Genomic DNA, 115,343 nt, shown 5'->3' on the forward strand with positions numbered 1-115,343 from the left:
TAATTGAAGATACGTCGTCCCATCGAGTTTTTTCTTTCCAATCGTACATTCGAACAAATCGCCTAAACCAACTACAGCATCAGGAACAAGTGCTTCAATTTGCTGAAGCACTTGTTTTAATTCATCTTCAGAAGAGTGAATATCACTTACAAGTGCATATCTCATAACTGGTCTCCATTATCGGCTTCCCCAGTTTCAACTGGCAAGTCCCCGCCAGAAATCCAATCGCTATAACTGCCTGCATAAAGGCGTACGTTGGAATACCCTTTTTCACTTAACATGGCATAGAGCGGTGCAGCTGTAACACCACTGCCACAGTAAACAGTAATTGCTTTGTCTTTGTCAGTTAAATTCTCCAATCGTATTGCCGCTTCGCCAGATGTGTTAAACTGCCCTGATTCTGTAAGCTGCGCCCAGTCGAAATTTTTCGCCCCAGGAATATGACCTGCAATCGCGTCAAGCGGCTCATGCTCACCTCTAAATCGCGCTGCGGCTCGGGCATCCACTAACAATTCCCCATTATTTTCTTCTACTAGTTTCTGTACATCTTCTTTTGATGCCAAGATAGAGTCATTCCACATAGGCTGGACGTTAGAACGCTTTGGTGCTGCTATCTCTTTTTGAATTTTAATCCCGAGGCTTTTTATTTCCTCATATCCTTCAAGCGCTATTGAAACATGTTGAAAACCACCGTATTTCAATATCCACCACGCCCGAGCAGAAAAAGGATCTCCCCCAGTATCGTACACAATGATTTCATCCTCTAGCTGTAAGCCGCTTTCACGAAATAATTCTGTCAACGTTTCTCGATCCGGCAGTGGATGTCGGCCTCCGCTTTTTTTCATATCAGATAGATCATTTTCCAGATCCCAGTGTACGGCGTCTTGAATATGCTCTTGTTTATACGCTTGTTCCCCAGCTAGTGGATCTTGCAATGAAAATCGTGCGTCTATCCATTTTATCGAACTTGTCCTAGTTAAAGTTTCTGTTACAGATTGAAATACTCTCACTTAAACCAGCTCCTTTTGATGAAGTTGCTCATATACTAAACGCCACTCTGAAAGTTGTTCGTGACTCTCTAAAAGATTTCTCTCAGCATTGATTTGACTTAATGTTTCACGCAATAAATGCTCTGTTAATTCATTCGCCGTGTTGTCAATCCATTGATTTGTCCAAGCACCTAGCCGCTCTTGTTCAATTTCCAAATAATCAGAAGCGTCTTTCTTCAGCAATTCCGTCAATTGTTCCTGCAAAGCATTCCTGTCTCCCTTTTCAAAGAATGACTTCGCATTTTTAAAGTGCCTATTCACTTGACGGTATCGGTCTGATTGTTGGAACGGAGCAGAGAACGTCAACATGTCTGCATCACTTGAGTCGAAAGGAGACGGAGACAATGCATTATCCATTTCGGCCAGCCAGCGCTGTTCGAGTTTCTGTCTTGCAGCCACCTGTTTTTTCATAAACGTCAGCATTCTTAAATTTGTCACCTTTAACTCTTGAGCGAAGTCAAAACCAGTCATATCAAGGGTCTCTTCCAACGCTAGGCGCAACGCTTCGGATGCCTGGTGACGAACAAATAAAGACGGAGTATAAGCTTCTTTAAAGAAATCAGGGAATCTTAAGAATACACGCTGGTGTATATAAAAAATTAGTTCCCGAAGTTCTTCTTGAGCTGCTTTCCTAAGGACAAGGGCAAAACTTGTACTATAGTGTTCAGTTGCACGCTGCTCGTAATTATCCAGATCTTCTAATCGTTCTGCTTTTCGCTCACGGTTTTTCTCAGTTCTTTCAATAAGGTCCGCTAAACGTTGAATTGTTTTGGTCGCTTCTTCATCAAGAGCTTGAACTGCCAACGCATTTAAGTCATTTTCTAGAAACGAGTAGAACCGATTCTCAAAGTCTTCCATTCGTTGTTCTGTAAGACCCTGTCGTTTCGCTTCAAGAGCCTGCAAACTTGAAATCCCTTGAACTCGAGGATTTCTGATTCCAAACTTAACAAGTTCCTCTGATACAAAGCCTTTTACTTCTTCAGCCTCTTCCTCATTGGCAGCTAAGTCTATCGCATTCACCACGAAGAACATTTTGTCCATTTCAAAGGCATCTTTAACGCGGCCCAGCTGTATCAAAAACTCTCGATCAGCACGTGAAAATGCGTGGTTGTAATAAGTGATGAACAAAATTGCATCCGCATTTCTTATATATTCAAATGCAACGTCTGTATGTCGAGCGTTAATGGAATCTGCCCCTGGAGTATCGACTAATGTAATCCCCTGGCGCGTGAGTTCACAATCATAATAAAAATCGATTGACTCGACGAAACAGCTTCGCTCTTCTTCAGCAACGAATCTTACAAATTCTTCACGTTCAGCTGTTAATACTGTTCCAAGTAAATCTTTATACGTTGGATAACCCGCATGAAAAGCACGAATAAATGATTTGTGAATATGAAGTGACTCTTCTACAAGTTTCATCTGCAGCGCCTCTTCAGAACGGTTGTACGCATCTTCTAAAGTATCGATTGTAAGACCCAACATGGCAAATGCTTCTTTTGTGTCTTGGGCTAAATGCTCATGTGTTTTGAAATGGATATCTGCTGTCCGATCCTGATGAATGTCGGATACTGGTCGAATCCGATTGATAGCCGCAGTGGTGGGATTTGGGGAGACAGGCAAAACCGCTTCTCCTAGCAGCGCATTGGAAAATGAGGATTTCCCAGCACTAAACGCACCAAACAATGCCACAGTAAATTCCTGCTGCTCCAGCCTGTCCGATTTAGAACGCAAGTAAGCTGAAAGATCATTAAACCCAGGAATATGTTCGACTTCATCAGCAATACGATGAGCGCGTTTAATGACCAGTTCTTGATTTCCTTCAAATACATCGTCAATAGGATCAGCTGCATCTTTTTCTTCTGCTATGTTATTTCTCTGGATTTCTTCTTCAATTTGATGTTCTACGTTTAAAATTTCTGGTTCAATCTGTACCCGCCACTCTTTTTTCAGCTCATCTATGGCTTTGATTTCTTCGGGTGACAACTCCTGAATTTGCTCCTGTTCTGATTCAAATAAAAGCAAATGTTCACTTCTGGAATTCAACAAATTGATGACACATAGTTTTGACTCCGCTTCTTCTAAATCTTTACGCAATTTCTCCTCTTTTAGCTTGCCTTCATTTTTTGCAATTTCTGCAAGTTTGTTCTTCCAGTCATCTGTTTTTCGTTTATAAACAGTTAAGACTGCCTCCCGCATTTGACTTGCGGCGTTTAAGATCAGTTCACCTGTTAGGATATCGGGTGTAGAAAGAGCAAATGCAACTTCGTCGAATCGGAATGCTAAATCCATTTCATCAATCTCCAAAGAGCGCTCATCTGATAAGAGACCTGCCTGTTTTAACACTTTTTTCATAAGTGATCTTAAATGGATTTCGATTTGTGTATGTGCAAGTTTTTCTAACGGTTCACTGAGTGCTTGAAAACGACGCTGACGTTCTTCTTCTGTTTTTTTAGAACTGAAAAATAGGCCCACCTTAAAATGGCTAGTTTGAGATTCCAAGTATTCTTTTAGCAAATCCCGTATTTCATATGGTGTAAGTGAGGCACTTTGTAATAACTCTTTTCGTTCTTGTTCAAAATGTAGATGGAACGCATCTCCTTGAAGTAAAGAGAGACGTTTTTCCAGTTCACCAGTTTCTTCTTTCAACTCATGATAATCGAGCCATTCTGATTCTGAAATCTCTGGATGAGATTCTTTAGTATCACGGATTTCTTCTTTAAGAAAGTCAATGTGCTCAGCTGTTAATTGGTTTAACGCATTTTTTGTATTCTGTTCAAAATGCTCATTACGATGTTGAATTGAATTATTCACGATGTCCTGAACCGCATTAAAATCATTATGTTCTATATCACGATCTTTGAGCGAAGTGAAGAATATACCCTTAGGTTCAACGCCCCACAAGGAAAATGAATGTCTCACAGATTCCTTAAAATCGTCGAATGACAGTTCATTAGCACGATGCTTGTCAATTTGGTTTACCAATAAGTACACATTTGGATTATAACGCATCAGTTCTTTAGTGAATCGGAAGTTCAACTCCGATTGAACGTGATTGTAGTCCATCGTGTAAAAAACAATATCAGCTAAATGCAACGCAGATTCTGTAGATAATCGGTGTGCATCATCAGTTGAGTCAACTCCCGGGGTATCCATAACTGAAATCCCCTTAGGCAAATTAGACTGAGTGTGACCAATTTCGAGAGATGCGATGGAGGTTCCTTCTTTACTCATTTTCTTTACAGCCTGAGAAAAACCTTCTCCAATTACCTTTACAGACGTACCATCTTGTCTATGTACAATTGCAAAATCCTCATCATCTTTATGTACTTTCACGATATTAGCGCTCGTTGGAATAGGACTTGACGGCAGCAATTCATCACCCGTCAATGCATTAATCATTGATGACTTCCCTGCTGAAAAGTGTCCAGCAAATGCTATTGTATATTCATCCTTCACTATTTTTTGTGCAAGCAGAGTTGCTTTTTGGAATCTCTCCTGATCCCCATCTTCTTTGCAAAGTAAGCCTAATAATGCCGTTTCATTCAAAAAATCTGTATGCTGAGTCATTAATAATTCGATCCCTTCTACTATAGCTTGTTCCATCATACCATTTTTTCTCGTTCACACTCTATTCAATCCTATTAGTTTTAAAATTTAAGAATACTCTATACAAGCTAAGTCGTAAGTGGTATTATTGTACTACTATAATCGTTTAAGAAGGTGTCTAAATGACTGATTCAAGTACCATCCAGCATATATTAAACAGTACTATTCAATCATTAACTACTATTATTCCAGTAGACTTCAAAGTGCTGTCTCCTTCCTTGACTACACAGCCATATGAACAGAAGGAACTAAGTGTGCTGATTTCACTAATTGGTGATCTGCGGGGCAGGCTGATTATTGATACAAACGAAGAAACCATCTCTCATATTGGAGAAGCGATGTTTGGCATGAAAATTGAAGGTGCAATGATTGAATCCTTTACTGGCGAACTGGGTAATATGGTCGCGGGTAATCTCTGTACTGTGTTAGAAAAAAATTCATTAACACTCGATATATCACCCCCCACAGTTCTAATGGGAGTGACAAAATTTTATGGGTTCCAGAAAGCGTTCAATTTACCATTGCACTTTGAAAACACTTTGCCTTCCAATGTATTATTAACAATTGACGAAGTATAATATGAGCGAGGTTTCTAACGTGCTATACGCAATAGAAACACTATACAAACAAAAAAAGCAGAGGCTCAGCCTTCTGCTTTTTTGTTTGTATTCAGTTTATGGTTTCGACATTACTTTAGGAGCAACTGGAAAAATATTTTCAAAAGTCGGCAATAGATTAGATTCCAGTGGATTCAACAAGATATGAATAGACCCTGAATCTGTAGCGGTTCGGATTAATCTTCCCACACCTTGACGAAGTCGAAGTAACATATAGGGAAGATCCACTTCCTCGAAAGGTGAGTCTGAATGACCGCGTTTAGCGTTGAATAGTGGATCTGAAGGCGGTAACGGCAAATCATAAAGGACCACCCGAGTAAGCGCATCATGCGGGATATCGAGTCCTTCCCATAAGTGATAGGAACAAAACGCAGACCATTGTTTGGATTGAAATTCTTTTACAATTGATGAAAGCTCTCGATCGCCTTCAAAAGCGACTGTTGGAAGTTGACCGGCATGTAGTTCCGATCGAAATTGTTCCATTGACTGTTTAGATTTAAATAAGACAAGTGTTTGCTCGTTATCCTGAAGTAATTCGATGAGCCGGTTTGTTTTATTGTTTTCAGAAAGCTTTTCAATTGTAAGATTCATTACTTCGTCATAATCGTAAGGAGATGCGATAGAAAACGAGACAAAATGTTCAATTCCTAAGCTATTTGCCAAATACGTAAAATCATTTTGAACCGACAACGTAGCGGATGAAAAAACGATTGGGAGTTTTTCCGAAAACAGTCGTTCTTGCAGCACATCGGTAACGAGACGAGGCATTATGACAAGTGTAAGTTCTCCTTCACGGTCTTCTGCCCAATCCACTGCCTCTGAATTGTCGGCAAACAATTCCAGTGAGAAGATATATTGCTCTAAATATTCTTCTACCATTCTGAGATCATATTCCGGTATAACGTAGAGCTCACTATCAAAGACAAACTCTTCTAAAAGTGCATTAGACAAACGTACTGCCTCTCTCGCAGTTTTCACGAGCTCCTCACTCTTCTTGATAGCAAGACGCTCTTCACCATCTTCTAGTGCGCATTCAGATAAGTAATCAAAGAATAATTCGTGGCAATCCATCAATTGCTCCATAAGCTGAAGAGTTTCTTCACGCACTCCATCAGTCATAACACGCTCAAGCAAACCAAGCAGTGTACTGTCTTGCACTTCATATGTTAAAGCTCTCTGAGCTGCATACTCCAGTAAATGTCCTTCATCAAATACAGCCATTGATACTTCAGGAAGTAAAGGAAGCTGTCCTTGACGTTTTCTTGAGTCTTTTGTCCATAAGTGTTCCATGAAAAAGTCATGTGAACAAATAATTAAATCTGAAGCTTGTCGATATTCACTGCGATGAATCGTCTGCCCGCATCGGTTCCGGACGTCACAGCCACCACATTGTTGAATTGGATGATAATTAATAGTTTCCCATTCGTTATCACTTAAATCCGGGTATGCGGAACGCTCCCCGTATGCGTATATCTCTGATAATGAACCTGCTCCATTAACAAATTCCGGCAGGCTGTCTTCTACATCACCTGCGTACTCCTCACCTTGACGATTCATTTCTTCAAGACGTTTTAAGCACAAATACTGATCCCGTGATTTTGCCAATCGAACATCAATCGACAGATTCAGGGCTTCTCCGAGTTTGTGGATATCCCCTTCTTGCTTTACAAGCTGGTCAATTAATGTTTCGTCTGCGCATGAGATAAGGGCAGGCTTACCTGTATACCTAGCATAGGCAATCGCAGGCAATAGGTAGGCAATTGTTTTACCAGTACCAACACCCGCCTCAGCGAATAGCACTTCCTTTTCTCGTAAAGCTTGTTCAATTTGGAAAGACATATAGATTTGTTCATCCCTGCAGTCGAATCCTTTTTCCGTAAGCTCATCATATAAGGTATCTCCGATCCACTCATTGAGCGATTCGTAAAATGTTTTGTCACGTGTAAGTGCAAATGGTAACTTTCCGGTCATAGTAAACCCCTTTCTATTACATAAGAAAAGAGAGGAGAACCCTCTCTTTTTAATCTATTTAGCTACGCTTGCCCCAGAATTGGTAAAGATCAGTCCGGATGAAACCATTAAATAGCTTACGCTTCTTCGTTGCTCTTTTACCATACATGGTCTCAAAGTTTTCGAGTGAGGACAGCATGTAAACTGACCAGGAAGGATAGGGTTTCATAATGTTTCCAAGTGTAGCAGTAATATCTTCTGCTTCTTCTAGTTCACCTAGCCGTTCTCCGTATGGTGGGTTTCCAACTAGAACACCGTTTTCCCCTTCAAGAGATAGGTCTGCAACATTGCATACATTCCAATTGATAATGTCTAAAAATCCTGCTTCAGCAGCATTTTTTTCAGCTATTCTAATCATTGCTGGGTCCCAATCGGATCCAGTTATCATAAGTTTGCGATCATAATCTGCAACATCTTCAACTTCTTCACGGACTTTGTCCCAAACGGATTCAGCCATCCATGGCCATTGTTCACTTAAAAACTCTCGATTATAACCAGGTGCTAAATTTTGTCCAAGCATAGCAGCTTCAATCGGGATTGTACCAGAGCCGCAGAATGGATCCACAAAAGGTCGATCCGGATTCCATTTTGTCAATTTAACAATGGCTGCAGCTAGTGTTTCTTTAAGCGGTGCCTCCCCTTGCCCAACACGATATCCCCGCTTGTGTAAACCTGCACCACTAGAATCGATGGTGAGTGTTACTTTATCTTTCAGAATGGAAACTTCTAATTTGAAAAGCGGTCCGGTTTCATCTAAAAAACCAACACGATGATAGACTGTCTTTAATCGTTCCGCAATTGCTTTTTTGACGATTGCTTGGCAATCAGGAACACTATATAAGATGGATTTTACTGACTTGCCCGCCACTGGAAAAGCTGCATCTTCAGGCAGGAATTCTTCCCATGGAAGTGCTTTGGTTTGTTCAAAAAGTTCATCAAAAGTTGTGGCTTTGAATTCACCAACAATAATGCGAACACGATCTGCAACGCGTAACCACATATTCGCTTTGGCAATTGCGTATGCATCGCCGTGAAAGTACACCTTTCCATTCTCGGTTTGCGTTTCGTATCCTAACGCTTTTACTTCATCCGCAACGATTCCTTCAAGCCCCATCGCTGCAGTTGCCGCTATCTTATATTGTTTCATCTAGACAACATTCCTTTCTATCCTCTATACAGTGCTTTATGTACATTTATAGTTATCATTTTTTCTGTTTTCAAACGCAGAAATGCTCTCCAAAAACTTCAGGAGAGCATGAAAGTATTCGTGTAGGTACCATTAGGGAATTCGTAAGCCATGTTTTGTTCCCTTGTACTCAAACGGCTTACACCTCGTACTCAGGGCGGTAATCATCTATCTACAGACAATTGTCTGTCCCTTCCTCCGTTCAATTCCTTCGGAAGAGCGCCCCTACCATAATTTGGGTTTCTCACTCGCGGGGTTTACCTCGTTCCACCTGTATCGTTTCCGATACAGCTCCGTCACTGTGGCACTTTTCAGGAAACGTCTTCCATATCCTCAAGGGACTTAGGAATTATTTCCGCCGTCAGCTGTATAAACAGCGCCCCGGCTTATTTTTTGGCCGGGCACGAACACTACGGACATCTCAGTACCGTGTGAGCATGGACTTTCCTCTCCAGTGTCTAGCACTGCAGCAATTACCTGAATTTCCTACTTGGCTTGATAAGTATACAGTAAAACCCCGCTTTCTGCAAGGATAAGCGGGGTTTCAATTATTCGTTTCCAGAAAGTTTACTTCCGAAAACAGCTTTCTCTAAATTAGAGATTCTTTTTAATAAATCAAAGTTCGTTGTACCTGGTGCACTGGAAGCCGGACGCTTTTGAACTGTTGATAATTCATTTTTAAGTTCAGTAGTTTCACGTTCCAGCTCGGCAATCCTTTTTTTAAATGATTCATAGTCATGAATGACATCATCTAAAAATAAGTCTACCTCTTCTTGATTATATCCACGCATACCTGTTTTAAACTCTTTTTCAAGAATCGTTTTTGAATCCAATTTTATTTCCATTCAACAACGTCCTTCCGTCAATGGTAAGTGTACTTAGTATAGCATATTATGTCCAAGTCTGTCTTCTTCCGTCAAAACTCATAAACTATTTTGTCGAGTTCTGCGCTTGCCCGGGAAATAACTTTCTTTTCAATCTCATTTCCCGTTTTACTAGTGCCGTATCCATCCGACTTGTAAACTGCGGGGTTAACGAAGCGTCTTTTTTCAACAGCCCCCTGGCAACACCTGATAATTGCAATGCTTTCGTACAATCTTTAACTTTATGTTCGTAGATTTTCGCCATCTCTTCCAACGCAATGATTCTTTCTCGTCCCTGAGATTTCGTCATGCAGACACCAAAAGCATCTAGTGCCTCTCGGTATTTCCTCTCCTTCTTTAGGAGAAAACCAAAATGGAAATGAGTCGTAGGATGCTGAGTGCCATACTCTTCAATCACTTGTTCTAAAACGGCAATTGCCCGAGCTTCTGATTTCAAGTCTGCATACCATTTCCCTATATTCGTTTGACTGATTGCAGTGCCGGATAACTCCTCTTGTAAAAGCAAATCCGTTGAATGAATGTAAAGCGTCACAAGTGATAAAATATCGTATTCATTGTGAAGCAATATTTTCATTAGAAGTTCAGCTCGTCCGTTTTTGACAGCGTCCTGATAAATAATCGGCGCCATATGTCCAGGTATATCATCTTCCCTAACAAATCCAAGCTGCTCTTCTTCAACAGCCGGCAGTTTGAAAGAAGCCATTTCATGTTTCCAAATACGTCGCGATCCGTGAAGCAAATCGATAAGGTCATGCTTTGGCAATGGAGGCAGCAAGTTTCGATTCATAGTCCATCGAGTATCGAGCTGCGGCATGTCGAAACTTTTCCCATTATACATGACAAGTGTCGCGGGCTTCTCCCATAGTCCTGTCGAATAAAGGAACGCAGCTTCATGTGCTGGACCCGGCAGTACATATTGTGTCATTTTAAAGCCATTCCCCTGCTGTTCAATTAGACCAATTAAAAAAATCAGCGTTCCTGTTCCTTTCAGTCCAGTTGTTTCCGTATCAAAGAACAATAATTTCTTATCAGGATCTGGTGCCAGCGGATGACGTTCTCCGGAACTTTTCCATCTTTGAAGTGTAGCTGTTAACTCAGCTAATTGAAAACGTCCGTGAGTATAGGACTCATCATAGTTCACAACTTTTTTGTAAACAGTTCCGTACTGATTCGTTTCTTTTTCAAGACCTGCCGACATCCATTGTGCTTCATAACTAGGTGAAGACGCTTGAACAATCTTCGAGGTTTCTTTTGCCGCCGGTGAATCTGCTTTGGACTTTTTAAGTAAGCCTTTCATTTTCATCAGATTTTGTTCATAAGACACGTAATCCACCACCTGCCAAACTCTTTAATAATTGTTCGGCTCCTTGCTTAATATTCACATCAGATTCCGGTGGACCCGTACAAATTGGACAACCGGATTCACATTCACATTTCTTTACATGATCAGCTGCTTGTTGGAGCAGCGGCTCCCACTGATCATACATCTTTTCACTTAAACCTATGCCGCCAGGATAGCTATCATATATGAAAAACGTCGGTTTCTGAGTATGAACAGCTTTAACTTGAGGGACAACGTGGATATCCGTTCTGTCGCATTGGACAAACAAAGGGATGAACGATTGCATCGCATGCGCTGCACCGGTCATCGCATCTGTAAGAGCAGCTTCGGTCCAACTTTCCGGGATGTCGAAAGCCAGCCAAGTAGAGGATGTATGCAGCTCTTCAGGAGGCAAGTGAATCGGACCTGATCCGATATTATCATGACTATCAAACCGTATCTTTTTAAAAATGGTGGGAATTGCGAGAACTGCTAAATCACCAAAAGCGATGGACTGCCCTTCGGCGTTGTACATTTTGTCCTCGCTTATTACTTTCAATTCAACTGCTAAATTAGCGTCAGTAAAGTAATCCACGTCAACTTCCGTCACATAAGCTTTCTTTTCTTCCCAATCGAGCATCTCCACTTGGAATTGCGTCCCTTGGTGTAAATAGATTGCTTCTTCATGTAGAAGTGTCATTGCGCTGAATCGATCCATTTCACCGATGACTTTCGTTTCCTTAGGTTTCGTTTTATCAATAATTACTACATTTTCCTGAGATGCAGAACGCAAGCTGACTTCACTCGCTGGAAACCGTTCTGTCATCCAATGCCAATGATCTTCTGCTAAAATCAGGACTCCTTCTGCCGCCAGAAATTCCAGGAGCTGCTGAACGTCAAATTCCGCATAGTGATCATGTGTCGAAAACGGAAGTTCAAATGCAGCACATCTTAAATGATCCATGAGAATGACAATATTATCAGGATGAATGTGTGCTTCTTCTGGAGCTCCCCCTAACAAGTAATTTGGATGTTCAATAATGTACTGGTCTAGTGCCATCGATTGTGCTACGTAAATAATTAATGCATCATCTTGTCTTCTTCCAGCCCTGCCAGCTTGCTGCAGTGCACTCGCAATATTTCCCGGGTAACCAGTCATCACACAAGCTTGGAGCTGCCCAATATCAATACCGAGTTCCAATGCATTCGTACTGACGACAGTTTTAATAGTCCCATCACGGAGACCTTTTTCAATTTTTCTTCGTTCTGAAGGCAGGTAACCTCCACGATACCCCATAATCGTCTTATCCATAAGTTTCTTCTTTGTAAGTTCCTTCATATACGTCACGAGCATTTCAACACGTACCCGGCTCTTAGCGAAGATAATGGTTTGAATTCCTTCACGATAGAGGCGAGAAGCAATGTCCCGTACTTCCAAAACTGCACTTCTTCGAATACCGAATGTTTCATGTACAACAGGCGGATTATAAAACAAAAAATGTTTTTTACCAGATGGTGCTCCGTTATTCGCAATCAGTTCCATAGATGAATTTGTTAAACTCTCTGCCAATTGCTTAGGATTTGCAATTGTTGCTGAAGTACATATGAACACAGGATTGCTCCCATAGTAAGTACAAATCCTTTTTAGTCGTCGAAGAACGTGAGCAACATGTGTACCGAACACCCCTTTATACGTATGCAACTCATCGATCACGATATACTTAAGATTTTCAAAAAGAGAAACCCATTTTGTGTGATGAGGTAAAATTCCTGAATGGAGCATATCCGGATTAGTTAACACTACATGTCCAGATTTACGAACCTTTGTTCTTAGTCCGGGAGCGGTATCCCCATCATACGTATAGCTCAATATTTTTTCTCCACTCGCTTCAATTAGTTCGTGTAAATCTGCTAACTGGTCTTGGGCAAGTGCTTTTGTAGGAAAAAGATATAATGCACGAGATGAGTCATCTTCCAATATGCTCTGTAGTACTGGCAAATGGTAGCAGAGCGATTTGCCGGATGCTGTCGGTGTCACGGCTGTAAATGACTTTTTTTGCTGAGCCAAGTCAAATGCAATCCGCTGGTGACTGTACAGTTGGTGTATTCCTTTAGTTGCCAATGCAGTTTTTAAAGAAGAATGTAAGTTAAGGGGAAACGATGCATAAATCGCGGCTTTTCCTTCAGTAACTTTATAATGTTTCACATTAGGAGCAAATTCAGGATCCTGTTTGAGCTGATCGATTACTTCTTGCACATTTAATTTATCTGACATCCATGTCCTCCTCACTTTCTTTGTTTAATGCAATTCGAACAGTGTTCAATGTGTAACTCGCTGATTGGATGGACTGTACAAATCTTTTTTTACCTGTCTTCTGATAAAATGACTGCACAGTAAATTGTTTCATTAAATCATTTAATGTTGAAATTTGAATCGGGCGAACATATTTTGGTCGATTCGTTCGAATCCATTGATGAACGAGCACATCCCATTCATCTATTGCAGCATGCCAATAATCGGCGTATGGTTTCACTTCTTTATAAAAATCCGGTTCGCGGTCTTCCTCGCGCATCGCACTATGACGTTCTAAGCATTCATCACACACTTTAAGTAGTTGTTCCGTTAATTGCTGTAATCTCATGATTACTATCACCTCTTCGTCACTTCTTTTATAAGTTTATCAAATTAGTTCCAGTAGTTCCAACTTTGTCGAACGTGTATTCTTTTATAATCTCAATCGAAGTCATTTTTGCAACTTAAAATACGTTTTGACGTCACAATATTGTGGTATGATACACTGATGATGTGAGGTGAGTATGTTGGCAATACGCTATCCAAATGGAAAGAAGTATGTCCCGACTTCTGCTAACTCGACTGCCAAACCATCTTCCATGTCTTTTAGTAACAGGGGAAAAACGCTGGAGGATGAATTGAATGACAGTAACGAGTATTATAATAGTAGAGGGATTGCAGTCATTCATAAGAAACCCGTACCTATACAAATTGTAAATGTCAGATATCCTGCAAGAAGTGCAGCGGTAATTACTGAAGCATACTTCAAGACGGCATCCACCACGGATTACAATGGGATTTGGCAAGGGAAGTATGTAGATTTTGAAGCAAAGGAGACTAAAAACAAAACTTCATTTCCTTTACAAAATATACATGACCACCAAGTGGAGCATATGTCCCAAATACATGCACAAGGTGGAATTGCATTTTTAATAATTCGCTTTTCTATGTTAGATCGCTATTTTGTCTTACCTTTTGAGAAGTTTATCGTAAAATGGACACGTATGATAAATGGCGGCAGAAAATCGATAACTCTTCTGGAAATCGAAGAATTATCAGTAGAACTTCAACCAGGCTATCACCCTCGTCTGGATTATTTACGGGCTTTGCCCGATATTATTGAACAATTAACCGTTGAACGAACTGAAAGGCAGGAACCCTAATGGATAATAATACTCCAAATTCACGCACAGCACGTAGACAACAAGCCGAAGCGGAGCAAAAATCATCAAGAAAACAAAAGAAATCCCCTAAAAAGAAAAAAGGCATTATAAAAACATTGTTTAAAACTGTTGTTATAATCGGATTACTTTTCTTATTAGCGGGCGGCGGTCTGTTTGCTTATTATGTGAGTACCGCCCCTAAATTGGATGAGAGTCTGTTAAAAGATCCTTTATCTTCTGAAATATTAGATGACAATGACAAGGTCGTTTACTCACCTGGTACTGAAAAAAGAAAATATGTAGCATATGCAGATATTCCTAAGACAATGGAAGATGCAATCTTAGCAACAGAAGATTCTCGTTTCTATAAGCACCATGGAATTGACCTATGGCGCTTAGGAGGCGCAGTACTCGCAAATATTAAGAGCGGCTTCGGTTCTCAAGGCGCATCTACGTTGACGCAGCAAGTAATAAAAAACTCTTTCTTCACAAATGAAAAAACTTTAAAACGTAAAGCGCAAGAAGCTTGGCTTGCTTTTAAATTGGAACAAGACTATACAAAAGAAGAAATCTTTGAAATGTATTTTAATAAAGTACTCATGTCTGGTAACAAATATGGATTTGGCACAGGAGCAGATTATTTCTTTGGTAAAGAACTTAAGGACCTAGAGTTACCGGAGACAGCAATGCTAGCAGGAATGCCTCAGTCCCCTAACGCTTATAATCCTTTTAAGCATCCTGAACGCGCACAGAAAAGACGAGATATTGTTCTGCGTCTAATGAATCAACACGAAAAGATTTCTAAAGATGAAATGGAATCTGCTAAGTCAGTTCCTGTAACTGCTGCTCTTTTACCAGAGGAAAAACGCGAAAAACCAGCTGATCTCAAGGCACAAGCCTATATCGATATGGTTATGAATGAACTGCAAGAAGCCGGTTATGATGACATTTTAAAAGACGGAGTTACTATAAAAACAGCACTCAATTCCGATGCACAACTCGCGGTAGAAAAAGCTCTTGCTGATCCTAGTAACTTTGAATCCGACACGATACAAGCAGGAATGACCGTTGTCGATACAAAGACAGGTGAGATTGTAGCAGTTGGCGGCGGCCGGGATTATAAATTGTTTAATTACAATTTCGCGACCGATCAAAAACGACAACCAGGATCTTCAATTAAACCGATACTAGATTACGGTCCTGCAATTGAATACTTGAATTGGTCGACCGGCCAAACAATAGTAGATGAAAAAACAAAAGGAATCAAAGCAAATAATGTAGATGGTCGCTATAAAGGGGCTATTACAATGCGGGAAGCTTTGTATAATTCCAGAAATGTGCCTGCTATAAAAGCATTCGAAGAAGTTGGCAGTAAAGATGCAGCGAATTTTGCACAAGGTCTTGGTTTGCCTGTAAAAAAACTTGTACAATCAGATGCTATTGGCGGTGCTGAAAACGAATTTTCTACTACGCAGATGGCAGGAGCGTTTGCCGCTTTTGGTAACGAAGGAATCTATACTAAGCCGCACACGATAAAGAAAATTATTCTGCGTGACGGAAAAACAGAAATCAACTTATCTCCTGATCCAGTATCTGCAATGAAAGATTCAACAGCATATATGATAACGGATATATTACGTGATGTGTTGACAGAATCAAATGGAACTGGTGCTTTAGCCAATATACGCGGACTTGACTTAGCTGGTAAAACAGGAACAACAAACTATTCGTCAGACTTTAAGAAAAATAATAATATCAATTCTGAGAGTGTTCCGGACGCGTGGTTTACTGGGTATACAACCGATTACACAATTTCTGTCTGGGGGGGGCATCAAAAACCAAATGATCCAATTGTCGGATTCCGCGGCGGACGGGATATGCCTAAGGTTTTATTCCGACAAGTGATGAGTGAACTTTCCTCTGGACAAAAACCAAAACAATTCAAACAACCTAAATCAGTTGAAGAAGCAACCATAGTAGCAGGATCACAGCCTTTAAAATTAGCAAACAGCAGTACACCGAGTTACTTGAAACGGGACGAATTATTTGTCCGAGGTACTCTTCCTGAGAAGACTTACGTTGCACCGGAACCTGAAGAAGAAGTGAATGAACTCGAAGCTCCAACTGATCTATCAGCAGAGTATGATGCAGATAATAAGGAAATTGAATTAAAATGGGATCATAACGAGCCTGATGATTTCGATGGCGATGTTACTTTTGCAGTATCGGTTTCTATTGACGGCGGTGGATCACAGCCACTGACTGAGACAGGTGACAACTCTTATACAATGGGTAACGTCGAACCTGGTCATACGTATACATTTAGCGTTGTAGCTAAAGCGGATACTCTTGTCAGTTCTCCAGCATCTACAACACTTATGATTCAGGCCACTGAAGAAGAACCTGTTGAAGAGGAACCTGCTGAGGATGAAGATTCTGATCAGAATGATCAAGACAACGGCCAAGATGATGGGAATACTGACGAAAACAATAACGATAACGGGAACAATAGCGGGAATAATAACAATGTAAACAATAATGGAAGCAACAATGGAAGCAATAACGGAAACAATAATGACACCAATAACAACGGGAACAACTCAAATAACAATAATGGATCCGATGGTAATAATTCCGGAGACAACGGTAACAATGACAACGAGGGGGATTCTGGTGATGTAAGCAGTAATTCGGGAAACAGCTCAAATTCTAATACTGCCAGTTCTCAGAAACCTTCCGCGACTAAACCGAATAATCCAGATGTGTCGGAAGAGTAATCATTAAAATAGTCCACTTCGCAAAATTGCGAAGTGGACTATTTTTATTCTAAACAAGAAATCTTGCTACTTTTTTTCTCATTTCCTTGTATAATGCACTTAATTGAACCAATGCAAAAGGACTAATAATTTTATCTTTGATAAATTGAAGACGTTCTTCTCCGTTTAACGGTTCCATTTTTGTTTGTCGAGTGGATCCGCTTACTTCAGAGCATACTTCGAGCAATTCTTCATAATTTGCAATTGCTATCCACATCCACTCAGCAGAACTATCTTCTTTTCTATCATATCTGTCTTGTATTTCCGGCATCAGGGATTCCCATTTGTCGAAATAAGGGACTATTAATTCTTTAGATAAGCTATCTTTTTTATTATGCATTTCGATTCATCCTCTTCTTTCCTTCCCGACATTTAGAAAGAAGCGGACATTCAGGACAATTAGGCTTCTGTGCTTTGCAATGATAGCGACCAAAAAAAATAAGCTGATGATGTGTTTGAGTCCAACGTTCTTTTGGTGTCCAGCGCATAATTTTTTCTTCGACAGCAAGCACGGAATCTTTCCAGCGATTCATTGCCAATCGTTTCGATACCCGTTCAACATGTGTATCGACAGCAAGTGCTGGAACTCCAAATGCATTGGAAACGACGACGTTTGCTGTTTTTCTGCCTACCCCAGGTAATGTCGTCAACGTATCTCGATCTTCAGGAACTTCACCGCCGAATTGAGTGAGGAGCATTAGTGAGAGCGCTTGGATATTTTTAGCCTTGTTACGATACAGTCCAATTGAACGGATATCCTGCTGCAGTTCTTCGATAGGAACCTCTAAATAATCTCCTGGCGTCTTATACTTCTTAAATAATTCAGCGGTTACACGATTGACGAGGATATCTGTACACTGAGCGGATAAGAGGGTTGCAACGACCAACTCGAAAGCATTATCATGAACCAATTCACAATGCGCGTCAGGAAACATTTTATCTATTTCGTCCAAGCAAAATTCCCAATCTTTTTTTGTTAACATGCCTTCACCCATCCCGCTCTTCAAGCCAGTTATATAACGGAACTCTTTTAACTGTCCCTTGCGTACTCCCTTGACGAATTGACTGTGCTGGAGAACGGAACGCTTTCGTTTGTTTTTCAACATCAGCTAAGGTCGTCACATTCTTCTTTTTCCACTCAAACAAAATGCGGTCAATGTACCGCATACTTAACTTTTGAGCAATCACCGCTTCTTTCAAAGCTGCCTTGATGATGTCTAGTCCATGGTGATCTTGGTCAATCCACATGGCAATGGTTTCACATTCCATAGGTGATAGCAATCGACCGAATTCCTGCTCAAAAATTTGATATATTTTTCCTTCATCTTGTTTTTCGTTATTTTCTACTGTTTCAGTCCGTTTTTTAACTTCGTTTTCCAAAACAGCTTCCCACAAAGGAAGTAACGAAAACTGTTCAAATAACACGCCATTTGTATCGCTTGCTTGTGCAATTTTTAAATATCCTCTTTGCATAAGACGCTGGAGAATTTGAGAAACTTCATTCTCCGATAAATTCATGCGCGATGAAAAATCGGATGGCGTCGGAAACTCTATATTTTGCGCGCGATACGCTTCCATCTGTAAAATGAGCATGGCATCAGTGTCTTGTATGCCTAGTTTTTTATAAGAGTTAAAAAAAAGCTGGGGAATGGAAACATTCCCCTGCTCAATCCACATCCGGAGCCGTTCATCTTGTTGCATATGCCGAACTCCTTCCTTGTTTTCGTATTATGGATACAATCGGTTCAGAAGACGTGGGAATGGGATTGTTTCTCTCACGTGTTCTACTCCAGAAATCCAAGCGACAGTTCGTTCTAGTCCAAGACCGAATCCTGAGTGAGGAACTGCTCCATATTTACTTAGTTCTAAATACCACTCGTATGCTGAAGCATCTAATTGATGCTCTTCAATACGCTTCTTCATAAGTTCAAAGTCATGAATCCGCTCAGATCCACCTATAATTTCACCATACCCTTCAGGTGCGATTAAGTCTGCGCAAAGCACAACATCGTCACGATCAGGATGTGGCTGCATATAAAACGGTTTAATGCCAATCGGATAATTCACGATGAACACAGGCATGTCATAGCTTTCAGCGATTGCTGTTTCGTGAGGTGATCCAAAATCGTCTCCCCATTGAATATCGTTGAAACCATTCTTGTGCAGAAACTCAATCGCATCATCGTACGAAATCCGTGGGAATGGAGCTTGTATTTTTTCTAATTTTGAAGTGTCGCGTCCAAGACGCTCAAGTTCGAGCTGGCAATTTTGCAACACAGATTGAACAACGTGTGACACAAATTGCTCTTGAACTTCCAAGCTTTCAGCATGCTCGATGAATGCCATTTCAGGTTCAATCATCCAGAACTCGATTAAGTGGCGTCTCGTTTTAGACTTCTCCGCACGGAATGTCGGTCCAAATGAGAAAACCTTCCCTAGAGCCATAGCAGCAGCTTCCATATACAATTGCCCAGATTGTGATAAATACGCGTCTTCATCAAAGTACTTTGTATGGAACAATTCAGAAGTTCCTTCAGGAGAAGAGCCTGTTAAGATAGGCGGATCAATCTTAACAAAACCATTCATATGGAAGAATTCATAAGTCGCACGAATAATTTCATCACGAATTTTCATCACTGCATGTTGTTTACGTGAACGCAGCCATAGGTGACGGTGGTCCATTAAAAATTCTGTGCCGTGTTCCTTTGGAGTGATTGGATAATCTTCTGCAGCTTGGATTACTTCAATATCTTTCACTTGCAGTTCGTATCCGAAACTTGAACGCTCATCAACAGTTACTTCGCCAGTAATGTACAATGACGTTTCTTGTGTTAATCCTTTTGCGGCTGCAAAAAGTTCTTCGCCAGCATCAGCTTTCACCACAACTCCTTGAACAAAACCAGAGCCATCCCGGAGTTGCAAAAATGCAATTTTACCACTTGACCGCTTGTTAGCAAGCCATGCACCAATCCGTACTGTTTCGCCTTCGTGATCAGGCATTTCGTGAATCATAATCGTTTTCATAAGAGCCTCCAAATTTTCTTTAGGTACTTGTGCTACCTATTCGATTTTCAATCAGTCATTCCATTTTTCTTTAACAAATGTATCGATTCGACGTACCGCTTCTTCTAGCAAGTCAATAGAAGTCGCATAAGACAAACGAATTGTCTCCGCTGAACCAAACCCTGTTCCAGGAATTACTGCTACGTTCGCTTCTTCAAGTAAAGCTTTAGCAAAAGCATCCACATCGTCATACCCCGTATGTGTTATTGCTTCCGAAACATCAGGGAGTAAATAAAATGCACCTTGGGGCTTCACAACGTGAAATCCAGGAATGGCTTGTACTTGTGGATAAATACGTTCCAAACGGGAGCCGAAGTCTTTACGCATCATTTCTACTGCATCCTGAGAACCATTATACGCTTCAATTGCAGCGTATTGTGAAGTAGTTACCGGGTTAGATGTCGAATGACTAGCCAGATTGGTCATCGCTTTAACTACTTCTTCATCTCCAGCGATAAATCCAATACGCCATCCTGTCATTGAATGAGATTTTGAGACCCCATTAATGATGAATGTGCGTTGCTTCGCATCATCTGATAAAGTTGCGATTGAAACGTGCTTGGCAGTTCCATACACCAACTTCTCATAAATCTCATCAGAAATAATCCAGATATCCTGCACTTTACAAACTTCTGCGATTTTCTCCAGCTCATCCTCGGTATATACCATGCCTGTAGGATTACCAGGAGAATTAAGAATAAGTGCTTTCGTTTTCGGCGTAATAGCTTGTTCTATCTGAGCAGCTGTAACTTTAAACTCAGCTTCTTTAGTCGCTTGGACTACAACCGGTTCACCGCCAGCAAGTTTAATTTGTTCTGGATAACTTACCCAATAGGGTGCTGGGACAATGACTTCGTCCATTGGATTTAGGATTGTTTGGAATAGCGTATACAATACATGCTTTGCGCCAATTCCAATCATTACTTCTGACCGTGAGTAGGCAATACCTTGGTCATTTTTCAATTTTTCAATGACAGCATCCTTTAGTGCAGGCAAACCGCCAGAAGGCGTATATTTAGTTTTTCCTTCTTTCATCGAACGCCATGCGGCTTCAAGTATATGATCCGGTGTATTGTAATCAGGTTCACCAGCACCAAGACCAATTACATCTATTCCTGATTCCTTCATTTCCTTCGCTTTAGCTGTGATTGCTAATGTTGTCGAAGGAGAAAGTGTCGTTACTCTGGATGCTAATTGCTTTGCCAAGTCGATCGCTCCCTTTACCAGTAATTTCAAGCATACCTTATAAGTTTAAAATTCTCTTTTGCCACTGTCCATTCGAGAACGTAACATACACGTAATTCAATTTGTTCGACTGATTTTTAAAGGCCACTTCCCATACAGCAGTATTGTCTTCAATACCCAGTTTAACATGAATGAGTTTGTTGACGTCCAGTTCCTGTTTGACAGAAGAGAGCGCTTCTTTTGCTGTTACGCCTTTTTTAAGTGCAACAACTTTTAACTTTTCATCGGATTTCTCTTGATCGTTTACAAAAACACCTTTTTCGACACCTTTATCATCTTTTCCAAATACGACCGTAAGTGACGTCGTTCCATTATACACTTCTGCTCGATCGACCTTATTTAATAGGCCAGCATTCAGAACTCGATTTTCAGCATCTTCTTTTTGTTGCGATGCCGGTTCATATGCTTTATAAAATACAAATGCAGTAAGAATCAGCGTAAGCGAAAAAAGAAATACGATGAAAAATTTTATCCAATTAACCACAATTTCACATCCCACTCTATCTGGGTCTTAAAAGACTGTGATCAGCCCATGTACTAGCTGAAGTCAGAGTCAAACATTCTTATTTATTATAACAATTATTAAGTTCGTGCACCATACGTGCAAGTGACACTTTTTTAACGGGTACGTCTGGAAGCGCTTCTAAAAACTTTTTTCCATACGATTTTGTTTCAATTCTCCGATCTAAAATTATGAAGAATCCAGTATCACTTGAAGAGCGTATAAGCCTGCCAAATCCTTGACGCAATCTTAGAATCGCTTCAGGAAGCGCATAACTCGTGAATGCATTTTTCCCCATTCGATTCAATTGGGCTGTTTTCGCTTTAAACACGGGTTCAGTTGGGGAAGAAAATGGCAATCTAACAACAATGATAGCAGTTAAGGAATTCCCTGGTACATCGACACCTTCCCAAAAACTGTTTGTGCCAAACAGTACCGCTTTTTCATATTGCCGGAATGACTTTAACAGTCTGTATCGGCTGCCGGAACTAATTCCTTGTGCGATCAGTGCATAGTCCTCTAATAAGCCACTGTCAGAAATAAGTTCATGAGTTTTATTCAACATGTCTTGAGAAGTGAACAAAACGAAAAGTCTGCCCTCAGTTACCATAACAGTTTGAATTATTGCTTCTGCTACTTCCTCTACGTATTCTGCTTGTGCCACTTGTTGGATGTCAGGCATGTCTTCAATGATAAAAATTTGTGCTCCCGTATAAAAGTGCTTAGGTGCGAGTAATTTTATCACAGGTACAGTAGAATCGACACCTAGTTGGCGAGCAACAAATCGTTCATCACTTTTTACAGAAAGTGTGCCTGATGTCCAAACAATCCCTCTTTCTTTTAAAATGAATGATTCCAATGCCTTTCTAATTACCTCTGCACTATTAATGGGACTTTTAATGACAGTGAGGCTGCCCGGAACACTTCTCTGATCTTGCTCAATCCATACGGTTCCTTCAGATCCATTCTCAAGAAATAGTTCGATCCACTCGCTCATTTTTACACGAAGTTCGTTTATCCAGTAGTGCCACTCCGCGAGAATTGCTTGTTCTTTTGACGAAAGACTCTCTATTTCATGGTCGAGCGGACTTACATATGCAATCGCTTTTTCAATGAAGTTATTCATAGTTTGAAAAACTTCTTGGAACTTGGTTTGATCTGCCGGAATTTCATTTAATGCAACGTGCAGTCGACTGCCCTTTAAGTGGCCTCTTTGAATCGAATTTGAACCAGACAATTCCTGTATCGCATGATCAAAAGCAATGGAAAAGCTTTCAAACGCCTCTGAAAGGCCGGTACGGGTTCTTGAACGATTCCACATTTTTCGAACTAGAATTTTTTCTATTCGCCGACTGATTTGATCGTCTGATTCGGAACCAATCTGCCCCATCACATATTTCCAATTTGTATAAGAAAAAATAATTTCATTTGTTTTATAGGCGGCATGGATGAGCTGATGGCCTTCATCGACGATTAACCCACTTGTCTCGTCTACAATTTGTTTTTTACTTGGGCCATCACTTAACAATAATGCATGATTCGTAATGACTAGGTCTGCGTATTTACAATTCTCGAGTGTAATTTGATGATAATCTATATCTTTCTCATCTTCTGCAAGTCTGGAATTACGTTTTCTAATACGATCAATGTATAACATTCCGCCGCCGGAAAGATTTAGTTCGTTTACATCCCCTGTTAGTGTCTCTGTCAGCCATACAAGAAGTTGCATCTCAGTAAATGTATTGTCATATGTGGATTCCCCGCTCAACAGCATTTCTGCAAATTTTGACAGGGATATATAATTTGAACGTCCTTTTATAATGACTACATGAATGGGTACTGATAAAGCAGTTGAAACAGTATGAATTTCTTCAGCTATAATTTTATCTGCCAGGTGATTTGTATACGTACTAACTACAACTGCTTTGTTAGTTTGAATGGCATGAACCGCAGCTGGAAGCAAATAAGAAATTGTTTTACCAATACCCGTTGGAACTTCCACCATAATTTCGGTTCCAGTCCTCAAAGACTCCCAAGCAGCGTCCATGAATTGAAGTTGGGCATTACGGGATTCGTATGTTGAATATGCCTGATTGAGCAGCTGATCCTTTGCCTCTTGAGTTGTCGGAAAGGCAATTTTTCTTGGATGCAATTGTTGCAGCCTTTCAGCTTGCCGAAAAGGGATTCCGCGGAACAGAGACAGGTTAGTCTTGTCACTGACTCGGCGAGACTCAACAAGTGCCAAATAAAACAAAAGAGATATATCCGACTTCAATGTGAATGAACGCTTATGTAAAAGGGTAAGTGTTGGTTCAGGCAACCCTTTTACCTTATCGATACATCGCAAAAGCAAGCTGGATGTAGCACGGGCGTCATCGTCTGCTCTATGCGCAGAAGAAAGTGTTATTCCAAGCTCTTCCGTTAGCTCTTTCAGCCGGTAACTCACTGCAGATGGATAAAGAATCTTTGAAAGTTCAACAGTATCTATCTGTTTTCCTTTCCAACGTTTTACCCCACACCTTTCAAATTCTTTTTGAAGAAATGTTAAGTCGAAATTAGTATTATGGGCAGCAAAAATCCATCCGTCTAGTAAATCATAAACTTCTTGTGCGATTTCTTCGAAAACCGGTGCGTTCTCAACTTCCTCATTCGTGATGTCCGTCAATTCTTGAATGAACACAGGGATCCTTTGGTTAGGATTAACAAAGCGAACATACTCATTCGTGAGAGTGCCGTTTTCAATAAACATAATGGCAATTTGAATAATCCGGTCTCCTTTTTCAGGGGAATGACCGGTTGTCTCCAAATCGACTACTGCAAATTTTAGCTTTTCCATGGAATCATCAACTTCCTGTTTCGGTTTCCTACAGCAAATTGTACCATATATTCCTTCCAACACTCTAAGAGAAGGATATTCCAGTATTAATCCTAAAAAAGCTACCATGAAAATCAGTGAAACTGATTCCCATGACAGCTTAACAAGTAGGGGCGCCCAAGGTACTGGATAAATCTTATTAACCGTCAGATGATAAACTTATCAAACAATCACACCGTGTTTTTCTTGAATAATCTGTTCAATTTTATTGTTCTCATCCATAAGAAGAACTGTAGGTACAAACTGTTTAGCTTCTTCATTGGACATGAGGGCATACGCTAGAATAATGACAATATCCCCAGGTTGAACCCTTCTTGCTGCTGCCCCATTGACACAAATCATACCACTCCCCCGTTCGCCTGGAATAGTATATGTCTCGAATCGTTCACCATTATTATTGTTAACGATCTGCACTTTCTCGTTAGGCAGAATATCTGCAGCATCGAGTAAGTCTTCATCGATTGTGATACTTCCAACATAATTCAAATTAGCTTCAGTGACTTTGGCACGATGCAGTTTACTTGTCAGCATAGTTCTGTACAAAGGGTCATCCTTCTTTCTTGAATAGTATATTGTCAATTAGACGCGCTTTTGAAAATTGAAGGGCGCAGGCAATAATGAGATCTGCAGAAGAATCGGTTGGAGATTCTAGTTTCGGATAAGTTAATAAAGAAACATAGTCAATTGTTCCTGATGTTTTTTTTTCTAGCGTCTCTTTGACAAAACGTTCAATTTCCTTACTAGAGACTCCTTCTTGGCATAATACAACCGCCTGTTGCAGCACTGCATAAATCAAAGGCGCTTCCGTTCTTTCCTGAACAGTGAGATTCACATTACGTGAGCTTTTAGCTAACCCATCCTGTTCACGAACCGTGGGCACTCGAACAACTCTTGTTGAAAAGTTGAAATCTATAAAGAACGATTCAATAATAGCTAGTTGTTGAGCATCTTTCATTCCAAAAAATACAGCGTCTGGCTGGACAATATTTACTAGCTTTAAAACCACTTGGAGGACACCATCAAAATGGCCTGGACGCGATACACCACACAACCGATTTGCGAGTGGTCCAGGCAGTATGCGGATACCAGAGTCCTCAGGATACATGTCTATGACCTCGGGACAAAAAACAATATCCGCTCCCGCTTGAGCCGCCAAACGAACATCCGCATTTAAATTTCTGGGATATGCATCAAAATCCTCTGATGGACCGAACTGAGTTGGATTCACGAAAATACTTACCGCAACGTAATCATAGGATTTTTTCGCCTCTTCAATTAATTTCAAATGGCCATCATGCAAAAAGCCCATTGTTGGAACAAATCCAATCGTTTGATTGGCTGCTTTTATATTACTTTGCCATTCTTTCATGACTAAAATGGATGTTGTGCATTGCATCGAATGAGTTTCAGTCATTGACTTTTACCTCCATATAGATTTCCCACTTCTTCTTCCTTCATATTAAACTGATGTTTTTCATTTGGGAAATTTCGCTCGCGAACTGCATTTGTATAGGCACAAATACCATCCAGTACTACGGAACCCGCATCACTAAATGCATGTGCAAACTTCGGTAATTTGTGGTCGCCGTATTTTACCAGGTCATGAAATACAAGTACTTGGCCATCTGCTTCTACGCCAGCCCCTATTCCTATAATTGGAATTTGAACAGCTTCTGATAATTTCTGTGTCAGCTGATGCGGGACACATTCAACGACCACCATACACGCTCCTGCCGCTTCACAGGCTTGCGCTTCGTCTATGATCTTCAGTGCAGCCTGCGACGTTTTCCCTTGCACTTTATACCCTCCGATAACAGCAGCTGATTGAGGCAATAACCCTAAATGTGCAACAACTGGTATCCCTGTTTTCGTTAGTAAACGGATAACATCAAGCACTTCGTCGGCGCCTTCGACTTTCAGTGCATCCGCTCCTGTTTCTTGAAAGATTCGAATTGCTTCCGTGAGAATCCGATCTTCCGACCCTCTGAAAGAGCCAAATGGCAAATCTACAACTAGAAACGTATCTTTTGCTCCCCGTCTAACCGCTTTACCATGATGGATCATGTCATCAGAAGTGACATACACAGTCGAAGCGTACCCTAAAACGACCATCCCTAAGGAATCTCCAACAAGTAGAAGGTCAACATCCGCTTTTTCCGCAAAAACCGCAGTAGGATAATCATAAGCTGTCATCATAACGATTTTTTCACCTTCTGCTTTCATGCGTTTAAATTCAGTGATTGTTTTCATTGTTCTTCTCCTCTCTTAATTAGGAGAAAACCAAAACATAAAAACCCTTCTGGCTAAAAGAAGACAGAAGGGTTGTGTAAGGTATAGTCATAGGTTTCCTCCGTCCCTGTCAATACGATCAAGGCAGAATTATTTAATTGGATTACGCTATTAAGTCTTTCAGGTGCGATTCTTTTGATATCGCCCTTCTGAATCACTATATCATTTCGCTAAGGATTTTGACAACTTGTTTCGTCTGAATTAAAGAATGTGAATATCTGCAGAGTAGATGCCCCGGACGGTACCATCGTCTAAAACAACTTCGAGTCTCCCATCTTCAGAAATACCACGTGCAGTTGCTTCATAGGAATCCTGTAATGTCGAAATCTTAACTCGTTTACCGATCGAGTCTGCATAACTTTCCCAAAGTAACTTAATCGGAGCAAAACCTTTTTCAACGTATAGTGATACGTATGTTTCTAAATGATTTAAAACTTTGGCTGTCAACTCCGCACGCTTTACAGATTGACCTTGTTCAATATAAAGTGAAGTCGCAATGTCTCGGATTTCCTCAGGAAAGTCCTCCAACTCTTGATTGACATTCATTCCAATCCCAAGAATAATTGCTTTTACACGATCCGGATCTGCTTGCAATTCTGTTAAAATCCCCGTCAGTTTACGACCCTTCACTAAAATATCATTTGGCCATTTGATAGTAGGTGTAAGATTTGTAAGATCTTCGATTGCACGCACAATAGCGACAGCTGCAACAAGTGTCATTTGCGGTGCTTGCTGAGGTGTAAGCTTTGGACGAGTAATCACACTCATCCAAATTCCTTTGCCAGCTGCAGAAGACCACGGCCTTGATAGTCTTCCCTTTCCAGCGGTCTGTTCATTCGCAATAATGACCATGCCATCAGGCGCTCCGTTTTGTGCTTCCACGTGAGCTACTAACTGTGTAGAAGGACACGCTTCGATATATTCAATCTTTTGTCCGTAATTCTGAGATTGCAAATACTGTTGAACAGCAGCAGGCATGAGTGAATCAGGAGAATCGATTAAATAGTATCCTTTTTTACGAACAGTTCCAATTTCATAACCTTCTTGCTCAAGTTCTTTAACATATTTCCAAATTGCGGTACGGGACAAACCATATTCATCTGCCAATTGCTGTCCTGAAACAGGTTGTTCAATTCCGGCAGACATTCGTTTCAATAATTCACTTTTTATGTTTGTATTCATTTGAAAACCATTCCTTTATCGCATTCTGTTCATTTAAAATACGTTTGTGCAATACTGCTTGTTCGATTGCTGTTATTGCTTCTCCAATCCATCGACCAGGTTTTTTATCAGTCCATTTCATTAGATGCTCGCCCCGTATTGCTAATTCATGTTTTGAAAGAATAGGTAATGCTTCAATCGATAAACTTATCGCGCTTTCATCCAATGGTTCCAAGTCAGTCAGCACACCGATTAACTTCTCTACGATCTTTAAGACGGCAAAGTCTGCTTTATAATAATCATCGATTGTATAAGAACGGCTTTTTCTGATTTCATAATACAGTTTCACATCTTGCAGAAAACCGCGTTCCTTATTTGATAACTTGTACGCTTTGGCAACAGTGGACGCGTCATAATTGCCCGCTATCATTAAAGAACACCAGCCTTCGAGCTCATTTTGAAATGGTGCGCATTTTATAAAACTTTCGATATCAGAAGGAAATAAAGGGACAAACGATGAAAGGTTCGTTTCAGTCATTAATTTCAATGCACGACTGGAGGCAATTCCTTTGAATAATTTGTCAAACTCTTTTTTTATACGTTCAGTAGAAAGTGTTTCTACAGTATTCCCTAATTTAGTAATTGCATCTTTTGTCATGCATTCCAGATTAAAATCCAACACAGAAACAAATCGAATCGCCCGGATCATGCGAAGTGCATCTTCACTGAATCGTTCCGACGCATACCCGACAGCACGTATTGTTTTTTCAGCAAGATCTTTCTTACCTTCAAAAGGATCGATAACGTGTCCTTCAAGTGTGAGCGCAAGTGAATTTATCGTGAAATCCCGACGCATCAAATCTTCTTTTAGCGAGGTAACGAACTGTACTTCGTCTGGCCTCCTATGATCTGAATACGTTCCTTCTGTACGATAAGTGGTCACCTCTATTGGTTCTCCGCCTTCAATGACCAATACAGTTCCATGCTCAGTACCCAAATCTATTGTGTTTTTAAAAACTGTCTTCACTTGGTCAGGCGTTGCAGCAGTTGCTATATCGATATCTTTTGGTTCTTTGCCAAGCAGAAAGTCACGAACAGCTCCACCGACAAAAACAGCCTCATAGCCCTTCTCATTCAGACGATGGACTACATTTCGACTCTGAGTGGTTCCAAACATCTTCAGCATCCTTTATTTTGTAATGTATAGTAGAGTTCTTCATATTGAGCGACAATCGTGTCTGATGCAAATTTTCCTTTTACAACATTCAAAGCATTCGCTTTCATCTTCTCGTGAACGTCCCTATCCATAAGGATTCGAAGCGTCTTATGGGCAATTGCATCTGGATCACCTACTGGAATAAGATATCCATTCACACCATCTTCAATAACTTCAGGTATTCCGCCAGCTAATGTACCCACTGCAGGTACCCCGCAGGCGAATCCTTCCAACAACACTAATCCGAATGCTTCTTTTTCAGAGGGCAATACCATGACATCACTTAATGACAATAATTCAGGTAAGTCATCTCGTTTACCTGTAAATAATACATGATTTGTAACACCCAAATTATCTACAAGACGTCTAATTCGGGGCATTTCCGGACCTTCACCCACAAGTAACAATTTTGAAGGCACTTCTGAAACAATTTTCGCGAAAGCTCTAATGAGGTCCGGTATACGTTTGACACTTCTAAAGTTTGAAATATGAATAATAACTTTTTCTTTCTTTTCGATTCCTAAGTGATCACGCAGTACTGAGGAATCTACAGGATGATATTTTTCTTCATCTATAAAATTATAAATTGTCTTTATGTCTTTTGACGGTTCAATCAGTTCCATTGTTTCTTTTCGTAATGAGTCTGATACTGCTGTTGTAATCGTGGATTTGTCAATTCCATACTTCACCGTGTTGCGGAGTGCAGGATCATGGCCGAGTATGGTTACATCCGTCCCATGAAGTGTCGTGATGATGCCAATATCTGATTGGATCATGTCTTTGGCTAATACTGCTGAAACTGCGTGTGGGACGGCATAATGAACATGAAGCAAGTCTAATTGCTCTTCATCCACTACCTGTCCTATTCTGTTTGCGAGCGCTATATCATAAGGCGGATACTTAAATACCGCATACCCATCAATTCTAACCTCGTGGAAGAAGATATTTTCATGAGGTTCGATATACCGAAATGGCAAGCTAGAGGTTATAAAGTGTATTTGATGGCCTTTCGCTGCCATTTTAATTGCCAACTCAGTTGCTACCACGCCGGAACCTCCTAAGGACGGATAGCAAATGACACCGATTTTCAATCGTTTCATCCCTTCACTTCTTTCTTATTAAATTCTAATTTCAAATGAGTTGTTCTAGTCCATTGATAAACTGCCGCTGTCTCATTGACTCGCGAATGGAAAGCAGAACACCTGGCATGAAACTTTTACGATCGAATGAGTCATGCCTGATTGTAAGCAATTCCCCTTCTCCACCCAGTAACACTTGCTGGTGGGCTAGTAATCCAGGTAATCGCACACTATGGATTTTCATTCCTTGGACATCTGCCCCTCTTGCACCATAGGCATTGACTTGTTCATCTGGATGTCCTTGAAGATGAGGTGTTCTTACTTCGGAAATCATATCTGCAGTTTTAGTGGCCGTACCTGAAGGTGCATCCAACTTTCTATCGTGATGCATTTCAATTATTTCAACATCTCCTAGATAATGTGCAGCTTGTGTTGCGAACTTCATCATAAGAACGGCTCCAATAGAAAAGTTCGGTGCCACGATACACGACAATCCCTTTTGTTCACTTCTGCATTTTAACTGGTCAATCTCTTCCAGAGTCAAACCCGATGTTCCGATAACCGGTCGTATTCCAAGTGCTATTGCTTTTTGGGCATTGGGAAATACTGCTTCAGGGTCTGTCAGGTCAAGGAGGACATCCGGTCTTACCTGCTGTGCTAATTCTGCAATTGAGGTATACACACGAACTCCTGATTGTTGTTGAGTGAGTGAACCAGAGTTCATATACCATCCATCGTATTTATAATCGAGCGCACCGACAAACTCCATATCCGGTGCTTCTGTAATTGCGAATGCAGCGGTACTTCCCATTCTGCCCCGTGCTCCTGCGATTGCAACTCGAATTGTCATTCGGTTTCCTCCTTTTTCGTCCATCGTCCTGCATCTCGGGTTTTAAATTTATGCATGACACGCTCAAGTGCGTCCGCTAAGTCAATCCCTTGAGCATTTGCAAAACATATTAAAACAAACAAAAGATCTCCTGTTTCTTCTGTAAGTGTACTCTCATTTTCAGTATTCTTCTTTTTCTTCATACCATGCACGTGCTGAACTTCACGTGATAACTCTCCTAATTCTTCTGTCAATCGGGCTATGAGCTCCATTGGCGGGAAGTATCCTTCTTCAAAACCGGATATGTATGAATCCACCTCTTTTTGCATTGCTCTCATTGTTTTCAAATCATCCATTTCGCTCACACCTTTCCTTCTTTATCGTATTCATTCAACTTGCTATTGTCAAAATATAATGGATGGATGATAATAACACTAGTGCTTTTAGGAAGGTGATGGAATGTTCAAGGAAGTTTTCAAAGATATTAAATTTAAAAATTTGTTTTTCATTGTGCTAGGCTCAGCAATTTTCAGTTTTGGATTGGTACATTTTAATATCCAAAACGAGTTAGCTGAAGGTGGTTTTACTGGAATTACACTGATTTTGTTTTTTGCTTTCAAATGGGATCCCGCCATTATGAACTTAGTTCTTAACGTTCCTATGTTTATCATCGGTTGGAAAATGCTTGGAAAACGGATTTTTACATACACGGTTGTGGGCACAATCGCAGTTTCTGTTTTTCTTAAAGTGTTCATGAAGTATCAAATAGATATCCATCTTGAAGGGGATATGTTCCTTGTCTCGTTATTCGCGGGAATATTTGTCGGTGTGGGACTTGGCATTATCTTTAGATTCGGCGGAACTACAGGCGGTGTAGATATTATCGCACGCTTGGCACATATCCATTGGGGTTGGAGCATCGGCAAAACAATGTTTATGTTTGATGCGGCGGTTATTCTAGTATCTTGGTATGTCTATCTCGATCATCGCTCAGTTATGTACACACTTGTCGCGCTCTTTGTGGGGGCTCGTGTTATTGACTTTGTGCAGGAGGGCGCTTATGCAGCGAGAGGTGCTTTCATTATCTCGGATCATCAAGATGCCATTGCAACAAAAATCGCACTTGAAATGGACCGTGGCGTTACTGTGTTTAAAGGATATGGTCATTTCACCAAAGCAGATCGCAGTATTTTATATTGTGTAATCGCGAAAAATGAAATAATGAGAATGAAAAATATCATAACCTCGATTGACCCTCATGCATTTGTCTCTGTAACAGATGTTCACGATGTTATGGGGGAAGGGTTTACTTTAGACGAACAAAAACAACCAATTCCAAGATAACAAAAACGCCCATTCCGAAACTTGGAATGAGCGTTTTTTCTTAATCGCGATTCAGGAAAATTGTTAGTAAACGAAGCAATTCCAGTACAGCAACAGCCGTTGCAGCAACGTAGGTCATTGCAGCAGCACTCAATACTTTCTTTGCGTGTTTTTCTTCTTCGTTACGAATGATACCCAGTTCAACGATTTGAGTCATTGCCCGGCTTGAAGCATTAAATTCTACCGGCAGAGTCACTACTTGGAATACTACTCCTACAGCCATCATGATGATCCCAATCCCGAGCAGACTATTCATGCTTGAAAAGATTAAACCTGCCATGATGAAAAACCAGCTAGCATTTGAAGTGATTCCAGCTACAGGTGCAAGGCGGTGACGGAAACGAAGGAAAGCATACGCTTCTTTGTCTTGAATCGCGTGTCCAACTTCGTGTGCTGCCACTGCTGTCCCGGCAACTGATGCTTCATGATAGTTTTGACTAGATAAAGCAACTATTTTTGTAACTGGATTGTAATGGTCGCTTAACACACCTTGAGTTTCCACGACTTTCACGTCTTGAAGTCCATTATGATCCAATATCAAACGAGCAACTTGTGCACCCGTCATCCCTGATGTGGAACGGACTTTTGAATACTTATTATACGTACTCTTCACTTTGAACTGTGCATACAATGGCAACAAGATAATGATGCCTAAATACACTAAGAAATTCAACGGTCTATCACCCTTTCCCTACTTATTATATTAATTGGCTCAAGCAAAGCCTGCAACTATTAAGCTAATGCTTAACTAGGCTCTGTTACAACTTTATGACGGCGCTTCCAATTCCATACCGCCAAGGCAATACAAGCAATAGACAACCAAAATGTAAAGTAACCAATTTTGTCCATATATTTCATCAAATCCCCATAAATCGGCATCTGTCCAAATACATAGTCAATAATATCATTATGCACGGTCCAAATTCCGGCTAATACAATAGATAGCATGCCGAACGCATACTTTTTCCAATATAGGACCGCTTGGAGTGCCATGGCGGAATGAGACACCACTAACATCCAACCAGCTGCACCAATCGTTCCAATTTCTTTGAGTGTGAGTAAGTTCATAACGACTGCCCATACCCCATATTTGACGAGTGTCATGACGGCGAGCGCCTCAAATAACTTAAAATTGGTATTTAATAACCAGCCGATTATTGCAAAACAAAAAAATAAACTAGCTGTGGGACTGTCTGGGACAAAAATCCAAAAAATTGGTTCTGTTATTTCTAGTTGCCACATGTACCAATCGTAACCATAAACTGTTCCAATTATATTAATAAAAAGTAATATCCATAGAAATGATCGATTAAAAAGAACTAGTTGTGCCCAAGTCTTGATAAGCTGCATCCGCTTCACTCCATACTTCACAGAATCCGTTTATATGTATCAAAAAGGAGTCAGTTTCCTGACTCCCTTTTCATTATTCTTTACCTAGATTGGAAATGAATTCAGCCATCGTCTTCAAATCTTCATCGGATCCATCCCATTGGTCTGGTGGCATAGTACCAATACCTTCATGAGCGATCTTTTCGATTTCTTCAGGTTTAAGACCAGTATCTGTTAGTGGAAGACCCAATCCACCTTGGAACTGATCACCGTGACAGCCAATACAGCTAGAGCCAGTATAAATCTCATAGCCTGGTGCTGTTTCATCAAATTCAACTTCTTCAACAATAGCACCTTGAGCTGCCGCTTTTTCCCAGTCATGATTCGCAACAGATTCCCATGTTAGATAGAATATAGCTGCGAAAGCTAGGAGCATAAAGCCTGTAGGCAATGGACGCTTCCAAGGACGTCGCTCTTTTGAAGTATCCATAAATGGAACGAGCATTAATGCACCAACCGCGAGTCCTGGAACTATAATAGCTCCGATGACGTTGAATGGACCGGATGCAAATTCATACTTCAGCAACTGATACATAAACAAGAAATACCAGTCTGGAAGAGGAATATATGTTGTATCAGTCGGATCCGCTTGACGCTCAAGCGGCGATGGATGCGCCAATGTAATAATCAAATATCCAGTTAAGAAGATTGCTCCAACCATCCACTCTTTCAAGAGGAAGTTTGGCCAGAAGGCTTCCGTCTTTCCCGGATATTCGGAATAGTCTTTGGGTACGTTAGGTTTTCTCGTCGCTTTAATTCGCGAGTCACCAACGAATTTCATACCTTTTCCGTGCTGCATCTTGTTCCCTCCTTAGTGAGAAATCAAGGATTTCCGCATTTTACAATGGTCCGGAAATACCTTGTCTTCTGATCATGATAAAGTGTGCTGCAAGCAATCCAAGAAGTGCTGCAGGCAGGAAGAATACGTGGATCGCAAAGAAACGCGTTAGCGTTTGAGCTCCAAGGATCGTAGCATCACCTGCAAGAAGGATCTTAATCCACTCACCTATAAACGGAACAGAACCTGCAATCTCAATTCCTACTTTTGTAGCAAATAGAGCTTTCATATCCCATGGCAATAAGTATCCTGTGAATCCAAGACCTAAGATGACAACGAACAATAGAACGCCGACAACCCAGTTCAATTCACGAGGCTTCTTATAAGCACCTGTAAAGAATACACGTAATGTATGTAGGAACATCATTACAATAACTAGAGAGGCTCCCCAGTGGTGCATACCACGCACGATTTCTCCGTAAGCAACTTCATTTTGAAGATAATAAACGGATTTCCAAGCATTTTCAATATCTGGTGTGTAATACATCGTAAGGAACATACCAGACAGGATTTGGATTACCGTGACGAAGAATGTCAATCCTCCGAAACAATAGATGAATGCAGAAAAATGGTGTGCGGGGTTTACGTGTTCAGGTACTTCATGATCGGCGATATCGCGCCAAATAGGGGTGATATCAAGCCGTTCATCGACCCAATCATAAATTTTGTTCATCAATTTGATTGTACCCCCTGACTAATTAGACTAGTGTGTTCGGCATTGTTTTACCGAGGTGGATAAGACCGTCAATAATTTCAACTTCATACTGATCAAGTGGACCAGTTGGCGGAGTACCAGGAACGTTTTTCCCGTTCTTCTCATAGCGACCGCCATGACAAGGACAGAAGTACTCATTAGGGTGCGTATCATCGCCAGCCCAGTTTACTGTACAACCTAAATGTTTACAAACGGGAGATAGTGCAATAACTGTATCTCCATCTTTATAGACCCATGCAGTGTTTGAAACGTCAGATTTGTACCAAGCATCTTTACGATCTTTGATCGTATAGTCGACACGGACAGGTGTTTCTGTTATATCGTCCGCTTTCTGATCAGTAGGGATATAATCGCTACCATCTGCAGATGCTAAAACTGGGTCAATTGCAAAGCGAATCATCGGCATTGCTGCTGCTGAAACCATGAATCCGCCGACACCCATCAATGTGTAGTTAAGGAATTGGCGTCTAGACACTTTGCTGCTCATTCATTTCCCTCCTCTTACTCCAAAGTCAGTCCAACGGACATACTTTTGCTAATTGTTAATACTAGGACATATCTATAATATCCTACCACCACTTTAAATTCAACGTTGCATTTACATGCGATTTCTGTTTGTGAACAAATCATGAATTTTTCTCAATTAAAATTCATAATTTCTTCGCTCAGCCAATCATTTTTTCCATTCCTCTGTCAACAATGGTAGAAGTTGTTTTAGTTGATCTTCAAAAATGGAGTTTTTTAGTCGCTCGTCCATATTTTCTAAAGGAATCGCTGGCAGCCACAAAACTTTCCCATGCAGTTCAAGACTTGTCCACTCTGCATCCGTTGTTAAATAGAATACATGACGAAATGGAGATTTAGCAATATCTTTCGATAGCACCTCTCCAAACTCTTTACTATTCATAGATGGTGAATACGCAAATGGCGGAGCCACCATTATTCTCCCTTTAAACTGTTGTTCTATATAAGTCGACAAATTCATCAAAAAGTCCGTCGCGGACGCACTGGTCTTCATAAGAGATTCATTAGTTTCAACTTTTATGAGTGGAACGATCAGCGTGTCTATGTACTCTTTTTGTTGTAAAAATGTATTCATATCTGCAGCATTCCAGTTCATCGTCTCATCCTTTCAAAAAGAAGCTTGACTCCGCCTTTTGACGGAGTCAACGTTCTTCGAATACTTTCAATTCGTTCAGCATTGCTGATAGTGCTAAAAATCTTTTCTCGTCATTTGAATCAAGCGCTTCATCCACATGCCTCATAAGAGTATCTTTTGTCATGGATGTCACACTTTCATCCAATAACTGTTGAGCAACTTTTCGATCCCGCTCACTTACTTGCTGATCCATTGGAAAATAAGGATTTTCTTCAAGTACGCTCGCATAGTTCGGAGAATTATTGCTTTTTAAGAAGTTAAGTTGAATAAACATTTTTTCATCCGGATGCAGCCTCAAATCATGGAATGATTTCTCGGCATCCGTAGTCATTAGGCTGCCTTTATAAAATCTGAAGGGTACGCCGTTCGAATCTGTTGTGGAAATCACCATTGCCCGAGGACAAAAATGAGCATCCTCTGTAAAATGAACGTTTCTTAAAATCTTCTCATGGCTTAATAAATAATTTAAAATCCAGACACATTCCCGGCGCTTTAAACGATAGCGCTTTAAAAACCACCTAATAAAATCCTTTTTGGCAGCGACAGGAATCATGGCTTCCATCTTACGCCTCCTCTTCTTCCTGATCTTCAAGAAATGATGTCCATTCAGGATGATCTGGTACGAGTATCACCAGTTCCTTTACAATGTTCATCGCTTCAGACCGATTTCCTTCTTCTAGCAAGAATTTCGCATATCTTTCCAGAAATTCTGGATCTTCCTTCATGCCAGTGTATGCCTGAATGTAAGAATCGTATGCCTCTTCGTAGTGCTCTAAATTCTCTTCTGCATATGCTTTAAAAGCAGCGAGTAAAGGAATTTCCAACTGTTCTTCCGGAGTATCTCCAATTAACATCAGTAAGTGATCATACTTTTCCTGTTGATCATACACTGCTGCAAGTGAGATTCGGGCTTCAACATATTCTGGATCTAATACGAGGGCTTCTTCTAGATAACGCGCTGCTTCTTCTGGCTGACTTAGTTTTAATAACACTTTACCTGAAGCCAGTTGAAGCTCCTTATCGAATTCATCCCGCCGGATACCTTCTTTAAAGAAATTCAACGCGTTCTCATTCTCCTCTAACAATAAGCTGGATTGACCCGCTAACATGTACGCAGAAAAATAATCCGGGTCCATTTCGATTAGCTTCTCCAAATGGTGTAATGCGGTTTGAGGATTCCCGCTTTGATACTGACTATATGCCGCACCAAACAGCGTATCCGGGAGGACCTCGCCTTTTTTCAACAAAGACTCGTAATAAGGGGCTGCTTCTTCATAAGCTGCACCTGCACTGTAAGCTTCTGCGATCCGGGCTTCAATCGTTATTCCACCCATTTCCTCAATACCTCTTTGTTGAAGTAACAAATACAGCCTTACTGCTTCTGAATACTTCCCACTGTCTAATAAGAGTTCTGCCTTCGCAAAGCGGATGACTGGTTCTTCAGGTGCTAGGTCAGATGCTTCGTCTATTTTAGACAAAGCGACTTCCGCCATGCCAAGCGTTTGATAGTAATCTGCAAGCAGCATAAGAGCTTGCAGATATTCTTCAGCTTCAGGCTGGATTTCAGATAGCAGCAAAAGCGCTTCATCTTCTCTATCAAGTGCCATCAGCGCTTCAGCTCTATCTATTTTAAGTTGTCCTGCATCTGGCATGTGAACCAATAATATGTCGTATAACTGGTCTGCTTGCGGTACTAGGCCGTAATCCATTAGCAGTGCTGCACTGTCATACACGTCCTCAAAGTCCGTACTTTTAACTAATTGCTGTATGGACTCTTCAATAGCGTCCAGATTGCCTGTCATAATCATACTTTCCAAATGCTGTACGTGTGTCATAGTTTCTCCTTTTTTCTTGCGATGTATACATTACTTTATAGTGGACCTATTGTTTTAAAGAATGAAGATGATCGAAAAATCCAGGGTAAGAGACATCAATGCATCCTGCATCTTCAATCTCAACTGCCCCTTCAGTAATGAGTGAAGCAATTGCCGCCATCATCCCCAATCGATGATCGCCATATGAAGAAAGCATAGCCCCCTTCAAAGGAGTCGGGCCCGTGATACGCATACCGTCATGTGTAGACTCAATAGCTGCACCCAACTTTTTCAATTCTGTACAAACCGCTTCTATGCGATCCGTTTCTTTCACTCTAAGTTCTTCAGCGTCTTTAATAATTGTAGTACCTTCTGCTTGGGTTGCAAGTAATGCGATTACTGGTAATTCATCGATTAACCTGGGTATTAAATCTCCGCCAATCTCCATAGCATGTAATTTATTGGCTTCTACTGTGACTTCCCCAAAAGGTTCGCCTTTGTCAGATGATTTCTTCTCAATAGAAAGTCTGGCACCCATTTCCTTTAAAACATCGATAATTCCAGTACGCGTTGGATTGAGGCCGACATTTTCAAAGGTCACACTACTTCCGTCAATCATTGCTGCAGCACACATAAAAAACGCAGCTGAAGAAATATCACCAGGCACAGTTACATCTGTAGCGTGTAAATTCTGCCCGCCTCGAATTGTCACTGAATTGCCGTAGGATTCAATATCTGCACCAAACTGCTGCAGCATTCGTTCAGTGTGGTCACGGGAAGTAGTTTTTTCTGTGACGACCGTTGTTCCTTCAGCCGAGAACCCGGCTAGAAGAATAGCGGATTTAACTTGTGCGCTTGCGATGGGCATCTTATATAAAATAGAGGATAGTTTTGTCCCTTTCACAGTTAAAGGCAAAGTACCGTCTTCATTGTCAGTTGTAAATGATGCGCCCATTTCGGATAATGGATCTGTCACTCTTCGCATAGGTCGTTTGCATAAATAACGATCCCCTGTAATTTCTGCAGTGACAGGCGATCCGGCAAGGATGCCTAATAATAAACGGGCAGTCGTCCCTGAGTTTCCCGCATCCAATGCGACATCCGGATTTTCCCAACTTGCTATTCCAGGACTAGTTACAATTACGTCTGTACCATTTCGCTGAATATCAACTCCCAGTTGAGAGAAAATCCGAATCGTTGAAAGGCAATCTTCTCCAGCTAAAAATCCACTAATCTTTGATGTGCCCTCAGCAATAGCACCAAACATGACAGATCGATGTGAAATTGATTTGTCTCCTGGAACTTGTAAAACACCTTGTAAAGGTCCTTTTTCAATTGAACATGTGATTCCACCTATTTTCTCCATAAAAAGCACCTCCGTCAAAGTATTTGCATGGAATAGTCGGTTTCTTTTTCCAAGACTGCTGCTGCATTGTTTCTCTCGGCAGCCGAACGGAAACTAATAACCAGGATTCCATACACATCTGTTCGCGTTTCCACAATTCGAATATTAGTCAAACTAATTTCTTTAGTTGCTAAAATTCTAGTGATTTCTGAGATAACTCCCGGGTGATCGGGTACATCAATATGGAGATCAAACTGCATGTACAATGCTCCTTGAGCAGCATCTTGTGCAACGGAAGGAAGTTTATCGCGGAATTGTTTAGCAACATCAAAAAACGCTTCAATTGTCCCTGGATCATTATCTTTCAGCATATCACGAACGGTGTGCATTTCGGAAAGCCATCCATCTAACTGATTCACTAATTCTAAATTGTTTTGCATAGTGATGTCTCTCCACATAATCGGATCTGCAGATGCAATACGTGTGAGGTCACGGAATCCCCCTGCTGCAAGACGCCGAACAAAGGGCTGCTGCTGTTCTTGGGAAGCCAATAAATTTACTAAAGAGGACGCAATAATGTGAGGGAAATGGCTGACAACTGCTGTCATTTGATCATGCTCCTGTGCATGAAGCACAGCCAACTTTCCTCTGGTAACTTTCAACAATGACTTTAATCGGTCAACATCTTCTTCTCGACATGCAGAAGGAGGAGTTAAAATGTAATATGCGTTCTCGAACAAATGTTCAATAGATGCCGAAATTCCGCTTTTATGCGAGCCAGCCATTGGATGACCGCCTATAAAGGTTACTCCTTTATCGATTAATCCTTTGGCGGCTTCCATTATTGGCTGTTTAGTGCTGCCAGTATCCGTAACGATGACTGAACTCTTCAGCTGCCAACCAGTCGCTTCCTTTAACAACGCCGCCGTTGCAGCAACAGGAACAGCAAAAATTAGAAAATCCGCATTTTTCGCAGCAGATTGTACCGAAGGAGCTATCGAGTCGATGATTCCGCGCCGATATGCTTCATCAGCTGATTTATAAGAACGGTCAAACCCAGTAATCGTGATAGCAGGGTTCCGTTTTAAAGCCAATGCCAAAGATCCACCAATTAATCCAAGACCGATAATAGAAATATTAGTTGTCATTTCATTACCCTCTGTTCGTTATAATTGACTCAAGTGCTGTGAAAAATCCATTGTTTTGCTCTTCTGTACCAATTGTAACTCTAATACGATTCGGTGTTCCTAGCAAATTACCACTTCTCACAATAAAGCCTTTTTGCATTAATTCGTCTGTTGCCTCATCGGCATCCATAGGCACTTCTAATAATACAAAATTAGCTTCAGATACGTTAACTTTAAGTGAATGCTCTTTCGCAAATTCATAAAAACGCAGCCTTTGTTTATGATTTTCTGCGCGGCACTTCTCTATGAAAGATTGGTCTTCTAACGCCGTCTCTGCTACAAGTAACGAAAGTGAACCCGTATTGAATGGGTTTCTAACTTTATTTAATTCACTGATTACTTCGGACGATGCAATCCCATAGCCAATCCTAAATGAGGCCAGTCCATATGCTTTTGAAAATGTTCTTAAAATTATAAGGTTAGGATATTCTGAAAGCCAGTTAACAGGATTCTCATAACTATCATCCGTTATGTATTCGAAGTAGGCTTCATCCAATACAGTTAATATGTGTTTCGGAACTGTTTCCAGGAACTTTTTTATTTTGTATGAAGGAATTAAGTCTCCTGTAGGATTATTTGGGTTGCACAGCCAAATAACCGCAGTGGCGGAATCTATTTCTTTTAAAAAGCGCTCTAAATCGTGTTGTCCCTCTACTAGAGGAATTTCTCGTACTTCTGCGCCTTCTATTCGAGCATTATGTGCATATTGAGGAAATGACGGTGAAGGCATAATTGTATTTGTATCACCATTCAACAGCGACCGAGAAATAATAGTGATTAAATCATCAGAACCGTTGCCTAGAATAACGCATTTTTCCTGAACACCTAAACTCTTCGCCAACATCGTTTTCAACGAGGGAGACGAGGTATCCGGATACATTTCATATTCAAGTTGGGGAGATTCCAACAATCTCCGGACTGACGGAGCGCAGCCATATGGATTTTCATTAGAAGCTAATTTAACAATTTCCCCTAAGTTATATTCTTTTTGGACATCTTCAATTGAACGCCCTGGCTTATATGGTTTCATAGTTGCAAGTACTGGTTTCCAATTCATCGACGAACTCCTCCTGTTTTTACAATCAGCCATTTAGTTGGTAAGATCCGGTCTTAGTTTGACAGCTTCGTTTTGATAAATATGCTTCACATCCCGCTGTGGTATTTCACTATTGACATGCATAAGAACACGGATACATCGCGGCATGCCGCCTTCTACGTCCATTTCATGCATGCACATTACGGGTACATATGTCCAACCTTCTATGGAGCGAACTGCTTTCGCTGGAAACGCGGATTGGACATCGACTGTTGTGGAGATAAGAACAGAGACAATATCATCTGTTTTAAGGTTATTTTCAACAGCCATCGCTTTAACTAGTATTTCAGTTGCCATTAATACATCTTGTTCTTCATCTTGATTTACTGTTGTTGCTCCCCGAACACCTCTTACTGTCATAGTTACATCCCCTTTTTAAGTCGTATCTTCAATTCTTTATAGGCTTCTTCACAACGTTCTTCTGATATGGTCTGCGTGAATGGGATACCCGGTTTTTCTAGCAACACAAAAACCATTTCACCAGAATGTACTTTTTTATCCTTTTTCATGAATTGTAAAAGAGGATTGAATTCAACTTTTGCAATTGCTTCCATTGGATAGCCGGATGCAAATGCAAATTCGATGAAACGGCTTGTAAACTCAGGTGAAATCTCACCGAACTCCTCACTTAATATTAGACTGTAAGCCATTCCAATCATGATACATTCTCCGTGGCTCACTTCTCCAAATCCAAAATAAGCTTCTATTGCATGACCCAGCGTATGACCCAAGTTCAGAAATTGACGTACTCCGTGTTCAAATTCATCTTGTGCAACAATTTCAGCTTTAACCCGAATGCCTTTCTCAAGTTCGACTGTCAATAACTCTTCAGAAAGGTTTGGGAAACTCGGGCTTAACAGTAATGATTCCGTCCAGTCCTGATCAGCTAAAAGCGCATGTTTAAACAATTCAGCCATCCCTGAACGTTTCTCACGCTCAGGTAGTGTTTTAAATAAACTAGGCTTGAACAGAACACCTGCTGGCTGGTGAAATGAACCTACCATATTTTTACCTTCTGGCATATTTATCGCCGTTTTTCCTCCAACAGCACTATCATGTGCAAGAATTGTTGTCGGACATTGTAGAAATGGAATGCCTCTCATGAATGTAGCTGCAACAAAGCCAGTTAAATCACCGCATGCTCCTCCGCCAAATGCAATTAAAACAGAATGTCGGGTAAAGTTATGCTGCAGCAAAAAAGACTGACAACTTATATAACACTCAGGTGTTTTTATTTTTTCACCTGCAGGTAGTATATGAACCACAAATGGGATATTGGCAGATTGTAACGAATGTTCAATTTTTTCTAGATGTAAGGCGCCTGCCGTTTCGTCTGCAAAAATAGCAACCTTATCTGCATTCATCAGTAACTCATGATAATCCGAAGAGAAAAGATCATAGACCTCTTCTCCAATATGGACGTTATAAGAACCCTTTTGTGTATTGACAGTTAGTTGCCCCATTTTAAAACTCCTTTGCGTAAAGACGGTATTCCTCCAAATCAGCTTTCAGTCCATTCATTTCGAACGAACGAAATTCCTCTATTATTACTTTAGCAATTTCAGTTGCGATTACATGTTCAGCCACGACGGAAGCTGCTGGTACCGCACAAGGATCTGAGCGTTCTATTGTTGCAGTAAACGGCTCTTTGGTATCAATATCAACGCTCTCTAACGGCTTATAAAGTGTAGGAATAGGTTTCATGACACCACGGATAATAATTGGCATACCAGTAGACATACCGCCCTCTAAGCCGCCCAAACGGTTCGATTTACGATAATATCCTTGTTCCTTTGACCATGCAATTTCATCATGGACATCACTGCCGAACTTTTTTGCCATTTCAAAACCAATTCCAAACTCAACGCCTTTAAATGCATTAATTGACATCATTGCAGCAGCTAGTCGACCATCCAGCTTCCGGTCAAACTGTGCATAACTGCCCATACCCGGAGGGCATCCTTCAATGACAACTTCCACGACACCGCCTAAAGTGTCCCCGCGGCCCTTCGCGTCGTCAATCGCTGCTACCATGTCAGAAGACACTTCTGGATCAGCACAGTACACTGGATCAGCTTCTACACGCGTTCGCAGCTCTTCTATAGTTAGATCTGAAGTAGTTGTTGAATTTGCGACAATACCGCCTATTTCCACTACATGTGCCACGGTGTTTATTCCAAGTTCTCGCAGAAATTGTTTTGCGACAGCACCCGCTGCAACCCGCATTGTAGTTTCCCGAGCCGAAGAACGTTCCAAAACATTGCGCAGATCACGATGTCCAAACTTTATACCACCCACTAAGTCGGCATGACCCGGACGCGGTCTTGTAATTTGACGTTTAATATCTTCTGGACGGATATCATCAGAAAGCGGTTCAATACCCATAATCGATGTCCAATGCTTCCAATCATCATTAACGACTGTAAGAGTTATTGGAGAACCTAATGTTTTCCCATGCCGCACACCTGAAGAGATGACAACCTGGTCTTTTTCAATTTGCATTCTGCGTCCCCTGCCATGTCCCCCTTGGCGTCTCGTTAGTTCTTTTGTAATCATTTCAGCGGTTAGCGGCAATTGAGCCGGCAATCCTTCAATTATCGCGGTCAACTCTGGACCATGCGATTCACCTGCAGTCAAAACTCTCATCTAAAAATCCCCCTTTAATACTTGCTGAAATGCAACCATTGATAGCACTTTACCAAACTACAGTAATCTTGACTACTTGTTTAAACAAAAAAACCCGGAAAAGTCCGGATTTTTCATATTTTCTTATAAAAGAAAGTATCCTCTGAAACTAAACCGTACTTTTCAGGACTAAAAATCTGTTCGGTACTGCCCACAAATAGGATCCCGCCTGGTTCTAATGCATTCGCAAAATTTGTATAGATTTGGTGCTTTGCTTCTTCAGTAAAATAGATCATGACATTTCTGCAAACAATTAAATTAAAACCTCCGCCATAGCTATCTTCTAGTAAATTGTGTTGTTTAAATAAGACTGATCTTTTCACATCGTCCTTCACTTGGAAAAACTGCCCTTCTTGTGTGAAATACTTTTGCTTAATCGGCGGAGGGACTTCTTTTAAAGACCGTTCGGGATAGAGTCCAACTTTCGCTTTCTCAAGAACACCCGCATCTAAATCAGTAGCTGATATCGTTATTTCACGCAGTGGAATGTGATTTGCCAATACCATTGCCATTGAATACGGTTCTTCCCCAGTAGAGCATGCGGCACTCCAACATTTTAATTTTTTGGATTGCCTTAACAGTTGGGGAATTATCTTTTGGTCTAATATCTCCCAACGTTGAAAGTTTCTATAAAATTCCGACACATTTATCGTCATACGATCCAAAAATTCATCCATTCTTGAAGAATCGTTTCGAATAAGCCCGAAGTATTCAGTGAAATTTTTACAGCCGCGTTTTTCATAAAGGGATGTCAAGCGCCGCTTCATTTGTGCTTCTTTATAGAGTGATAAATCAATGCCGGTTTTTTGTTTCACACTGGCGATAAATTGCGTGTAATCAGACAAAACACAACCTCCACTCATCCATTTCTTATGTATAACAAAAACAGCCGGCGGAATCCGCTTGGCTGCTTTTTGTTTCTTATTAGTTAATCCAGCTGTTTACTGTCTTTTCATAAGAAGTCATTTCTTCCTCTTTAAAGAACAAACCGATTTCACGTTCAGCTGATTCTGGTGAATCTGAACCATGAATAATGTTTTTCCCAACAGTTACTGCGAAGTCGCCACGGATAGTTCCAGGTGCCGATTCTTTAGGGTTCGTTGCACCCATCATTAGACGAGCCGTTGAAATAACGTTTTCGCCTTCCCAAACCATAGCGAATACTGGACCTGAAGTAATGAAATCAACAAGCTCGCCGAAGAATGGGCGCTCTTTGTGCTCACCGTAGTGCTGCTCCGCAAGTTCTTGAGAAATTGACATTAGTTTCCCGCCAACTAGCTGATATCCTTTACTTTCAAAACGGTTTACGATTTCACCGATTAGACCACGTTGTACGCCGTCTGGCTTTACCATTAAAAATGTTTTTTCCATAATTCAATTACACTCCTTCGTAGTGACAAATCGGGGTTACCCCCTACTGATAGTATCAAACGACAGCCAATGTTTCAATTTATTCTTTTCGCAAGACCTGTCAAAAAGTTCGTTTAGCTAAAAAGTCCGCTACTTGTTCAAATGCTTTTTTTGCATCTCCATCTGGTAAAGAGCGAATTTCAGCAGTTGCCTTTTCCAAGTATAGATCACTAACTTCATGTGATTTTTCTATAGCTCCGCTTTCACGAATATAATGAAGCATATCTGAACGTTCCTTTTCAGACAAAGTTCCATCAAATGCTTTCTTTAAGTATGGCTGAAACGCAGGTTCGTTTCTAATATACAAAATGGGTAATGTTAAATGTCCATTCAATAGATCAGAACCTGCAGGTTTTCCAAGTTGTTTATCAGAAGAAGTTAAATCTAAAATATCATCTACAATTTGAAAAGCCATTCCTGCATAGTAACCAAAGTTTCTCAATCTAAGAACGACTTGGGGGTCAGCATTTGAAATTAGTGCGCCTAATTCACAGCTTGAAGACAAAAGGAGCGCTGTTTTACGTTTAATACGACGTAAGTAATCCCGAAACGATTGATCGGTTCTCCTTTGATAATCAAATTGGATAATTTCGCCTTTACAAATTTCTAACATCGTATCGGCAAGCAATCGATGTACGGAAGTCATTTCAATTTCACCAATCGAAGTTAATGCACGTGAGAATATAAAATCCCCTGTGTACATAGCCACACGATTGTCCCACTTAGACTTAACTGTTTTCCGTCCTCTTCTCATATTAGAATCATCAATGACATCGTCATGAACTAAGGACGCCATGTGGACCAGCTCGAGGGAGACAGCTACTTTAGCGGTAGTTTCCATCGAATAGTCTCCGAACTTGGAAGAAAGGAATACGAAAATTGGACGGATCCTCTTTCCTCCTGCTCTCAGCAAATGCATAGATGCCTGCTGAATCAGCGGAGAATCCGATTGAACGGCATTCTCAAGCTCTTTCTCGATATAAATGAGTTCCTTTCGGAAATCTGTATACAATGCCATTGCCTTCAATTTTTCCAAAACGATTCCCTTCTCCCACCTGCTTGTTATTTGATAGCGATATGCCCGGCAGCTACTCCGCCACTATATGGACGGTAATCGACGCGGGAAAATCCAGCTGATTTAAACAGCTGAGCTAATTCCTCTCGACCCGGGAAGTCATCGGCAGATTCTTGAAGCCACGAATACTCATTATAACTTTTCGCAAACAATTTGCCAAAGACCGGCATAATATTATTAAAATAAAACCTGAAAACTTGTCGGTATCCTGGAATTTCAGACTGAGAGGTTTCTAAACAGGCAACAAGCCCGCCCGGCTTAACTACTCGATACATCTCTTGAAGTGCAGTTGCATAGTCTGGCACATTCCGTAATCCAAAACCAATAGTGACCGTATCAAACGTATTGTCATCAAAAGGCAATTCCATCGCATTGCCATGAATGAGTGTAATGTTCGAATGCTTGTCTGTTTTAGGTGCTGCTGAAGATAGCATCGCTTCACTGAAATCCAGTCCTGTGACCTCTCCTTCATCACCAACCGCTTGAGCTAACGATAGTGTCCAGTCTGCTGTACCGCAGCATACGTCTAACGCTTTTGTTCCTGGTTGGACATTCATGCGTTTCATAATGTCGGCACGCCACTTTTTGTGCAAGTTAAAACTAATGACTGAATTCATTTTGTCATAGTCATCAGATATGGATTCAAATACTGAATGGACTTTTTGTTCTTTTGATTGACTCAACAGTATCTCCTCTTTTCAATAGTCAGCTTAACGATTTTAAAGGATTCACAAGTTCATGAATAATTTGTTGAAGTTCTGAATTTAAAAAATTCATATGTTGAAGCTCTTTGGTTAAAGCAGCTTCAATAGTTTCGAACGCCATTTTCAGCGTAGATGGTTCTACGTTTGTAAACTGCGGTTTTGATGCATCCAACATTTTCTTTATACGCAAATAGGTTAACGCAGTCTCTGCCAGTTTAAGATAACCCTCAAATTCGAATTCCGAATAAAACGTTGAGATACAGCCACATTCAATAACGTTCAGCTTAGCAATTAGCCCCGCAGCACTTTCCGACTTCCCCTGATGCAAGGTAGTTTTTTGCTCATTAATATGAGCTATCGTTTGAGATAGCTCTCTAATGAATACAAACTCACCATTTTCAGCTAAAATCTTATAATGGATTCCACTGAAATGATCACCTGCAAGAACAGTTAGTTGTTGTTGGGCAGATACTGCTTTGTCTATGTCGATAAGGTCATGAATATCGAGCGCTGCATGAATTGCTCCTAGTGAGAGCGTAATGCCCTTAATTCTGTCATTTTGCATTCCTTCGTTTACCACTGGGAGCAATAGAAAGAACGCTTTCATCGGATTGATTGGAAAGTCACCAATTTCCCTATGAAGAATGGGCTCACGCAACGCATAGTTTAAATCGTTTATATAATTTTCTAAAATTGAATGTATGTTGTGTTTGTTCATCACCATTTCTCCATTCCAAGGCATCCAACAAGTGAACGATCCAGGGTGCTCTTATGCTTTCTCTTCACTGGAGACAACCCCGTGTGCAGTAGTAATCTCTGCACTCCCACGGATTTTCATGGCGGATGTGTGTTCAGTAAACTGGGCGATCATCACTTCTCCACAGTCTAATTTTTCCGTATGGTGAAATTTCGTGTCATTTCCACGGGTTAACCCAATAACGCTGACACCATCTTCTTTTGCCTTAATAACGATATAATCTGGTGCAGTCATTTCTTCCTCTCCCGTCTATTGTATACCTGTTATCATATCATAGTTAATTGACGAATCGCAAAGGGCCACGCCTTACTTAACAAGTGAAAGAATTTCTGAACGTTTCACATCATCATGTTCGTATATCCCTCTAGCCGCAGTTGTAATTGTTTTGGAACCAGGCTTTTTAACTCCGCGCATCGTCATACACATATGTTCTGCTTCGATAATAACATATACACCATGCGGTTTAAGCATTTCCATCATGGTATTAGCCACGGTTGTAGTAATTCGTTCTTGAAGCTGCGGACGTTTTGCTGTGGTTTCTACAGCTCTAGCAAGTTTGCTAAGACCTGCCACAACTCCGTCACGAGGTATGTATGCAATGTGGGCAACACCAAAGAATGGAACCAAGTGATGTTCACACATCGAATAGAATGGAATATCTTTTACTAGCACGACTTCCTCATGGTGCTCATGAAATACTGTTTCAAAATATACTCGGGGATCTTCCGACATCCCAGCAAATACTTCTGCATACATTTTCGCCACGCGTTTCGGGGTTTCAAGCAGACCCTCGCGCTCTGGATTCTCACCGATTGCTTCCAGAATCATTGTGACCGCTTGTTCTATTTTTCCGTAATTCACTTCTTCCATCGATGGAACCTCCTCTGATGCACATCTTGTCCTCCAAAATAGTAGCACAAACCTTCCATTCAGTACAGTTGACGGCTTGAATAATTCGTTATACACGGAAAGAAGCCCGTCAGCTTATCCGTTAAAGGACGACTGACGGGCTTCTATGTAATTGAACTCATTTTACAGCATCTTTTAATGCTTTCCCTGCTTTGAATGCAGGTACTTTGCTAGCTGCGATTTCAATTTCCTCTCCTGATTGAGGGTTACGGCCTTTACGAGCAGCACGCTCGCGTACTTCGAAGTTACCGAAGCCGATCAATTGTACCTTCTCACCCTTTGAAAGAGCGTCTTGGATTGTTTCGAAAACAGTTTCAACAGCTTTTGTTGCATCTTTCTTAGAAAGACCTGCTTCTTCTGCTACGGAGTTGATCAATTCAGTTTTGTTCATCCCGTTCACCTCCTCTCAATCGTTTCATAAAGCTCTTTAACACTGTAAAAAGAGTAACATAACAATTTCTGAGGTGCAACAATATTGTGATCTCATCATGCGCTAACAATGCGAATAACGAAAAAAAAAGACCCGCGATAGACGGATCTTTTCTATTTAAACTATAAAAGTAATCATTCCTTTATTACCTTCATTCACCATTTTTTCTATCGTTTCACGAAGTCTTCGGCGTGCACTAGTAGGCACCGCAGAAGTTTTAAATCTTATGCTCTCCTTCAATACTTCATGCAATGGAGTTCCAAACAACTGCGTTTCCCACAGTGCGTCACGATCATGTAAGTAGGCATTTTTCAATTCTTTCAGCAAGTGATGGCTGTGGAATTCGGATCCGATTAACGGAGCAAATTCGGCTTCCATGTCAATTCTGATTACATGTAATGCAGGAGCCGTCGCTTTCATTCTCACTCCATAAAACGAATCTTGTTTAATAAGCTCAGGCTGAGTCGGCTGGAAGTCCTCTATTGTAGGAAGGGCTACACCGTAACCATCTTTCTTTGCAGTCTCAATCGCTTCAGCAAACATATCATAAGACTTCTTAGCCTTCACTGCTTCTTGAATGAATAAAAGCCAATCTTTCTTAGTCGTCATCTCAGTATCCATATAAGACTCACATACTGCCAAATAGGTTTCCTCGTCAATTTTCAAATCTAACGTGGCTCTGCCTTTTCCTGCATCCACTTCGATCACATCTGCGTGTTTAATGTATTCTTCTTCATTCAGCCGCTCTGCAAGCTGCTGGACTTTACGAATCTTTGATGCTTCTAAGAATCCTTCATTAATAATTTCATCAATATTCGCGTTCAAATAATGCTCTGGCCCGAGTACATCCATCCAATCCGGTTTTTGGAGATCAATATGAGTAATCGGGAACTCATAAAGCGCTTCTTTTAAGATTAATTGAATTTCTTGTGCGTTTAACTGATCCGCGCTAATCGCAATTACTGGAACCTCATGTTCTTCATGGAGTTTTTGACGCAATTGCACTGTCTTCTCATGAGCTGGCATTTTAGAATTCAGAACAATAACAAATGGTTTTCCGATTTCTTTAAGTTTCGAAACAATTTCTGTTTCCGCAGCTTCCGCTGATGCTCTTGGAATATTATTAACAGTTCCATCTGTCGTTAACAAAATTCCAATAGTTGAATGGTCTCGAATTACTTTGTCCGTACCTATACGCGCTGCCTCTTCAAACGGAATCGGCTCATTATGCCAAGGTGTATGAACGTATTTAGGTCCATCCTCATCTTCGTAACCTTTCACTCCGTCGATCACATACCCGACACAATCTGCTAAACGAATTTGAAATGATAGCTCTCCATCACCTACTGATACGGGTGTGCCTTGTGCCGGGACGAATTTTGGTTCTGCAGTCATTATAACGGGGCCTGGTGAGCTTTGCGGTAGTTCGTCCTGTGCACGGGTCCGATCTGCCTGCTCACTCATATTAGGGATGACAACTTCCTCCATGACACGTTTAACAAAAGTGGATTTTCCAACACGAACAGGACCGACCACTCCAATGTAAATATCGCCATCTGTCCGTCTAGCTAAGTTTTCGTATAGTTCTTCTTTCATTTCCATCGTCCTCCTTTTCTACGCATAGTAGTTTATGAAAACAAAAAACGTTTCATGCATAAAGCACGAAACGTTTTTTGTTTAGTTGGACGATTTCATAAAGACCGGCTCATTTTTTGCGTTAACTGTATAAGGTAAAGAATAGGCAGGAAGTATTGGATATTTGTCTGCAAGCAAGTAACGGATATCCTCGCCAGGCGTGACAGATGGCTTGTCTGCCTCCAATATTCGATTCAAGTCTATAGAATAGTCAATATAAAAGTTGCCGTCGCCACCAACAACAAGCGGCAAGTGAGCATCTGAATATGGGCTTTCAACTGTCAAAGGTTTCTTAAGACCCATTTTTTCAAAGTCCACTTCATACACATTTACGCCTTCTTGAACTGCATCTTTGAAAGGAAGTGAACCGTTCACAGTTTTCCTTAGAATGAGCTCTCTAATTCGTTCTGCGACGCGTAAATCTACTAATTTAACAGTAGGATTTTCTTCAACATCCATTAAAACATATTGATAAATCCCTCCCTGCTCGTATGCATTTGAGGGAATTTTCTCAGTCAAAGATGGAACAATTTTTGTAAAATCAATCGGATATTTAATATACTGATCGGTGTCCATGTCACGCGTTTTGATCGGCAGCAGCCCATTGGTTTCTGTTTGGTAAGTATCTACTGCTTTTTGAACAGTTTCTAACTGGTCTTCATATGGCCGCTGTTTACTCTCTTTTTCATCTTGAGGGTACATACAAGCCGATAATAGTACGAGAACTCCCATCACCAAAGGCAGAAGTAAAATGCGCTTCATATTCATCATGCGCCTCCTGTTGGTCCATTAAAGACTAAATAAATCATTGCAAAGAATGAGAATATCAATAAACCGTATGCAATGACTGCAAATAAAATTTTTAAAAACTTATTAGTTATTTTGGTACGACTAAGATGTATGAGTCCCATGGAAATAATCATAAAACCCATCGCATAAAAAGATAGCCACATTTTATCCAACGAGGACAAAGTAAGTCATTCCTTCCAATCGTAAAATTTAAACGTAATTTATTTCAGAAAAGAACCCCGATGGATTTAATTTAAAAATTCGTCTATTTCTTTCTTTTTCCCACGGCTCATTAACCAATCTACCGCTTCTTTAGGTTCGTGTCCTTCAAATAGAACTGAATACAGCGCCTCTGTCAGCGGCATAGAAACCTCATATTGTTTAGCTAATTGGTGTGCTGCCTTAGTTGTTCGCACACCTTCGATGACCATCCCCATGCCTTCAGTCACTTCTTCAAGTGAGCTGCCTTTTCCAAGCATGTTTCCCGCCTTCCAGTTACGTGAATGGACACTGTTTGCAGTGACAATCAGATCCCCCATTCCCGCAAGCCCAGAGAACGTTAAAGGACTAGCTCCCATCTTAACACCTAAGCGGGTAATCTCAGCTAGCCCGCGTGTAATTAGGGCTGCCTTCGCATTATCTCCATACTCTAAACCGTCTGTAATTCCTGCTGCGAGCGCAATTACGTTTTTCAATGCTCCGCCTAGTTCTACCCCTAGTACATCTTCATTTGTATAGACACGGAAATATGAGTTCATGAAGAGCGTTTGAATCTCTTTAGCTGCTTCAGAATCCGCAGAAGCTACTGTTACTGTCGTAGGATGACGTAATACAACCTCTTCAGCATGAGAGGGTCCCGATAGGACAACAAGAGCCTTGCGTGCCTCAGGACGAATTTCTTCAGCTAGCATCTCAGTAATTCTTTTGAGTGAATCGGGTTCAATACCTTTTGAAACATGCACAAGAATCTTTGGCTGTTGCAGCAATGTATTCAATTGAGCACCAATTTCCCGCATCCCCTTCGTTGGAACAGCTAAAATCAGGATTTCAGCATGCTCTACCGCCAGCTCCAGATTAGAAGTGGCTTTAAGCGATTCAGGTAACGTGCAGTTTTTCAAATAGGCTTGATTTGAATGGTGTTTATTTATTTCATTGGTCTGCTCTTTTCTTCTTCCCCAAATAAGAACATCATGTCCATTTTCAGCTAGAACAAACGCGAGGGCGGTTCCCCAGCTTCCCGCTCCAATTACAGAAACTTTTTTCACTAATTCTCATCCTTCCACACTATATCGTTAACTTCTTGCACGAGTAATAATTCGAATAGGTGTTCCTTCAAATCCAAATGATTCACGCAAACGATTGCGCAGGAACCGTTCGTATGAGAAGTGCATCAATTCTGTATCATTGACAAAGACAACAAATGCGGGTGGTCTTACAGCAACTTGTGTTGAATAATAAATCCGAAGTCTTCTTCCTTTGTCTGAAGGCGCGGGGTTTCTAGCTACTGCATCTTCAATGACCTCGTTAAGAACACTTGACTGTATGCGCATTGAATGATTTTCACTAATCGTTACAATCAGGTCAAACAACGAACGAACGCGCTGTTTTGTTTTTGCAGATACGTAAGCAATTGGTGCATAGTCCAAAAACAAGAAGTTTTTCCGAATATCCTCAGTAAACCGGTTCATGGTTTTCTCATCTTTTTCAAGCGCATCCCATTTGTTGACAACAAATAGAATCCCTTTTCCTGCTTCTTCTGCATAACCTGCAATCCGTTTGTCTTGCTCACGGATTCCTTCTTCGCCATTTATCACGATCAATACTACATCAGAGCGGTCGATTGCTTTTAATGCCCGAAGAACACTGTACTTCTCGGTGTTTTCATAGACTTTACCTTTTTTCCGCATTCCCGCAGTATCAATGATTTTATACTTTTGACCATCGTATTCATAAGTGGAGTCAATCGCATCAGTTGTTGTTCCTGCTACATCACTGACGATAACGCGCTCTTCACCTAATAATGCATTTACAAGGGAGGATTTCCCTACATTCGGTCGTCCAATTAAAGAAAAACGAATCACGTCATCCTCTATTTCTTCCTCCGATGGATCCGGGAAACTCTCTGCAACACTGTCTAACAGATCACCTAGACCAAGTCCATGAGAACCAGAAATAGGATGCGGATCTCCGAAGCCCAGGGAATAGAAATCGTAAATCATATCACGCATTTCTGGGTTGTCCACTTTGTTAACAGCGAGTACTACTGGTTTTTTTGTTTTATATAAAATTTTAGCGACTTGCTCATCTGCATTTGTAACACCTTCTCTGCCATTAGTCAGAAAGATAATTACGTCGGCCTCTTCAATTGCAATTTCAGCCTGCAAGCGAATTTGTACTAGGAATGGTTCATCTCCAATATCGATACCGCCAGTATCAATCAGGTTAAATTCATGGGAAAGCCAATCTGCTGAGCTATATATGCGATCCCGCGTTACTCCAGAAACATCTTCTACAATCGAAATTCTTTCACCGACTATTCTGTTAAAAATCGTGGACTTACCTACATTTGGACGCCCCACGATGGCTACTGTTGGTTTACTCATTAGTCATACATCCTTCCAAGCTATCTTCTGCATATTATACACAAAAAAAAGAGATGGCGCTCTTAAAAGAGCCATCTCCTTCAATTCAGTTGTTACAGTATCACGAATCTTTTAGTTAGAGAACTTTTTTAACTGGTCTCCAATGACATCACTGATTGAGAAACCTGATGGTTCTTCAGGCATTTCATAGCCATCGTATGCGTCGTCTTCTTTTTCAGTAAGATCTTTAATGCTAAGAGACAGACGTTTTTCATCTGGACTAACATCTAAGACTTTCACCTCTACGGTCTGGCCTTCCGAAAGGACTTCATTCGGAGTTCCGATATGCTGATGAGAAATTCTTGAAATGTGTACAAGTCCTTCTACACCTGGCAGAACTTCAACAAAAGCACCGTAAGAAACAAGACGTTTAACTGTTCCTTCCAGAACCGCACCTTTAGGAGCTTTCTCTTCAATTCCTTCCCATGGTCCAGCAAGTGTTTCTTTGATGGACAGGCTGATTCTTTCAGAATCACGGTCTACTGACAAAATTTTCACTTGCACAGTTTGACCTTCAGATAGAACATCAGACACTTTTTCAACATGACCATGTGCAATTTGAGAAATGTGCACTAATCCATCAACGCCGCCTAAGTCAACAAACGCACCAAACGATGCGATTCGCTGTACTGTACCTTCCAGAACTTGCCCTTCATGAAGACCTTCCAGAATCTCTTCCTTTTTAGATGACTTCTCTTCCTGAATAACAGCACGATGTGAAAGGATTAAACGATTCTTTTCTTTATCCATTTCTACTATTTTAAAATCCATCGTGCGTCCTTTATAATCTTCGAAAGACTCCACAAAGTGGTCTTCTACTAATGATGCGGGTATGAATCCTCGTACTCCAAGATCCACAACTAAGCCGCCTTTTACAACATCTTTAACTTCAGTTGAAATTGTTGTAGAGTTATTAAACTTTTCCTCAAGTGTATCCCATGCATCTTCGGCATCTACTTTGCGTTTTGAAAGGACGAATGCATCATCTTCCACCTTTATGATAGATAATTCAAGTTCGTCACCTTCTTTTACTGCATCCGAAGCTGTTTCAATGTGAAGACTAGATAGTTCACTGATTGGAATCACGCCGTCAAATGGTGCTCCAGAAATTTCTACAGTGACAGATTTATCTTCAATTTTTGTTACTTTACCTGTCACGCGATCTCCTTCGTTATACCCGTCCATAGCTTCTACATTCATCTCTTCAGTCATATGTAGTCCTCCTCCATTTTAATCATAGTTCTATACTATTGGAATATACCCATAAAAACAAAAAATTGAACTTATCAATTAACGATTTTTCTCTAACAGCTCTTGAATTGCGGACATAATTACTTCTGTTGCCTCTTCCGCAGATGCTTTACGTTCACGATAAGGCGCCATATCTATCGGCTTGCCGAAAATTACTTTTAATTGTTTAAAAGGGTGATAAGGTCCGATAATCGCACAAGGCATAACTACTGCATCCCCTTTTAATGCAAAAAAACCTGCTCCTGTTAATCCTTTCCCTAATTCTCCGTTTTTACTCCTAGTTCCTTCAGGAAACATCCCCACTACTTGTCCAGAGCGAAGTAATTCTAATGCTTTCCTGATTGCCTGGCGGTCACTAAGACCTCTTTTGACCGGAAACGCATTCACATTCGGCAACACGGATTTTAGAATAGGCAGTTGAAACAGTTCCTCTTTCGCCATGAAGTGTACTGGCCTAGGTGACGTTAAACCAACAACAGGCGGATCCAAATTGTCTATATGGTTAGTACATAAAAGTACTCCCTCATTCTTAGGGAAGTTTTCTTTACCTATTACTTTTATTCTGTAAAAAGGTTTTAGTAATGCGGTGCATAACGCCTTTCCAAGAGGGTATAAATTCATAAACTTCTCCTCTTTTCTGCAAATTGAATAATAGTATCTGCGACTTCTTCAATTGTCATTGAAGTCGTATCGATATAAATAGCATCAGCAGCCTGTTTTAGAGGTGAAGCCGCACGCTCTGTGTCCGCTTTGTCCCGTCTAGAAATATCCTGGCACAATTCTTCCATCGAGCGGTTAATTCCCCGTTTCATATTTTCCTCATAACGTCTTGACGCCCGTTCTTCTACAGAAGCTGTCATAAAGATTTTAAGCTCCGCATTAGGCAGCACAGCAGTACCGATATCTCTTCCATCCATAACTACACCTGCTGCGTTTGCCAATTGCCGTTGCTTATCTGCCATCATTTCACGAACTCGAGGCTGAGCTGCAGTTGCAGAAACTTGCGATGTCACTTCCTGGGAACGAATTGCTTCTGTAACATCCTCTCCATCCACTTTTACAATTTGTCCATCCTCTGAAGGCTGTAATTCAATCGTAATTTCATTCAGCAGTTTCAAGAGTGCATCATCGTCATTCACATTTATATGACTTTGCAAAGCCTTATATGTTAATGCGCGATACATTGCACCCGTATCGATGTAGGTATACCCTAATTTGCTTGCAGTAATTTTTGCAATTGTACTTTTTCCTGCAGCTGCCGGGCCATCTATAGCAATTTGCAATCCTTTTTCCATTTCCTCAACCCCCGTACTTAATTCGGAAACATTGTACCATAGCGAAAAGGAAAAAGTCTTTTTTACGAAGACTTTTCCCTATCTTTCCGTTTTTTCAACTGTCTTTCAAAACATAACCGGATGACCTGCTGGCGAGATTCGGGATCAATTTGGTCAAATTGTAAGGATGCAATTTTCCGACCATCCTTATCCCAAACTCTAACCACTCTGGCATGAACTTTTACATATTTGATAACATTGTTTGCAAAAGGCAGAACAATTGTAAGCTTAACAATATCATCTCTTTCAAAATCGGATTTTGCCAAGTTTACCGCCATGCCCCCCGCGCTAATATCTTCTGCTACTAACTGATGTACCACGCCATCCTTTTCAACTGCCACATCTAACGGAGATTCAATCCGAACAAATTCTCTTCTTTGAATTTTAATCAGTTCCGCATCTCCAGGATACATAAGCTGCAGCATAGGAATGCCCTTATTCAGCCTTCCAACGACTTCAGTTTTAAATACATAAGCCATTTTAAGCTCATCTACAAAAGAAACCAACAATTGCGTTCCATCCATAAAAAAAGCAGTTCTTCCAGTATCCAAATGGGTGGGATAATCAATCATCACACAATCTTTTCCTAAATCTACTACCCGACTTCTAAATTTCTCGCCTTCTTCAGTAAAGTCTTTGTCAATTGTAATTGAAGTTCCTAAGGATAGCTTCATAAAACTCCCACCTGTCATGATTTCATACTAATATTATGGCATGACAGGCGAGATTTTCCAAATACAAAATTATTGTTGGCGTTCTGTCCGAATCACTTCTTTTGTCTCAGTATCAACAAGGACAACATACGTTCCAACCTGACCATTCTCATTTAATGTAACAGTTAAAGCATAAGCCAGCCGTTGGGTCCCGTGCATGTTTTCGACGTACACTAACTCTTGCTCACTAATTTGGACTTCTTTATGGAAGTATGTTTCCCAATCTATGCGGACCATCTTTTGGTCTTCAAGTTTTTCTTTGCGAATATACTCCGCAGCGTTTAACCCTAAAATTCGACCATCTTGTTTTGCAGCCTTGACCTGAATCGTATCTGATAATACCTTCGCTTTATGCAAAGGTTCAAGACGAGTATATACAAAATGAAAAGCAGTATCGTTTTCTCTGACTTCTTCAAATATCACATCCGTATATCCAGAGTCTTTCAAAAATAATTCTACCTTATTTCTGACTTGTTCCATTTCCATCGTACCAGAACCCGCGGGACGTTCAGTTAAGAACGATAAAATATGTCCGCCTTTCTTTGTAATATCAATGTAACCGACAGAATCCTGGTCAGCAAAACGAATATGATAAAAAGGATATGACGCTCCAGGCTTGCTGTCCGTTGTATCTATTACTTGTTTCGATACATCAGGAAATAACTTCTTGAATTTTTTCAATGCTTCTTCCTTTGTAACAGGCGCATCTTTTATATTTTTCAATTGTTTTTTCTTTAAAGCATCTGATTCACTGGCTGTGAGAGGGAAATCACTCTCTGTATACTGCTGAATAGATGCGCTTAAACCTTTCCAGTCAAACGATGCTTTCTCACTATCCAATCGTTCTTGCCAATCCTTCATAGACAAATTCCCGCTTGCCATATCAGCAGTGGCGAGGGACCATTGATCCGAAAGGTTTTCGATGTTTTCAGAAGCCCGGTCCATCACTTTGTGGAATTCAGCAGGTTCAGTTCGTTCATCTCCTTCTTTTGCAAATTTGCCAAGCCTTCCTAAATAGTTCATCCACGTAGTAGAAAAGCCTTGGTCCAAAGGCAAGGAGGCAACAGACTGTTGAATATCTGAAGATAGACGCCAAATATTCTCACGGGCCTGTAGATCCCCCTCTCCTTGGTTAAACAACAAAGTCTTTTTCACTGCTATGTCTAGTTCCTGCAGTTTCGAAGAAGCATCCGATATATTCTTTGCATACTGAACAGATAATGCATTTTGCAGATCTTTATTTTGCATCGATACTGAATACGTATATACAGCTAGAGAGAATACTGCAAAAACAGTTAGAAACAATAATTTTTTCATACTATACGTTGCACCTGCTTTCTAAAATGGTTATATTTTTTCATTGACCGAACTTGTATCAATTACAAAAAATATGCAATCCGATTTTTTTGATTTGTGGGCGAGACCATATCCATTTGCTCGTTGCGGTTACTGGATTAAAATAGTAAATCGCGTTTTCAGACGGATCCCAGCCATTCATCGCGTCAATCACCGCTTCTTTTGCCCGTTCGTTCGGAGTCAGCCAAATCTGTCCATCAGATACAGCAGTAAAAGCACCAGGTTGAAAAATAACTCCTCCTACTGTATTTGGAAAGTCAGGATGCTCAATTCTATTTAATATCACAGCAGCCACCGCGACTTGTCCTTCGTATGGTTCACCACGGGATTCCCCGTATACAGCATTTGCTAATAACTTCAAATCATCTTCACTATACTTCGGAGGCATTTGTGTGTTTTTCTTCGGGGTAGTTGACCCGCCTTTCACTTGAGAAGAAAGTGGCTTCCCCCCGTAATGTGTAAACTCTCTGCCTTTACTTATGTTATCCATAACAAACTTCTTGTCATATGACGATACAGAAGTAAGTTTTTTCTTCGTTTTGGATCCTGCAACGCCATCAACAGGCATTCCGTATTTCTCCTGAAACTCTCTTAACGCCCAGTATGTTTGATAACCAAACACTCCATCAATTTTACCGTCAAAGAAACCTACATATTGCAGCCTAGCTTGTAGTTCAATGACATCGTCACCTTTAGTCCCTTTTGAAAGTCCTCTGTCCGTAAAGGCAAGCGCATCATTAGACAAAGTTAACTGAACTCCTACAAAAATTAAAAATGCAATCAAAACTACTCTCTTTAATTTGTTCATTTGATTTCCTCCAGTCACATTACTTATATAATCTAGAGTGTCCTAAATTACAGAATTTATGACGTATAGTTGGAATTCAAAGAAAAAAACCATCCTCGTCAGAGAATGGTTTTCATCGAATTTCCTTTTGTAATTATCGCATAGCAAATACATGTGCGTACTTGACGCGTGTAAGTCCAAACCACCATAAGAAAAGCATAAATGGAATCATCAAGTAAAGCCAGAGATCATGAATTTCTAAAATCGCGTTATAAGTGACGTGTAAAATAAATGGAAAAACAAGGGCCATTAGTAAATACCATTTCTTTTTATCACCGACTGCAAACTTTGATCTGCCAAAATAATAGCCCATCACCACACCAAACAATGCATGACTTGAAACCGGCAATAAGGCTCTTATGAAAGCAGTATCCAATCCAAATGTAAATAAAAAAAGAATGTTTTCTACAGTAGCAAATCCTAAAGATACACTAGCACCAAAAAGTATGCCATCATAGGCATCGTGAAATTCAAAGTTTTTATAGACGAATACTAATAGAATCAGCCATTTAAAAAACTCTTCCAGTGCCCCTGTGAACACTGTATTATGAAGAAATTCATTTGTTAACACGTGTTCTTCCTGGAAGACGTGTTGAATGAATAATATCGGAAATGTCATCACTGCTCCATACACAAACGCTTGAAATAGAGCGCGCGAAGGTTCACTTGAAATTTCTTTCCTCAAATACAGGTAGCTGAATAGAGCGAGTGATGGAGCAATCGCTACAGTGAACAAAATTATCAAGTTTCGCACCCCCAATCAGGGTGATTATATCACAAAGATAGAAAAAATTACTTATTTGAACAAACTTGAGAATTCATTTTCTCGAGAATAGATTGAGCAATTGCCTCACCATGATGTCTTCCATTTTCTATAAATATCGAATTGGCATTGTCGCCTGCTGCAATCACACCCGCAATATATAGATTTCTTACGGAAGTTTCCATTGTATCCGGATTATAGGAAGGACACCTGCTTTCAGTATCCAGTTCAATCCCCATACTTTTAAGGAACACATAATCAGGGTGGTAGCCTATCATGGCGAACACGGCATCAGCTTTGACGATTTCTACACCTGTTTTCGTTTGAATTTGTACTGATTCTTCCGTTATTTCATTTACTTCTGCTTCGAACAACATCCTGATTTTGCCATTATTAACCAAACTCTCAAAACCTGGCAATATCCAAGGTTTAACACTCGGTGAATAAGAGGCACCACGGTAGACGACAGTTACGTTCGCTCCAGCTCTCTCAAGTTCAAGCGCCGCATCTACTGCAGAATTTTTCCCTCCTATCACTAACACATTCTTACGAAAATAGGGATGAGCTTCCTTAAAATAATGATGGACGTGTGAAAGGTCAGCGCCATTCACTTCCAAAGGATTCGGTTGATCATAATAGCCTGTAGCCGCGACAACATATTTTGCTTCATAGGTATTTTTATTGGATTCTAAACAGAAAGCATCTCCGGACTTTGTAACAGATTGAACAATTTCATCACTATGGATCATAAGTTGTTCTAATTCCGCAACAGTCCGATAGTAAACTAACGCGTCATTACGCTGTGGTTTATCTTTAGAAGTAATAAACGGGATATTTCCAATTGATAATTTCATACTTGAACTAAAAAAGGTTTGGTGTGTAGGGTATCGGTGAATTGAATTTACGATATTACCTTTTTCAATTAGGATGACATCCAGACCTATTCTTTGGAGTTCGATGGCCGCAGATAATCCGCACGGACCTGCGCCTATTATTATGGCATCGGTTTTAATCATGTTTTCCTTTTCCTTTCTTTTTTTCGTAATTAATCGTAATGAGATGAGTTTCAGGGGGTGCGCCTAATCTTAAAGGAATAAGCGATGTTCCAAAACCATTACTTATCAGCCTTCCACGCCCACCTTTTTCTACGAACGTCCCCCTCGGCTGCATTCCAAACGGGCCCAATCTAATTTGGCCGCCATGCGTATGTCCAGCTACCATAAAATCAGGGTCCGCAATCTTTGCTGCTTTGTCAAAAAGTGATGGACTATGGACTGCAAGTAAATGATACGTATACTCACCATCATACGACAAGGCTTTTTGTAAGTTAGTATTGCCGCTAGATGGGTCATCCGCGCCACTTAATATCCAATCAGGATGTTTGGGTATAAGCGTACTTTTGTTAGCAAGAATTTCCCCATTCACTTCTGAAATGAGGTCACGAATTGTTGTTTCTCCTATTTCTCTGTCATTATTTCCCCATATATAATATACAGGTCCTAGTGATGCGAGCTGACGGACATTCGACCTAACTCGTGAAGAAGGCACACCTTTTTCCGCTAGGTCGCCACCGATAATTACTAAATCGATAAACTTATTTTGCTCTTTAACCTTTTTCAGAAGTTTTGAAGACACTTTTCTACGATGAATATCACTAATAAAAAAGACAGTTAATTCAGCATTACTTAAATGGTTCGAGTTAGTTTGCATTCGAAGCAGTTTTACAGAATTCCTATGTGCGCTGCAAAACATACTCATGAATAATGCACATGAAAAAGCTAATAACGTGTATAGTCCAATCCATAGTACTTTCATAAATTCACCTGCCATAAGAAAAAGACAAAGTTTGCTGACTTTGCCTTTTCGTAATTTGTAATTATGGGATAACTAATGTCTGGCCCACACTAATGGAATTTGACGATAAACCATTAGCAGCTTTAATTTTATCGACCCCAGCACCGGAACCGTAATAGTTTACTGAAATCCGATACAAAGTCTCGTTAGGACCTACTGTATGCTTCTTCGCAGCCGGTTTTTCCTCTGGTTTCGTTTCCGGTTTTGGATCTGGCTTTACCTCAGGTTTTGGCTCTGGTTTCACTTCTGGCTTCGGATCTGGCTTCACTTCCGGTTTTGGATCTGGCTTCACTTCCGGTTTTACTTCAGGTTTTGAATCTGGTTTCGCTTCTGGTTTCGCTTCTGACTTTTGGGCTTCAGTCTTTACGTCTTCTTTGGAATCCTGATTATTTTTGTCATCCTCTGCCTTTGTATCGTCTTTTTCTTCATCAGAATCCCCAGCAATCCCTGTTGATGAATTCGGAGTTTGGCCAGAACCTACTTCAATTGTCACTCCAGCTTTCTCGACACTTACGGTTCCATCCTCTTTAGGATTATACAAATCTGAAAGAACATACACAAATATTCCGATTGGGATTAGTGTAAAAAGTACGAGTATGATGTTAATGAGTGTGAGACCTTTTTTGGATTCTTTCTTTTCTCGTTTGGGATCAGTTTTCTTATTTTGGCGTAATTTAACACGCGAAGGTAGACCATCACTATTATTTTCTTCTAGTTCGATTTCTTTTCTATTTTCTTCAAGCTCTGAGTTATAGTCACTTTTTGTCATAGCGGCATTCTCCTATCCCCTATTGCTGTCTTCTCATTATGACGAATATTGTCGTAAATGTAAACGGCAATCAGGAATGAGGGCAAAGCAAAAGCTCAATTCGCTCTTCCCAATTCAATAATGTTCTATTATTTTTCACATTACTTTTGTTCAATAACCAATCTTCACTTCTAATGCCGCATACTGAACAACATACATCATACCTGTCCGAAATATGCTCATCAAAGTAAAAAAGAAGTTTTTCACGCAAACAAGTATTCTCGGAGACATATGAAATCATTTCCCTCAACTTTTCTTCCTTATCGTACTTTAATTTTGTAAAGGTTTTAAGAACGTCCTCAATTGTAAGTGTTTCGCTATAATACTGAATAAGTCTTGCGCTAGTTTCTGAGATACCTGCTAACTCTGCTGAAACTTCTATAGTGTGACCAGATTTCCTCATTGCAACAAAATGGTGTACCTCTGACTCTTCAGGGAGATCATTCTGAACGATAAAACGAACCTTCTGCTCATCTTCTTCAACATATAGCAACACAGCACTAGAACGGTTCCCGTCTCTTCCTGCTCTACCTGCTTCTTGAACATACGCAGCAGCGGATGCAGGCAGCTGATCATGAATGACTTGACGAATATTTTCTTTATGAACTCCCATTCCGAAAGCATTTGTTGCACAAATCCATGATAATTCTCCTGACAAAAATTGCTGCTGAATAATATGACGGTCCCCTGCTTCTTTTCCCGCATGATAGGAGGCGATTTGATGGCCATCTTGTTGAAGAATCCGAGTAAGCTCCTCAGCACGTTTGCGGGAGGAAACATAAATTATACCAGGGCCAGACGTAGCAGTCAGCCGATTTTTTAACCATTCCGTTTTATCTCTTTCTGAATTTAATCGCTCAACAAAATATTTCAGGTTCGGACGGTCTACAGATTGACGAATTACATTCGCCTCTGTCATTTGCAAATATTGAATAATATCTCTTTCTACTTGCTGGTCTGCAGTTGCAGTTAAAGCTAATACTGGAGGATTCCCCGCAAGTCGAGTGAACTCACCAAGCCGCAGATAATCCGGCCGAAAGTCAAATCCCCATTGAGAGATACAATGTGCCTCATCTACGACAAGAATTGAAATAGAAAGATTCGTTAAAAACCTCCCTATGTCAGGACGATTAAGCATTTCCGGAGAAATGAAAAGGAATTTAATCGTATGAATATCCTTAAATAATTGCTTCCTCTGTTCTTGAGGTAAAAAAGAGTTGATGGCTGCAACTCTTTTTTCTCCTCGCTTACGAAGACTTGCCACTTGGTCCTCCATTAAGGATACGAGTGGAGAGATGATTACTACCAGGCCACTGAGCATCTCACCTGGTAACTGATAGCACAAGGACTTGCCCATTCCGGTAGGTAATATTGCAAGGGTATTTTCTTGTTGTAATATCGATTGGACAACTTCTTCTTGACCGGGACGGAATTGGTCATATCCAAAACGTTTTTTAAGTTCATAGCTTAAATCCATTACACACGTTCTCCTTTAGCTGTACTTAAAATAAGTCGAAGTTGAAAGTATGATAAATGAGGAAATTTCTCTTTCAATAAACGGAGTCGTTTCACTTCATTCCTATTTACTTCATCTTGGACGGCTTCCAAATCGATAAGTTCTACAAACTGTAAAATAGGGAAGTCTTTGTCATTTGTAGCGATTTCAGTAATATGGTCTTCAATCGTGCTGCTTCTTAATTTGCGGACAACCGCAATTTCATCAATTGACAAGCCTTGATCGAATAACTTTTTCGTGATAACAGTCGATTCTGTTAAAGGTGTTTCGATTCGAATACCTTCAGCTAGCTTATGTAAGATTGGCAGTTTTCTTGCATAGTCTGTTGTCTCAGATAGTGCAATTATCCGATGAAGTCCTTCCAGCAGTTCAAGTTGCAAACTATTACGTGACTCTTCTAATGCTTCTTCGAGCTGTTCCCAAGTCCAACCTGACGCTTCTGCCCCTGTTAACCGATGACTGATCACCGTTGCTTGTAATTCAGACATCTCACTCTGCTTAATACAAGATTGCAATTCTGCTGCTAACAAAGCAGCAGTTTTTTGACGAGTTGCAGGCAGATTTCTTAACAATTCCTTTATGAATTGCTGGACATTTCGATCGTTCGTAATCGGAAGAAACGAATTCTTTGATAACCTGACTTGAGATAAAGTTTGGACAAGTAAAAGTAATCGCAAGTTGAACGTTTCAATTTGCCCTCTATAATTCCATCCATCAAAACGGAATTCCGGTAATTGGGCAGATGCTAGGCGGCCTTTTTGTGTTAAATATATTATTCCTTGTTTTTCAATTATCAATTCGTGAGAATTCAATTCATTTACTGCTTCTAAAAATGTGGATTCCTGTAATTTAGGTAATAACGAGAAGAATGGTTTAATGGAAAAGTAATCCACATCTTGAATCGTTTGACCTGAACGCTTTCCTCTCAAAACATGTAAACTTGCATTCAACGACCGTTGACCATCCATCTTTTCTACAATCTTTAAAATTATTGAACTCAATTTCAAGAAGAATCCCTACTTTCTAGTGGTTAAAGGTTGAAAACTGTAGAAAACCGTTTTAGAATGGATGAAGTACCTAGTTGCTAGTGCGAAGAAAAGAGGAGAGAACGATCATGTCTACTCGAAAGTATACAATTGTAGATCAGGACACGTGTATCGCTTGCGGAGCTTGCGGAGCTGCAGCACCTGATATTTACGATTACGATGATGAAGGAATTGCATTTGTTATCCTAGATGATAACACGGGAAATACCGAAGTTCCAGAAGAACTGATGGAAGACCTCGAAGATGCATTTGACGGATGCCCAACAGACTCCATTAAAATTGCAGACGATCCATTCGATGGCGATCCACTAAAATATGAAGACTAAAAAACAGGATTCCCGCAATGCGGGAATCCTGTTTTTTATTACATTGATAATTTTCTATGCTGTTGAGAAATCCAGTTCTGCATACTCTTAAATAGTAATAATGTTATCGCCATTAAAATGACGCCTTTAATGAGGTTGAACGGCAAAATACCAAGGACGATCATTGTATAGAGACCATCACCTGTTACAGGAGGTGCATTCAAGAAAAATGTGTACGCTGGCAGGAAGACCAAATAATTCAATAAACTCATACCTACTGCCATTGAAACAGTTCCTGAAATAAGACCAACTGTTAAACCGCGGGAATTTCGGAATTTGTTAAATATAAAGTAGATCGGCATTATGAATAGCACGCCCGTAACAAAGTTAGCAATTTCCCCTACAGGTACACCTGTCGGGCTTCCTGATAAAAACCAGTACAGCACATTTTTCAGCAATTCAACAAGAATTCCGGCAACCGGTCCGAGTGTCATTACTGCCAAAACCCCAGGGATTTCACTAAAATCAATCTTTAAAAACCCCGGCAATGCAGGTAACGGGAAGTTAAACTGCATTAAAACAGTGGAAATGCTTCCTAGGATAGCGACTAAAATCATTACCCTTAATTTCTTGCTTGTCATACTAGTTCTCTCCTTTTGCGATTCACTTCACAAAGAGGAAAGGATCTGCCTAATCTTTCGTCTGTCTCCATAAAAACCCCTCCAGCAACTAACGCTAAAGGGAGTTTAAGACGTGGTCAAATAAGATGCGAATTCTCTATTTTTGAAAACTCACACTTAAATAAGCCGTTGTCAAACAGACAAAAAGACGGCTTCGCCTTCACCTTCTCCCATCCAGACTATACTGTCGGCTCCAGAATCTCACTGGAATCAGCTGTTAAGCTCGCGGGCTAGAAAGAATTCACTTTCATTTCCGCCGGTCGGGAATTACACCCTGCCCCGAAGATGAATCAATATTTTATTACATCATCAGTATACCGAAAAAGAAACAGTCTGTAAACTTGTATGTTTACAGACTGTTTCTTATTGCACGATTAATGGCATCGGGTTTGCGCCAATTGGGACTGGTAAGTGTTCTCTAAAGTCCAAACCATTCCAATCCAGCGGTTCGATGTTTGTTAGTTGCACCTGTATGCCAAAGCTGGCCGCAGTCAAAGCGAGACCATCTATTAATTGGCTTGTTTCCTTCATGTCCATTGAATCCAAATTCAATTTGTTTTTGAATTCAACAGTTGCAACATCATCCGTTGAAGAAACCGTAAACTCCAGTCCCTTTGGTATGATTGGTTCGAAAAGGTCATTCGGTTTTTTCTTCATCTCACTTAGGGCACTTTTGAACGAATCTGCTGGTTGCATGAAGTTTGGTGAAAGAAATTCTTTCCCACTTTCCTGTTTGTAGATATAGTAGGGTGTTTGCGTTTCATAGCCATCTATATGAAGCGTTTCTAGAGTTCCTATTTGGTCAAATACAGCAGGTTTACCTGAAGTGTCTAAAATTGCAATTGTCTTATACATCGGAAAGGTTTGAAAAAGTGAGTGAAAGAACACTTCTTGCGTAGCCGATGATTGATCATATTTATGGGATACGTTTAGGTAGACTTTAAGTTCATCCCCTTGTTCTTCAAACGTTGCATCGAGAGGATGTAACTGTTCAAAACCCAATGCTGATTCATCAATTTCTTCGGAGAACGCATTATATAACTCAAGGTCCGTAGACGACTCAGTTAATCCTTTCTCATCTAATTGATCTTTTGTCAGCATGATTGAAATGGGAATACTTACTGCTTGTGCATCTTGGAGTCCTAAATGTAAAACCTTGCTGTCTTGTACGTCTATAGGGTAAGCGGCGTATTGTGGAGTATCCTTCATAAAGCGAGCAGATTCTGAGGCTGGTGCTTTAGACAGCTCATTGTCAGCGCTTCGATCTTCAGCAGTCTGAGCCTTATCTTGAGACGTAGTCTCTGACTCCGCTTGTTCAGCTGACTGATATCCAGGAGAGCCCGAATTCATCAAAGAAGGTATAAGTATCGCAAGCAGCAGTAGTGCAGCAGCTGCCACGATCCCAGGAATCCAACGAATTTTTTTCTTCCTACTTTGAACACGCCGTTCAAAATTGCGATCATCCTGCTTTAAGCGTTCCAATATTTCTTCTTTAGAACGATAATCTGCTTGTTTCGGCATAGACCTCAATAATTCTTCGAGCTTGTCATTGTTATCTTTTTGGTCCACTCGGCTCCCTCCTTTCCATATCAGCCACTTCTATTTTAGAACGTAAGTTTTTTAAAGCGCGGTGTTGAGTCGTTTTAACCTTCCCATCAGACCACCCAAGAATCTCCGCTGTATCTGCAATCGAGAGATCATTGAAAAACCTCATAATAATTACATGCTGCTGATCCAATGTGCAATGATCCAACAACTCTATAATTGTTTGCATTTCATTTTTATTTAAAGTTTTTTGTTCTGGAGATGCTTCAGTCGCTTTCAATTGTTCTCTATCCCAGTCGAAAAACGATGCATCATATTTACTTCGAACCGTCGTTTTGCGGAAATAATCTATAGAGACATTTTTCGCTATCGCAAATAGCCAAGTCTTCTCGGAACTTCGTCCTTCAAAAGAAGAATAAGCCCGAATCGCTTTTATATAGACCTCATGGGATAAGTCTTCAGCAATTTGACGGTTTTTTGTTAAATAGATTAAAAAATTAAAAACATCCTGGTGATACTTTTCATACAGATGATGAAATATGGAGTCTTCCAAAAAATTCACCTCGTTCACATGAGTTGACGGATAAATGTCGTGAAGGTTACAAACTTACTTGGTCCAATCTTCAGTCAAGAGGAAAAACCGTTGTAAAGATAGTCCCTTCAGAATCGCCCCTCTTAGCACTAATTGCTCCACCGTGTGATTCCATAATATTTTTCGCGATAGCAAGACCCAATCCGGTTCCGCTTTTCCCCCGAGTCCGTGCTTTGTCCGCTTTGTAAAAACGCTCAAACACAAACGGTAAATCTTTTTCAGGTATTCCGCTGCCTGTATCAATAACTGATATCGCTATGGACTTTGGATACTTGTCAATTAACAACTTCACTTTACCGCCGTCCGGTGTATGACGTATAGCATTATCAATTAAATTCGTAAATACTTGTTCAATCCGGTCTTCATCCGCATTAAATTTGAGCGATTCAAAGCCATTAGGATCCACTTCAAGTTCAACATTGGAATCCTTAGCCACTTGGGTGAATTTGTTTTGCATACGTTTTAAAAACTGCGCAACAGCTATTTCAGATTTATATAAGCGCATGTGTCCGGATTCCATTCTTGCAAGATCCAATAAATCCGTCACAAGTCTTCCCATTCTTTGAGATTCATCATGAATGATTTTAACCATCTCATGATTGTCTTCTACTGTTTCTGGAACACCATCTAATATGGCTTCACTGTATCCTTGGAGCATCGATATAGGTGTACGTAATTCGTGAGAAACATTCGCGATGAAATCAGAACGTAATTTGTCCAGCTGATGCTGTTCTGTCATATCACGTAATACAGCAACAGCTCCGCGAATACTATTTTTGCTATACAACGGGCTGATTTTAACTACAAAGAACCGTCTTCCCAGCTCTAACTCAGCGTCAACTTCTTCCTCAAACATGACCGCATGTTCTAACATATGACTAATTTCCGGTGGGAGAAGGTCATCTGAATTTTGGTTGATGAATGACCATTTTTGCAGAACTTTTTCAGCTTGTGGATTACTAAGCAAAATTGTATTGTCACGGTTAAAGGTGATTACAGCATCTGTCATCGAAGTCAAAATACTGGATAACTGTTCTTTCTCTTGCTTCATTAGTTCCACGTTGTATTTTAACTGTCTTCCCATTTGGTTAAACGCTGTTGAAAGCTGTCCAATTTCGTCATTCTGTTTAACTGGAATTCGGGCGTCAAAGTTTCCTTTAGATAATTCAAAAGCAGCTTCTTTCATTTGGCGCAACGGACGGGTAATCCGAGTGGATAAGAAGAATGCGAAAAAAGTTGTTAATATGAATGCGATGAACGCTGAAAGCAACACTATATGGGTGGTCCATTTTGTTGTATCGTGAATCGCCTCAAAACTTTGATAAAGTACAACAAAACTACCTTCTTCCTCTGGCAATGGAGCTGCTGAAACAAGATACCTTTCAGAGACATCAGGCTCTGACATAGATGGCAGAATCATTTGTTTTGAAGCATTTCCGTCTTTATTATCTTTACCCAACAAATCTTCACTCACGATTTTGTCTTTCAGTTTACGTAAATTTGTTGAACTTGTATGGAAGGAATAATCAACTTCTCCATCCCTTCCAATTACAATCCCGCTCGTTCCTTCATTCAAAATATCATTGACAACAAGCTGCATTGCAGATTCATTTTCGTGATCTGTAATGATACTGCCAATTGTTTTTGCCTCTCGTGCAAGGGTTTCTTCCGCTTGACGTGTATGGAAGTTGTCAAAGAACTCTAAAAGCAGTGCTGTGACAATAAACAGGACAAATGAAACGAGAAGCAATATGGTTGCCCATAGCTTCCCGACGATTGAATTCCATATTCGATTCATTCTGTTGGCACCTCAAATTTGTAGCCAACACCCCAAACAGTGACAATCATTTTAGCTGCACGTTCAGAAACTCTGTTCAACTTTTCTCTCAGACGCTTTACATGCGTATCTACTGTCCGTAGATCTCCAAAGAATTCATAGTGCCATACTTCTTTCAATAGTTGCTCGCGGTCAAACACCTTGTCCGGTGCCTTTGCTAGGAAATACAAAAGCTCGTACTCTTTAGGAGTCAGACTGACTTCCTTACCTTCAGCAGTGACACGATGCGCATCGTGATCAATGGTGAGTTGTGGAAACACGACTAAATCTTTTGATGATGCTGCTGGTTGCGCTCCGCTAAATGAACCTGTACGACGCAACAGAGCTTTCACACGAAGTACGACCTCACGCGGGCTAAATGGCTTAACAATATAATCATCGGCACCTGTTTCAAAGCCAATGACCCTATCGGACTCCTCGCCTTTTGCAGTTAGTAAAATAATAGGTGTTTGGTTTTCAGCTATTCTTAACTCGTGCAATACTTCCATTCCATCTTTTTCAGGCATCATGACATCAAGTAAAATACAGTCATAATGGTTCTCAGATATCTTTTGAAGTGCTTCTTGGCCATCTTCTGCTTCATCCATTTCATAGCCTTCTCTAGAAAGATACATGGTTAGAAGCCGTCTAATCCGGTCTTCGTCGTCTACGACGAGCAATTTTACATTTTCATCCATTGACAATTGCCCCTTTCAAAACTACTTCTTTCATTGTACTTGTCAATTGCTAAAAAAGAAACAAGTATACCTTCTAAACCTACATTAGCTGCAAGTGACACGACTACTCCTTTTTCTTAAGGGTAAAAATCAGATTTACAACCTTCGTCCAATCTATAAATACCGTTTTAATATTAAAAAAATCCTTGTTTAGACATTGGATATAAAAAAACTGTGCAGCGAATTAAGCTGCACAGTTTTCTTATGCGTACGAGTGTAGACCCGCGATAATTAAGTTAACTGCAACTAGGTTGAACATGATGATTACAAAACCTGCTACAGCCAGCCACGCTGACTTTTTGCCTTCCCAACCTTGAGATAGTCGAAGGTGTAAAAATGCTGCATAGAAAAGCCACGTAATAAGAGCCCATACTTCTTTTGGATCCCATCCCCAGAATCTTGACCATGCTTCATGTGCCCAGATCATAGCGAAGATGAGCGCTCCTAGAGTAAATACTGGGAATCCAATAAGTACAGAACGATATCCGATTTCATCCATTAGTTGCGAATTAGCTCTTTTAGCAAAAGGCTGCAGAAGAGCTGCAACAGGTTTTCTGAAAATCAATCGGAGTAACACGTAGAGAACAACTCCAGATGCGAAAGACCAAACGAATGTTGTAAGTGTCTTTGCATTTACAATCGCTGGCATTTCTGCCCATGGTTTCATTGTGTCTGTTGTCACTTGTTCGTATTCACTCATACCGAACAATGGCGGATAGTTGTATGTGATTTCGGACGCTTTCCCGTTTTTATCAACATACGTAAAATCAGCTTCATATCCAGATAGGCTGAATGCCGTAGAAGAAACAACGAATCCTACAACTAAAATCAAAGTAAACATAACTGCCTCTAACCAGAATCGTTCTTTAGATTTCTTAGTTAAGTCGACGTTCTTTGCTAGATAAATCAACCCTGCCACAGCACTGATCGCCAAAATCGATTCACCAATTGCAGCTGTAATTACGTGTACCGTAAGCCAATAACTCTTCAATGCCGGAATCAACGGCGTGATTTCTCTAGGGAACATACTCGCATAAGCAATAATTACAATTGCAATCGGAAGTGCAAACAATCCTAGTGATGGTGTTTTATAGATGAAGAAAATCAAAATAAAAGCACCTACGAGCATCATACTGAATGCTGTTGTAAATTCAAACATGTTACTAACAGGAGCATGTCCTGCTGCGATCCATCGAGTAATAAAATAACCTAGTTGAGAGATGAACCCAACGATTGTGACAACAATTCCGATTTTCCCCCACATGCTATCTTTGTATGTTTTTTCTGTTTTAGAGCTTTTGACTGCTCCTCCGAAAAAGAACGTCCCGACTAGATAAGCAATAAATGCTACTAAGAGCAAGTTAGCGCTCAACGCTGCATAATCCATTAGTTTGTATCTCCTTCCATCACCGTATCAGTCACTGCATCCTTATCCTGCTTATCCGTATACGCTGGAAGTGCAGCTACTTCTTTAACTGTGTCTATGTCTTTTTTAAGTGTAAACCAGTTCTTGTTAGTATGCGCAGCAATTAGCATTTCAGAATTTGTACCTTTTTGAATCCAAATTCTTCGATGCTGCCAATAAGAACCTTGAATAACTCCTATCATGAAGACAATTCCGCCCAGCAAAAGAATGTAAAGTGTTTTATCCTTACGTATCGTTAAACCAGATGCATCCCGTGTCTCGGCAGATTGGAATTTAGCCTCATAATCATTTGGCTCAACTTCTAAAGTTTGACGAATTGCCACAAAACTTTTTTCACCTTCAGGGTGATCTGGCGTCTTCATATTGAATATAAATGCCGGGTTATTCGGGATTGGTGATTTGGATGTAGGTTCTCCATCGACAATTCCATCATAATCCGCATAATACTCCATAAGTTCTATTGATGAACCATTCCCAAGATCGTAAGAATCGGCGGGGTCATTTAAATCAATTGTGAATTCCCCAAACGATTCTTCTGTCTTTTTGTTAACTAAGTTAAAGGTCATCGATTTCAACTCGTCGGTTTGATAATCCATTTGGAATATACTATATCCATCAAATTTTAAGGGCTTATTAACAATAATAGGATATTCTTTAACAAATTCGACGTCTGAAGAACCAGGGAGAGAGCCCTCTTTTTCTTTATATAGTTTTACGTCAGACTTAAATTCTTTCACGATAGATCCATTTTTCTCAATTGCTTCACCAAAAACTTTTCCTGCCTCGTCCTTGGAATATGTCTCAACGGAGAAGTCGACATTTTCAAGCAAATATCCTGGAGCACCCGGAATTTCACGGGTTTCCCCTTCACGGATCCACATGGTTTCATCTACATAAAACCCTGGTATTCCACGCATTAACACACCTAGTAAGAAAATGATTAGTCCCGCGTGGTTTACATATGGGCCCCAACGACCAAAACGATTCTTTTCCGCAAGAATTGCACCGTCTTCTACTTTAACGTTATAATGTAAATCTTTTAATGCTTTTTCTGCTTTCTCAAGAGATTCATCGGCATCTTCAATATGATCCTGACCAAAAACTCTTTGACGTTTCATAAATGATGGATGACGCTTTGTCCGTTGTTTTTTTAATGACTTATACAGCGGAATAACGCGGTCCAAACTCGCAATAATAATCGAAGTTCCAAGCATACCTATCAAAATCTTAAACCACCAGCTGTCATACATATCGTAAAAGCCAAGTTGATAGTATAGCTTTCCTGCAGTCCCGTATAATCGCTCGTAATAAGCTAAATACTCCGATGGATCATTTCCACTCACTGGAACATAAAATTTTTGCGGGAAAATCGTTCCAATTGCCGAAGTAGATAAAACAGCAATGATAATACTTACACCGATTTTAACGCTTGAAAAGAAGTTCCAAATCTTATCAATTATTGACTTCTTATACGTTTGTGAACGTCTGGCAGATCCCTCATAACGCATATCGACCATTTCACTTTTCTGTGCCTCATCTGTTTGTGGACGACCACACTTTTCACAAAGTACGGTCCCGAATGGATTTTCGTGACCGCACTGGCATTTAATTTTGCTCATTGGATACCATGCTCCTTATTCGGGTTGAATGCTCTCCATGAGCGACACTATTTCAGCTTCGCTCAATTCTCGTGTAACAATCTCTTGAATGACCCCATTTTTATCAATAAGCATCGTAGTCGGAAGTGGAACTACATTATAACTATTTCGACTGACGCTTTTATTTTTGTCTATCAATACAGGGAATGTCAGCCCATACTGTTTGATAAATGTGTCTACTTTGAAATGCGATTCCCCGATATTCACAGATAACACTTGTACACCTTTGTTCGTGAATTCTTTAAAGTGTTTTTCGATATAAGGCATTTCCTTTTTACACGGCGGGCACCATGTCCCCCAGAAGTTTAACAAAACACCTTGTCCTTCATAATCAGAAAGTTTAACTTTCTTCCCGTCCATATCTTGTAGTTCGAAGTTCGGTGCTTTATCTCCAACAGCAAGCACTTTTGTTTCTTTTTTCGAAGTAAGTGCAAAAACAATGGCAGCCGCCAGAATCAGCAAGATCGCTCCCCTGATGTATAGGCGCTTCTTCTTCTTATCCATCTTAGCCACCTCGCTACCTCCTAACATTAGTACTTGGTTTCCTACATAGCACCCTCAATTATAGCAAAGATGAGTTTTTTAATTGCCGTCTTTCGTGATCGTTTTGTGAACAAACCGCCTTAAATCAGCCAATTTTACCTGTTTCAGCTAGAACTCTCAATTGCTTTACTTCGTGTGTTGTCAATTCGCGCGCTTCTCCTGCATTTAACCCTGTTGTTGTAAGTGATGCAAAGGATTCTCTGCGTAATTTCACAACAGGACAGCCAATTGCATCAAACATACGGCGCACTTGACGGTTTTTCCCTTCAGAAATCGTAATTTCAACTAGGGCAGTTTGTGTTTTTTTATCCATAGAACGCATCTTCACATGGGCTGGGGCAGTTAGACCATCTTCTAACTCAATTCCCTTTTCAAGCTTTTTCAATGCCTCACGTGTAGGAATCCCTTTTACTTTTGCGATGTACTGTTTTCGGATACCAAATTTCGGATGTGTCATGGTATATGAAAAGTCACCATCGTTTGTCATGATAATTACGCCAGATGTATCATAATCTAAACGGCCCACAGGGAAAATTCGCTGTTCAACCCCAGGTAATAGATCCAAAACTGTTTTTCTTCCTTTTTCATCATGGACCGTAGATATATAACCTCTAGGTTTATATAGCAAGTAGTAGACGAATGTCTCTTTTACAACTTGAATGCCTTCTACCTCTATTCTATCTGAACCTGACACTTTCGTTCCCAGCTCCGTAACAACGGTTCCATTTACTTTAACTTTACCTTCGAGGATCAACCCCTCAGCTTTTCTTCGAGATGCAACACCCGCACGAGCCAATACTTTTTGTAGTCTTTCCATTTCCGTCACCTCATTCTTCAGTCTCAAAAATTATGTCACATTTCAATGCAAATGAAAAGGAGACCGTCTGAAATACCCTTATAATTACGGATAGCTTCTTCCATTCAACTATCTATTTTAATAGTATGTTCAGTCTGCTATATTTTCATTCAAGCAAAAAGCAGAGGCTGTTAGTAGTCCTCTGCTTAAATAGGGCTATTTAACGTTCTCAAGAATCCCTCTTTACTCACGGCTTATTTGAACCAAAGTTGTTACGAGCGGTTCGTTGTCTAGCGAAACCGTCCATTGACCTTCAGCTGATTGCGTTTGGATTCTTGGGATCTTCATCACTGAACTTACTTTACTCTTCTCTTCTTGTTTGAGCAACAACTTAATTGGTTTATTTAATTTAGCTGTAACCCCTGGTAAAAGCGAATACTTACCTTTTTTTGCAACAGTCATTAGATTATAGTTTTGAAAAACATCTGCTGCGAGTGACTTATGAATGTTCCAATCATTTCCGTTATTTAGCGTTACGACGATTACCTTTTTGCCATCTTTTTCGAAATAAGTTGCAAGTGTTCTTCCTGCTGCTTTAGTAAAACCCGTTTTTCCAGCGACTGCATCTGTTTTTGAAGTGATCAGCCGATGTTTGTTTTCCCATACACCAGAATTTTCACCGCGCCGTTTGTATGTCTTTGTAGAAGCTATTTTTTTAAATTCTTTGTTTTTCATCCCAAAGTAAAGCATCATGGCTGTCTCATACGCAGTCGACAAATGGGTCTCATTATGCAGACCTGATGGATTAGTGAAATGTGTATCTTTCAGTCCATATAACGTCGCTTGCTCATTCATCATTTTTACAAACCCGTCTTGTGAGCCGCCTGCATGCTCAGCTAACGCCGCTGCAGCGTCATTTCCTGAACGCAGCATGAGTCCATAAAGCAGTTCTGTACTGGAGACTTTACTGCCGGGTTCTAAATAGATAGAAGATCCTTCAGCAGAAGCTGCTTCCTGTGAAATCACAGTATTCTTTTGTTCCACATCGGCCTCTATGAAAGTTAAAGCAGTCCAAATCTTTGTTAAGCTGGCAATTGGCAACTGTTCGTGTGGATTATCCCCGTCAAGCAGTCTGCCTGTATCAGCATCAATAACTGCCCACGATGAATTCACTCCCGCTGCTGATGTTTCAGCCCATGGCGTCATTACAAGTGAAGCACATAGCATAATTATAGCCAGTACCTTTTTCAAACACTATTTCCTCCTTCTTCCTGAGCTTCTAATACATCTTGGAACTTTGTCAAAAATAGATCTGTATCTTCGTCCTCTTCCATCTCTTGTAGTAATGGCGGTAAATCTTCTAATGAGTTCAAACCAAATCGGTCCAAAAAGTAAGGCGTGGTTGCATAAAGAATTGGGCGTCCACTCGCTTCCAAACGTCCTTTTTCCATTATGAATCCTTTGGAAGCAAGTGTTTGGATCGCCCGCTCGGATTTAACCCCGCGGACATCGTCTACTTCGACACGAGTGACCGGCTGTTTGTATGCGATAATTGCAAGCACTTCTAGTGCTGCCTGCGTCATCATTTTTGAAGGAGGATTCTCGAAAAGACGTTTTACATCTTCAGCAAATTCTGCTTTTGTAACGAGCTGATAAACACCGCTGTACTGCCGCAATGTGATTCCACTTGTTTTTCTTTCTTCATAACCTGTTAAAAGGTTCTCTATCGCTTCCGACACTTCCCCTTCCGTACACACGGAAAGTGCAGCTAATTGTTTTAATGAAAGTCCTTCCTCGCCAGCAACGAACAGAAAACTTTCAACCATAGCAGATAAGTGTGCAACATCATTCATAAGATGGTTCCTCCATTTGCATTCGAATCAATAACCTGTCGAAATTCCCCAGTTGTTCTACAGTAATATCACTACGTTTCATCAGTTCTAGTATCGACAAAAAAGTCACGACTAACTCACTTACATCTCCTTCATCAAATAATTCATCGAAATCACATGTGCCGCCGTTTCGTTCAACTCTTTTCATGATTTCATCCATCTTTTCACTAACAGATATTTCGTTATTTGCTATACTTGCAGACATAGGCGCTTTTAGTCTTTTACGTTGAAGCATACGCTGAAATGCACCTATTAAATCAAATGCATTCAGCTCATCTCCTGTATCTTTTACAGGAATAACACCAAACGCTTCCATTTCAGATGGTGGTTTCGTATAGTGAACAGAACGCTCTTCGGCTGCTTCTTTCAGCTGAACGGCCGCTTCTTTATATTTCTTGTATTCAAGAATGCGGGCAATGAGCTCATCACGCGGATCTTCTTCAAAATCGAGCTCTTGGCCATCATCATCGTATACATCACTTTCATGTATAGGCAGCAGCATTTTGCTTTTAATTTCAATTAGTGTAGCAGCAAGTACTAAGTATTCGCTAAGTTCATCTAGCTCAAGTACACGCATAGCATGTAAGTGTTCTATGTATTGGTTCGTCAACTGAGCCATTGGAATATCATATATATCGATTTCCAATCGATTGATTAAATGCAGTAAAAGATCTAAAGGACCTTCAAATGCTTCTAATTTCACATTATAAGACATTTTTACGTTCACCTTTTCTGTTCTAAGTACATGAATTTTTAAAAAGGAGTAATGTTATGCATCCTTATTATCATCCGCTCTTCGTTGAGTTCCTTGTTTATTTCAATGGCAATCAAGATTACTTTGAGGGTCATGAAGTATTAGAAGAATACTGGAAAACGATTCCAGGATATGCAAAATCTCATCCTCTTACCGCTTACATTTTACTCTCTACAGGTATGTATCATTGGAGAAGGGGAAACTTAGAAGGCGCATACCGCACCATTGACAAATCATTGCAGCGGTTTCTTTCAATCGACTCCACTTTTTTTGAGTATAAAGAAAAAGTAGATTTCAAAAAGCTAGTGCACGATATCGAATGCGCTCGTTCTGCAATTATGCGTAAAGAAAGCTTTCGTAAGATGAAGATTGAATATAATTCTGATCGGCTATCTGAATTAGTGCAGGTCACCCAACAAAACCTCCCTTTACTTACTCATGGCAGTGACGAGGTTATTCATAAGCATATGCTTCGGGATAGAAGTGATATTCTAAAACTTCGCAACGAAAAGAAGAAGAGCGGACGTTAGCGTTCCGCTCTTGCTTCCTCTAGGACACATTTACTTACAAATGCTTCCGTATATTCATTCCCATAGGGAGTTTTGTCTGGAAATTCTTCTTGAAGTTTCGCCAACATCTCAGTGCCTATTCCCTCGCCTCGAAATGAAGGATTTATAGATAAATGCTGAACGGTGAAAGAATGATCTTCAACTTCAGCACCAACAATTCCAATGAGATCCTCTTGTTCCTTTACTAAATACATTTCCCAGCTGTCATCTGTTTCATAGCGGGCCATTGTTTCTTGAAGTTGTTTGACAGGTTGTTCGCCGGAACTGTATGAAAGAAATCCCATCGCTATTTTGTGATACGTTTTCTTATAACGAACAAGTTTCATCGGTATCCCTTCTTCTTTAACGTTTACTTCTGCTGAATGACAATATTACAAGAAAAATAACTATTTTTCAACTCTCACTTTATCGGGGGTCAATTACTGGCACCACAAAATACCAGTAAATTGCCCCCCAAACTAATGCGCCAATTACAATGACCAAAAACAAAATCAAATTTCTTTTTTTCATTTCGACTCTTTCCTCACCTTCTGGTGCAGAGAAAGATCTAAACGAGTAATGTCTTCGTATGTTTCTCTTCGAATAACAAGTTGATGGTCGCCATCTTCTGCAAATATCACTGCGGGTCTTGGAAGTCTGTTATAATTCCCTGCCATGGAGTACGTATAGGCTCCCGTACAAAATATAGCTACTAAATCCCCTTCAGAAACACTAGCAACTACTGCATCTACAATTAACTTGTCACCAGACTCGCAGCATTTCCCGGCGATTGTTATCGTTGTATCGCGTGGACTTAACATCTTGTTTGCGATAGCCGCAGTATATTTAGCATCATAAAGTGCTGGTCTGATGTTATCTGACATTCCTCCATCGACTGCGACATAAGTGCGCACACCTGGTACTTCTTTTTCACTGCCTGCTGTGTAAAGTGTAGTTCCAGCATCTCCGACAAGTGATCTTCCGGGCTCTATCCAAATTTCCGGCAGTGGATAATTCCAGCGCTTAGCCAGGTCGAAAACGACCTTACCCATTTCTTCAACATATTGTGACGGCTCTAACGGTTCGTCTTCTTCTGTATAACGAATTCCAAATCCTCCACCTAAATTCAACACCGTACAAATGAACGAATGACTCTCTTTCCATACTTGCATTTTTTCCATTAGAGTTTCTGCAGCATGGTTAAATGCATCCGCCTCAAAAATTTGAGATCCAATATGACAATGGAGACCGAGCAATTGTAAATAGGGAACATCGTGCGCAAGCTCAAATGCTTCATCCGCCTGACCATTTTTCAAGTCAAAACCGAATTTAGAATCCTCTTGTCCCGTAGTAATAAATTCATGTGTGTGTGCTTCAATTCCAGGGGTTACCCTTAGCAAAATATTCATATTCTGTTTTCTTGTTAAAGCGATTTCTTTTACCATCGAAAGTTCTAAAAAATTATCTACTACAATACAGCCAATATTTTCATCAAATGCATAGTTTAATTCCATGTAACTTTTGTTATTCCCATGGAAATGAATTCGCTCTCTTGGAAAATCCGCTTTAACGGCAGTGAATAATTCCCCGCCAGAGACGACGTCCAGTGATAATCCTTCCTCCGCCGCAAGCTCATAGATAGCGATAGAAGAAAAAGCTTTGCTAGCATAAGCAACTTGCGCTTTCATTCCATTTTTTTCAAATGATTGCCGGAAATCTGCTGCTCTTTTTCTAAACAATTTTGTATCGTAAACAACGACGGGTGTACCATAGACGTGTGCAATATCTACAGCGTCAACTCCGCCAATTACTAAATGACCTTTTTCGTTTACAGTTTGAGTTCCGTACAATTCCATTGCTTACGCCTCACTCTCATAATCCCGATTTGTCTAAGGACAAATTTATCATAAGTTTTGAGGACAGGCAATTGTTTACGGCATTCGATCACGATTAGGAGAGTCTACAATAAACGGTCTTGGCCCATCTTCTGTCATCGGTCGGCGTAAAAGTACACGAACCATCGCTTTTGGAAAGAATGGAAGCGCCGGCCATAAATATGGCACATTTAATGGTTTCATTGAACTCAAGTAGAAGAACAGCAATGCAAGTATAATGAAAAACCCTGGTGCTCCAGCAACTGCTGCACCAATCAGCAAAGAAATCCTGAATACCTTCGTTGTGATACTCAATTCATATGAAGGGATTGCAAACGTAAGCATGGCGCTGACTGCGACGTATAAAACCACTTCTGGCGTAAATAAGCCAACGTCAATTGCTACTTGTCCAATAACAATGGCCGCAACAAGTCCCATGGCGGTTGTCATCGGGGTTGGTGTGTGAATGGCTGCCATTCGCAGCACTTCTATTCCTAAATCAGCAAGTAACAATTGGACAAATAACGGAACGGCACCAGGATCATCCGGACCGATGTAGGACATGAATTGTGGAATGTGTTGCGTTTTTGTTGAGATTAGATACCAAAACGGCAGCAAAAGAAGACTAAATATCGAACCTATCATTCGAATCATTCGGATGAACGTCCCGATAAAAGGTGTTTGTCGGTATTCTTCAGCATGTTGTAAATGATCGAAGATAGTAGTAGGCACGAGGATAGCAGATGGAGATGTATCGACAATGATGGCAATGCGTCCTTCTAATAGGTTTGCTGCGCAAATGTCGGGTCTTTCTGTGTAACGGACAAATGGCATCGGATTATATCTTTGTTTAAAAAGATACTCTTCTAGTGACTTATCTGTCATGGTTAGTCCGTCTGTTTCAATTTCATCGATTCTTTTACGAATTCCGTCCAGCATTTCTTCATTGGCTGCTCCCTTTATATAGGCAATCGCCACATCCGTCTTGCCTACAGCTGAAACTTTATGCATTTCGAATTTTAAATTCGGCGTCCTTAATCTTCTTCGAATCAATGTCGTATTCTGGAGAATATTTTCTGTAAATCCATCCCGTGCGCCACGGATTACTTTTTCATTGTCAGGTTCTTCTGGCTGTCTGCCCGGATAACTGCGTATGTCTATGAGGAACGTAAAACCATCATCTGTTACGAATCCTGCGAGACCGCTTAAAATGGATGTTAAAAATTCTTCTTTGCTTTTTGGCTGTTCTACAGCGTGATAAGGGAAGTAGGTGAGAAGCTTCTCACCTGAATGGTGAGAAGACTCATCTCCTGTTTCAGCATCTTGCATTTCTGTTAATAACGTTGTGATTGTTTGTCCATCCACAAGTCCATTAATATACAGTAAAAGTACTGGCATTTCCCATAAATGAATAGCTCGTGTGACGGCATCAAACGTTTCGCCCGTTCCAAACTTATCGACAAACCACGCTTCCGCCTCAGTCTTAGATGTAAATAATGGATTCATTTATCGATCAGCCCTCGCTTTATCCAACTTTTCTTCTACAGTCGCGCCCATCCACGTTTTCAGCTGGGCTAGAATTTTCTTTTCTAATCGAGATACTTGTACTTGCGAAATTCCAATTCGTTCCGCAATGTCACTTTGTGTACAATCTAAATAGTATCGCATGTAAATAATGGTCTGATCTCTTTTGTTCAGTTTCGAAACAACATCCCTTAAAGGGATATGATCAAATAACCTTGTGGAACGGTCATCTTTCAACTGATCCATCAGCGTCAAACTATCTCCGTCACTGTCATATAATTGCTCATGAAGCGAAGCAGGATCCCGTAAGGCATCTGACGCAAGAATAATTTCATCTACCGTGACTTCCAGTGTTTCTGCGAGTTCAGATATAGAAGGTGAAGTTCCATGCTCTTTTACATAACTATCTGTAGCATGCCTAATCTTGAAACTAAGTTCACGAATCGACCGGCTTACTTTCACCATTCCATCATCTCTTAGAAACCTTTGAATTTCTCCCACAATCATAGGCACTGCGTACGTAGAAAACTTCACTTCATAGGACAAGTCAAATTTATCAATCGATTTCATGAGACCAATGCAGCCGATTTGAAACAGATCCTCCAAGTCTGCACCGCGCGATGCGAACCGCTGAACGATTGACCAAACGAGGCGTGTATTACCTTCCACCATACGTCTGCGGGATTCTTTATCGCCGGCTTGAGACTGTTGAATCAGCATGCGCATCTCCTCTTGTGTTAGAAGTGCTCCATTTTTTTCAACAGACATTTCCATAGGTCACCTCATTCTGCTTTTTTCCGCGACCGGAGAAAATGTTTTTTCAAATCGTACAACGGTTCCTTGTCCGATTTCAGATTCAACAGAGACCCTATCCGCAAAACTCTCCATTATAGTAAAACCCATTCCGGATCTTTCTAACAGAGGTTTGGTTGTAAACATAGGTTCCATTGCCTGGTTAACATCGAAAATTCCATTTCCTTCGTCTTTGACCGTCATAGTCACTTTGCTGTCTTCAATTTTGGCATGAATGGTTACTTCACTTTTACCATCACAGTCATAGCCATGAATAATAGCATTTGTCACAGCTTCAGAAACAATAGTTTTGAATTCAGATAGTTCTTCAATCGTCGGATCTAAAGGTGTAATGAAACACGTCATCGTCATTCTGGCTAATGCTTCGTTTTCTTCAATTGCGACAAATGACAATGTCATCTCATTGTTCATGTAAAACCCCTCCGATTTCACCTATAGCTTTTTCTACGCTACAATGTCTCACCACAGTCCCCAGCCCCGAAAACTGAAAAATCTTCTCCATTGTTGCAGAAGGATTCAGTATGAGTGTTTCACCATTTTGAGGAACCAGATCGCGCATTCTCCCTAAAATCAAACCAATTCCTGAACTGTCCATAAAACTAAGGAACGAGAGGTCCCAAATAACTGCATGTACTTTTCCACTAAAGATTTCCGATGAAATTTGTGTTCTTATACGATTTGCTTCGTGATTACCTAATTCACCACGTAATGTAACAACAATGATTCCAGTATCTGTTATCGCTATATCTGTCACCGTTAATCCCTCCTTCTCGCCAACTATTCCACATAGAGAATAAGGATTCCTTCTTCGTGACAAAACTAGTCATAACTAGTGTTAACGTTTCAAGAAACGACATCAGAACTTGCGGTTAGTCTGCACGGATATCACAAGAATTAGACAAGAATTTTTGAAAAATAAAAAAAGCATCATTCATTCGACTCATGAATGATGCTTTATTAAGAGGTAGTTAATCAATCCAGTATTTTATGAATAAGTTTTGGTCTTTTCGGTTTGTGCTGAGATATGTGAATATGTTTCAATAACATACTTTCCGTCTTTACTATTTCTGGTTGATTGGAATGCACAATCGCAAGTGTTTCGCCAGATTTCACGGAATCTCCAATCTTCTTCTTCAAAACGATTCCAACCGCCAGGTCAATATCATCTTCTTTAGTCGCTCTGCCCGCACCAAGAAGCATTGCAGCAACGCCGATTTCATCTGCTTCCATTTTAGTGATGAAACCCGTTGTTGTTGACTTCACTTCTATTTGAAAGGCAGCGTTTGGCAGTAGATCAGGATTCTTCACAATGTCAGCATTTCCACCCTGTGCTTGAAGAAATTGACCAAACAACTCTAATGCGGAGCCGTCTTCAATTACTCTTTTTAACTGACTTCTTGCATCATTTGTATCTTTAGCTTTCCCGCCAGCGATTAACATCTTACTACCAAGAACCAAGCACAGTTCTGTCAGATCATCAGGACCTGTCCCCTTTAGCGTTTCGATGGCTTCTTTCACTTCAAGTGCATTACCAATCGCAAACCCAAGCGGCTGACTCATGTCGGAAATTACCGCAATGGTATGCCTGCCTACCTCGTTGCCAATTGCAACCATTGACCGGGCAAGCTCTTCTGCATCCTCTGGTGTTTTCATGAATGCTCCGTCACCTGTTTTTACATCTAAAACGATGGCATCCGCTCCAGCGGCAATTTTCTTACTCATAATAGAACTCGCAATCAGTGGAATGCTGTCAACTGTTGCAGTTACGTCCCGTAACGCATACAACTTTTTGTCTGCCGGTGTAAGGTTTCCACTTTGGCCGATTACAGCTAGTTTTAGGTCGTTAACTTGCTTTACAAATTCTTTTTCAGTTATTTCGACGTGAAAACCTTCGATCGCTTCCAGCTTATCCAGTGTTCCCCCCGTATGTCCTAGACCTCTGCCGCTCATTTTCGCAACAGGCACACCGCAAGCTGCAACTAAGGGCGCAAGAATCAACGTAGTGGTATCACCTACACCGCCTGTAGAATGTTTGTCTACTTTAATACCTTCTATTGCGGATAAATCGATTTGGTCACCAGAGTTCGCCATCGCCATTGTTAAATAACCTTGTTCTTCTGCATTCATATCTGAAAAATATGTCGCCATTAAAAACGCGCTGGCTTGGTAATCGCGAATGGATCCGTCTGTATAACCATCTACGAAGAATTCAATTTCTTCTTTCGATAACGCTTCACCATCTCGTTTCTTCTGAATAACATCTACCATTCTCATTTGAATCACCGTACCTTTTCAAGTAATGATTGAAGGAAACTTTCTCCGAACTCAGGTGCTTCAGCATTGAAGTTCTCCGCAATTGTTGCACCAATATCTGCAAATGTTTTTCTTAACGGCAGTGTCCCGCCACTCGTGAAACTTGGAGAAAAAACGAGCAAAGGAACAAACTCACGAGTATGGTCCGTCCCTTCATGAATTGGATCATTCCCGTGATCTGCTGTAATCATAAGCAAATCATCATTACGTAACTTACTCATGATTTCAGGCATACGAGCGTCAAACTCTTCTAAAGCCTTACCGTATCCTTCTGGATCACGACGGTGTCCAAAAAGCGCATCGAAGTCGACTAGATTTGTAAAACTTAACCCTTCAAAATCTAAATCCATCTCAATCAGTAATTTGTCGACACCATCCATGTTACTTTTCGTACGGACAGCCTTTGTTACACCTTCATTGTTAAAGATATCCGAGATTTTGCCTACCGCTACAACATCTTTGTCAATATCTTGTATTGCATTCATGACTGTTGGCGAAAACGGTTTAAGTGCATAATCGTGACGATTTGATGTGCGAACAAAACTGCCTGGTTCACCAATGAATGGACGGGCAATAATTCGGCCAACCAGGAATTCGGGTTGAAGTGTAAGCTCTCGGGCAATTTCACATATACGGTATTGCTCTTCAATGGGAATAATATCTTCGTGAGCCGCAATTTGAAGAACGGGATCTGCAGATGTATAAACGATCAAAGCACCTGTCTCCATGTGCTCCTTCCCGTATTCTTCAATTACCGCCGTCCCGCTTGCTGGCTCATTACAAATCACTTTACGGCCTGTTCGTTTTTCTAATTCATTAATCAGTTCTTCAGGGAAACCGTTTGGATAGACTTTAAACGGCTTATCGATATTAAGACCCATCATTTCCCAATGTCCCGTCATCGTGTCCTTACCTACGGATGCTTCCTGCATTTTCCCATAAAGTGCTATAGGTGCTTGTTCTTCAGGGATACCTTTTATCTTTTTAATATTGGATAGACCCATACGGGCTAAGTTCGGCATGTGAAGTCCATTGTCCATATGCTCTCCAATGTGACCGAGTGTGTCTGCTCCTTCATCACCAAAAAGATGAGCGTCAGGTGCTTCTCCTATACCAACAGAATCTAAAACGATTAAATGTATTCTTTTAAATGTTTGAATGTCCAATTGTAGTGCCTCCTAAAGTTTAGTTATGCTCTCGGATGAAATTGACTGTAAACATCTTTCAACCGTGTTTTGCTAACGTGCGTATAAATTTGAGTAGTCGAAATGTCTGCGTGACCGAGCATTTCTTGCACGGCGCGTAAATCAGCTCCATTTTCAACCAAGTGTGTCGCAAAAGAATGTCGCAGCATATGTGGTGTCAATTGTAGAGTCAGCTCTGCTTTTTTTGATACAGCTTGTAATAGACTCCATATACTTTGACGAGTTAAACGGCCCCCCCTAACATTTAAAAAGAGAGCTTTTTCGTGTAATGAAGAAGAAACAAACTCGGGACGGACCTCTTCAATATATCTTGTACACGCTTTCACAGCACTATTCCCTAAAGGAATAATTCGTTCTTTACTTCCCTTGCCGAAAACTCGAACGAAGCCCATCGTTAAGTTAATGTCCTCAACATTCATTCCTATTAGCTCACTTACCCTCATTCCGGTTCCATATAACAGTTCAAGCATTGCAGTATCACGAATATGCTGAGGCGTTACAGTACCGGCTGCCTGAATCACTTTGTCTATTTCTGAAATCGAAAGTACCCGTGGTAATTTCTTCTCAAGTTTAGGAAGTTCTAAGTGAACGGTCGGATCAGTATCTAAAATCTTGTCTCTCAACATAAACTGATGGAAAGAACGGATGGATGAGATATATCGTGAGATAGTCCTGGATGACTTGCCTTGGTCTTTTAACTCATGTAAGTAACTTGTAATTAGTTGCTGATCCACTGCTTTCTCTTCCGAAGAGTGAGTAGACAGCCAATTAGTATAGGATGATAAGTCCCGTTTATAAGAAGAGATTGTATTATCTGCAAGCTGCCGTTCGACTTTTAAAAAATGCAAGTAATCTTGCAAAGCGAATTGCATATCCGACATGTGTAGCGGCTGTCTAATGGACCAATCTCCAATAGACACCTTCCCTCCTTTACTGCATACGGCATTGTACTTTTAACACCGGCTGGGTAACCTTAGAAAATAGTAAAATGCTAAAAGAGGACAGCATGCTGCCGTCCTCTTTCACTTCCCTTTTGTATCTCCCTCAGATTTGCATCGTTTGCAAATTCCATGGAAGGTGAGCCAATGATCTTTGACTGTAAATCCAAATCGTTTTTCTACGACTTTTTCTACCTCACCGAGAAGATCCTCTTGAATTTCATCGACCGCTCCGCATTCAATACAAATTAAATGATGATGGAACCTTGCAGCTCCTTCTTGACGTAAATCATATCGAGCAACGCCATCTCCAAAATTAATTTTGTTTACGACTTTCAATTCAGTTAACAATTCTAGTGTTCTATAAACTGTAGCCAGACCAATTTCTGGGGCTTTTTCTTTTACAAGCAAGAATACGTCTTCTGCGCTTAAATGATCTGCTTCGTTTTCTAACAACACCATAACTGTAGCTTCTCGTTGAGGCGTCAATTTATAGCTGGCCCCATGCAGTTGCTTTTTTATGCGTTCAATTCGGCTTTCCATAGGACGCCCCCCTCAAGAATGATTCTATTATAGCAAACCGCCATTCGTTATGACAATAGAAAGGAAACCGTCTTATAGCGCGCTTAAACTCCCAACAAACTATATACGATTTTATCAACAAAGAAAATGGCGAGCGCTAAACCTACCAGAACTATCAATAGCTTCACATTGTACGGACGTTTTTGCGATTTTCGCGTGAAAAAAGGTGGTGATAGTGTCCAACAAAAGAATAATACGATAAATGTTGCCGTGAGCTTAAATGGAAACCACCAACCTGTATAAGCTAACATATTTATGCCGCCTGCAAGAATATGGGCTGATGCTAATCCAAATAATGCACTTTTAAATGCACCAACCAACATAACTAGAAATCTTGTTCTCTTCGATATTGAAAAAACAAAAGCAACAAGAAAAAACGAAAGTACCGTTGTCAGTTGCAAAAGCAATGAAGCTGAGTCATTCGATGTGACACGACTATCATAAAGCCCCACTATCGCGCTGAAATCCGCGTTCGGAATACCTCGGTAGAGCAATACACCACCTATGTAACCCACTGCTAAAATGATGAAAAGCTGGATAAATGATAATGAACGAACCATAGAGAAGCACCTCCGAATAGTTTGTACTACTCTATGCTTGTCCGTTGTAATTTAGTTCATTTTATAGTTAGTTGTTTTACATAAAGTACAGCAAAAGCTGTTTTCGCATCATAAATACGACCATCGTTCATCATTTCTTCTGCTTCTGAAATTGTGCATTCATGAAGATTTATAAATTCATCCTCATCGCCTGCAGCTGGATTTTCTACTTTTTCCAACGACTTTGCAAGATAGAGATGAATCACTTCATCCGCAAATCCCGGCGAAGTAGAAAAAGACTGTATGTATGTAAATTCGTTCGCTCGGTATCCTGTTTCTTCCTCAAGTTCTCGAATTGCTGTTTGTTTTGGATCTTCATTTGGTTCAATTTTGCCAGCTGGAATTTCAACAATGGTTCGTTCCAGTGCTTTTCTAAATTGCTCGACCAATACAAGCTTCCCTTCGTCTGTAATTGCAATGACTGCAACTGCACCAGGATGTTTGACAAGCTCACGTTTTGCCAGCTTCCCGTCTGGTAATTGAACTTCATCCACCCGAAGCTCAATAATCTTGCCGCAGTAAAGCGTTTCACTTGTTACAGTTTTCTCATTAAAGTTCTCCATCGCCATCTCCTGCTTTCTTTCTTGTTTAGTCCAGTATACCATGAGGTTAATGGAGGTGTTTGGATGAAGAAACGAGAATTAGGAAAAAGCGGTATCCAAGTCTCTGAGCTTGGCCTTGGCTGCATGTCGCTGCCTGCTGAACGAAATGAAGTTGATAATGTCGTATCTGCTGCACTTGATGCCGGAATAACGTTTTTTGATACAGCTGACTTATATGATGGCGGCGCAAATGAAGCACTTGTAGGTCATGCAATCCGAAACAGAAGAGAAGAAATCATTCTTGCGACAAAAGTTGGAAACAAAATGAACCCCGACGGTAATACTTGGCATTGGGATGCTTCAAAAGAACACATCATGGACGGTGTCAAAGCAAGTCTTAAGCGTCTAGAAACTGATTATATTGACTTGTACCAGCTGCATGGCGGGACAATGGAGGACAACGCGGATGAAGTGATTGAAGCGTTTGAAAGACTCAAAGATGAAGGCATCATAAGACAATATGGTATCTCATCGATTAGACCGAATGTCATTAAACGCTTTCTACAAAAAAGCAATGCAGTTTCAATCATGATGCAATATAATATGCTCGATCGCCGTCCCGAAGAATGGTTTACCAAGATTTCCGAGCACAACGCATCGGTAATAGTTCGCGGTACGCTCGCTAAAGGACTCTTAACCGCAGAAGGACTGGAACGAGCAAAGAACACTCAATCCTTCGTATCCTACAATCAAAGCGAACTCTATAAAATTGTAGAAAATCTAATGTCTAATACATCGCAACTTCATGCTGCAGCTATTCACTTCTGTCTTCAGAACCAGTCTGTCGCAACAACTTTGGTCGGTGCTAGGACAAACCAACAACTAACTGACTCCATACAAGCTTATAATATGTCTATTGGTCAAGAAGAATTACATGCTCTTACTCAATTTCTAAAACTGGACCAATACGAGCAGCATCGTGTGTAAAGGCAGTTTTCACCAAAAATAAAAGAGAGAGTGGGGCTCCCCACCTCTCTTTTTATGCTTCTTGTTCAGTTAACACGACAGCCTTCTTACTTTTTCTTTTTGGCAGCATGTTGAACATGATATTTAGAGAAATTGCTGTTATACTACCTGCTACAATTCCATTACTTGTTAAAAGCTGTAACCCTTCAGGAAGTTTCGCAAATAGCTCAGGAACTACTGAAACCCCTAGCCCTATCCCGACGGAACACGCAATGATCATCGCATTGTCTTGTGAAGTGACAACAACCGTGCTGAGCATTTTAATTCCCTGCGAAACTACCATACCAAACATAGCGACCATTGCTCCGCCCAGCACTGCATTCGGAATCACCGTGGCGATAGCAGCAACCTTTGGCATAAAACCAAGCCCTATTAACATACCTGCCGTAATTACTAATACTTTTCTCGATTTCACTCCAGACATTTGGATAAGTCCGACGTTTTGTGAAAATGTTGTATAAGGGAAAGCGTTGAAAATACCGCCAAGTACGGATGCAAGCCCTTCAGAGCGATACCCTTTCTCCAAATCTTTGTGATCGATTTCTTTCTCGCAAATGTCACCAAGTGCAAAATACACACCCGTCGACTCTACTAACGAAACCATAGCAACGATCGTCATTGTCAAAATAGGCTGCCAATGGAAAGTAGGTGTTGCAATGAAAAATGGCTGGGCCACATGGAATAATGAAGCTTCCCCAACTGAAGAGAAATCAACAACTCCCATAAACATCGCTGCAATTGTTCCAGCACCCATTCCTAAAAGAATTGCAATAGCTTTTAGGAATCCTGTAGAAAATCTATACACAAGCACGATGAATGCCAGTGTACCAAATGATAATAAAATATTCGATAAAGACCCGAAGTCAGCAGAACCTTGTCCTCCACCCATATTCGTAATTGCTACAGGAATAAGAGTGATTCCAATAATTGTTACTACCGATCCTGTTACTACAGGCGGGAAAAACCGAACTAGCTTACCGAAGAATCCACTAATGATGACTATAATGACTCCTGAAGCAATTACTGACCCATAAATTGCGGACAAGCCAAATGAGCTTCCGATTGCAATCATCGGCCCTACAGCTGTGAACGTACAACCAAGCACAACAGGGAGTCCAATTCCGAAATATTTATTCGTCATTATTTGTAAGAGAGTTGCCACACCACACATTAATATATCTACTGACACGAGATATGTGAGTTGTGTGGATGTAAGTCCGATTGCTCCGCCGACAATTAGCGGAACGAGTACTGCGCCGGCATACATGGCTAACAAATGTTGGATTCCTAGCAGTGTCGTTTTCATCGTTCGACAGCCTCCTTGAAGGCGATTTGCTGGTTATCTAAAGACTCAATAATTGCTAGTGATTCTACCCGAAGACCTTTTTCTCTTAACATTGCACCGCCTGGCTGGAAACCTTTTTCAATTACAATGCCTACTCCAGCAGTTGATGCACCTGCCTGCTCTGCTATTTCTAACAAACCAAGAACTGCCTGTCCATTTGCCAGAAAATCATCAATAATTAATAATGTATCATTAGAAGAAAGATGGGCTTCAGAAACAGAAATCTCATTTGACTCCTGTTTTGTATAGGAGTAAACAGATGCGCTGTATAAATTGCTGTTTTGTGTCAATGACTTCCGCTTCCGCGCAAATACTACAGGTACTTTTAGTTGAAGAGCCGCCATAACAGAAGGAGCAATTCCTGAAGATTCAAGCGTCAAAATTTTTGTAATCCCCGCATCTGCAAACAACTCAGCGAATTCATTTCCAACAGCTTGCATAAGTGCCGCATCGATTTGATGATTCAAAAACGAATCGACTTTCAACACGTTCCCCGGTAAAACATTTCCTTCTTCCATAATCTTATCTTTTAACAATTTCATTACAATTCCTCCTCAATGATATGGCGGAAATACAAAAAAGCCGTATAATCCGCGCATCCAATCATATCTATGAAGGGAGCAAAGATCATCACGGCTTAACAATCACCAGATGTAAAACGAGCAGTGGTCTGTCTTCACACGACAGAGCACCACAAGTCCATTGCCCTCATAGTCAGTTTGTTTACGGCAAACCGGTAGATACTTGCGGGCCATATTCCCGCTATTATATGAGTGAATATATTCGATTTTGACTTTAGTATAGCACGGTTATCGGAGAAAACAAGTGCTAGTTCTTTAATCTAAAAATGTAAGCGGATTCTTCTACAAAGGCTCGATCGCTTGAGCTAATGCATAAGGAGCCAAATCGATTTCCGTTTTCTCCTCCATACAAAGCTGCGCTAGCAACTTCCCTAAATAAGGACCTGCCGTCAGTCCAGATGCTCCCAAGCCATTAGCAACTACAATAGAAGGAGCGCCGGGCAAAGCACCGATAACTGGTAGAAAACCTGGAGTGAATGGCCTGACACCAGTTCTGATTTCAATTAGTTCCGCATTTCTCAACCCTTCAGCAACATGTAACGCTTTTGTTATAACCTCTTGAACTCCACCGACCGTTACTGAGAGTTGAAATACATCCTCGTCTTCATGAGTTGCACCTGCGATAACTCTTCCATCATTAAGTGAAAGTAAGTATTGGTCACCTGGAGGAATTACTACTGGCCAGTCTGCACTTCTCTTGTCATGTGGATCCATGTGTATAATTTGTGCCTTTTGACCTCTTATATTAAGTTTAATTCCTAAGGATTCTAATTGCGAAGACCATGCTCCTGTTGCAAAAATGATTTTGTCAGCAGTGTAATGCTGGTCTTTGCATGTGACCATTATATCATCGTTTTCATTCTTAGAAATTCCAGCATAGCCCTCGACGAAAACTGCTCCATAGTGCTTAGCAGAGCGTATTAAAGCTGACTGAAGCTGTCTACCGTCTACGCGTGCAGCTCCTGATATGTATATGGATTGAAATCCATCGGTAATCAGAGGATAATACTGCTTAGTTTGTTCTTCATCTAATAGTTGAATTTCACCGATTTCAGGTGCGTGTTCTTTTCGTATATGTGCACGTTCGTAGGCTTTTTCAAGTTTTTTTTGATCATTAAACAAACTAATAGCTCCCACTTTACGATAACCAGTATCTGTCTCGCCTAACTCACTTAGTTCCGATATAAGTGTTCCATAATGTTTTGCTCCATTACGTACGAGCTGATACCAGTCCTGATTTCTGCGTTGTGAAAGCCAAGGACATATAATACCTGCAGCAGCTTTCGTAGCGCTTCCTTCTTCATTGCTGTCGATAACAGTAACAGAAGCACCGCGTTTAGCTAATTCATAAGCTGCTGATGCACCTAGAATACCGGCACCAACAATTACGACTTGTGCCATGTAATTACCTCCATTCTGTTATCTCAGTGTACATCCGTCATCAGAATCTTTCAAACCACGGGTAATGAAACCGGTTTCAAATCTGTAATAGAAATAAAATACAAACAATTCTTTCATTTCCGAAATAATGGCGTATAATTGCTGTATTCGATATATTAAATTCAATAAACTTTTAACTGAAAAGGGGAAAAGAGCCATGACGACATCCAAGATTGAAATTAACCTTACTAATTCCCGTAAAGAAAAACCAAATGAAGAAAACCTTGTTTTCGGAAGACATTTCACAGACCATATGTTTGTCGCAGATTACGTTAAAGGAATGGGTTGGCAAAATGCTCGTATTACGCCTTATGCTCCCATCTCGCTAGACCCAGCATCGATTGTCTTTCATTATGGTCAGACTGTTTTCGAAGGATTGAAAGCTTATCGCAGTAAAGACCAGTCAATACGGTTATTCCGGCCAGAAGAAAACTTCAGACGGCTTAATCAATCGTTAGATAGACTTTGTATGCCTCAGATAGATGAGGCTAACGCGCTTGAAGGGCTGTTGGAATTGCTAAAAGTGGAAGAAGAATGGATTCCAAAACTTGAAGGTAACTCACTTTACATTCGACCATTTGTAATTGCGACAGAAGCATTTTTAGGAGTTGCCCCTGCGACTACGTATCAATTTTACATTATTCTATCACCCGTTGGTTCTTATTATGAAGAAGGGATTCATCCCGTAAAAATATTAGTCGAGAACGAATTTGTTCGTGCTGTAAAAGGTGGTACTGGCGGTGCAAAAACCGCTGGGAACTATGCTTCCGCATTAAAAGCACAAGAAACTGCCAGCTCTCAAGGTTATTCACAAGTAATGTGGCTTGATGGGGTCGAACGAAAGTACGTCGAGGAAGTAGGCAGCATGAATATCTTCTTTAAAATTGACGGTGAGGTCGTTACTCCCGCCATCAACGGCAGTATTTTAGAGGGAATTACTCGTAAGTCCATAATTGAGTTACTTGCTCATTGGGGTACACCGGTTACGGAACGGAAAGTTTCAATGGATGAACTAGCTGAAGCTCACAATTCAGGTAAGCTCGAGGAAGTATTTGGTACAGGGACTGCAGCAGTTATCTCACCTGTTGGTGAATTAAATTGGAATGGTAAAACCATGAGAATCAACGATGGTATTACGGGTGCGTTATCTAAAAAGTTGTATGATGCGCTTACTAAAATTCAAACAGGTGAAAACGAAGATTCACTCAACTGGATAACTTCTCTTTCTCCAACTTATGAGGAAATCAAGTAACCAAAAGACCCGACACATCATGTGTCGGGTCTTTTGGTTATACTTTAATGTGCATCGGGGAATATTCGTTTCATGGCGTCTCCGATTTCATCGAACAATCCTTCCACCGGTTCACCGCTTCTTACTTTGTCGCTGTATTCATCAATTTGTTTCGTGTAGTCAGGATTTGTGGATACATATACTTTGGCTGTATCCGTTCCTGCTTCTTTAGCTTTGTCTGCAATTTTATCTTCTAACTCTTTCGAAGTACTGGTTCCCTCTTTAAGCGTAGCTCCTACATACGCCCGATCACCCATTTTAAGGACATTTGCATGGTCCACTTCCTCTAAGCTTGCTACAGCATCTGCCATTTCTTCTGCATTTTCCACTGTGTTATCTTCTGTAGCATTGTCATCTGCGTTCTCATCTGAGGCATCGTCTGTCCCATCCATATCAGTTGTCGTATCATTTTTGTCCTCAACAACGCCTGCATCATTCGTTTGATCAGTAGTCACGTCTTTATCCTTTTTTCCGCAAGCAGCAAGTGAAAGCATTAAAAGACATGCAGCTAATACCATCCATATTTTTTTCATTGTCTCTCCTCCATATCTGTTTATAAACAGTATGGACATAACCATGTAAAATATATTCTCTTTTTAAAGTTTTATTTTCACTATGTCTGTTGTATGTCTATTCAACTCGTCTATATCAACTTCGAAACCAATACCAATCGAAGTTGGTACGGGGATTACTCCCTTTTCGACAATCACTTCAGGAAAAATAATATCTCGTTCCCAATAAGAACTGGACCCTGCTGTATCACCAGGCAAAGAGAAATTCGGAAGAGAAGTTAAGGCAATGTTGTGCGCTCTTCCAACTCCCGCTTCTAACATGCCTCCGCACCAGACAGGGATTCCGGATTCTTGACAAATATCATGTATTCGTTTCGCTTCTGTTAGGCCGCCAACGCGACCAATTTTAATGTTTATAATTCTACAGCTGCCTAGTTCAATAGCTTTTCGTGCATCTTCAGCTGAAAGAATACTTTCATCTAAGCAAATCGGTGTCTTGAGCTCTTTTTGGAGTTTTGCGTGATCGACAATATCATCTGAAGCTAACGGCTGTTCAATCATCATTAAATTAAATTGATCTAATCTCTTTAGCAAATCCATATCTTCCAGCGTATAGGCGGAATTAGCGTCCACCATAAGGGGTACGTTTGGAAATCGTGTACGGATTTGTTTTAGCAGTTCTGTATCATTTCCTGGTTTAATTTTCACTTTTATTCTTTTAAATCCGGTTAGTAAACTTTGTTCAACCCGTTTCGCAAGTATATCAAAATCTTTCTGAAGTCCGATGCTGATTCCAACGTCAATCTCGGATTTGGCTCCGCCCAATGCTTTAGTAAGCGATAGGTTATTCCTTTTTGCCCAACAGTCCCAAACAGCACATTCAATCGCTGCTTTCGCCATATTGTTTTTCCGGATTGTTTTAAAAATCTTATTTACCTCATCAGGATGTTGAATTGTTTTTCCCTTCAACATCGGTATAAGAAAGTCTTGAAGGATATGGAGAGAGGTTTTTACAGTTTCTTCTGTATACCAAGGTATTTCAAATGCTACACCTTCCCCCCAGCCGTGATTTCCTAACTCGTCCACTACTTCAATAACAAGAAATTTACGATTTTGCATTGTACCGAAACTTGTTGTGAACGGCTGTTTCATGGTCATCTCAAGCTTACGAATGAGTACTTCACTGATTTTCACGTGATCCTTCTCCTGTCTAATCGAGAAAACCGCACGTGAATTTCACATGCGGTTTTACAAGTCATCATTTTCGTGTTGTGCCATCGTATTCATCTAATAGTTCTGCAAAACTCTTATTTGCTTCTCGCTCTTTTTTTTCACGTTTAAGTTTTTCTTTACGTGCTTCCTCTGCTTTAGCTTCTTCTTGGGCAAGATTTTGTTTTGCTTCTTTTAATTTAGATAAGACGTCTTCCCCTAATGCATCCGCTAAAAGAAGGGAGCCATCTTCTTTTGGTTTACTTGATGGTCTCTGTTGTGGTTTTTTTTTCGCCATAGTTCGATCTCCTCTTTTCTAGTTAAGGTCGCTCTACTATCGTTGCAACTCCTTGGCCTCCGCCTACACATAGTGTGGCGAGACCACGTTTTGCATCACGACGCTGCATTTCGTGTAACAAAGTAACTAAAATTCGAGCACCGCTTGCCCCGATTGGGTGCCCAAGTGCAATTGCGCCGCCATTTACGTTTAATTTATCAGTATCAAATTTCAACTCCCGGTCGACCGCTAATGATTGTGCTGCAAATGCTTCGTTCGCTTCAATTAAGTCCATGTCCTCCAATTTCAAATTTGCACGTTTAAGTACATTTGACACCGCTTGTACTGGACCAATCCCCATTACCGCAGGATCTACTCCTGCATTCGCATTGGCAGTTATGACCGCAAGCGGAACAATTCCAAGAGCATCCGCTTTTGTTTTAGACATCACGACAAGTGCAGCAGCCCCATCATTCAAACCTGATGCATTTCCAGCTGTGACACTGCCTTCTTTTTTGAAAGCAGGACGCAGCTTAGATAATTTATCTGCAGTAGTGCCTTCTTTTATATATTCATCCTGATCGAAGATAATAGGCTCACCCCGTCTAACAGCAATTTCGACCGGAACAATTTCTTCCGAAAACTTCCCTTCAGCACGTGCTGCTGCAGCTTTTCTTTGTGAATTCGCTGCGAATTCATCTTGTTCTTCACGTGTCAGCTCATAGCGATCACATAGGTTTTCAGCGGTGACGCCCATATGATAATCATTAAAAGCACACCATAACCCATCTGAAATCATTGTATCCACCATTTTTTGGTCACCCATTTTAAATCCTCCGCGTGCATTGTTTAGTACATAGGGTGCTTGGCTCATACTTTCCATACCACCTGCAATGACCACTTCTGCATCACCCGATAAAATTGCTTGCCGTGCGAGCTGTACTGCTTTTAAACCTGATCCGCACACTTTGTTAATTGTCATTGCGGGAACTTGTTCGGATAGTCCAGCTTTCATAGATGCTTGACGGGCCGGATTTTGACCAAGACCAGCTTGAAGTACATTCCCCATGATGACTTCATCGACATCAGTCTCTTTCAGTCCCGCTCGGTTTACCGCTTCCTTAATGACGAGCGCCCCTAATTCAACAGCACTTACATCTTTCAACGCACCTAAGAAAGATCCTATCGGTGTTCTTACAGCACTTGCAATTACGATTTGTTCAGACATTTTAACTCCCCCTAATAGTGTTTATCCATTTTCCCGATTAGAAATACTGAACATTCCCACATATGAATTGCCTGCATCTGCTACAGTCCGTTAGAATAAGATGTAGGAGGGATTGTATGTTCAGTTTACCAAAAGATGTGACAATTATCGAGGTAGGACCAAGAGACGGATTACAAAACGAGAAAAACCAGGTAGAAACTGAAGTGAAATTAAAATTTATCCAGCAACTAAAAGAAGCAGGCATTACCGAAATGGAACTAACTTCATTTGTTTCACCCAAGTGGGTTCCCCAAATGAAAGATGCAAAAGAAATCATGACACGTGCCGACTTAGTGGAACGTTCAATTGCCCTTACTCCGAACGCAAAGGGAGTTGAACTCGCATTAGAAGCTGGCGCAAACAGTTTGGCTGTTTTCGTAGGTGTTAGTAATACCTTTAACCAAAAAAATATTAATCGGACAACTGCAGAAAGTGTAGAAGCACTTACTCCTGTAATTTTAAAACTTAAAGAACAAAATGTTTTTGTTCGAGCATGCATTTCAACTGCATTCTATTGTCCATACGAAGGAAAAGTTGAAGTGGATGAAGTGATTGAACTGTGCAGACAGTTTGTTGCACTCGGTGTAGACGAATTAAGTGTAGCGGATACAATCGGAATGGCAAATCCTGTGGAAAGCTATGAATTATTCACTCGACTTCGTCAATCGTTCCCATCCGTATTGTTAACTGCCCATTTCCACGACACTCGAAAAATGGCACTTGCTAACATTTTTGCTTCTCTGCAAGCAGGTATCGATCGATTCGATTCGTCCGCTGGGGGTTTAGGTGGCTGTCCTTTTGCAAAAGGTGCGACAGGTAATGTAGCTACGGAGGATGTAGTCAATATGCTAAATTCTTTAAAGATAGATACAGGGATTCACTTAGATACCTTATTTCTTGCAATTGATACAATCGCACCACACGTGTCACATCCTATAGAAACTGGTATGTATCGTCTATATCAAAACGAAAAGGGCTAAGGAGTTGAGTTCTTTTGAGAAAGCGCTTTCTTGCAATCGCTAGCGGCGTGACAGTTATTGCGACAGCTGCGATTTCTGCATTTGGGATAATTGCCACTAACCGATTGATGTTTTTAAAAATTAAAGACGCGGAAGTTGTGCTAAAGCGTGAATCGATTGCAAGACGTTTCGATGCTCATTGGTATGAAGCCATTCCAAAAACAACCTTAAAAATCGCATCTCCTAATGGATACTCTCTTCACGCCGTCTTTTTAAGGCCGCTAGAGACAACTCGAACAGTTATTATTTGTCACGGTGTTACAGAAAACAAAATAAATTCAATGAAGTTTGCTCGTATGTTTGAACGGCTTGGATTCAATTCAGTTGTATATGATCATAGACGTCATGGAGAGTCAGGTGGAAAGACCACTAGCTTTGGCTACTATGAAAAGATGGATCTTCAAGCTATTATCCAAGCAATTCGCGAACGGATTGGACGCAGGGCATTGCTCGGCATTCATGGGGAATCGATGGGCGCTGCTACTATGATTCTAACTGCGGGAACGTATCCTGAAGAATCGGATTTTTACATAGCAGATTGCCCGTTCTCCGATTTTACAGATCAAGTTTTTCATATTCTGAAAACAACCACTCCGCTTCGTACACCTAAAGTAATTCGAATTGCTAATATCTTTCTGAAGTTACGCGACGGGTACACCACATCGTTGGTTTCTCCGAAGCAAGTGATCACACATATAGAACGGCCGATGCTATTTATTCATAGTTTAGAAGATGACTTCATACTTCCCGAGATGACTGAGGAATTGTATGAACAAAAAAATGGTGCAAAATCTATAAAGTTATTCAAAAAAGGTGCGCATGCACGTTCTTTTAATGAAAACCCAGAAGAGTATGAGGCGACAGTCAAACGTTTTTTACGCAAGTATGGGTTTCTAAATTGAAAACCCCGTTCAATGTCGAAACATTGAACGGGGTGTTATTTTAATTATTCAAGAAAGCAATAAAAACTTAATATATTTACAGTTTAACGCTTTTCTTTCTTTTTCTTAGCATCTTTTTCAGACGCTTTTGACATTTGAGACATCATTTGATTAATTTTCTTTTGAGAAGGTTTCTGCCCCATTTGCATCATCATCATTCGAAGCATATCTTCATTAATCGGCGGGTTATCTTTTAAATATTTCATCATATATTGACGAGCTAAGAAGAAACCAAGTGCAACCCCCGCTGCGAGTGCAACGATGATTCCAACAATCCACCAAACAGTCATACGTACTACCTCCCCTACTGCAATAGTCCAAGTGTTTCCACCAAGAAGGATTATACAGCATTCTAACCCTAGTACGCAATGTCTCCGTTAGGTTATTCTCATTTTTTCGTAATCATTTTTCCAAAACAAGCTATTCAACACTTGGGCCAATTACACAAGCACGTGTTGAGACTCGACTAGAGTGGACGCATACTTCACTGGCTTTAGCCAGCCCCACTCTCCAACCTCATCCATAATCGCAAAATATCGGTCTTCTGCACTTGAGAGAGCCACGAACAGATCCAGGTCCAGCATACGTGAACCGTGACACGCTGCGTGTAGTGCATGACTTGAAAAACCGATATCTATCGTTCCTTTAAGAGGGTGCGTAAGCGTATATTTCATATCCCCAGCTTCAACTGTATGAAAGTTCTTTCCTAATTCATTCATAATCGCACTTTCAATTGACTCAATCTCTAATCTGTCACATAAATAACGTACTTCTTGCAAATGGGTATCCCGGCCGTCTGCTTTCAACAAATCATATAGCAGCCGTTCCCGTCCAAGTACAAAAGTCTGGTAGGTTTCTTTAATTTTATAGATCCCGTAAGTTCGCATGAATGACCACTCCTTTACATTTATAGTACAGGTCTGTTTATGAAAAGGCTGTCACTTCGCGGAATAGAACACCACTAATTGTGTCGAAATGTCAAAATAGTGTGATTTACAATAGTTAATATTAATAAAACGGAAAAATTCATTAAAAAAAGCAAGGGCTATGAATAGCCCTTGCACTAATGATAATTATTTACCTAGCATTGAAGACACTTTAGAAACAACGTTTTCTGTACTGAATCCATACTCTTTCATAACGACATCACCAGGTGCGCTTGCTCCAAATGTGTCAATCGCAAGTACATCACCATCGCTGCCGACATATTTATGCCAGCCAAGTGACGCACCCATTTCAATTGAAAGTCTCGTAGTGACAGCTTTAGGAAGAACCAGCTCTTTATAAGAAGCATCCTGATCTTCAAAACGATCCCAAGAAGGCATTGAAACGACAGAAACATCGATTCCCTTATTGTTTAACTCTTTTTGTGCGTCCACAGCAAGTCCAACTTCAGAACCTGTTGCAATTAAGATTGCTTCCGGCTGTTCCCCTTTACTAGGAGAGACGACGTATGCTCCTCTACTTACACCATCTGAAGCTAGTTCAGCGGATTTCTCCAGGACTGGCAAGTTTTGACGGGATAGTACGAGTACAGTCGGTTTATTCGTTGAAGTTACAGCTAAGTTCCATGCAGCTGAAGTTTCATTCGCGTCACCAGGTCGAATAACAGATAATCCCGGCATAGCGCGAAGCGAAGCTAAATGTTCCACTGGTTCGTGTGTTGGGCCATCCTCGCCAACCGCGATGCTATCGTGAGTAAACACATAGGTTACAGGTATTCCCATCAATGCAGATAAACGGACAGCTGGACGAACATAGTCACTAAACACGAAGAAAGTTCCGCCAAATACATTTAAACCGCCGTGAAGTGTCATCCCATTTAAGGCTGCTCCCATTGCAAATTCACGTACTCCGAACCAAATATTACGACCCTCAAAACTTCCTGGAAGGAAATCTCCCGCGTCTTTGATAGCAGTTTTGTTCGAACCTGCAAGATCCGCGCTACCGCCAAAGAAAGAAGGCAGAGCTTTTGCAATTGCATTTATCGCATCACCTGATGCAGAACGCGTTGCAACAGACTTCCCTGCTTCATAGACCGGTAATTGGGCTTCTACTGAAGCTGTATCAGTTCCCTCGATTGCGCTTTTCAGCTGTTTAGCTAAATAGCTGTGTTCTTGTTCGTAGGCTCCAAGTAATTTGTTCCATTCGGTTTCGCTATCGACTCCAAGTCGTTGAACTGAAGTTTTAAATGTTTCGTACACTTCTTCAGGCACATAGAAGTCTTCTTCAAAAGTCCACTTGTAAGCTTCTTTTGTTAATTTCATTTCATCTTCACCCAGTGGTGCACCATGAGCGTCAGATTTCCCAGATTTGTTAGGTGATCCGTATCCAATGACAGTCTTCACTTCTATAAGCGTCGGACCGCCTGTGTTTTGTTTCGCTTGCTCAATTGCTTCTGATAAATGGTTTGTATCATTACCGTCAGCAACATGAATATAATTCCAACCATAAGATTCAAAACGGCTTTGAATTTTCTCCGTAAAGGACATATCTAATTCCCCATCCAGAGATATGTCATTGCTGTCGTAAAGTACTATTAACTTGTCGAGTTCAAGGTGACCAGCAAGTGAGATTGCTTCTGCTGCAACACCTTCCATTAAATCGCCATCGCCACATAAAGCATACGTATAGTGGTCTACAATATCAAAACCTGGTTTGTTATATGTAGAAGCGAGATGCTTTTCTGCCATCGCCATTCCTACAGCCATTCCAATTCCTTGACCTAATGGACCTGTCGTTGCTTCCACACCTGCTGTGTGGCCATATTCAGGATGCCCTGGAGTTTTCGATCCCCATTGACGGAAATTCTTCAACTCTTCCATCGGCAAGTCATAGCCGCTTAGATGAAGCATGCTGTATAGCAGCATAGAGCCATGACCAGCAGATAAGACAAAACGGTCACGGTTGAACCAGGCCGGATTAGATGGGTTATGGTGCATATGCTGTGTCCATAAAACGTAGGCCATTGGAGCAGCACCCATTGGAAGGCCGGGGTGACCTGAATTCGCTTTTTCGATAGCGTCGATCGATAATGTTCGGATCGTATTAATCGCCAATTGATCAGTAGTGGTAGACATTGGTAAAAACACCCTTTCGCATTATCTTTTTTTAACTAGATTCCTCATTCATTGTAATGAAAAAACCACAGGAATACAAACTGTGGTTTAAAGTGGTGACTTGCTTAGTTCAAAAACTTTTTGTTTTGAGCATCCTTCACTTTTTCAGGTGTTACGTCATTTCCATCCGGGTCAATTACTTTTACACTTTCAATGGTATCTCTCATTGTAGAACGAAAAGTCTTTAAATATTCGCTTCGCAGCTGAGATTGCTCTTTGGCTTCTTCAATTGAAAGCCCTGATGTTTTTGCTTTTTTAGCAAGTTCATTGATTCGTTTCATTTTATCATCAGACAACATTACGTTCCCTCCATTACAGTTCGTCAATTAGAACGTAAACAAAAAAGATCAGAAGTGCAACCAATTAGACTTCTTGCCCTGCAATATATTCTTGGTATCGCCTATGGACAGTCGCTTTGCTCACATTGTGTCCAAGTCCTTTTAAAACGGAAGTGATTTCTTCGAATGTAAGTCCTTTGTCGCGTAAAGATACAATTTCATGAACAGGTGTTTCTATCCTTTCTCTCCCCTCAGAATTTCCCTGATTACGTAAGTTACGTTCTGGTCTATAGCCTGCTTCAACTGCACGTTTCATGCCTCTTCTAATTTTAGCATTATGTAATTTTCTTTGATATTCTTCCACAATCGCAAGAATTTCAAGTAACATTGAATCCATTTCATTCAATTCGAGCGGTCCGCTGTCATGGTTCGTAAATACGGACGTATTCGTTTTTGCAAACAAGTGCAATACAGCGACCCGCGCATTTCCTCTTCCAAGACGTGTTTCATCTTGAATCAAAACCGCTTCAACAGTTTCTTCTCTAACGTAATCTAAAAGTTCCAGCAAGCCTTCCCGATCCAATTCATAACCGCTATGTTTGTCAGTAAAAGATTCTGCTACTGAAAAACCAAGTGTTTGTGCCAGTTTTGAAAGTTCTTCCTGCTGCCGGGTCAGCGATAATTCTTGTGTATCTTTCTCTGTGCTGACTCTGCTGTATAAAACACACTTTCCCGTGCCCATGGTTATTCTCCTTCCTCAGCTAAAACTAAACGCGTATCATCAAGCCCAACTTCTATATATGCAGGCAGTTTTAAATCATCTCCTGCAACAATGACGGAACCATTCAAGTTATTTAGCGCAGATACTTCACGCATCCATTGTTCTGAAGGCATATCACCTGCGTAGCGCTCAGCGAGATGTGTAAGAGTATCCCCTTCTATTATAGTCACTTCAACATAATCTTGTGGAACTGATAACTTTTGTATAAGGACGAATGTTAAAACCGCAAAAAGAATAAATGCTGCTATGATATTTTTGTTATTTTGGATGATTGTCATGTTAAAATTCCTCCTTTAGAATATACGTTCGCTTGTTGTTTTTTATTATATGCGAACAGGGGTTTGTATGTCAACAGTAAAAATCAGAACCTTTGTTTGCCATACGTACGAACACCTGTTATACTATTTTCATAGAAACACTTCGCAGAGCAACGATCGCTGCAAAAATAGTGAAGAGGTGAAAACAGTGAAAAAGATCTCCAAAAGACAAGAAGATATACTGACGTTCATTAAAGATGAAGTACAAAAAAAAGGCTATCCGCCTTCCGTCAGAGAAATTGGTGAAGCCGTCGGTCTTGCTTCCAGCTCAACCGTCCATGGCCACCTAGCCCGCCTTGAAAGTAAAGGGCTTATCCGAAGGGATCCAACGAAACCCCGCGCAATTGAAGTGTTGGACCAAGATGGAATGGATGAATTAAAAACAGGTGTTCTCCATGTTCCGCTTGTTGGTAAAGTAACTGCTGGGATGCCGATTACTGCTATCGAAAATATCGAAGAATACTTTCCGATTCCAGACTCTTTCGGGACCTCTGAAGATAGTTTGTTCATGTTAGAAATTGTTGGAGAGAGTATGATTGAAGCTGGGATTTTAGATGGAGACCGCGTAGTTGTTAAACAACAACACACAGCGAGTAACGGAGAAATTGTTGTAGCGATGACTGAAGAAGATGAAGCGACAGTAAAACGCTTCTTTAAGGAAAAAGATTATTTCCGTTTACAGCCTGAAAATTCATCAATGGACCCCATCATTATTGAAAACGTTTCGATACTAGGCAAAGTAGTCGGCGTTTACAGAACAATACATTAACTTTGCAAATAAAAACTGCTTACTCGTATTTGATAACAACGGGTAAGCAGTTTTTCAGTTTATAATTTTTTATTTTCCTGCGTCTCATGAAATTCTGGTGAAGTTTTCGCTATTCGCCTACAATTTCATGTACAGCTTAGCATTCAAGGTTTAATCAAATTAAGTTCGATCAGTTTTTCTACTGATGACAAGATTGCCACTTTTACATGTTCGTATGTTAGTCCCCCTTGCACATACGCTGTAAATGGCGGACGAATCGGGCCGTCAGCTGTTAACTCAATGCTAGAACCTTGGATGAAAGTTCCTGCTGCCATGATGACATCATCTGCATACCCCGGCATATAGGAGGGAACCGGGCTGACGTGAGCGTCAATTGGTGAGCTCGCTTGAATCATTTGACAGAAAGCAATCATTTGCTCTGCATTCTCAAATGATACAGATTGTATTAAATCTGTCCTAACTGCTGAAAAATGAGGCGATGTTACAAGCCCATATGATTCCAGCATAGCTGCAGTGAATTGTGCACCTTTAACTGCCTGACTTACAGTATGCGGAGCTAGAAAGAATCCTTGGTACATTTCACGTAAAGTATCGAGTGACGCCCCTGCTTCTGCACCTAGTCCGGGTGAAGTCATACGATAGCTGCATTTTTCGATTAAATCGGCCCGACCTGCAATATAGCCGCCCGTTCTCGCTAATCCTCCACCGGGATTCTTAATAAGGGAACCTGCCATTATATCTACACCCACGTTTGTCGGTTCTAACTCTTCGACAAATTCACCATAGCAGTTATCCGTAAATATAATAATATCAGGATGATTCGCTTTGATACGTTTTACCATGTTACTAATTTCACTCACAGTAAATGATGGTCGATCAGCGTACCCTCTCGACCGTTGAATGGCAATTATTTTTGTCTTGCTTGAGATTTGACGCTCAACTTCTTCAAAATCCACATTTCCATCTTCCAATAAATCTACGTGCCGGTAACCAATATTGAAATCGTTTAAAGAACCTGTGTCCTGATCACCGCCAGAAACAATCGATTCTAATGTGTCATATGGTTTCCCCGTAATATACAACAAGTCATCACCCGGGCGCAAAATACCAAAGAGTGTAATTGCGATCGCATGTGTTCCTGAGATAATCTGTCCCCTTACAAGGCTCGCTTCCGCGCCGAAAACGTCGGCATATAATTGTTCCAGGACCTCTCTTCCGGCATCATCATATCCATAACCGGTTGAACCTGATAAATGAAAATCACTCACTTTATTTTTTCTAAAAGCAGACAATACTTTGCGTTGATTCATCAATGCGATTCGCTCTATGGCCTTAGCATATGGTTGAATTTCAGTTTCGACTATTTCTGCTCGATTCAAGATTTTGTCGTTCATTTGCTGTATACTCATTCAGGATGCTCCAATCTGTTTCGTAGGTTCATTGCTCATTTTAGCAGGTAGAACAAGTTCGGTAAACGGCAGAGGCTATAGGGTGCACTAGAAACAGGTTGAATGGAGGAAATTAGTAGTGACGTGGGATGTGTTTAGTCTAATCGGAACAGCAGCGTTTGCAATATCTGGCGCTATTGTTGCGATGGAAGAAGACTTTGATATGTTTGGTGTATATATTTTGGGGATGGTAACTGCTTTCGGAGGCGGTGCTGTACGCAATGTATTTATCGGTGTGCCTGTTTCCGTCCTTTGGGGACAAGGGTTATTTTTTATAGTCGCATCGATATTGATTGGAATCATATTTTTCTTTTCGGGTTATCTATTGAAGACATGGAATCGATGGGGCTCTTATTTTGACGCCATCGGTTTAGCTGCATTCGCCATTCAAGGTGCTTTAATGGCAGTGGAAATGCACATGTCCATGTTTGCTATCGTTGCAGCGGCTGTTCTCACGGGTGCTGGCGGTGGGGTTATACGGGATTTGTTAGCTGGTCGTCAGCCCTTGATTTTTAAAAGTGATATCTATGCGGTTTGGGCAGCGCTCGCTGGTCTCATAGTAGGTTTCGATACATATGTCCATGATGTATCTCTCTACCTATTGCTGGCTATTACAGCTGCACTTAGGATGCTTTCTATAAAGTTTCATTGGCAACTGCCGCAAAGATCATTATTGGGCAAATAAAAAAGGCCGTTATGGCCTTTTTTCATTGTTCATCTTTTAAAATTACAGGTTTGGATGGCACATAAGTGGAAATTGCATGCTTGTAAATCAGCTGTTGTTTACTATCGGATTCCAATAGTACTGTGTAGTTATCGTATGACTTAATGATTCCTTTCAATTGGAACCCGTTCGTCAAAAACACAGTTACAAACGTGTTATTCTTTCTCAATGAATTCAGGAATGTATCCTGCATGTTGGCATTCGACATTTTTTGTACCCCCCAAAATTCTATTTCGCAATTAATGCCTGCTCTTTGTATTCGCTGCGCGAAGATGAATCTCCTTTACTTCTTTGCATATTTTCTCTGCGAGCGTGCTCATTTCAATTGTCGCATCGAACCAGTTGACCTCAAGTTTGTTTCTGAAATACGTCATTTGACGTTTCGCATAGTGACGCGTGTTCTTTTTTATTAGCTCTATTGCTTCCTCTTCAGAAATCGTTCCTTCAAGCACTTGGTACAATTCCTTATATCCAATTGCTTGTATAGATTGTACATTTCGGATTCCTTGTCCCCATAACCCTTGCACTTCTTCATAAAGGCCTTTTTTTATCATCTGATCCACACGCTGGTCAATACGCGCATATAGCTTTTCACGCGGCAGTTCTAAGCCAATTATGAACGCATTGTACATAGGTGTAGATCCTTGGTCAGCTTCGTGGACTGCTTTCGTGGCTCCACTCACTTCAATTATCTCTAACGCCCGAACAAGTCTACGATGGTTATTGGGATGAATTTTCTTAGCGCTTTCTGGATCTAACAGTTGCAGCCGGTCATATAATTGTATCGCTCCAGATAGTTCCAGTTCTTGTTCCAAACGTTTTCTAACTCCCAAATCTGCTGCAGCCTCTGTGAATCGATAGTCGAATAGAACGGATTGCATGTATAGTCCCGTGCCGCCAGCAATTATAGGGACTTTACCACGAGACTGTATTTCTGATATTTTTTCACGGACAAGTTTTTGATATTCTGCCGCTGAAAAAGACTCTTCAGGTGACTTAATATCAAAAAGATGATGGGGAATGCCTTTCTTTTCATCATCGGTAATTTTTGCAGTGCCTATATCAAGACCTCTGTATACTTGCATTGCATCTCCGTTAATCACTTCACCATCTAAGCAGTGTGCAAGACCCACTGCAAGGGCAGTCTTGCCAGAAGCGGTCGGTCCGGCGATCGCTAATACCTCTTGAGAATTGGTCATAACGAATTCATCCATTGTTTCATCACTTGAAGTACTGAATCTCTAGAAGGGCCTTGAAGAGACTCATGTCGTACATCCTCGAACAAGTGAACTGTCACATTATCAACGCCTGCTTCTGAAAATAGCCTTGCTGCTTCGAATACGCCTCTTCCCTGGTCACCGACGGGATCAGCAGTGCCTGAAAATAAAAGTACAGGAAGACGTACAGGAACAGATCTATAATTTTCCGATGTGCTAATCAGTTTTAAACCATTAAACAACACATGGAAAAATCGGTTTGTAGAGACCGCTCCTGATAGAGGATCATCTATATATTTTCGAACACTTCCTCGATCAGTTGAAAGCCAGTCGAATTTGGTTTCAGGATTTTTTATCATTTTGTTATATCCACCGAAACCTATGCTATCAAGCATATTACTAGGTGCATGACTGCCGTCTTTCCATGCTAATATTGAGGACAGGAGACTACCGCCAATTCTTGTCACTCCTGGTTTACCAGCTGTCCCAGAACATATTAGGCCATCTATTTCTGTTCCATACATTTGTGAGAATCTGCGAGCGACAAAAGAGCCCATGCTATGTCCGAATAGAATTCTTGGTACATCTGGATAGATAGTTTTATAAGCATTCATAACTTCGTACACATCTTCCACAAGTCTATCGAAAGTAACACCATCTGCAAAATCACCTAATTGGTGACTTTCAAGAGCTAATGGGCCATGTCCCCGTTGGTTAAAACCGGTTACTACATACCCCTCCTTCGCAAGATCGATCATTACTTCTTCGTACCGGCCAATATGCTCTGCCATCCCATGTACAAAATGGATATGAGCACGCGGCTTTTTAGTGGGTACCTGTACGTAAGTGTCTAAAACCATACTATCTGACATAGTGATTAGTTTCTGCTCCAACCTAATTCCCCCTTCCTTTACATGACACGTTTAAACATCTTTTCAAGTTCATACGTCGTGAAATGGATTAATACCGGCCTTCCGTGAGGACAAGTATAAGGATTTTCCGCATTGCCCAAATCTTTCAAAAGACGCTGCATATCTTCCATCGTTAAATAATGATTTGCTTTTATCGATTTTTTACAGCTCATCATAATTGCTGTTTCTTCCCGCAGTTTAGCAATGTTGATTTGTCTTGTATTGAGTACTTGTTCAATCATGTCTTCTATGATTGAGGATGCATCAGCAGCGGGAAACCACGAAGGGTATTCTTTGACCGTATACGACGAAGGACCAAATTGTTCTAGAAAAACACCGACTTCTTCAAGTGAATCCAGTCGTTCCTCAATTTTAAGCTGCTCATCTGCAGAGTAATGAAAAATCAAAGGCATGAGTAACATCTGACGCTCGTCATGATTCACTTCCCCGATTTTCTTCCGGAAGTATTCATATTTGATCCGCTCTTGTGCAGCATGCTGATCAATCATGTAAAATCCATCTTCATTTTGCGCAACAATATAGGTACCATGAACTTGTCCTACTGGCAGCAGCTCTGGGAAAGCTGCTTGAACGTCTGATTGGTCATACGGTTCACTTTGACTTTCTAAAGTTGAAGTCGGTTCAATCTCATTTGAGATTTGAGATGAGTTACTTTCTTCAAGCGGTTCATAAAACTTACTTTCAACTGTCTGATTGTCAGTTGGAGCGTTATCCGCTGGAACCTCCTCCACCGTCCATGCTGGTTTATCCTCATGACTGTAAGGACTCACAGTATGAGATTGTTGAGTTGGCATTGGTCTTGAGTTATATTCCACGTTCTTCCAGAATGACGTTTGTTCACTGGGAACTTTCGCTGACTTTTTCTCTTTTTGAATTGCATCAGGGACAATTATGGCTCGCTTCACAGCCGCGTGAACACCCTCACGAACTGCAGCAAGTAATTCCCCTTCCTTACTCACTTTAATATACTGCTTAGAAGGATGTACATTTACATCCGTTAAATATGGATCTGCCTCAGCCTGCAGAACGACAATTGGAAAGCGGCCAATTGGTAAATACGTATGGAGTGCATCTAACACGGCTTTATTGACAGCATAACTTTTCACCCATCGCCCATTAATGAGCACAGTCATGTAGTTTTTTGAAGCTCGCGTCATCTCGGGTAAAGTAACATACCCGCTAATTTTATAATCCGCATTTTCTGCTTGAAATGGAATCATCTTTTTAGCAACTGCTATACCATACACATCAGATAAGACACGCAACAAGTCACCGGAACCGGATGTTTTTAGCAATACTTGTGGTCCATGCGATAGTTTAAATGCAATCTTTGGATGACTGATTGCAAGCCGATTGACCAAATCTATCGTATGTCCGATTTCCGTTTGAATTGTTTTCATATATTTCAATCGGGCGGGTGTATTGAAAAACACTTGTGAAACCGTAATATCCGTACCTTGTCTAAGCGCTGCAGCCCGATGATTGATAATTCGTCCGCCTTCGATGTCCACCTCGGTTCCATTCACTCCATCAGATGTCCAGAGATGCACTTTTGAAACAGCTGCAATGCTTGCAAGGGCTTCTCCTCGAAAACCAAGCGTCCGTATTCTGAACAAATCGTGCTCGTTTACGATTTTACTAGTTGCGTGACGTTCGAAAGCCCGAACTGCATCCGAAGTTGTCATTCCGCTGCCATTATCCGTAATCCGAATACTGGTTAATCCGGCCTCTTCGAGTGTGATTTCAATTGAAGTACTGCCTGCATCAATTGCATTTTCTGTAAGTTCCTTCACGATGGACGCAGGGCGTTCCACCACTTCTCCAGCCGCAATTTTATTTGCTAGCGGTTCGTCCATCACCTTTATGATATCCATCGTCGCGGCTCCTTCCTTACGTCAGTTTAGCTTTCAGGTCAAATAATAACTGCAGCCCCTGTAGCGGTGTCGTATTTGTAAGATCTATCTCATTAAGACGCTTAATAATTTCATGTTCTTCACTTGAATGCTCAATGGATTTCTCTTCAGTCTGCAAGTCAAAAAAGCTAATTTGTTCACTAGATGGCGTGTTCCCTGTTTCAGACTTTTTCTGGTTTTCAAAATCTACCAATAGTTCCCTGGCGCGTTGTAATAATTCCTGAGGCAATCCAGCGAGTTCTGCAACATGAATTCCATAACTTTTATCCGCAGGGCCCGCCATAACCTTATGGAGAAATACTACTTTTCCTTCTTGTTCCATTGCAGCGACGTGTACATTTGTTAGACGATCCAATTGCTCATCAAGCGAAGTCAGCTCGTGGTAATGTGTTGAAAATAACGTATTTGCTCCAATTTCATCATGGATATATTCCATCATTGCCTGGGCAAGTGACATACCATCATACGTAGAAGTACCGCGTCCGATTTCATCGAACAATAGCAAACTTCGATCAGTTGCATTCGCAATCGCTTGTTGGGATTCCAGCATTTCCATCATAAATGTACTTTGACCGGATGCTAGATCATCTGCAGCACCAATTCTTGTGAAAATCTGATCCGTTATTGGAAGTGATGCAGATTCGCAAGGGACATAGCAGCCAATTTGAGCCATAACAACAGTTAACGCCACTTGACGCATATATGTACTTTTACCTGACATATTGGGTCCTGTAATTAAAAGCATATTAGCATCCGCTGCTAACTTGCAGCTGTTCGGTACGTATAGCGAGTGATCCATCATTTTTTCAACTACAGGATGACGGCCATTTCGAATTTCCAGGGCTTTGTCCTCTGTAAATTTAGGCTTTACATATCCTTGTGCTTCTGAGATTTCAGCAAATGCGAGCAATACGTCCAATTCACTTAAAACCGATGCAAGTTGCTGGATCTGTTCAATACCTTCTTTCATTTGCTCTCGCACTTCAGCAAATAATTTGTATTCCAGATCCAAACTTTCCGATTCTGCACTTAGAATCAGTTCTTCTTTTTCTTTAAGTTCAGGCGTAATATACCGTTCAGCATTCGCCAATGTCTGTTTACGCTCATACCGTGTCAAATCCGCAAGATGTAAATTGGACTTCGTAATCTCAATATAATAGCCGAAGATTCGATTGTATCCGATTTTCAATCCTTTAATACCTGTCTTTTTACGTTCTTCCTGCTCTAATTCCGCGAGCCAGAGCTTCCCATTTTTAGAAGCATCCCGATACGTATCCAACTGTTTATGGAATCCATCCTTAATGACACCGCCCTCTTTTGCGGACAGCGGAGGAGATTCTGCGATTGATCCTTCTAGAACCTCACATTGATCTTCACACGAGTTAATTCCGCGTGAAAACTGCTGTAAATAAGGTTGTTCTGACTCAGCAAGCAGTTGTTTTAACTGAGGAACAGTCCGTAATGAATTTCTCAATTGAGCAAGGTCGCGTGCACTGGCACTTCCCATGGAAATCCTTCCGGCTAATCGCTCTAAATCATACACTTCCCGTAATGCTCTTTTGAGATCGTCCCTCAAAAAATAAGCATCCATCAGTTCTGTAACGGTGTCGAGCCGCTTTTCAATTTCAATCTGGTCAGCAAGTGGTTGACGGATCCATGTCTTTAGCTTTCTGGCACCCATTGCAGTATTCGTTTCGTCTAAAAGCCAGAATAAGGTTCCTTCTTTACCCCCAGTTCGAATCGATTGAACAAGTTCTAAATTTCTCATGGAATTGGCATCGATTGTCAGCTTAGCTTCCCGCGCTAAAAAATCGAACGGCTGCAAGTGTTCTAAGCTGGATTTTTGCGTTTGCTGGAGATATGTAACAAGCCTTTTACATGCCCCCGTTGCTTTTTCAGGAATGTCCTCAAAAAGTTCTCTCCCATGAGGCTGATATAATTCGTGATCACAAATGGACAGCACAATTCCTTTGCTATGTGTCACGTCACCTAGCATCAGCTGCAGCTGTTCGTCTACAACAACTTCCTTCATACCAAGTGATTCTACAGAAGAAGCTAGTGTATTTTCATCACCGTGAATGAATTCTACAGTTCCCTCTCCAGTCGCTAAATCCACGTAGGCAAATGAACATAGTTTTTCTGAAATTCTATCAAACGAACCGATAAAGTGATTTGAATGTGCGTCGATCGTTTTTCCTTCGGTAATTGTACCTGGGGTAATCACTTTTACTACTTCCCGTTTAACTATTCCTTTTACATGTCTTGGATCTTCAGTTTGTTCGCAAATAGCAACCTTGTGACCCTGTCCAACGAGCGTTTCTATGTATCCTTGCGCCGAATGGTAGGGAACACCGCACATCGGGATTCGTCCGGACTCTCCACCCTCACGGCTAGTCAATGTGATTTCAAGTATATGAGATGCTTCTGTCGCATCAGTGAAAAACATTTCATAAAAATCACCTAATCTAAAGAATACAAAGGCGTCTTCATATTGGGATTTCACTTGTAAATATTGTTGCATCATAGGCGTATATGTAATCATTCTAATTCCCTCACAACGTAATAGTATTAGTTTAGTATAACAGATGTTCGTTCATT

The 115,343-nt window shown here is 40.7% G+C and carries 118 protein-coding genes, 1 other RNA gene and 2 riboswitches (1 of these 121 running past the window's edge); of the genes, 12 read left to right on the top strand and 107 right to left on the bottom strand.

Going from position 1 to position 115,343, the window contains the following annotated elements:
• The 3 genes in view from QT716_RS03175 to QT716_RS03185 are tightly spaced (each overlapping or abutting the next) and all read right to left on the bottom strand, a layout consistent with a single transcriptional unit that may run on beyond the window.
• Positions 1-165: the 5' portion of a metallophosphoesterase family protein gene (locus QT716_RS03175; RefSeq protein ID WP_317934409.1), read on the bottom strand. 420 nt of this gene lie to the left of the window's left edge; the window shows 165 of its 585 coding nt (coding positions 1-165); the start codon lies at positions 163-165; its stop codon lies beyond the left edge, outside the window.
• Positions 162-1,010 carry a sulfurtransferase gene (locus QT716_RS03180; protein ID WP_317934411.1) on the bottom strand — a complete coding sequence of 283 codons (849 nt, stop codon included), beginning with the start codon at positions 1,008-1,010 and terminating at the stop codon, positions 162-164. Before QT716_RS03180 ends, QT716_RS03175 begins: the two co-directional genes overlap by 4 nt.
• Entirely contained in the window at positions 1,011-4,658 is a 3,648-nt protein-coding gene (locus QT716_RS03185; protein WP_317934412.1) for a dynamin family protein, read from the bottom strand.
• Between the two features lie 122 nt (positions 4,659-4,780).
• Between QT716_RS03185 and QT716_RS03190 the strand changes: the two genes are divergently transcribed.
• Complete coding sequence (locus tag QT716_RS03190) at positions 4,781-5,236, top strand: chemotaxis protein CheX (RefSeq protein ID WP_317934414.1); 456 nt, start codon at positions 4,781-4,783, stop codon at positions 5,234-5,236.
• A 96-nt stretch (positions 5,237-5,332) separates the two neighbouring features.
• On the opposite strand, the gene QT716_RS03195 is transcribed toward QT716_RS03190, so the two are convergent.
• The 7 genes from QT716_RS03195 to QT716_RS03225 all read right to left on the bottom strand — a co-directional run bounded on the left by QT716_RS03195 (position 5,333) and on the right by QT716_RS03225 (position 13,318).
• Positions 5,333-7,246, bottom strand: coding sequence for an ATP-dependent DNA helicase (locus tag QT716_RS03195; protein WP_317934416.1), 1,914 nt, complete (start codon positions 7,244-7,246; stop codon positions 5,333-5,335).
• A gap of 58 nt (positions 7,247-7,304) precedes the next feature.
• Positions 7,305-8,432 (bottom strand): THUMP domain-containing class I SAM-dependent RNA methyltransferase, encoded by a 1,128-nt coding sequence (locus QT716_RS03200; protein WP_317934418.1) that lies wholly within the window; start codon positions 8,430-8,432, stop codon positions 7,305-7,307.
• A 140-nt stretch (positions 8,433-8,572) separates the two neighbouring features.
• Positions 8,573-8,956, bottom strand: an RNA gene (gene rnpB / locus QT716_RS03205) — RNase P RNA component class B.
• A gap of 63 nt (positions 8,957-9,019) precedes the next feature.
• Entirely contained in the window at positions 9,020-9,316 is a 297-nt protein-coding gene (gene gpsB / locus QT716_RS03210) for a cell division regulator GpsB (RefSeq protein WP_317934419.1), read from the bottom strand.
• Between the two features lie 85 nt (positions 9,317-9,401).
• Positions 9,402-10,679, bottom strand: coding sequence for a ribonuclease H-like domain-containing protein (locus QT716_RS03215; protein ID WP_317934421.1), 1,278 nt, complete (start codon positions 10,677-10,679; stop codon positions 9,402-9,404).
• A complete protein-coding gene (locus QT716_RS03220) occupies positions 10,669-12,951 on the bottom strand; it encodes a DEAD/DEAH box helicase (protein WP_317934422.1) in 2,283 nt (760 codons plus the stop codon). Before QT716_RS03220 ends, QT716_RS03215 begins: the two co-directional genes overlap by 11 nt.
• Positions 12,941-13,318: a YppE family protein gene (locus QT716_RS03225; protein ID WP_317934424.1), complete on the bottom strand. Its 378-nt coding sequence runs from the start codon at positions 13,316-13,318 to the stop codon at positions 12,941-12,943. Before QT716_RS03225 ends, QT716_RS03220 begins: the two co-directional genes overlap by 11 nt.
• Positions 13,319-13,496: 178 nt before the next feature.
• Between QT716_RS03225 and recU the strand changes: the two genes are divergently transcribed.
• Together recU and QT716_RS03235 are read left to right on the top strand one after the other, a co-directional pair.
• The gene (gene recU / locus QT716_RS03230) at positions 13,497-14,132 is read left to right on the top strand and encodes a Holliday junction resolvase RecU (RefSeq protein ID WP_317934425.1); all 636 of its coding nucleotides are present in this window, start codon (positions 13,497-13,499) and stop codon (positions 14,130-14,132) included.
• Positions 14,132-16,909 carry a transglycosylase domain-containing protein gene (locus tag QT716_RS03235; RefSeq protein ID WP_317934427.1) on the top strand — a complete coding sequence of 926 codons (2,778 nt, stop codon included), beginning with the start codon at positions 14,132-14,134 and terminating at the stop codon, positions 16,907-16,909. Before recU ends, QT716_RS03235 begins: the two co-directional genes overlap by 1 nt.
• 49 nt (positions 16,910-16,958) lie before the next feature.
• Here QT716_RS03235 and QT716_RS03240 read toward each other — a convergent pair whose 3' ends face one another.
• From QT716_RS03240 to QT716_RS03310, 15 genes are all read right to left on the bottom strand, one after another.
• Positions 16,959-17,288, bottom strand: coding sequence for a YpoC family protein (locus QT716_RS03240; protein WP_317934429.1), 330 nt, complete (start codon positions 17,286-17,288; stop codon positions 16,959-16,961).
• A complete protein-coding gene (nth, locus tag QT716_RS03245) occupies positions 17,281-17,931 on the bottom strand; it encodes an endonuclease III (RefSeq protein WP_317934431.1) in 651 nt (216 codons plus the stop codon). The genes QT716_RS03240 and nth overlap by 8 nt, the downstream gene beginning before the upstream one ends.
• 4 nt (positions 17,932-17,935) lie before the next feature.
• The gene (locus tag QT716_RS03250; protein ID WP_317934433.1) at positions 17,936-18,649 is read right to left on the bottom strand and encodes a DnaD domain-containing protein; all 714 of its coding nucleotides are present in this window, start codon (positions 18,647-18,649) and stop codon (positions 17,936-17,938) included.
• 27 nt (positions 18,650-18,676) lie between these two features.
• Positions 18,677-19,972 carry an asparagine--tRNA ligase gene (gene asnS, locus QT716_RS03255; protein ID WP_317934434.1) on the bottom strand — a complete coding sequence of 432 codons (1,296 nt, stop codon included), beginning with the start codon at positions 19,970-19,972 and terminating at the stop codon, positions 18,677-18,679.
• A 51-nt stretch (positions 19,973-20,023) separates the two neighbouring features.
• A complete protein-coding gene (locus tag QT716_RS03260; protein ID WP_317934435.1) occupies positions 20,024-21,217 on the bottom strand; it encodes a pyridoxal phosphate-dependent aminotransferase in 1,194 nt (397 codons plus the stop codon).
• Positions 21,218-21,254: 37 nt separating this feature from the next.
• Positions 21,255-21,740, bottom strand: a complete 486-nt coding sequence (locus QT716_RS03265; protein WP_317934437.1) for a cell wall elongation regulator TseB-like domain-containing protein — start codon at positions 21,738-21,740, stop codon at positions 21,255-21,257.
• Positions 21,741-21,819: 79 nt separating this feature from the next.
• Positions 21,820-24,594, bottom strand: a complete 2,775-nt coding sequence (dinG, locus tag QT716_RS03270; protein WP_317934439.1) for an ATP-dependent DNA helicase DinG — start codon at positions 24,592-24,594, stop codon at positions 21,820-21,822.
• 201 nt (positions 24,595-24,795) lie between these two features.
• Positions 24,796-25,176, bottom strand: coding sequence for an aspartate 1-decarboxylase (panD, locus tag QT716_RS03275; RefSeq protein WP_317934440.1), 381 nt, complete (start codon positions 25,174-25,176; stop codon positions 24,796-24,798).
• A 4-nt stretch (positions 25,177-25,180) separates the two neighbouring features.
• Positions 25,181-26,047: a pantoate--beta-alanine ligase gene (gene panC, locus QT716_RS03280; protein WP_317934441.1), complete on the bottom strand. Its 867-nt coding sequence runs from the start codon at positions 26,045-26,047 to the stop codon at positions 25,181-25,183.
• Positions 26,044-26,883 (bottom strand): 3-methyl-2-oxobutanoate hydroxymethyltransferase, encoded by an 840-nt coding sequence (panB, locus tag QT716_RS03285; protein ID WP_317934442.1) that lies wholly within the window; start codon positions 26,881-26,883, stop codon positions 26,044-26,046. The genes panC and panB overlap by 4 nt, the downstream gene beginning before the upstream one ends.
• 240 nt (positions 26,884-27,123) lie before the next feature.
• Entirely contained in the window at positions 27,124-28,104 is a 981-nt protein-coding gene (locus tag QT716_RS03290; RefSeq protein WP_317934443.1) for a biotin--[acetyl-CoA-carboxylase] ligase, read from the bottom strand.
• The gene (locus QT716_RS03295) at positions 28,082-29,260 is read right to left on the bottom strand and encodes a CCA tRNA nucleotidyltransferase (protein ID WP_317934444.1); all 1,179 of its coding nucleotides are present in this window, start codon (positions 29,258-29,260) and stop codon (positions 28,082-28,084) included. The genes QT716_RS03290 and QT716_RS03295 overlap by 23 nt, the downstream gene beginning before the upstream one ends.
• A gap of 2 nt (positions 29,261-29,262) precedes the next feature.
• Positions 29,263-30,399: an N-acetyl-alpha-D-glucosaminyl L-malate synthase BshA gene (gene bshA / locus QT716_RS03300; RefSeq protein ID WP_317934445.1), complete on the bottom strand. Its 1,137-nt coding sequence runs from the start codon at positions 30,397-30,399 to the stop codon at positions 29,263-29,265.
• Positions 30,400-30,430: 31 nt separating this feature from the next.
• Complete coding sequence (dapB, locus tag QT716_RS03305) at positions 30,431-31,228, bottom strand: 4-hydroxy-tetrahydrodipicolinate reductase (RefSeq protein WP_317934446.1); 798 nt, start codon at positions 31,226-31,228, stop codon at positions 30,431-30,433.
• A complete protein-coding gene (locus QT716_RS03310) occupies positions 31,225-31,563 on the bottom strand; it encodes a nucleotide pyrophosphohydrolase (RefSeq protein ID WP_317934447.1) in 339 nt (112 codons plus the stop codon). Before QT716_RS03310 ends, dapB begins: the two co-directional genes overlap by 4 nt.
• Before the next feature lie 103 nt (positions 31,564-31,666).
• Between QT716_RS03310 and QT716_RS03315 the strand changes: the two genes are divergently transcribed.
• The gene (locus tag QT716_RS03315) at positions 31,667-32,551 is read left to right on the top strand and encodes a YitT family protein (protein ID WP_317934449.1); all 885 of its coding nucleotides are present in this window, start codon (positions 31,667-31,669) and stop codon (positions 32,549-32,551) included.
• 40 nt (positions 32,552-32,591) lie between these two features.
• Here QT716_RS03315 and QT716_RS03320 read toward each other — a convergent pair whose 3' ends face one another.
• From QT716_RS03320 to QT716_RS03510, 39 genes are all read right to left on the bottom strand, one after another.
• Entirely contained in the window at positions 32,592-33,263 is a 672-nt protein-coding gene (locus tag QT716_RS03320; RefSeq protein WP_317934450.1) for a zinc metallopeptidase, read from the bottom strand.
• Positions 33,264-33,334: 71 nt separating this feature from the next.
• Entirely contained in the window at positions 33,335-33,940 is a 606-nt protein-coding gene (locus tag QT716_RS03325) for a lipoprotein heptaprenylglyceryl N-acetyltransferase LhaT (RefSeq protein ID WP_317934452.1), read from the bottom strand.
• A gap of 73 nt (positions 33,941-34,013) precedes the next feature.
• On the bottom strand, positions 34,014-34,778 hold the full coding sequence (locus tag QT716_RS03330) for a menaquinol-cytochrome c reductase cytochrome b/c subunit (RefSeq protein ID WP_317934453.1): 765 nt from the start codon (positions 34,776-34,778) through the stop codon (positions 34,014-34,016).
• Positions 34,779-34,818: 40 nt separating this feature from the next.
• On the bottom strand, positions 34,819-35,493 hold the full coding sequence (gene qcrB, locus QT716_RS03335) for a menaquinol-cytochrome c reductase cytochrome b subunit (protein ID WP_025784873.1): 675 nt from the start codon (positions 35,491-35,493) through the stop codon (positions 34,819-34,821).
• Positions 35,494-35,515: 22 nt separating this feature from the next.
• Positions 35,516-36,019, bottom strand: a complete 504-nt coding sequence (locus tag QT716_RS03340; protein ID WP_317934454.1) for a QcrA and Rieske domain-containing protein — start codon at positions 36,017-36,019, stop codon at positions 35,516-35,518.
• A 186-nt stretch (positions 36,020-36,205) separates the two neighbouring features.
• A complete protein-coding gene (locus QT716_RS03345; protein ID WP_317934456.1) occupies positions 36,206-36,652 on the bottom strand; it encodes a DUF2487 family protein in 447 nt (148 codons plus the stop codon).
• A gap of 46 nt (positions 36,653-36,698) precedes the next feature.
• Complete coding sequence (locus QT716_RS03350) at positions 36,699-37,253, bottom strand: ReoY family proteolytic degradation factor (RefSeq protein WP_317934458.1); 555 nt, start codon at positions 37,251-37,253, stop codon at positions 36,699-36,701.
• A gap of 1 nt (position 37,254) precedes the next feature.
• A complete protein-coding gene (locus QT716_RS03355; protein ID WP_317934459.1) occupies positions 37,255-38,526 on the bottom strand; it encodes a tetratricopeptide repeat protein in 1,272 nt (423 codons plus the stop codon).
• Positions 38,527-38,572: 46 nt separating this feature from the next.
• Complete coding sequence (gene aroA, locus QT716_RS03360; protein WP_317934461.1) at positions 38,573-39,871, bottom strand: 3-phosphoshikimate 1-carboxyvinyltransferase; 1,299 nt, start codon at positions 39,869-39,871, stop codon at positions 38,573-38,575.
• A gap of 14 nt (positions 39,872-39,885) precedes the next feature.
• On the bottom strand, positions 39,886-40,998 hold the full coding sequence (locus QT716_RS03365; RefSeq protein ID WP_317934463.1) for a prephenate dehydrogenase: 1,113 nt from the start codon (positions 40,996-40,998) through the stop codon (positions 39,886-39,888).
• 4 nt (positions 40,999-41,002) lie between these two features.
• A complete protein-coding gene (hisC, locus tag QT716_RS03370) occupies positions 41,003-42,094 on the bottom strand; it encodes a histidinol-phosphate transaminase (RefSeq protein ID WP_317934464.1) in 1,092 nt (363 codons plus the stop codon).
• A 33-nt stretch (positions 42,095-42,127) separates the two neighbouring features.
• Entirely contained in the window at positions 42,128-42,493 is a 366-nt protein-coding gene (gene aroH, locus QT716_RS03375; protein ID WP_317934465.1) for a chorismate mutase, read from the bottom strand.
• 2 nt (positions 42,494-42,495) lie between these two features.
• Positions 42,496-43,596 (bottom strand): 3-dehydroquinate synthase, encoded by a 1,101-nt coding sequence (gene aroB, locus QT716_RS03380; protein WP_317934466.1) that lies wholly within the window; start codon positions 43,594-43,596, stop codon positions 42,496-42,498.
• Between the two features lies 1 nt (position 43,597).
• Positions 43,598-44,779, bottom strand: coding sequence for a chorismate synthase (gene aroC / locus QT716_RS03385; RefSeq protein WP_317934468.1), 1,182 nt, complete (start codon positions 44,777-44,779; stop codon positions 43,598-43,600).
• A gap of 113 nt (positions 44,780-44,892) precedes the next feature.
• Positions 44,893-45,663 (bottom strand): CheR family methyltransferase, encoded by a 771-nt coding sequence (locus QT716_RS03390; RefSeq protein WP_317934469.1) that lies wholly within the window; start codon positions 45,661-45,663, stop codon positions 44,893-44,895.
• Positions 45,664-45,742: 79 nt separating this feature from the next.
• A complete protein-coding gene (gene ndk / locus QT716_RS03395; RefSeq protein WP_317934470.1) occupies positions 45,743-46,189 on the bottom strand; it encodes a nucleoside-diphosphate kinase in 447 nt (148 codons plus the stop codon).
• Between the two features lie 100 nt (positions 46,190-46,289).
• Positions 46,290-47,264 (bottom strand): polyprenyl synthetase family protein, encoded by a 975-nt coding sequence (locus tag QT716_RS03400; protein ID WP_317934472.1) that lies wholly within the window; start codon positions 47,262-47,264, stop codon positions 46,290-46,292.
• 26 nt (positions 47,265-47,290) lie between these two features.
• Positions 47,291-47,986: a demethylmenaquinone methyltransferase gene (locus tag QT716_RS03405; RefSeq protein WP_317934474.1), complete on the bottom strand. Its 696-nt coding sequence runs from the start codon at positions 47,984-47,986 to the stop codon at positions 47,291-47,293.
• A 22-nt stretch (positions 47,987-48,008) separates the two neighbouring features.
• Entirely contained in the window at positions 48,009-48,725 is a 717-nt protein-coding gene (locus QT716_RS03410; RefSeq protein ID WP_317934475.1) for a heptaprenyl diphosphate synthase component 1, read from the bottom strand.
• Positions 48,726-48,776: 51 nt separating this feature from the next.
• Positions 48,777-48,998, bottom strand: coding sequence for a trp RNA-binding attenuation protein MtrB (gene mtrB, locus QT716_RS03415; RefSeq protein ID WP_317934477.1), 222 nt, complete (start codon positions 48,996-48,998; stop codon positions 48,777-48,779).
• 72 nt (positions 48,999-49,070) lie between these two features.
• Entirely contained in the window at positions 49,071-49,634 is a 564-nt protein-coding gene (folE, locus tag QT716_RS03420; protein WP_317934478.1) for a GTP cyclohydrolase I FolE, read from the bottom strand.
• 157 nt (positions 49,635-49,791) lie between these two features.
• Complete coding sequence (locus QT716_RS03425) at positions 49,792-50,064, bottom strand: HU family DNA-binding protein (protein WP_039041781.1); 273 nt, start codon at positions 50,062-50,064, stop codon at positions 49,792-49,794.
• Positions 50,065-50,220: 156 nt separating this feature from the next.
• Entirely contained in the window at positions 50,221-51,699 is a 1,479-nt protein-coding gene (spoIVA, locus tag QT716_RS03430) for a stage IV sporulation protein A (protein ID WP_317934479.1), read from the bottom strand.
• 81 nt (positions 51,700-51,780) lie between these two features.
• Positions 51,781-52,506, bottom strand: coding sequence for a hypothetical protein (locus tag QT716_RS03435; RefSeq protein ID WP_317934481.1), 726 nt, complete (start codon positions 52,504-52,506; stop codon positions 51,781-51,783).
• Complete coding sequence (locus QT716_RS03440; RefSeq protein WP_317934945.1) at positions 52,506-52,691, bottom strand: DUF2768 domain-containing protein; 186 nt, start codon at positions 52,689-52,691, stop codon at positions 52,506-52,508. Before QT716_RS03440 ends, QT716_RS03435 begins: the two co-directional genes overlap by 1 nt.
• An 84-nt stretch (positions 52,692-52,775) precedes the next feature.
• Positions 52,776-53,792, bottom strand: coding sequence for an NAD(P)H-dependent glycerol-3-phosphate dehydrogenase (locus QT716_RS03445; protein ID WP_317934482.1), 1,017 nt, complete (start codon positions 53,790-53,792; stop codon positions 52,776-52,778).
• 27 nt (positions 53,793-53,819) lie between these two features.
• Complete coding sequence (gene der / locus QT716_RS03450; RefSeq protein WP_317934484.1) at positions 53,820-55,130, bottom strand: ribosome biogenesis GTPase Der; 1,311 nt, start codon at positions 55,128-55,130, stop codon at positions 53,820-53,822.
• 111 nt (positions 55,131-55,241) lie between these two features.
• Positions 55,242-56,381 carry a 30S ribosomal protein S1 gene (rpsA, locus tag QT716_RS03455; protein ID WP_317934486.1) on the bottom strand — a complete coding sequence of 380 codons (1,140 nt, stop codon included), beginning with the start codon at positions 56,379-56,381 and terminating at the stop codon, positions 55,242-55,244.
• A 78-nt stretch (positions 56,382-56,459) separates the two neighbouring features.
• Entirely contained in the window at positions 56,460-57,041 is a 582-nt protein-coding gene (locus QT716_RS03460) for a lysophospholipid acyltransferase family protein (protein WP_317934487.1), read from the bottom strand.
• Positions 57,038-57,715: a (d)CMP kinase gene (cmk, locus tag QT716_RS03465; RefSeq protein ID WP_317934488.1), complete on the bottom strand. Its 678-nt coding sequence runs from the start codon at positions 57,713-57,715 to the stop codon at positions 57,038-57,040. Before cmk ends, QT716_RS03460 begins: the two co-directional genes overlap by 4 nt.
• Before the next feature lie 62 nt (positions 57,716-57,777).
• A complete protein-coding gene (locus QT716_RS03470; RefSeq protein WP_317934490.1) occupies positions 57,778-58,428 on the bottom strand; it encodes a flagellar brake protein in 651 nt (216 codons plus the stop codon).
• 69 nt (positions 58,429-58,497) lie between these two features.
• On the bottom strand, positions 58,498-59,784 hold the full coding sequence (locus QT716_RS03475; protein WP_317934491.1) for a PepSY1/2 domain-containing protein: 1,287 nt from the start codon (positions 59,782-59,784) through the stop codon (positions 58,498-58,500).
• A gap of 58 nt (positions 59,785-59,842) precedes the next feature.
• Positions 59,843-60,631: a spore cortex-lytic enzyme gene (sleB, locus tag QT716_RS03480; protein ID WP_317934492.1), complete on the bottom strand. Its 789-nt coding sequence runs from the start codon at positions 60,629-60,631 to the stop codon at positions 59,843-59,845.
• Between the two features lie 133 nt (positions 60,632-60,764).
• Positions 60,765-61,415 carry a glutamic-type intramembrane protease PrsW gene (gene prsW, locus QT716_RS03485; RefSeq protein ID WP_317934494.1) on the bottom strand — a complete coding sequence of 217 codons (651 nt, stop codon included), beginning with the start codon at positions 61,413-61,415 and terminating at the stop codon, positions 60,765-60,767.
• 47 nt (positions 61,416-61,462) lie between these two features.
• Complete coding sequence (locus QT716_RS03490) at positions 61,463-62,449, bottom strand: YpdA family putative bacillithiol disulfide reductase (protein ID WP_317934495.1); 987 nt, start codon at positions 62,447-62,449, stop codon at positions 61,463-61,465.
• Entirely contained in the window at positions 62,442-63,248 is an 807-nt protein-coding gene (locus tag QT716_RS03495; RefSeq protein WP_317934496.1) for a metallophosphoesterase, read from the bottom strand. The genes QT716_RS03490 and QT716_RS03495 overlap by 8 nt, the downstream gene beginning before the upstream one ends.
• Before the next feature lie 61 nt (positions 63,249-63,309).
• The gene (locus tag QT716_RS03500; protein ID WP_317934497.1) at positions 63,310-64,056 is read right to left on the bottom strand and encodes a LysM peptidoglycan-binding domain-containing protein; all 747 of its coding nucleotides are present in this window, start codon (positions 64,054-64,056) and stop codon (positions 63,310-63,312) included.
• 70 nt (positions 64,057-64,126) lie between these two features.
• Positions 64,127-65,572, bottom strand: a complete 1,446-nt coding sequence (locus tag QT716_RS03505; RefSeq protein WP_317934498.1) for a RecQ family ATP-dependent DNA helicase — start codon at positions 65,570-65,572, stop codon at positions 64,127-64,129.
• Complete coding sequence (locus QT716_RS03510) at positions 65,572-66,618, bottom strand: helix-turn-helix domain-containing protein (protein WP_317934499.1); 1,047 nt, start codon at positions 66,616-66,618, stop codon at positions 65,572-65,574. Before QT716_RS03510 ends, QT716_RS03505 begins: the two co-directional genes overlap by 1 nt.
• A 107-nt stretch (positions 66,619-66,725) precedes the next feature.
• Between QT716_RS03510 and QT716_RS03515 the strand changes: the two genes are divergently transcribed.
• Positions 66,726-66,983, top strand: a complete 258-nt coding sequence (locus QT716_RS03515; protein ID WP_317934500.1) for a ferredoxin — start codon at positions 66,726-66,728, stop codon at positions 66,981-66,983.
• A 38-nt stretch (positions 66,984-67,021) separates the two neighbouring features.
• Here the strand turns inward: QT716_RS03515 and QT716_RS03520 are convergent, their stop codons facing one another.
• The 12 genes from QT716_RS03520 to QT716_RS03575 form a co-directional block, all read right to left on the bottom strand.
• Complete coding sequence (locus QT716_RS03520; RefSeq protein ID WP_317934501.1) at positions 67,022-67,603, bottom strand: ECF transporter S component; 582 nt, start codon at positions 67,601-67,603, stop codon at positions 67,022-67,024.
• 197 nt (positions 67,604-67,800) lie between these two features.
• Positions 67,801-67,933, bottom strand: a riboswitch (FMN riboswitch).
• A 72-nt stretch (positions 67,934-68,005) separates the two neighbouring features.
• Positions 68,006-69,211, bottom strand: coding sequence for a hypothetical protein (locus QT716_RS03525; protein ID WP_317934502.1), 1,206 nt, complete (start codon positions 69,209-69,211; stop codon positions 68,006-68,008).
• The gene (locus tag QT716_RS03530; RefSeq protein WP_317934503.1) at positions 69,195-69,740 is read right to left on the bottom strand and encodes a sigma-70 family RNA polymerase sigma factor; all 546 of its coding nucleotides are present in this window, start codon (positions 69,738-69,740) and stop codon (positions 69,195-69,197) included. Before QT716_RS03530 ends, QT716_RS03525 begins: the two co-directional genes overlap by 17 nt.
• A 70-nt stretch (positions 69,741-69,810) precedes the next feature.
• A complete protein-coding gene (locus QT716_RS03535; protein WP_317934505.1) occupies positions 69,811-71,577 on the bottom strand; it encodes an ATP-binding protein in 1,767 nt (588 codons plus the stop codon).
• Entirely contained in the window at positions 71,574-72,293 is a 720-nt protein-coding gene (locus tag QT716_RS03540; protein WP_317934507.1) for a response regulator transcription factor, read from the bottom strand. The genes QT716_RS03535 and QT716_RS03540 overlap by 4 nt, the downstream gene beginning before the upstream one ends.
• Before the next feature lie 241 nt (positions 72,294-72,534).
• Positions 72,535-73,719, bottom strand: a complete 1,185-nt coding sequence (ccsB, locus tag QT716_RS03545; protein WP_317934509.1) for a c-type cytochrome biogenesis protein CcsB — start codon at positions 73,717-73,719, stop codon at positions 72,535-72,537.
• Positions 73,719-75,377, bottom strand: coding sequence for a cytochrome c biogenesis protein ResB (resB, locus tag QT716_RS03550; protein ID WP_317934510.1), 1,659 nt, complete (start codon positions 75,375-75,377; stop codon positions 73,719-73,721). The genes ccsB and resB overlap by 1 nt, the downstream gene beginning before the upstream one ends.
• A gap of 15 nt (positions 75,378-75,392) precedes the next feature.
• Positions 75,393-75,920, bottom strand: coding sequence for a thiol-disulfide oxidoreductase ResA (gene resA / locus QT716_RS03555; protein WP_317934946.1), 528 nt, complete (start codon positions 75,918-75,920; stop codon positions 75,393-75,395).
• 124 nt (positions 75,921-76,044) lie between these two features.
• Entirely contained in the window at positions 76,045-76,776 is a 732-nt protein-coding gene (locus QT716_RS03560) for a pseudouridine synthase (RefSeq protein ID WP_317934511.1), read from the bottom strand.
• A gap of 222 nt (positions 76,777-76,998) precedes the next feature.
• Positions 76,999-78,006, bottom strand: a complete 1,008-nt coding sequence (locus QT716_RS03565) for a D-alanyl-D-alanine carboxypeptidase family protein (RefSeq protein WP_317934512.1) — start codon at positions 78,004-78,006, stop codon at positions 76,999-77,001.
• A complete protein-coding gene (gene scpB / locus QT716_RS03570) occupies positions 78,003-78,608 on the bottom strand; it encodes an SMC-Scp complex subunit ScpB (protein ID WP_317934513.1) in 606 nt (201 codons plus the stop codon). The genes QT716_RS03565 and scpB overlap by 4 nt, the downstream gene beginning before the upstream one ends.
• Positions 78,601-79,362 carry a segregation/condensation protein A gene (locus tag QT716_RS03575; RefSeq protein WP_317934515.1) on the bottom strand — a complete coding sequence of 254 codons (762 nt, stop codon included), beginning with the start codon at positions 79,360-79,362 and terminating at the stop codon, positions 78,601-78,603. The genes scpB and QT716_RS03575 overlap by 8 nt, the downstream gene beginning before the upstream one ends.
• A gap of 56 nt (positions 79,363-79,418) precedes the next feature.
• Between QT716_RS03575 and QT716_RS03580 the strand changes: the two genes are divergently transcribed.
• Complete coding sequence (locus QT716_RS03580) at positions 79,419-79,931, top strand: DUF309 domain-containing protein (protein WP_317934516.1); 513 nt, start codon at positions 79,419-79,421, stop codon at positions 79,929-79,931.
• On the opposite strand, the gene QT716_RS03585 is transcribed toward QT716_RS03580, so the two are convergent.
• The 12 genes from QT716_RS03585 to QT716_RS03640 form a co-directional block, all read right to left on the bottom strand.
• Positions 79,928-80,296, bottom strand: a complete 369-nt coding sequence (locus QT716_RS03585) for a GNAT family N-acetyltransferase (RefSeq protein WP_317934517.1) — start codon at positions 80,294-80,296, stop codon at positions 79,928-79,930. The genes QT716_RS03580 and QT716_RS03585 overlap by 4 nt on opposite strands.
• Positions 80,297-80,476: 180 nt before the next feature.
• A complete protein-coding gene (gene lysA / locus QT716_RS03590) occupies positions 80,477-81,805 on the bottom strand; it encodes a diaminopimelate decarboxylase (RefSeq protein ID WP_317934518.1) in 1,329 nt (442 codons plus the stop codon).
• A 75-nt stretch (positions 81,806-81,880) separates the two neighbouring features.
• The gene (locus QT716_RS03595; RefSeq protein WP_317934520.1) at positions 81,881-83,329 is read right to left on the bottom strand and encodes a spore germination protein; all 1,449 of its coding nucleotides are present in this window, start codon (positions 83,327-83,329) and stop codon (positions 81,881-81,883) included.
• Complete coding sequence (locus QT716_RS03600; protein ID WP_317934522.1) at positions 83,330-84,121, bottom strand: SigF/SigG family RNA polymerase sporulation sigma factor; 792 nt, start codon at positions 84,119-84,121, stop codon at positions 83,330-83,332. It abuts the gene before it with no gap.
• 3 nt (positions 84,122-84,124) lie between these two features.
• Complete coding sequence (spoIIAB, locus tag QT716_RS03605; protein ID WP_317934523.1) at positions 84,125-84,571, bottom strand: anti-sigma F factor; 447 nt, start codon at positions 84,569-84,571, stop codon at positions 84,125-84,127.
• Positions 84,561-84,914, bottom strand: a complete 354-nt coding sequence (locus tag QT716_RS03610) for an anti-sigma factor antagonist (protein ID WP_317934525.1) — start codon at positions 84,912-84,914, stop codon at positions 84,561-84,563. Before QT716_RS03610 ends, spoIIAB begins: the two co-directional genes overlap by 11 nt.
• Positions 84,915-85,132: 218 nt before the next feature.
• Positions 85,133-86,434, bottom strand: a complete 1,302-nt coding sequence (locus QT716_RS03615) for a pyrimidine-nucleoside phosphorylase (protein WP_317934527.1) — start codon at positions 86,432-86,434, stop codon at positions 85,133-85,135.
• 5 nt (positions 86,435-86,439) lie between these two features.
• Positions 86,440-87,639, bottom strand: a complete 1,200-nt coding sequence (gene deoB, locus QT716_RS03620; protein ID WP_317934528.1) for a phosphopentomutase — start codon at positions 87,637-87,639, stop codon at positions 86,440-86,442.
• Positions 87,640-87,662: 23 nt separating this feature from the next.
• Entirely contained in the window at positions 87,663-88,559 is an 897-nt protein-coding gene (gene xerD / locus QT716_RS03625; RefSeq protein WP_317934947.1) for a site-specific tyrosine recombinase XerD, read from the bottom strand.
• A gap of 141 nt (positions 88,560-88,700) precedes the next feature.
• Complete coding sequence (gene fur / locus QT716_RS03630; protein WP_317934529.1) at positions 88,701-89,159, bottom strand: ferric iron uptake transcriptional regulator; 459 nt, start codon at positions 89,157-89,159, stop codon at positions 88,701-88,703.
• Positions 89,160-89,242: 83 nt separating this feature from the next.
• Positions 89,243-89,758 carry a hypothetical protein gene (locus tag QT716_RS03635; protein ID WP_317934530.1) on the bottom strand — a complete coding sequence of 172 codons (516 nt, stop codon included), beginning with the start codon at positions 89,756-89,758 and terminating at the stop codon, positions 89,243-89,245.
• A 56-nt stretch (positions 89,759-89,814) separates the two neighbouring features.
• The gene (locus QT716_RS03640) at positions 89,815-90,360 is read right to left on the bottom strand and encodes an NUDIX hydrolase (protein WP_317934532.1); all 546 of its coding nucleotides are present in this window, start codon (positions 90,358-90,360) and stop codon (positions 89,815-89,817) included.
• Between the two features lie 63 nt (positions 90,361-90,423).
• On the opposite strand from QT716_RS03640, the gene QT716_RS03645 reads away from it, so the two are divergent.
• Positions 90,424-91,326 carry an aldo/keto reductase gene (locus QT716_RS03645; RefSeq protein WP_317934533.1) on the top strand — a complete coding sequence of 301 codons (903 nt, stop codon included), beginning with the start codon at positions 90,424-90,426 and terminating at the stop codon, positions 91,324-91,326.
• 52 nt (positions 91,327-91,378) lie between these two features.
• Here QT716_RS03645 and QT716_RS03650 read toward each other — a convergent pair whose 3' ends face one another.
• The 3 genes from QT716_RS03650 to QT716_RS03660 all read right to left on the bottom strand — a co-directional run bounded on the left by QT716_RS03650 (position 91,379) and on the right by QT716_RS03660 (position 94,692).
• Positions 91,379-92,671, bottom strand: a complete 1,293-nt coding sequence (locus tag QT716_RS03650; protein ID WP_317934535.1) for a nucleobase:cation symporter-2 family protein — start codon at positions 92,669-92,671, stop codon at positions 91,379-91,381.
• Positions 92,668-93,252 carry a xanthine phosphoribosyltransferase gene (locus QT716_RS03655; protein ID WP_317934537.1) on the bottom strand — a complete coding sequence of 195 codons (585 nt, stop codon included), beginning with the start codon at positions 93,250-93,252 and terminating at the stop codon, positions 92,668-92,670. Before QT716_RS03655 ends, QT716_RS03650 begins: the two co-directional genes overlap by 4 nt.
• 149 nt (positions 93,253-93,401) lie before the next feature.
• A riboswitch (purine riboswitch) is annotated at positions 93,402-93,503 on the bottom strand.
• 70 nt (positions 93,504-93,573) lie between these two features.
• Positions 93,574-94,692, bottom strand: coding sequence for an NAD(P)/FAD-dependent oxidoreductase (locus QT716_RS03660; protein ID WP_317934539.1), 1,119 nt, complete (start codon positions 94,690-94,692; stop codon positions 93,574-93,576).
• 196 nt (positions 94,693-94,888) lie between these two features.
• On the opposite strand from QT716_RS03660, the gene QT716_RS03665 reads away from it, so the two are divergent.
• Positions 94,889-95,983 (top strand): branched-chain amino acid aminotransferase, encoded by a 1,095-nt coding sequence (locus QT716_RS03665; RefSeq protein WP_317934540.1) that lies wholly within the window; start codon positions 94,889-94,891, stop codon positions 95,981-95,983.
• Positions 95,984-96,027: 44 nt separating this feature from the next.
• Here QT716_RS03665 and QT716_RS03670 read toward each other — a convergent pair whose 3' ends face one another.
• The 4 genes from QT716_RS03670 to QT716_RS03685 form a co-directional block, all read right to left on the bottom strand.
• The gene (locus tag QT716_RS03670; RefSeq protein ID WP_317934542.1) at positions 96,028-96,555 is read right to left on the bottom strand and encodes a YhcN/YlaJ family sporulation lipoprotein; all 528 of its coding nucleotides are present in this window, start codon (positions 96,553-96,555) and stop codon (positions 96,028-96,030) included.
• A 63-nt stretch (positions 96,556-96,618) separates the two neighbouring features.
• A complete protein-coding gene (gene menC / locus QT716_RS03675) occupies positions 96,619-97,728 on the bottom strand; it encodes an o-succinylbenzoate synthase (protein ID WP_317934543.1) in 1,110 nt (369 codons plus the stop codon).
• A gap of 64 nt (positions 97,729-97,792) precedes the next feature.
• Positions 97,793-98,041: a DUF3886 domain-containing protein gene (locus QT716_RS03680; RefSeq protein WP_317934544.1), complete on the bottom strand. Its 249-nt coding sequence runs from the start codon at positions 98,039-98,041 to the stop codon at positions 97,793-97,795.
• Between the two features lie 22 nt (positions 98,042-98,063).
• Positions 98,064-99,248: an acetyl-CoA C-acetyltransferase gene (locus QT716_RS03685; RefSeq protein ID WP_317934545.1), complete on the bottom strand. Its 1,185-nt coding sequence runs from the start codon at positions 99,246-99,248 to the stop codon at positions 98,064-98,066.
• A 116-nt stretch (positions 99,249-99,364) separates the two neighbouring features.
• Here QT716_RS03685 and QT716_RS03690 point away from each other — a divergent pair, with 116 nt between their 5' ends.
• Positions 99,365-100,267: a hydroxymethylglutaryl-CoA lyase gene (locus QT716_RS03690; RefSeq protein WP_317934546.1), complete on the top strand. Its 903-nt coding sequence runs from the start codon at positions 99,365-99,367 to the stop codon at positions 100,265-100,267.
• Between the two features lie 14 nt (positions 100,268-100,281).
• Positions 100,282-101,208, top strand: coding sequence for an alpha/beta hydrolase (locus QT716_RS03695; protein ID WP_317934548.1), 927 nt, complete (start codon positions 100,282-100,284; stop codon positions 101,206-101,208).
• Positions 101,209-101,291: 83 nt separating this feature from the next.
• Here the strand turns inward: QT716_RS03695 and QT716_RS03700 are convergent, their stop codons facing one another.
• The 6 genes from QT716_RS03700 to yneA form a co-directional block, all read right to left on the bottom strand.
• Positions 101,292-101,537 carry a YneF family protein gene (locus tag QT716_RS03700; RefSeq protein ID WP_116016511.1) on the bottom strand — a complete coding sequence of 82 codons (246 nt, stop codon included), beginning with the start codon at positions 101,535-101,537 and terminating at the stop codon, positions 101,292-101,294.
• A gap of 150 nt (positions 101,538-101,687) precedes the next feature.
• The gene (gene sirA, locus QT716_RS03705; RefSeq protein WP_317934550.1) at positions 101,688-102,134 is read right to left on the bottom strand and encodes a sporulation inhibitor of replication protein SirA; all 447 of its coding nucleotides are present in this window, start codon (positions 102,132-102,134) and stop codon (positions 101,688-101,690) included.
• Between the two features lie 186 nt (positions 102,135-102,320).
• Positions 102,321-104,327, bottom strand: coding sequence for a transketolase (gene tkt, locus QT716_RS03710; RefSeq protein ID WP_317934552.1), 2,007 nt, complete (start codon positions 104,325-104,327; stop codon positions 102,321-102,323).
• Positions 104,328-104,431: 104 nt separating this feature from the next.
• Complete coding sequence (locus tag QT716_RS03715; protein WP_317934553.1) at positions 104,432-104,665, bottom strand: DUF896 domain-containing protein; 234 nt, start codon at positions 104,663-104,665, stop codon at positions 104,432-104,434.
• Positions 104,666-104,729: 64 nt separating this feature from the next.
• Positions 104,730-105,386, bottom strand: coding sequence for a YneB family resolvase-like protein (locus tag QT716_RS03720; RefSeq protein WP_317934554.1), 657 nt, complete (start codon positions 105,384-105,386; stop codon positions 104,730-104,732).
• 2 nt (positions 105,387-105,388) lie between these two features.
• The gene (yneA, locus tag QT716_RS03725) at positions 105,389-105,703 is read right to left on the bottom strand and encodes a cell division suppressor protein YneA (RefSeq protein WP_317934556.1); all 315 of its coding nucleotides are present in this window, start codon (positions 105,701-105,703) and stop codon (positions 105,389-105,391) included.
• 187 nt (positions 105,704-105,890) lie between these two features.
• On the opposite strand from yneA, the gene lexA reads away from it, so the two are divergent.
• On the top strand, positions 105,891-106,511 hold the full coding sequence (lexA, locus tag QT716_RS03730) for a transcriptional repressor LexA (protein WP_317934558.1): 621 nt from the start codon (positions 105,891-105,893) through the stop codon (positions 106,509-106,511).
• Between the two features lie 143 nt (positions 106,512-106,654).
• Here lexA and QT716_RS03735 read toward each other — a convergent pair whose 3' ends face one another.
• A complete protein-coding gene (locus tag QT716_RS03735; protein ID WP_317934559.1) occupies positions 106,655-107,920 on the bottom strand; it encodes a methionine gamma-lyase family protein in 1,266 nt (421 codons plus the stop codon).
• A gap of 118 nt (positions 107,921-108,038) precedes the next feature.
• Between QT716_RS03735 and QT716_RS03740 the strand changes: the two genes are divergently transcribed.
• Positions 108,039-108,644 (top strand): trimeric intracellular cation channel family protein, encoded by a 606-nt coding sequence (locus QT716_RS03740; protein ID WP_317934560.1) that lies wholly within the window; start codon positions 108,039-108,041, stop codon positions 108,642-108,644.
• A 22-nt stretch (positions 108,645-108,666) separates the two neighbouring features.
• Here QT716_RS03740 and hfq read toward each other — a convergent pair whose 3' ends face one another.
• Genes hfq through mutS form a run of 5 tightly spaced genes read right to left on the bottom strand, consistent with a single transcriptional unit; the run spans position 108,667 to position 115,287 of the window.
• Positions 108,667-108,891, bottom strand: a complete 225-nt coding sequence (gene hfq, locus QT716_RS03745) for an RNA chaperone Hfq (RefSeq protein ID WP_317934562.1) — start codon at positions 108,889-108,891, stop codon at positions 108,667-108,669.
• A 31-nt stretch (positions 108,892-108,922) separates the two neighbouring features.
• Complete coding sequence (gene miaA, locus QT716_RS03750; RefSeq protein WP_398292443.1) at positions 108,923-109,882, bottom strand: tRNA (adenosine(37)-N6)-dimethylallyltransferase MiaA; 960 nt, start codon at positions 109,880-109,882, stop codon at positions 108,923-108,925.
• Positions 109,879-110,793, bottom strand: coding sequence for an alpha/beta hydrolase (locus tag QT716_RS03755; protein WP_317934565.1), 915 nt, complete (start codon positions 110,791-110,793; stop codon positions 109,879-109,881). The genes miaA and QT716_RS03755 overlap by 4 nt, the downstream gene beginning before the upstream one ends.
• 17 nt (positions 110,794-110,810) lie before the next feature.
• The gene (gene mutL / locus QT716_RS03760) at positions 110,811-112,706 is read right to left on the bottom strand and encodes a DNA mismatch repair endonuclease MutL (protein WP_317934566.1); all 1,896 of its coding nucleotides are present in this window, start codon (positions 112,704-112,706) and stop codon (positions 110,811-110,813) included.
• A 16-nt stretch (positions 112,707-112,722) separates the two neighbouring features.
• Positions 112,723-115,287 carry a DNA mismatch repair protein MutS gene (gene mutS, locus QT716_RS03765; protein ID WP_317934567.1) on the bottom strand — a complete coding sequence of 855 codons (2,565 nt, stop codon included), beginning with the start codon at positions 115,285-115,287 and terminating at the stop codon, positions 112,723-112,725.
• Positions 115,288-115,343: the final 56 nt, after the last annotated feature.

Origin of the sequence: Sporosarcina aquimarina, from assembly GCF_033253705.1 — a bacterium.
GTDB lineage: Bacteria > Bacillota > Bacilli > Bacillales_A > Planococcaceae > Sporosarcina > Sporosarcina aquimarina.

Coding starts and splice junctions, on each gene's coding strand:
- tkt (WP_317934552.1), bottom strand. CDS start 104,327: ATGTCTACCACTACTGATCAATTGGCGATTAATACGATCCGAACATTA.
- der (WP_317934484.1), bottom strand. CDS start 55,130: ATGAGTAAACCAACAGTAGCCATCGTGGGGCGTCCAAATGTAGGTAAG.
- nth (WP_317934431.1), bottom strand. CDS start 17,931: ATGTTAACAAAAAAAGATTGGGAATTTTGCTTGGACGAAATAGATAAA.
- sirA (WP_317934550.1), bottom strand. CDS start 102,134: ATGCGAACTTACGGGATCTATAAAATTAAAGAAACCTACCAGACTTTT.
- QT716_RS03575 (WP_317934515.1), bottom strand. CDS start 79,362: ATGTCTTATAATGTGAAATTAGAAGCATTTGAAGGTCCTTTAGATCTT.
- QT716_RS03680 (WP_317934544.1), bottom strand. CDS start 98,041: ATGGCGAAAAAAAAACCACAACAGAGACCATCAAGTAAACCAAAAGAA.
- QT716_RS03460 (WP_317934487.1), bottom strand. CDS start 57,041: ATGAATTTATACCCTCTTGGAAAGGCGTTATGCACCGCATTACTAAAA.
- resA (WP_317934946.1), bottom strand. CDS start 75,920: ATGGATAAGAAGAAGAAGCGCCTATACATCAGGGGAGCGATCTTGCTG.
- aroC (WP_317934468.1), bottom strand. CDS start 44,779: ATGAGAGTTTTGACTGCAGGTGAATCGCATGGTCCAGAGTTGACCGCG.
- QT716_RS03580 (WP_317934516.1), top strand. CDS start 79,419: ATGCATCCTTATTATCATCCGCTCTTCGTTGAGTTCCTTGTTTATTTC.
- QT716_RS03225 (WP_317934424.1), bottom strand. CDS start 13,318: ATGAGATTACAGCAATTAACGGAACAACTACTTAAAGTGTGTGATGAA.
- miaA (WP_398292443.1), bottom strand. CDS start 109,882: ATGACCAATTCTCAAGAGGTATTAGCGATCGCCGGACCGACCGCTTCT.
- panB (WP_317934442.1), bottom strand. CDS start 26,883: ATGAAAACAATCACTGAATTTAAACGCATGAAAGCAGAAGGTGAAAAA.
- QT716_RS03240 (WP_317934429.1), bottom strand. CDS start 17,288: ATGCATAATAAAAAAGATAGCTTATCTAAAGAATTAATAGTCCCTTAT.
- scpB (WP_317934513.1), bottom strand. CDS start 78,608: ATGAATGATGTTGCACACTTATCTGCTATGGTTGAAAGTTTTCTGTTC.
- QT716_RS03365 (WP_317934463.1), bottom strand. CDS start 40,998: ATGACAACTAATATTTCTATTATCGGTCTTGGATTAATTGGTGGATCT.
- QT716_RS03495 (WP_317934496.1), bottom strand. CDS start 63,248: ATGAAAGTACTATGGATTGGACTATACACGTTATTAGCTTTTTCATGT.
- QT716_RS03315 (WP_317934449.1), top strand. CDS start 31,667: ATGTTCAAGGAAGTTTTCAAAGATATTAAATTTAAAAATTTGTTTTTC.
- lysA (WP_317934518.1), bottom strand. CDS start 81,805: ATGGAATTGTACGGAACTCAAACTGTAAACGAAAAAGGTCATTTAGTA.
- spoIIAB (WP_317934523.1), bottom strand. CDS start 84,571: ATGAACAATGAGATGACATTGTCATTTGTCGCAATTGAAGAAAACGAA.
- QT716_RS03585 (WP_317934517.1), bottom strand. CDS start 80,296: ATGAAACTTGTTCGTTATAAGAAAACGTATCACAAAATAGCGATGGGA.
- QT716_RS03195 (WP_317934416.1), bottom strand. CDS start 7,246: ATGACCGGAAAGTTACCATTTGCACTTACACGTGACAAAACATTTTAC.
- QT716_RS03660 (WP_317934539.1), bottom strand. CDS start 94,692: ATGGCACAAGTCGTAATTGTTGGTGCCGGTATTCTAGGTGCATCAGCA.
- QT716_RS03235 (WP_317934427.1), top strand. CDS start 14,132: ATGGATAATAATACTCCAAATTCACGCACAGCACGTAGACAACAAGCC.
- QT716_RS03595 (WP_317934520.1), bottom strand. CDS start 83,329: ATGAATCCATTATTTACATCTAAGACTGAGGCGGAAGCGTGGTTTGTC.
- QT716_RS03250 (WP_317934433.1), bottom strand. CDS start 18,649: ATGCAACAAGATGAACGGCTCCGGATGTGGATTGAGCAGGGGAATGTT.
- QT716_RS03220 (WP_317934422.1), bottom strand. CDS start 12,951: ATGTCAGATAAATTAAATGTGCAAGAAGTAATCGATCAGCTCAAACAG.
- QT716_RS03615 (WP_317934527.1), bottom strand. CDS start 86,434: ATGAGAATGGTAGATGTTATTCAGAAGAAACGAGATGGTGAAGCGTTA.
- QT716_RS03325 (WP_317934452.1), bottom strand. CDS start 33,940: ATGCAGCTTATCAAGACTTGGGCACAACTAGTTCTTTTTAATCGATCA.
- rpsA (WP_317934486.1), bottom strand. CDS start 56,381: ATGACTGAAGAGATGAATGTAGAAGCTATGGACGGGTATAACGAAGGA.
- QT716_RS03735 (WP_317934559.1), bottom strand. CDS start 107,920: ATGAGTATACAGCAAATGAACGACAAAATCTTGAATCGAGCAGAAATA.
- asnS (WP_317934434.1), bottom strand. CDS start 19,972: ATGAAAACGATTATGATTCACGAAATGCCTGATCACGAAGGCGAAACA.
- QT716_RS03500 (WP_317934497.1), bottom strand. CDS start 64,056: ATGACAAAAAGTGACTATAACTCAGAGCTTGAAGAAAATAGAAAAGAA.
- spoIVA (WP_317934479.1), bottom strand. CDS start 51,699: ATGAAAGAAGAACTATACGAAAACTTAGCTAGACGGACAGATGGCGAT.
- aroA (WP_317934461.1), bottom strand. CDS start 39,871: ATGGAGAAAATAGGTGGAATCACATGTTCAATTGAAAAAGGACCTTTA.
- mutS (WP_317934567.1), bottom strand. CDS start 115,287: ATGATTACATATACGCCTATGATGCAACAATATTTACAAGTGAAATCC.
- QT716_RS03650 (WP_317934535.1), bottom strand. CDS start 92,671: ATGAAAACGACACTGCTAGGAATCCAACATTTGTTAGCCATGTATGCC.
- ndk (WP_317934470.1), bottom strand. CDS start 46,189: ATGGAAAAAACATTTTTAATGGTAAAGCCAGACGGCGTACAACGTGGT.
- hisC (WP_317934464.1), bottom strand. CDS start 42,094: ATGAATTGGAAACCAGTACTTGCAACTATGAAACCATATAAGCCAGGG.
- QT716_RS03440 (WP_317934945.1), bottom strand. CDS start 52,691: ATGTGGCTATCTTTTTATGCGATGGGTTTTATGATTATTTCCATGGGA.
- QT716_RS03670 (WP_317934542.1), bottom strand. CDS start 96,555: ATGAAAAAAATATGGATGGTATTAGCTGCATGTCTTTTAATGCTTTCA.
- QT716_RS03505 (WP_317934498.1), bottom strand. CDS start 65,572: ATGGATTTAAGCTATGAACTTAAAAAACGTTTTGGATATGACCAATTC.
- dapB (WP_317934446.1), bottom strand. CDS start 31,228: ATGACAATTCGAGTTGCAATCGCAGGAGCACGGGGCAGAATGGGAAGT.
- QT716_RS03635 (WP_317934530.1), bottom strand. CDS start 89,758: ATGGTTCGTTCATTATCATTTATCCAGCTTTTCATCATTTTAGCAGTG.
- QT716_RS03535 (WP_317934505.1), bottom strand. CDS start 71,577: ATGAATCGAATATGGAATTCAATCGTCGGGAAGCTATGGGCAACCATA.
- QT716_RS03685 (WP_317934545.1), bottom strand. CDS start 99,248: ATGTCTGAACAAATCGTAATTGCAAGTGCTGTAAGAACACCGATAGGA.
- QT716_RS03640 (WP_317934532.1), bottom strand. CDS start 90,360: ATGGAGAACTTTAATGAGAAAACTGTAACAAGTGAAACGCTTTACTGC.
- QT716_RS03410 (WP_317934475.1), bottom strand. CDS start 48,725: ATGAACAAACACAACATACATTCAATTTTAGAAAATTATATAAACGAT.
- xerD (WP_317934947.1), bottom strand. CDS start 88,559: ATGTCGGATATGCAATTCGCTTTGCAAGATTACTTGCATTTTTTAAAA.
- hfq (WP_317934562.1), bottom strand. CDS start 108,891: ATGTCGAATGCCAACATGCAGGATACATTCCTGAATTCATTGAGAAAG.
- QT716_RS03350 (WP_317934458.1), bottom strand. CDS start 37,253: ATGGAAGCCATGATTCCTGTCGCTGCCAAAAAGGATTTTATTAGGTGG.
- QT716_RS03295 (WP_317934444.1), bottom strand. CDS start 29,260: ATGTTTGGAACCACTCAGAGTCGAAATGTAGTCCATCGTCTGAATGAG.
- QT716_RS03355 (WP_317934459.1), bottom strand. CDS start 38,526: ATGACACACGTACAGCATTTGGAAAGTATGATTATGACAGGCAATCTG.
- QT716_RS03600 (WP_317934522.1), bottom strand. CDS start 84,121: ATGGAAATGTCTGTTGAAAAAAATGGAGCACTTCTAACACAAGAGGAG.
- QT716_RS03560 (WP_317934511.1), bottom strand. CDS start 76,776: ATGGAAAGACTACAAAAAGTATTGGCTCGTGCGGGTGTTGCATCTCGA.
- QT716_RS03690 (WP_317934546.1), top strand. CDS start 99,365: ATGTTCAGTTTACCAAAAGATGTGACAATTATCGAGGTAGGACCAAGA.
- QT716_RS03435 (WP_317934481.1), bottom strand. CDS start 52,506: ATGAATATGAAGCGCATTTTACTTCTGCCTTTGGTGATGGGAGTTCTC.
- QT716_RS03190 (WP_317934414.1), top strand. CDS start 4,781: ATGACTGATTCAAGTACCATCCAGCATATATTAAACAGTACTATTCAA.
- mutL (WP_317934566.1), bottom strand. CDS start 112,706: ATGGATATCATAAAGGTGATGGACGAACCGCTAGCAAATAAAATTGCG.
- QT716_RS03475 (WP_317934491.1), bottom strand. CDS start 59,784: ATGAAAAAATTATTGTTTCTAACTGTTTTTGCAGTATTCTCTCTAGCT.
- cmk (WP_317934488.1), bottom strand. CDS start 57,715: ATGGAAAAAGGATTGCAAATTGCTATAGATGGCCCGGCAGCTGCAGGA.
- QT716_RS03470 (WP_317934490.1), bottom strand. CDS start 58,428: ATGAAGCTATCCTTAGGAACTTCAATTACAATTGACAAAGACTTTACT.
- QT716_RS03310 (WP_317934447.1), bottom strand. CDS start 31,563: ATGGATGATTTGAAAACAATGAGAGCAATGCAAAAAGAGGTGGATTCA.
- QT716_RS03345 (WP_317934456.1), bottom strand. CDS start 36,652: ATGAACTGGAATGCTGCAGATATGAATACATTTTTACAACAAAAAGAG.
- ccsB (WP_317934509.1), bottom strand. CDS start 73,719: ATGGATTATGCAGCGTTGAGCGCTAACTTGCTCTTAGTAGCATTTATT.
- QT716_RS03645 (WP_317934533.1), top strand. CDS start 90,424: ATGAAGAAACGAGAATTAGGAAAAAGCGGTATCCAAGTCTCTGAGCTT.
- QT716_RS03490 (WP_317934495.1), bottom strand. CDS start 62,449: ATGATTAAAACCGATGCCATAATAATAGGCGCAGGTCCGTGCGGATTA.
- QT716_RS03425 (WP_039041781.1), bottom strand. CDS start 50,064: ATGAACAAAACTGAATTGATCAACTCCGTAGCAGAAGAAGCAGGTCTT.
- QT716_RS03185 (WP_317934412.1), bottom strand. CDS start 4,658: ATGATGGAACAAGCTATAGTAGAAGGGATCGAATTATTAATGACTCAG.
- QT716_RS03520 (WP_317934501.1), bottom strand. CDS start 67,603: ATGACAAGCAAGAAATTAAGGGTAATGATTTTAGTCGCTATCCTAGGA.
- gpsB (WP_317934419.1), bottom strand. CDS start 9,316: ATGGAAATAAAATTGGATTCAAAAACGATTCTTGAAAAAGAGTTTAAA.
- QT716_RS03200 (WP_317934418.1), bottom strand. CDS start 8,432: ATGAAACAATATAAGATAGCGGCAACTGCAGCGATGGGGCTTGAAGGA.
- folE (WP_317934478.1), bottom strand. CDS start 49,634: ATGGAAGAAGTGAATTACGGAAAAATAGAACAAGCGGTCACAATGATT.
- panC (WP_317934441.1), bottom strand. CDS start 26,047: ATGACTGAAACTCATTCGATGCAATGCACAACATCCATTTTAGTCATG.
- QT716_RS03330 (WP_317934453.1), bottom strand. CDS start 34,778: ATGCAGCACGGAAAAGGTATGAAATTCGTTGGTGACTCGCGAATTAAA.
- yneA (WP_317934556.1), bottom strand. CDS start 105,703: ATGACAATCATCCAAAATAACAAAAATATCATAGCAGCATTTATTCTT.
- fur (WP_317934529.1), bottom strand. CDS start 89,159: ATGGAAAGCCGAATTGAACGCATAAAAAAGCAACTGCATGGGGCCAGC.
- QT716_RS03515 (WP_317934500.1), top strand. CDS start 66,726: ATGTCTACTCGAAAGTATACAATTGTAGATCAGGACACGTGTATCGCT.
- resB (WP_317934510.1), bottom strand. CDS start 75,377: ATGAGCAAAATTAAATGCCAGTGCGGTCACGAAAATCCATTCGGGACC.
- QT716_RS03290 (WP_317934443.1), bottom strand. CDS start 28,104: ATGAATACAAACATAAAAAGTGAATTATTGAAACGAATGTCTGCCGGA.
- aroH (WP_317934465.1), bottom strand. CDS start 42,493: ATGACAGTAAGAGGTGTTCGGGGAGCAACAACAGTAAATCAAGATGAA.
- QT716_RS03700 (WP_116016511.1), bottom strand. CDS start 101,537: ATGACTGTTTGGTGGATTGTTGGAATCATCGTTGCACTCGCAGCGGGG.
- QT716_RS03665 (WP_317934540.1), top strand. CDS start 94,889: ATGACGACATCCAAGATTGAAATTAACCTTACTAATTCCCGTAAAGAA.
- dinG (WP_317934439.1), bottom strand. CDS start 24,594: ATGGAAAAGCTAAAATTTGCAGTAGTCGATTTGGAGACAACCGGTCAT.
- sleB (WP_317934492.1), bottom strand. CDS start 60,631: ATGAACAAATTAAAGAGAGTAGTTTTGATTGCATTTTTAATTTTTGTA.
- QT716_RS03540 (WP_317934507.1), bottom strand. CDS start 72,293: ATGGATGAAAATGTAAAATTGCTCGTCGTAGACGACGAAGACCGGATT.
- bshA (WP_317934445.1), bottom strand. CDS start 30,399: ATGAAACGATTGAAAATCGGTGTCATTTGCTATCCGTCCTTAGGAGGT.
- QT716_RS03655 (WP_317934537.1), bottom strand. CDS start 93,252: ATGAAATTGTTAAAAGATAAGATTATGGAAGAAGGAAATGTTTTACCG.
- QT716_RS03340 (WP_317934454.1), bottom strand. CDS start 36,019: ATGAGCAGCAAAGTGTCTAGACGCCAATTCCTTAACTACACATTGATG.
- mtrB (WP_317934477.1), bottom strand. CDS start 48,998: ATGACTGCACCAGATTATATCGTTATTAAGGCAAAAGAAGATGGTGTC.
- QT716_RS03720 (WP_317934554.1), bottom strand. CDS start 105,386: ATGGGCACGGGAAAGTGTGTTTTATACAGCAGAGTCAGCACAGAGAAA.
- QT716_RS03715 (WP_317934553.1), bottom strand. CDS start 104,665: ATGTTGTCTGATGATAAAATGAAACGAATCAATGAACTTGCTAAAAAA.
- aroB (WP_317934466.1), bottom strand. CDS start 43,596: ATGGGGCAACTAACTGTCAATACACAAAAGGGTTCTTATAACGTCCAT.